This is a genomic window from Acinetobacter sp. LF10, from assembly GCF_048585715.1.
Taxonomy (GTDB): domain Bacteria; phylum Pseudomonadota; class Gammaproteobacteria; order Pseudomonadales; family Moraxellaceae; genus Acinetobacter.
In genome coordinates, this window is the sequence record NZ_CP184160.1 from 920,739 (window position 1) to 1,036,081 (window position 115,343).

A 115,343-nucleotide genomic window follows, 5' to 3' on the forward strand; every position below is an offset into this window, starting at 1 on the left:
GAGTTTCAACTTTGAAAATTTTCAAAGTTGATTTGATTACAGGAAGTTCAGCAATTAGCTTTTGCTTTGGAATCACTTCTTCATCGCGTGTGTATGTATACGCTAAATTCATTAATTTATGCGCGACTTCAGCCCGTTTTACCGCACTTGGTGTTCCAAGTACCACTACAATCAAACGACGCTTATCAACATGTGGATTTAGAGTCGGGCGCTCAGCGGTTAAAGCCAAGTTGTAACCTGCCGCCTTGGTATAACCTGTTTTTAAACCATCTGCTGTTGGATCCATTTTTAATGCAAGATTCGTTGCACGGTGGAAACGTTGGTTATAGCTAAAGCTTGGCATTTTTGAATAATGTAAATATTCAGGTGTCTCTTTTACAATCGCTTTTGCTAATAAACTCAAATCTGCTGAAGTTGAGTAATGATCTGTCATGGTGATACCAGCAGGATTACTGAAATGGGTATCTTTCATCCCTAAGGCTTGGGCTTCTTTGTTCATACGCGCAACGAACTGTGGAACACCACCTGAAATTTTTTCAGCAAGCGTAACAGCAGCATCATTTGCAGACATCACAATTAAGCCTGCCAAAAGCTGATCAACCGAAATTTGTTCACCAGCCTTTAGATACATCTGTGATTCATCCCACATGACGGTGCTCACCACAGGTGTTGCGGTTAATACCTCTTCCTTACGTAATTTACCTGCTTCGATTTCTTTCAAAGCAATATAAGCCACCATCATTTTGGTGAGCGATGCAGGCGAACGTTGAACATGACTATTATGTTCAGCAATGATTTGACCTGATTGAGCATCTACAATCGACCAAGCTTGCGCTTCAACCGTTTCAGGAGCGATATTGAGTAAATTAGCATGTACTAAATTGGCACATAACAGACTAAACAACGTAAACAGCGAGAGGAGAAATTTCACGAGAACACCTAGTGCAGCCGATCCAATGGCATGGAAAGCGAAAAAAGCATGCTATGACTTTTTTGTTGCAGAATCCAGCAACTTTTGCCAACAATTAAGACATCTACGCATGACTTTGTAAAAAAATGCTAAGCTGTGTGAAACCGTTCCTATTTTTATGATCTAAAACTATGTTGCACTATCAAATTGAGTTTGACGATTATCGCCAACATCTTATTCATGTCACACTTCGTTTCCTCGCTAATCCGAACCAAGAACTTTGGTTACCGACATGGATTCCTGGCAGTTATTTGATTCGAGAGTTTTCAAAACATATTGAATCAGTAAAAGCATCTGATGAAGCAGGGCGGTTACTTAGTATTAAGAAAACGGAAAAGAACCGTTGGCGCTTATTCAATACAGATCATGAATTGATTACGGTTGAATATGATGTCTATGCTTATGATTTGTCGGTACGTGGTGCGTATGTCGATCAAACTCGTTTATATGTAAACCCCGCTTGTGTTTGTTTAGGTTTAATTGATCAAGAACAGTCACCATGTGAAGTTGAAATTTTCTTACCACATGAATTAAAACATTTTCAAATTGCAACGGGTTTAACTGCTAAGAGTTTGGTAAAAGGACGCTATACTTTAAAGGCAGATAACTACGATCAGTTGATTGATAGTCCATTTGAGTTGGCAGAGCAAAGCCGTTTTAGCTTTGAAGCGAATGGTATTCCACATGAATTTGTCATCTCAGGTAAACACACAACGAATTTGAAGCGTTTACAAGCTGATATTGCAAAGATTTGTCAGACTGAAATTGACATGTTTGGTTCAGCACCATTCCAAAACTATACCTTTATGACGATGGCAACGGGCAATAGTTATGGTGGGCTAGAGCATTGTAATAGCACTAGTTTGATTACACCACGTGATGATTTGCCGAAAGCAGATGAAGCAGAAGAACCTTCTAAAGATTATCAACGTTTCTTAGGTCTGTGTAGTCATGAATATTTTCATTCATGGTTAGTGAAGTTTATTCGTCCTGAAAATTTTACGAATTATGATCTACACAAAGAAGGCTATACGAGCTTATTATGGATTTTTGAAGGTTTTACCTCTTATTATGATGACTTGATTTTGTTGCGTAGTGGCGTGATTTCTCAAAAATCTTATCTGGATTTGCTTAAAGCACAGATTGAGCGTTATTTGCAAAATCCAGGGCGCTTTATTCAATCCGTTTCAGAATCGAGTTTTGATGCATGGGTTAAATTCTATCGTCAGGATGAAAATTCAAATAATGCGGGAACCAGTTATTACAATAAAGGTAGCTTAGTTGCGCTTTGTTTAGACTTGGGCTTACGTTTACGTGGTTCAAATTTAGATGCCTTGATGCGCCGTTTGTATGAAAATACCCAAAATGGCATTCAGGTCAATGAACGCACGATTTTTGAATTGTGTAATGAATTGACAGGGGATAACTGGATTGAACAAATTAATCATTTGATCAATACCACTGATGAATTGCCATTGGATCAACTATTCCCTGAGTTTGGTTTGAGCTATATCGTTAAAAATGACAAAGCATTACCTTTTGGCTTAAAAGTGCTAGATAAAGCGGAAGGTGTCATCGTGCAAAATGTTCGCCGTGATAGTGCTGCTGCACAAGCTGGTTTGTCTGCTAACGATGTCATTATTGCGATTGATGGTATCAAAGCATCAGAAAAGTTGTTGGCGAAGTATGCAAAACAAAAAGGCACATTTACAGTTTATGCATTCCGTCGTGATGAGCTCCTACAGTTTGAACTGCATGCTGGAGAGAATCCTCTGAATTCGGTTGAGTTAAAAGTTGAGGATCAAACCAAATTAGAGGTATGGTTGAAAGGTTGATGCAATTGATAGCGTTGTACGCACCGTTAGCATAAATCGTTGTGTGAATGAGGGAACAGATTCAGTGTCCCTCATTTGTATATCAAAATTTTAATTAAAATTTTTTGAAAATTATTAGTTACCACGATAAGTTGAGTATCCATAAGGACTAATCAAAAGTGGAATATGATAATGTTCAAGATTGCCATCCACAGAAAAAATGACAGGAACTTCTGGGAAAAATGAGCTTTGTTTATTCTTTTGGAACCATTCACCTGTTTTAAAAGTAACTTTGTAAATACCTTTTTGAAGGGCAGCATCTTCAGGATATAACGCTGTGATCCGACCTTGTTGATTGGTTGTACTTTGGTTAAGCTCTTTCCATTGGTTATTTTCTTGTTTTTCCAAAATAACTTTTACACCCGCTGAAGGAAGTCCATTTTCTAAGTTAAGCACATGCACACTTAAAGGGTTTTGCGCAAAGCTAAAAGATGAAAGAGAAATGGCTACGCAAGGAATCAAAACTTTTAACATCAGACCAATCCTAAAAAATAAAAAATGATTTTAATCATTTGTTCAAAATATAGGTTTAAAAAGTGTAAATGAAACTTGAGTCGAATATTCGTACGGACTTAAACAATTTATTATGATTAAGCATTTTATAAAATATTTGGCAGAAATGAATCAGCAAATAGAATTTTAAAAAATGTAGGGTTTAATCGTACGGAAGTACTCAAGCATTGGTATTTCGTATCGAAATGTCAATATCACGATATATTACATTGACTGAGAAGTAATCAATAATGATACTCTCATGTTTTATTTAAGCTAACCGGTTCCTTGGTCACAAAGCGTAAGCTTTATACCATTATTTCGTAGCGAAATGTCAATATCACAAGATATTGCGTTGACTGAGATACGTTGAGGACTGATACTCTCAGACCTTAATCAAGCAAACCGGTTTTAATGGACTGGGCCAAAAGCTCGTTCATGAAAAACTCAACCAAACACAAGGGGCTATATATGGCTGGTGGAAAGTCAAAAATCATTTATACACTGACTGATGAGGCGCCATTGTTGGCGACCTATTCGCTACTGCCGATCATTGAGACCTTTACTAAGCCAGCTGGCATAGAAATTGTCAAGAGTGACATTTCTGTTGCAGCACGTGTGCTTGCGGAATTTTCGGAATACTTAAGCGATGAGCAGAAGGTAAGCAATAACCTTGCTGAGCTTGGTCGCCTTACTCAAGATCCAGATACAAATATCATTAAACTGCCAAATATCAGTGCTTCAGTTGCTCAGTTAACAGCATGCATCAAAGAATTGCAGTCTAAAGGATATGCAATTCCTGATTATCCAGAAAATCCAACAACGGATGAAGAGAAAGAACTTAAGACGCGTTACGGTAAATGTCTTGGTTCTGCTGTAAACCCTGTATTACGTGAAGGTAACTCAGATCGTCGTGCGCCTGCTGCTGTAAAAAATTATGCGAAAAAGCATCCTCATTCAATGAGTGAGTGGAAACAGTGGTCACAAACGCACGTTTCTCATATGGAAGAAGGTGACTTCTACCATGGCGAGAAATCAATGACACTTGATCGTGCACGTAATGTGAAGATGGAGTTAATCACGAAGGGCGGTGAGACAATCGTTCTCAAGTCTAAAGTTGCGCTTCAAGATGGCGAAGTGATTGACTCGATGTTCATGAGCAAAAAAGCATTGTGTGACTTCTATGAGAAGCAACTCGATGACTGCCGTGAAGCTGGTATTTTATTTTCATTACACGTAAAAGCGACCATGATGAAAGTTTCACACCCGATCGTTTTCGGTCACTGTGTGAAAATTTACTATAAGGATGCTTTTGAAAAACACGGTAAGTTATTTGATCAGTTAGGTATTAATGTCAATAATGGTATGGCAGGTCTTTATGAAAAGATCGCAACTTTACCAACTTCACTTCGTGAAGAAATTATTGAAGATTTACATGCTTGCCAAGAACATCGCCCAGCATTAGCTATGGTTGATTCAGCGAAAGGGATTGATAACTTCCATTCTCCAAACGACGTGATTGTAGATGCATCAATGCCTGCAATGATTCGTGGTGGTGGTAAAATGTGGGGTGCCGATGGTAAACCTTACGATTGTAAAGCAGTCATGCCTGAATCAACTTTCGCACGTATCTACCAAGAAATGATCAATTTCTGTAAGTGGAATGGTAATTTTGACCCACGTACGATGGGTACAGTACCGAACGTTGGTTTGATGGCGCAAAAAGCTGAAGAATACGGTTCACACGACAAAACTTTTGAAATTCCTGAAGCGGGTATTGCGAACATTACCGATTTAGACACTGGTGAAGTGTTGATGTCTCAAAATGTAGAAGAAGGCGATATCTGGCGTATGTGTCAGGTGAAAGATGCACCAATTCGTGACTGGGTAAAACTTGCGGTAAGTCGTGCTCGTAACTCTGGTATGCCTGCGATTTTCTGGCTCGACCCATACCGTCCACACGAAAATGAGTTGATCAAGAAAGTTGAAAAGTATCTAGAAGAACATGATACAGAGGGTCTTGATATCCAAATCATGTCACAAGTACGTGCAATGCGTTATACGCTTGAACGTGTAGCACGTGGTTTAGACACAATCTCTGTAACTGGTAACATCTTACGTGATTATTTAACTGACTTATTCCCGATCATGGAGCTGGGTACTTCAGCGAAAATGTTATCAATCGTTCCGTTAATGGCGGGCGGTGGTATGTATGAAACAGGTGCAGGTGGTTCAGCGCCGAAGCATGTTCAGCAGTTAGTTGAAGAAAACCACTTACGTTGGGATTCGCTTGGTGAGTTTCTTGCGCTTGCAGTTTCTTTAGAAGAACTTGGTCTTAAAGAAGATAATGCGCGTGCGAAGTTACTTGCAGAAACTCTTGATCAAGCAACGGGTAAATTGCTAGATAACGATAAGTCTCCATCACGTCGTACGGGTGAGCTAGATAACCGTGGTAGCCACTTCTACTTAGCAATGTATTGGGCTGAAGCGCTTGCTGCTCAAAACGAAGATGCTGAATTGAAAGCGAAGTTTGCGCCTCTTGCAAAAGCCTTGGTTGAAAATGAACAAAAAATTCTTGCTGAATTAAGTGAAGTACAAGGTAAAGCTGCTGATATCGGTGGTTACTACGCTGTAGATCCAGTGAAAGTAAATGCAGTGATGCGTCCAAGTTCAACGCTTAATGCTACGCTTGAAACTATTTAAGTTTTAATACTTAATGATAATTTATCAGTGATGTAAGAAAGCCGATGTGAAAACATCGGCTTTTTTAAAGTTGATTTATTTGAATTAAGTTTGATCTGAAGTTAGTATTAATTTTTAATATTATTTTCTATAAAAATATGAATGTTTATAAATATAGGTTTGGTTCAAAACGTGATTTAGATTCTTTACAACAGAATTATTTTTATGCCCCTAATTCTTTAGAATTAAATGATCCTTACGAAGGGATATTTATTGATGAGATATTAGATGCAACTGGACTACATCATTTGTTTAAAAATGATTTCTCTCGATTTTATAAAGAAGTTAAAAATTACGGTATTTACTCCTTGAGTAAAACTGAAAAAGATGAGTTGTTATGGGCGTATTACGCTAATGCACATAAAGGTTTTTGTATTGAATATGATCAAGAAATATTATTGAAAATCGAAAGTATTAAATTGAATTGTATTGTGCAATATGATGTAGATATACCAAAATTGAATTTTAGCTCAGTATTTCATCATAATAGTATTTCTAAATTGAACGAGTTAATTCTTGGTACAAAATCAAAGAGGTGGTTGCATGAGGATGAGATAAGAATAATTATCAATCATTTTGGTAAGGTTGAATATGATGCTAGAGCCGTGAAGGCAATTTATTTTGGTTTAAGAATGCCAAAAACAAAGCAAGATCTGCATGATGATAATAAGAAATTATCAGATAGTTCATCTCAGGTGAGTCAAGAACAGGTCATGGAGGTGTTGAAAGGACGGAATATCAAATATTATCAAATGGCATTAAAACCTAACTCTTATGAATTTGAATATAATGAAGTTGTAGACCCTTATGGAGATGCTGAAAAATATAAAAATACTGTTAAATTTATAGATAAATCTTTGATTGATTACAATGGTTATGGTTGGGAAATAGACACAACTTATTTTGATAAGGTTGCTGAGATTATTCGTAGAGATCCTTATTTTTATAAATTGGCTTGTATAGCTATTTCTGTGAATGATCCAAGAAGTAAAATTGAACCGATTATTTATGCTCACTTCTATAAAACGGAAGAAGAGATATCGCCGATAAAGAAAAACTTCACTTTGCAAGAAATTGATAATTTTTATGAGAAATTACATTTAGCGTAAAAAAGCCCACTTCCGTGGGCTTTAAAAAATCAACTTTTAACGACCATTACGGTTGCGACCACGTGGTGCTTTAGTATTTGGACGAGTTGTACCATTGGTCTTGCGACGTGGTTTCTCACTTTCATCCATTTGCCAAATACGTGTTGTACCGCCACCTGCTTTTTTCTTACCTTTAAACGGTTTTTCACCTTTTTCTTCACGCGCTTTATCTTTGGCACGAGAGAAATGCGGTTTATTATTCGTTTTTTTCGCAAAAGAACGTCCTTCATACGGTTTATCCGCAGGAACATCTTTAAAGTCAGGATATAACAAAGGTTCAATTTCAACTTGTTCGCCAGGTTGTAAACCTAAACGAACCAAATCAATGGAACCAATTTTAGTACGAATTAAGCGTAAAGTTGGAAAGCCAACCGCCGCGGTCATACGACGTACTTGGCGATTACGACCTTCACAAATTTGTAGCTCAATCCAACTCGTTGGGATGTTAGCACGGTAACGTACAGGTGGATCTCGATCCCATAACCATTCTGGTGCATCTACTTTCATTGCGTTAGCAGGTAACGTCATGCCATCAGCGAGTTCAACGCCTTTACGCAATTGTTCTAATGCTTCCTCAGTTACATCACCATCAACCTGAGCAAGGTAGGTTTTAAATTTTTTATTTGCAGGATTCGTAATGTATTGATTCAGACCACCATGATCGGTAAGGAACATAAGTCCTTCTGAGTCAAGATCAAGTCTGCCAGCCAGACGTAAATCTGGATCATGAATAAAATGAGAAAGTGTAAGGTGAGCTTCATCCTCACGGAACTGTGACAAAACGTCGAAAGGTTTGTTGAATACAACTATTTTCATATGAGTATACTGCTTTGGCTATGGGCGGCATCATAACAATAAAGGTTTCTATTTAATGGGAAAATGTTGTTATTTCCCGTATAAATCTCAAAAAAACCTGTTTTGAACTAAACTGTTTCATGCAATAAAAACGAAAGTATGCCATAGAAGGCATAGTTATAATCGCTAAATACATGAGGGAGAACCTGCAAAATGGGTTATCAGAAGATCGTGGTTCCTGCTGATGGTGACAAAATCACAGTAAACGCAGACCTGTCACTGAATGTTCCAAATCATCCAATCATCCCTTTTATTGAAGGTGATGGTATTGGTGTGGATATTACACCAGCTATGAAAGCAGTAGTAGATGCTGCGGTGTTAAAAGCTTACGGTGGCAAACGTTCGATCGAATGGATGGAAGTCTATTGCGGTGAAAAAGCAGATAAAATTTATGGCACTTACATGCCTGAAGAAACCTTCGAAGCTCTACGAGAATTTATTGTTTCAATTAAAGGTCCTTTAACCACACCTGTGGGTGGTGGTATTCGTTCACTGAATGTTGCGTTGCGTCAAGAACTTGATTTATATGTTTGTGTGCGGCCAGTCCGTTGGTTTGAGGGTGTTCCTTCACCTGTTCAACATCCTGAACTCACGGATATGGTGATTTTCCGCGAAAACTCAGAAGATATTTATGCAGGGATTGAGTGGAAAGCAGATTCAGAGGAAGCTAAAAAAGTTATTAAATTTCTAAAAGAAGAAATGGGCGTAACAAAAATCCGTTTTGACGAAGGCTGTGGAATTGGGATCAAACCTGTTTCTAAAGAAGGGACACAACGTTTAGTACGTAAAGCCATTCAGTTTGCGATAGATAATGATAAACCTTCTGTGACGTTGGTTCACAAAGGTAATATTATGAAATACACCGAAGGTGCATTCAAAGAGTGGGGCTATGAACTCGCAATAGAACGCTTTGGTGGTGAACTACTTGATGGTGGACCATGGGTTAAAATCAAGAACCCTAAAAATGGTAAAGACATCATTATTAAAGATGTGATTGCCGATGCATTCTTACAGCAAATCTTAATGCGTCCGGCAGATTATTCTGTTATTGCGACACTTAATTTAAATGGTGACTATATTTCTGATGCGCTGGCAGCAGAAGTAGGGGGAATTGGCATTGCACCGGGTGCCAATATTGGTGGTGCGATAGCAGTTTACGAGGCAACTCATGGAACTGCACCAAAGTATGCGGGGCAGGATAAGGTTAATCCTGGTTCAATTATTCTTTCTGCTGAAATGATGTTACGTGATATGGGGTGGGGCGAAGCTGCTGATTTGATTATCAAAGGTGTTTCTGGTGCAATTGAAGCGAAAACAGTAACGTATGACTTTGAACGATTAATGCCAAATGCAACCCTATTGCGCTGTTCGGAATTTGGTCAAGCCATTATTCAACACATGGAAGATTAAACAAAGCTGAGCTAAAGAGAAGGGTGTTTAAGTAACACCCTTTTTTGTCGGCATTTTTTTAGTTCGATTGTATCGTTTGTTAATATCGTTCTTTCATTGTGCATTTCACATGATTTTTAACCATATAAATATGCACTGTATCGTAAATTTAGATAAATCTGTATCTATGTTTCATCGGCTAAAAGTTCAGAATAGTTGAAAAATATTTAGAGTCTCATGTCATGAAGATGTATCAAGTTGATGCTTTTACCCAAGAACTATTTAAAGGTAATCCTGCAGCAGTCATTGTGTTAGATGAGTGGTTAGATGAAAACTTAATGCAAAATATCGCATTGGAAAATAATTTATCTGAAACGGCTTTTGTCAAAAAACAAGATGAAACTAATTATGAAATTCGTTGGTTTTCACCAACAGATGAGGTTGCCTTCTGTGGACATGCGACTTTAGCCAGTGCCTTTGTTTTATTTAAAGATTTCACCACTGTAAAGACGATTCAATTTCATGTGAAAGATTTGGGCATTTTTATCGTTAGCCAAGCAGCAGACGGCAAGATTAAAATGAATTTCCCTATTCGAAAAGCTGAACTTATATCTGAATATCCTCAAGAACTTCGAGATGGTTTAACCAAGCCATTTAAAGCGGTTTATCTGAATGGTCAGGCATATATTGTTGAATATGAAACTGTCGCTGATGTATTAAACGAGCAACCTGACTTTGAAAAATTAAAGCAATTAGGCGCATTACGTACCGCAATTACTGCATCTCAACCTGATGTTGCTATTACAGCGAGAGGCGAAGGTCAGTTTGATTGTGTATCTCGCTATTTCGCCCCTACGATTGGGATTAATGAAGATCCTGTTACGGGTTCGATTCATACTGCAATTGCACCCTTGTGGGCTGAAAAACTTGATCAAACTCAGCTTATCGCATATCAGGCATCAGTTCGAGGTGGGATTTTAGAGTGTGTGATTGAGTCTGAAGATCGTATTGAAATTTCAGGTTATGCAAAACTGTATATGCAGGCTGAACTTGCAATCTAAATTTTAACTCAAACGCTATAAAAACATAGAAAAAAGCTGTTTAAATGCACAGCTTTTTCAAAACATCACTATTAAAAATGCGAATCGTTCTCTACTATATGGTTTATCGTTTTATTTAAATGACTAAAAATACTTGGATAAATTATGTTAATGCGGTTTAAGCAGCTTACACTCTCTCTTTGTTTGATTGGATTGAGTGCGACATCTTGGTCTCAGACAGTACTTGTAAAAAGTGAAAAAAATATCGAAGAATATAAATTAGATAATGGTTTCAGAGTTATTCTTGCACCAAATGATAAAGAAAACAAAGTTTATGTTAATACGGTGTACTTAACAGGTTCACTGAATGATCCTAAAGGGAAAGGTGGTCTTGCTCATTTGCTTGAACATTTGGCATTTAAAGGCACACAAAATGTCAAAGGTGAGGAATTTCAGCGTCGTTTGGATCAATTCACTTTAATGACCAATGCCAGTACCGATTATTACTCAACTAAATATTTAAATATTGTTCGTCCTGAAAAAAATGCACTGAATGAAATTCTATACCTTGAGTCTGAGCGTATGGATAAATTGGTGTTACAAGAAAAATTTGTCCCTTCTGAAATTGAAATTGTAAAACGTGAACGTGAAATTCGTATGGATCAACCGTTTGCAGTATTGATGGATCAGATGTGGAAAGCAGCTTATGGCAATCAATATTTAGGTCGATTGCCGATTGGTGATTTGCCTGAATTAAAATCTATAAAAATGAATGAATTAAATCAGTTTTATAGAACATGGTATGCACCCAATAACGCTGTGATGGTGATTTCGGGTAAATTTGATAAAGTAGAAGTACTGAATAAGATTGATCAATATTTCAGCCCAATTCCAGCACGCACTGTGCCTGCACAAGTTCAAGTGCCTGTTTTGGATTCAAGTAAGATTGAGCAGCGAAAATTCACGGTGCAAAAGGGCAGTGATCTTGCTAAATTCCACATTTATATGAATGGAAAAAATACGCAACTACAGCCAGCATTAGCACTTGCACCAGCACTTTATACCATGCAGCCTAGTGGTACGCTGTATAAGAGCATGGTAGAAACAGGAATGAGTACAGCTGTTCAATCGACGACATGGTTGGACCAAGATTTTAATATGGTCTTTATGGGTGCGGTGTATGCGCCGAATCATGATGCAAAAAAAGTTGATGATGCGTTGGTTGATGGTGTTGAGAATAGCCAAACATTTACCGATGCAGAATTACAACGTATCAAAACTATTACTCAAAATACGGCTGATACGATTGCAAATGATGCTGTTGCTTTGGGTTCTCGCCTTAGTGATTATGCAGTGTCTTCACACGGACAATGGGATCAGTACTTCAAAGATTTACAAGCCATTCAAGATTTAAAATTAAATGATGCCAATCAAACATTAAAACAGTTTTTAGTATCATCGCATCGTATTTCGGGAGATATTCTACCTACGCCTGAAGATCAAAAGAAAGCGATGACACTCAAGGCACAAGATAAACCTAAAACCTTAGATCAAAGTGCCGAAAAGCCTGAACCGTTAAAAGATGTTGCGATTTATCAACAAGAAGTCACTCAGTTTGTTGCACAGTCTGCGCAGCAACTACAGAAAAATGAGCAAAAAATCCAACGTGGTGAGTTAAAGAATGGTATTCGCTATGCTTTATTCCCAACCACAACACGTGATGATAAAACCTATGCCACCATTAGCCTAGATTTTGGTACGGAGAAATCACTGTTTGGCAAAGGGGTGACCTTAGATTTAACCAGTTATTTGATGCTGCGTGGTTCTGAAAAACATACATTACAAGAAATTACAGATAAAGCGATTGCAGCAAGTGGTGGTGCATCTATTACTTCAAATGGTAATGGTTTGACGATTGGGATTCAGGCAAAAAAAGATAAGTTTGAAGATTTCTTAAACTTTATTATTGATGTCATGAAGCAGCCTAAATTTGCACAATCAGAATTTGATTTAGCGAAAAATCAAAGCTTATCTGCATTAGATCGACCGTATACTGAACCTGCAATTGTTGCCTCAATGACCTTGGCTCGATTACTTGAAACCTATCAACCCGGTGATTTGCGTTATCACTTTGAACCAGAGTTTGCGAAGAAGCAGTTAAATGCGGCTACGCAAGCACAGGTTAAGCAATTCTATGATCAATTCTTTGTCACTAATCATGCGCAAATCGCAGTGACAGGTGATTTCGATCCGAAGAAAATGCAAAGCACCCTACAGAAAGCATTTGGACAGTGGAAAACCAAACAGCCATACCAAAAAATTACATCGCCGTATGTTCAATTCAAAGCGGAAAAAGTACATGCTCTATCCGAGCAACGTGAGTTTGGTAGCTATCAAAGTATTCTGACTATTCCTGTAGGTGCTTATCATCAAGATGCTCCTGCCTTGATTCTCCTCAGTCATATTATGGGTAACTCGCAGTTATCTTCTCGTTTGGCTCAGGAATTACGTGAGAAAAATGCGCTTGTTTATGGTTTTGGGAGTGATCTTGATCTAGATTCAGACAACGAAAGTGGGTCGATTAGTATTACAGCGAATTATACAGCGGGTCGTTCTGATCAGGTATCACAATCTGTTCATAAGGTATTGACCGATTTATTGAGTAAAGGGGTAACTGAGCAGGAAGTGGAAGCGGCTAAAGCAGATATTATGAAGAAGCGCGTGACTTCGTTAGAAGATGAACGAAATATTCATAAAATGCTTACAGGACAGTTAGAGCGTAATAAAACCTTGATGGATCGTGCTGAGCGAGATCAAGCGCTTGCAAAACTGACCAAGGCAGATGTAGATGCTGTGATTAAGAAATATATCAAGCTAGATCAGTTTGTTGAGGTGATGGCTGACCAATATGGTAAAGCCCAAGACTTAAAATAGCAGATCAAAAGAAAGCCACTCTTAGGTGGCTTTCTTTTTGAACTTAAATCATTCGTGATCGTGTTTGTGCGTATGAAAATCTTCATTTTTACGGAAGCGTAAGTAATTCTCAAACTGCTCACAATATTCGTCAAAGTTATCTTCTAACATCATTTGAAATTGTTGCAATAAATAAGACATGACTTGCTCTTTGGCATCACGCATTTCATTGCCATCTTTAAAATTATTTGCTGCAACCCACGTATTAAAACGAGCTGTTGCAAATAACATGGCAGCGCTGACTTGTCCGCGTAACTCTTCTGGTTTGGGTTGCTGTCCTTTTTGTGGGCGACAAAACTCATTGGCTTGTTTGATAAATTCATCTGCTCGCTCAAAAAATATCGCATTTAAAGCTTCTTCTTCTGTCACATCAGTGGCATTAATTTTTTGAGACATGATTTTTCCCAACAACAAATAAGACACAATATTATAGACAAAGCCTTGTGGAAACTAAACCTTTGGCTTAATCTAAAATAGCCTAAGTAATTAGAATAATCACTATGCAAGATGCAATCGCGATTCAAAGTCTTAAAACGGATGTTGCCTTACTACGCCAACATATTCATCCACCACAATATTTAGAGCATGTCGAAGGTTTGCCGATTTATTATGGTTTAAAGGACGAGGTTGATGAATACTACCGACAATGGCAACCTTTGATTGAAAGGGCACAGCAACTCTGTCAGCCCTTTATGGAGGATGGTGTGGTGGATGCCATTCATTTACCGAGCCATCTTAATTTGCCGCTGTTTTTCTTTCATGTCGATCGTATTCGAATTAATAAAACACGGGCTAAAGAATCTAAGACTTTTCGTGGTGTAGCGGCTTTGCTCGAAAAATGTGGGCAATTTGAGACAGATCAGATTTTTGCAATGCAGGAATGGTTAGGTAGTGATGATACTGCTGCGTTGGTGGCACATCGTGAGTTTATTGATTTACGGACTTATGTTTTTCAACACGGGCAAACCGAGTATACGCGCACCCGTTTTTATATGAATGGTATGATTTTAAGTGTCGAGCCACATTTTAAATTGGTGGATGCACGGGATAAGCCACGTAAGCAGCGTAATGATAGTTATAGTGATCCGATTGCTGATAATGGGACATGGAAGATTTTTGGGAAATATCGGTAAGATTTGATAATTTCTTATCAAGTCAATCTTTTCATCCCCCTCTTTTTCAAAGAGGGGTTAGGGGTGATTTACACTGATCTGTATTTGGGGGCGATTACTACTTCCAAAAAATATCTTTAACCGATAAATGCTGTAACTTTTTATTAGCTTTCTTTGCGACATGCGGTTGTTGTGCTTTTACCCAACCTAAAGCAAATAAAAATTGTGATTGTTCTAGTGCTTGTTTTTCAAAAATCTGTTCCGCCACAAATAGATCATTATAAAAACCTAAATATTCTTGGATTGGTTCTAGTTTATTCAGAAATTGCTGAACCTCTTTTTCAGGATAAAGCCCTGAAATAAAGTCGATGCAATAACGCAATTGCTTGATACGCTTACGAGTACGATGCTGTTCTTCAATTGCAAGCGTAGAAAACTGAGCTGCGTCCTCTAAAATTTTGTTAAAAAGCTTGCTCAAACTTTTAGCTACTTGTTTAGATAATTTTGATTTCGACTCATCACCACAATATATAAAACTAAATAATGATAAGAATAGCTGTGTTGTTTTAGCTGCACTGAAAAGCTTAGCGATATTGGAATCTATTTCAGCACCAAGAGGAAATTCAAAATCACAGCTTTGTTTTATAAGCGGAATCACAGAACCCTGAATTGCATCGTGATCACGTGATTGCCCCAAAGCCCTAAAAAGTTCTGCTAATTCATTTTCCCAAGTTGGATCAACCTGTGCTGACCAATTTGAAAAATGTTTTAAAGCAGAGCGTAAACGACGCAAACCGACACGCGTTTGATGAATATGATCAGCTTCAGAGACACCATTGGCAATTGCGGCAGCATTCGGCAATATCTGGTTTAAGGTATTTTCGACGATCAATTTAACTGCTTGTTCGGCGCTAATGTCGGATTCTAAGTTTAGCGGTTTGGCTTTGGTCGCAGGAGAAACACGTTTGCCAACTGCCAATAAATTACCGCGTTCTGCTTTGCTACGCACATCAAGCCATAATTGATATTTATCTACCCATGTCTTGGCAAAATGAATTAAGTCTTGTGCTACACCTTGTTTGAGTTCAAATTCGACTTCACAGATTTTGGCTTGATCGGTTGGGGTACGAATTTCACCGTCATCTAAACAAACTTCAATCTGTGAACCTTCAAACTCAAATACATGGAAACTTCGTTGTACATTGGTTTGAAACTGTAATTGTAGCTCAGCAGGCGTATCACCTAAAATTTCATGTAGCACCGTTTGAACGGTTCGGTTGTGCTGATAAAGTGATAAATCGAGTTCAGGTTCTTGTTCACATTTACCCAGATAAATATCTTCTTCAATGCGTTGTAGATGGTTTTTACTGGCGGCTTTAAAGGTTTGTACCCAGTGTTCACCTTCTTGGCGTAAACGGATAGCGACATAGTTTTTGGCAAGTAAGCGGTCAGCGGTATCATAATATTTGGCTTGGAGCTGAATTTTTTGCGCTTTTTGCTTATTCAGTGTTTGTAAAACGGTTTTTTTCTTAGATTCAGGAAGTTGAAATTTAAGCTCTATTTCCATGATGTTATGACTCCTGAGCGCAAAGAATGATAAATATAAAATGAGTATAACGGGTTGATCTCAAGAATGATTGTAAAGTTGTTTTAAGTCTGGATACGATGACACCTAATGACTTTATTTTGTGCAAAAAATGAATTAACGTGTGAACAATCTTGCACGATTAGGATGATCAAGAAATGAATGCACCAGCCAATATAACCAAGCCAGTGGAATTTTCATTACCGATTAAAAATTATAATGAATTCTATTATTTCTACCTGACAGAGCATCGTAGTATCACGAGCCGCCGATTGCATGTCGCAGGCAGTTCTATTGGCTTATATTTCTTTACTAAAGCAATTCGTCAGCGTAAAGCAAAATACTTCGCTTATGGCTTAGTCTCAGGCTATGCCTGCGCTTGGGTGGGGCATTTTTTCTTTGAACACAATAAACCTGCTAGCTTTAAACAGCCATTTTATAGCTTCATTTCTGACTGGAAGATGCTGTCGGACGTTGCACGTGGGCGTTTGAGTTTGGTTGATCGTCAATTGGATAAAATTGATTCTTAAAAATATTTTGCTTTAATACGATAAATGACATTTACTGTCGCAAAGCTGCTTCGGCAGCTTTTTTATTACCAAGTGTTCAAGTAAGATAATAAAAAATAAGAGAAATCATAATAATGGAACAACTTAATCCTTCCGATTTAAAAGCAATTTTACATTCTAAACGTGCAAATCTTTACTACCTTGAACATGCACGTGTCATGCAAAAAGATGGTCGAGTTTTATATCTCACAGAAGCCAAAAATGAAAACCAATATTGGAATATTCCAATCGCCAATACCACGGTCATTTTATTGGGTACAGGCACATCCATTACCCAAGCGGCAATGCGGATGCTCGCCAGTGCAGGAGTATTGGTCGGTTTTACAGGCGGCGGTGGAACGCCTTTATTTATGGGGAGCGAAATTGAATGGATGATGCCACAAAGTGAATATCGCCCTACGGAATATATGCAGGGGTGGATGAGCTTTTGGTTTGATGAGGCAAAACGTTTAGAGGCCGCAAAACAATTTCAGTTCGCTCGTATCGAATTTATCCGTAAAGTTTGGGCTAAAGATCGAGATTTACAAGCAGAAGGATTTTATCTTGATGACCAAGATATCACCCAAGCGTTAACAGGGTTTGAAAAGAAAATTCCACATCAAAGTAAAGTTGGTGATTTATTGCTTGCTGAAGCAAAAATGACCAAGCAACTTTATAAGATTGCGGCAACACGTTGCAAACTTAGTTTTGAGCGCAATCCTGAGCAGGGAGATTTAGCCAATAACTTTTTGAATCATGGTAATTATCTCGCATACGGTTTAAGTGCTACGACCCTTTGGGTGTTAGGCATTTCTCATTCATTTGCAGTGATGCACGGTAAAACGCGCAGTGGTGCTTTGGTGTTTGATGTAGCGGATTTAATTAAAGATGCTGTATTTTTACCTTGGGCATTTATTTGTGCCAAAGAGGGGCTGGCTGAGCAAGAGTTTAGACAGCAGTTACTACAAAAATTTACTGAATATCGCTGTTTGGATTGGATGTTTGATCAGGTGAAAGCACAAGCTTGCAGAAACTTTGATTTAGGGGATCATACGATATGATCGTTACCTTTATCTCTCAATGCGAAAAGAAAGCGATTGCTCGAACTCGCCGTGTACTCGATGCTTTTGCGGATCGAATTGGTGACAATACATGGCAAACAGTCATTACCGAAGATGGTTTGATTGCTGTTAAAAAATTATTGAGAAAGACTGTCACCAAAAGTACGGCAGTCAGTTGCCACTGGATACGTGGTCGTCGTAGAAGTGAGTTGCTGTGGGTCGTTGGAAATCGGAATAAGTTTAATACGCAGGGGATTGTGCCTGTGAATACGACGAAGAAAAAATTAGATCAAAATAAATGGGAAAATGACTGGCATTATTTACCTCTAATTAAAGCGTTGGTTGCAGTGTCCGCGTTACTTCACGATTGGGGCAAAGCAACGCTTTTATTTCAGCAGAAACTCCTCAGTAAAAATAACCAATTCAAAAGCGATCCTTTACGGCATGAATGGATTTCTTGTCTCTTGCTCAATGCATTGGTTCAATCATCGGGCGATATTGAAACTGATGAAGCATGGCTCAATTTATTTATCAGTCAAAGCTGGAATGAAGAAGTACTCAAACAAACGATTGTAAAAAACTCAGATCAATCAAAAGTTTTAGATCAACTTCCACCCTTAGCGCAGTTGGTCGCATGGTTGATCGTGTCACATCATCGTTTACCCAATTTAAAAAGTGAAGAAGAATATAAGAAATATGGCAGTGAAGATGTTTCATATATAAATAACTTATTTGAATTGATCAAAGCAGATTGGGGTTACCAAAATAAATTTGAGGAAAAAGAATATCAACAACGCCTTAAATTGTGTTTTGAGTTTAAACAAGGTTTGTTGACTCAGTCATCTGAATGGAACAAACAAATTAAAAAATGGTCAACACGTTTATTACAGGAGTCTCAAGCATCTCAACAGATATTTGCAGATGGTAGTTGGCGAGTGATTTTACATCATGCCAGATTGTGTCTTATGTTAGGTGATCACTATTATTCATCTTGTGAGGCGGATAAAACGTGGAAAACCAATTTATCACTCGTTGCAAATACTGACCCAAAAACGAAACAAGCCAAACAATTTTTAGATGAACATTTAGTACGGGTCAGTGACAATGCGATGCGAGTCGCTCAGTCTTTAAGTCGCTTAGCCGATGACATGGAACCCGCTTATGATATTCAAAAATTAAAAAAGAAAAGTCCTCAAGGTTTTGAATGGCAAGATCAGGCAGTGAAAGGGATACAGCAATTTATTCAAAAAAATGAAGGGATAGAGAAACAAGGTTGGTTCATTGTCAATATGGCGAGTACGGGTAAGGGTAAAACGATTGCCAATGCTAAAATTATGCAAGCTCTATCCAAGGATGGGCAATCATTACGCTATATCTTAGCTTTAGGACTCAGAACATTAACTTTGCAAACAGGCGATTCATATCGTCATGATATTGGTTTGAGCAATGATGAGCTTGCTGTTTTAATTGGTTCAAAAGCTGTTCAGGAATTACATCATCAAAATATAAAAAATACTCAGCCAGATGAAGTCAGTATTGAGGAAATAGGTTCAGAGTCACTAGAAGAACTATTTCAGAACAATTTGGACTTGTAGTTTTAGATAAATAATAAATGGGGGAAATATGGCAGAAAGTATTTATGCTTTTTTGAATGAGCGAAAAGAACTTTGGTTAAAAGATCGGATAAAAAAGGCGGAAAATGAAACGGTAATAGCTGAATTACGACAACAAGCAAATGATAAATTTAGTTTAAATGAGTGGTTACCTGACGCAGCAAAGCGAGTTACACAGCTTTCTATGGTCAGTCACCCAAGTAAATTCAGTCACCCAAGTGCAAAAACTTCAAGCGTGATTGCTAAAGTAGAACAATCTAATGATGGCTATTTACGAAGTGGGAATGTGGATTATTCATTAGATGTATTTGGCAATGCTGCTGCAATGGATGTATTTAAGTTTTTGTCCTTACCATTAAATGAAAATTTCACGGTATTGGACGGTTTTGAACAGCAAGATCAAGCATTGAAAACTCTAATTACTCATGCAAAATTAAACTTTGATACTTTAAGTACAGAATTTCTAAAAATTAAAGCAACAGATCATTCTGTTAAAACAGATCATTTGGTGAAACAAATTTATTTTCCAGTTCGTGAAGCACAATATCATTTACTTTCTATTTTAACACCATCAGGATTAATCACCCGACTAAAACAATCTATTGATGCGATACGTTTTTCTGAAGATACTAAACAAGCTAAAGAGGCACGTAAGAAAAATGAGCATCATGAAATAGGCTATGCTGATATTTTTGATTTGACTATTACTGGATATGGTGGAACTCAACCACAAAATGTCAGTGTTTTAAATAGTCAAAATGCAGGACGAGCTTATTTATTATCAAGTTGCCCACCTGTATTAGAAAAAAGAGCAACTCGGCTGCCTAAAACAGATTTTTTTCTTCAATGTTTATATAGAAAAAACTATCAAGACAGTTTTATTCAATTGCATAAATTTATGCAGCTTGATTTAAATAATATTGATATTCGAAATGCGATCCGAAATATCATTCAGTTTGTGATAGATCAAATATTGTTACAGGCATTAAGAACTAGAGAATATGCAACCGAAGGTTGGTCAAATCAAGATTATTACGCAAATTTACCTAAAGTACAGCGTATTTGGTTAGATAAAATTCATCAAAAAGAAAGAGAAGCAGATAATGACTGGTGTGATGAGTTAAGTAAAGAAATTGCTCGTTGGATATTACGGAGTTATGAAAAAATAATTAGCGATGCTTATACATTAGGAACAGGTGAGTTGCTTGATGTTAAACAACGTGTAGAAAAATCATTACAACAAGCAAAGGGATTTTTTTAATGCGCCATTTTTTATTGATTCCTCATTTAAAACTTCACAATGCCAATGCAATGAGTAGCCCATATACGATTGGATTTCCTGCAATGACTGCGTGGCTCGGTGCTGTTCATGCCTTACAACGCCAGTTACAGAGCAAAGCTTGTGATGTAATTTTAACGAAAATGGCAATTAGTTGTCATGAATTTAATTTGCAAACTTATAAAGGGCAAGGGGATTTTGTTCATTCCATTATAGGTACTGCAAACCCCTTAGATAAAGATGGTAGTCGTCCTGCTTTTATTGAAGAGGCACGTTGTCATTTAGAAGTTTCACTTTTAATTGAAGTTGAAAATCTAAACATAAAAAAGAGAGAGCGACTTTTAGAACTTATTCCTGATCTCGTGTGCAGTATGAAATTTGCAAGTGGAGATGTTTTAGCAGTGAAAGATTATCAAATCATAGATTTTGATGATGAATATGAAAATCAAGATAAAGAGTTAAGACCTATCTTAAATAAACTCATGCTAGGACACGTAATCATTGAGCGCCGTGATCTTGTTATAGAAAGTATGAATGAGGGTAAAGATGCACTAGATGCGGTTTTAGATTATTTGAAGGTCACCCATAGTTCTACTATAGATGAAAATGACAAAGTGACATGGGTATCAAAGCGTAAAGCTCAAGGTTGGCTTGTGCCTATTGCTGTTGGTTTTCAGGGAATTTCTGAACTTGGACAAGCAAAAAATCAACGTGATGCTAATACTCCACATCGATTTGCAGAAAGTGTTTTAACGTTAGGTGAATTTATGATGCCGTATCGTATAGAACACATTGATCAACTGTTATGGAAATATCATGTTGATTTAGAAAATAATTTATACCTTTGTCAAAACCAAACAACAACTTAATTTTATATTGAAAAAAAGGAAAAACTCATGGCTAAAAATGAAAAAGCAATTGCAAGTGTACTGGCATTTGAAAAGAAACTTGTTCCATCTGATGGTTATTTTTACGGAACAACTTGGATTAATCGTAATGAACAAACAGCATTAAAGCTGATTGAAAAATCGGTACGAGGAACGATTTCAAACCGTTTAAAACCTGCCGTTGCAGGTGACCCAATAAAATTGAATGCCGAGGTTGAAAAAGCCAATTTACAAACTGTAGATGCATGTGCTTTGGGAGAAAATCAGGACACCTTAAAAGTTTCATTTACGTTGAAAGTACTCGGTGGAGTTGAAAATCCATCTGCTTGTAATAACGAAATATTTTTAAATTCTTATCAAGCTGTAGCAAAAAACTACATCGAACAATATGGTTTTACTGAGCTTGCTAAACGCTACGCGCTCAATATCGCGAATGCTCGGTTTTTATGGCGTAACCGTGTTGGTGCTGAAAAAGTAGAAGTTGTTGTTACAATTAATGATCAACCAGCGGTCATTTTTAATGCTTTGCAATATCCATTGCATGACTTTGATCAGATTGATGAGAAAGTACAAAATTTAGCAAACCAAATTGCACATGCTTTAAAAGGTGAAACAGCTTATTTATTAATTAAAATTGAAGCTTATGCTTTAGTTGGTAAAGCGCAAGAAGTCTATCCAAGTGAAGAATTGGTATTGGATAAAGGAAAAGGCAATAAGAGCAAAATTCTTTATCAAGTGAATGATGTTGCTGCAATGCATTCTCAAAAAATCGGTAATGCACTGCGTACGATTGATACTTGGTATCCTGAATTTGATGATAAAAAAACAGCAATTGCGATAGAGCCGTATGGTGCAGTTACAAATCTTGGAAAAGCATATAGAACTCCGAAAGATAAAGTTGATTTTTTTAATTTATTTGATAAGTACGCTTTAGGTGAGTCATTGGCTAATACTGAACAAGAACATTATGTGATGGCAGTTTTAGTTCGTGGTGGAGTATTTGGTCAAAGTGGAAAGGAGTAATCAATGGATTATTACCAAGAAATTACTTTGATTGATCAAGCTGAGATTTCACCTTATTTCCTTTGGTCAAAAATCTATATGCAGTTACATTTTGCTTTAGTGGAAATGAAAGATCAGTACAATCAAGTGCCAATAGGAATTTCTTTTCCTGATTATGTGTATGAAACAAAGGAAAATAAAAGATCTAAAGTTGGTTTAGGTGGGAAACTACGTATTTTTGCTATATCTGAAATAGATTTACAAAAACTAGATATCCGAAAATGGCTAGATCGTTTATTAGATTACACACATATCACGAGTGTACGTCCTGTCCCTGAAAGGAGAATCACAGGCTATGCCATTTATAGGCGTAAACAGGTGAAAACTAATCCACACCGTTTGGCTCGTCACCGTGTGAAGCGTGGTGATATTGGTTTTGATGAAGCATTGGCTCGTTATAGTAATGTTGTAACAACAACGGATTTACCTTATATCCAATTGCAAAGTTTAAGTACTTCTGATGAACAAGATAAGAGATGGTTTAAGTTGTTTATTGAAAAGAAATCTGCTGAAAAATCTGAAACTCAGGTTTTTAGTACTTATGGTTTAAGTTCACAGAGTTCTGTACCCGAATTTTAACCCAATATTTTTATACTCTTTAACAGCTTAATAAAATCAATAAGTTATAAACGTGGGTTAAAACTTGGGTCTTTTATTAGATTTAAAGCTTAACTCACTGTTATAACTTTATTTTTTGTGTTAATTTTACTGTTCACTGCCATGTAGGCAGCTTAGAAAAAAATGACCGTGTAAGAGTAAAGAGCGTCCAAGTTCACTGCCATGTAGGCAGCTTAGAAAAGAGAGTCGGTGTGCTTTTTTATTGTTTACGAGTTCACTGCCATGTAGGCAGCTTAGAAAGTCCTTGACCATCTTTAAATTTGCGCTTGTAAGTTCACTGCCATGTAGGCAGCTTAGAAAAACAAGAATCATTGCAGCAGATAAAAAACCAAGTTCACTGCCATGTAGGCAGCTTAGAAAATACTGGCGCATTCACCCAAACCGTATTGCCAGTTCACTGCCATGTAGGCAGCTTAGAAAATTTAGAATTTTCGCTACTGATGGGTCTGCAAGTTCACTGCCATGTAGGCAGCTTAGAAAAACAAGTTGTGGTTGTTCAGTCACTTGATACTGTTCACTGCCATGTAGGCAGCTTATAAAGTTTAAATTAAATAGATTTTTATTTCCTAGTCATATTTTATTAGTTAAAATAAAAAAATAAAAAGAGTTTATGCTTTATTATTTTATGCGTAATTCAATATTATTTTTGGGGACTTATATTTGTGAAAAAATATCCTATTATTCTAAATATTCTGTTATTTAGTTTCATACAAAGTGTATGGGCGAATATGAGTCCTCAAACTCGAATTATCAATGGTAATACGACTACAGAAGCACAAATCCCGTGGCAAGTTGCAGTTGTACTTAACCCTTTAAAACCTTACCAGTCCTACCATTGCTCAGGAAGTCTAGTTGCAGATCATTGGGTGGTGACAGCAGCACATTGTATTGAACCACTCGAAAAACAAAACAGTGATTATTATATTTTGATTGGTGCACAAAATTTGCAAAGTATTCAAGCAGGACAAATTATTAAAGTTAAAAAGGGGTATATACATGAGAAATATAATAATCGTATTTATGATAACGATATTGCACTATTAGAATTAGAAGGTGATGTGGATTTTATAAAGTGTGGTGTAAATTGCCAAACGATTGACATTATGAATCCCGTCTTAGAACAACAAAATGCATTGATTGTAAATATGGTACAGATTGCAGGGTGGGGCGTATTAGAAGATTGTGACAATACTCAATCTCAGACTTGTAAAGATTATGAAGGAAAAAGCATTAGAAACCCTGCGCTGTATCCAACAACTTTAAGATATACCACGCTAAAATTAGCCAATTGTCTATCTTCATCATCATTATATAGCGCGCAACAAATCACTCAGAATATGCTTTGTGCAGAATCACCGATGCAAGACAGTCTTACAGATGCTTGTTATGGTGATAGCGGTGCAGGTTTAACGATTAATAATTTAGAAAAACCATATTTGCTAGGTGTTGCGAGTTGGGGAATTGGTTGTGCCAAGGTTGGTTATCCTAGTGTGTATACTCGAGTTGCGAACTATTCAGATTGGTTAAATGCTTATCTGCATCCAAATACCGTTCCCGAACAAAAAAGTAGCCAAACAAGCCAATCGGGTGGTGGAAGTGTCAGTGTGTTCATGATTTTATTCTTAGTAATGTTGGCGATTGTACGTTGGCGCTTTATTAAAAGTGCTTAATATTTTTGCTTTATACTGAATACCTGAAATTGATGAGTTTTAACTATGCGCGGCCTTTATCTTATTACCAATGATGATCCTCTCCAATTATTATTAGAAAAATTAGAGGTCGCTTTGGCGACAGGGAATATTGCGATTTTACAGTATCGTCGTAAGAAAGTCGCAAAAGCTGATCAGCCTGATGAAGTTCAACAAATCAAAGCCCTCTGTGAAACATACCAAGTTCCATTTGTGATTAATGATGACTTGGAATTGGCTGAGCAATTTGGTTTAGGTGTACATCTTGGACAGTCTGATGGTGAAGTTACGGATGCCGCTGCACGCTTATCACAAGGTGTCATTATTGGTCGTACCTGTCTTAATTCATTAGAATTGGCTGAGAAAGCAATTGTTGAAGGTGCAACTTATGTGGCTTTTGGTGCAGTTTATGCAACTTCAACTAAACCTGAAGCGGGGAATGTTGGGATCGAAGTGATTCAACAGGCAAAGCAAAAATTTGATGTACCCATTTGTGCAATTGGTGGTCTTACAGTTGAAAATTCTCAGCTTGTGATTGATGCTGGGGCGAGCCTTTGTGCAGTCATTAGTGATATATTAGGACGATCAACAGCCGAAATTCCTGCTCGTGTAAATGCATGGGCAAAGTTATTTGCATAATTTTTTGCATCGTTTCGACATTTTATTCTTCGATTCTAGGTTGAGTCTTTTATGAGTTTATCTCCAAAGCAAGAACAGTTATTTAAACAAGCAAATAAACATATTCCAGGTGGTGTCAATTCACCTGTACGTGCATTTAACGGTGTTGGTGGTACGCCTGTCTTTATCGAAAAGGCAAAAGGTGCGTACTTGTGGGATGTAGATGGCAAACGTTATGTGGACTACGTGGGCTCATGGGGACCGATGATTCTAGGTCATGCACATCCTGATATTATTCAGGCAGTACAAACTGCGGCGGAAGATGGTTTAAGTTTTGGTGCGCCAACCGTACATGAAACCACTTTAGCGGATACGATTTGCGAGATCATGCCTTCAATTGAAATGGTGCGTATGACCAGTTCAGGTACAGAAGCGACCATGACCGCAATTCGTTTGGCACGTGGTTATACAGGGCGCGACAAGATTGTAAAATTTGAAGGGTGTTATCACGGTCATTCAGATTCGTTATTGGTGAAAGCAGGCTCAGGTTTACTCACTTTAGGTGAAGGTGAACCAACCTCAAAAGGCGTACCTGCTGATTTTGCAAAGCATACTTTAACGCTGCCATATAACAATATTGAAGCGCTGAAAGAATGTTTTAGCAAGTTTGGGCATGAGATTGCAGGTGTGATTATTGAGCCAGTTGCAGGCAACATGAACTTGGTTACGCCAATTGATGGTTTCTTGCAAGCGATTCGTGATGTATGTGATGAGTACAAATCAGTATTTATTATTGATGAAGTGATGACGGGTTTCCGTGTTGCTTTAGGCGGCGCACAATCGGTTTATAACGTAAAACCAGATTTAACGACTTTAGGAAAAATTATTGGTGCAGGTTTGCCAGTCGGTGCTTTCGGTGGTAAACGTGAAATTATGGAATGCATCGCACCTTTAGGCGGTGTTTATCAAGCAGGTACTTTGTCAGGGAATCCATTGGCAATGCGTGCAGGGATTGCGATGTTCAAGCATCTCCGTGAACCAGAGTTTTATGACAAGCTTTCGGCACAGTTAGCGAAATTGCTTACAGGATTACAAGCTGCGGCAGATGAAGCGGGTATTCCATTTAAAACGCAACAAGTCGGTGGCATGTTCGGTTTGTATTTCACCGATCAAGAGGACATTACCAGCTTTGATTCGATGTTAGCTTGTGATGTTGAAGCATTTAAGAAGTTCTTCCATGGCATGTTAAAGCGTGGCGTATATCTTGCACCATCTGCATTTGAAGCAGGATTTATTTCATCTATGCATTCAGATCAAGATATTGCAGAGACCATTCAAGCAGCAAAAGAAACTTTTGCAGAGATGAAAAAATAAATCCTAAGACCTAGAAAACTTATGCATTGTATAGTGAGTTTTCTAGGTCTTTTAAATGACACCATTGTTTTAATTCTTCAATTTGATCAGGTTGAATATTTAAATGATATTTAAGCTGATCAAAGAGCTTATCTCGATCTTTAAACTCAAGATAAGGTTGAATAACTAAAAATAATTTTTTCCAAATATCATCGGTTATTTGCCATTGACAGATATGAGATAATTCTAAAAAATCCTCAATAATAGATTCATCCATCCAATAATCTTCACCATCTTGATGTTGTTGTGTCTGCAAATAATTCCATAATAAGGGCTGTGTTTGTGCCGTAAACTGGGTATGGTATTTTAAATAGGGCAATAGTTCTTTAATTAATTCTTGATCATTTTTTTCTATTCCTTTTTTTAATAATTGTATAATTTTGTCTACTGCATATAAACCTTGTTCTTGCCATTGAATTAATAATTCGATACTTGTATTGAGTGGTGTCTCACCATCACAACCATAAGGACCATCTAAAGCATCGAGTAAGTGCTGTTTAAACCAATCATCTTGGATGCCAAGACCATGTAAGGCACGCATTGCAGACATGGGTAAATACCATACTTCATGATTATCGTGTAGTAATGTGGCTAAAGTAGTAATAATATCTTTAGGAATAACTATGTCTTTGCATTTCTTTAGAGCATCAATTGTTGCATAGAAAACATTGCCTTGCTGTGATTGATAAGTATCGAAGCACTGCAAAATAAAATTTTGTAATTCCGTAGGTAATGCTGTTTTCCGCATACTGAGGATAATGAGTAAATCTGCTTGTAGTTTATCATTTTTGGTATGTTTAAACCGTTCGGGAAGAGCAAGGAGTAGTTGTGGGAACTGATCATAATACTGATTAATAAAATCAAAGATGTGTATCCCATCTCTTGCAAAATGTTGGTTTCTTGAACAGAGTGTATACAAGATTTCAATATCTTCTATTTTGAATTCAGCATGAGGTAAATTGATTAAAAATGGAAATATCTCAAAAGGATATTGCTGGAAGGCTCGCCAGATTAAAGGAATATTATGGTCAGCATAAGGTGTAAAAATATTTATCCAATGAGCCAAAACATGATAGCTATAAATTTGTGATTGTGGGGCAGAAGTTGCTTTTAAACGATCATGTTTTTCTAAGTAAAAGTGAATAAAGTCAGTCAAAGCTTGTTTTTATCTGGATATTCAGCAATTAAATTTTTACAAAATACTGCTGTGAACGCACTATCAGATTGTCCATGTAAAACTTCAATTTCATTAATCAATTGTGTATTTAGAAAGTCCTTTTCTTGTAATATTTGAGTGAATAAAAGAATTGCTTGTTGTTTTGCTGAATGTATAGCCATGTTCGTTTTTATTAGGGTAATGATTAATTTTGATTTTATCATAGCGTTTGTTAAAAATTAGCCAATTTTACTGAAAATTTGATTGTAATTTCTCTTCAAGCTTTTTATGATTGCCCGCTTGTTTTCATCCAGTCGTTGGAAGGTACGCTTGAGTAATTTTCTAAGTGAACATTTGATTCATCGTGATGAAGATTTTATGGTCATCCATAAACCTGCTGGGCTTCTGACAGTGCCGGGGAAAACACCTGATTTACAAGACTGTTTGATCAATCGTTTATTAAAATTAGAACCCAAAACTCTACTCATTCATCGTTTAGATCGAGATACCTCAGGCATTTTGGTGTTTGGTTTATCCAAATTTGGACAGAGCAATATTTCACGTCAATTCCAAGACCGTCAAACCTCAAAAATTTATCAAGCTTTGGTTGCTGGTCATTTAGAGGGTCAGGGCACAGTTGATATTCCTGTGATTTATGATCCAAGTCGTCCACCATTACATATCGTTGATGCAACACATCACAAGCCTGCATTAACCGAATGGCAAGCAATTGAACATTTCGAAATTCAAGGACAAGCGGTAACGCGCGTTAAATTGACTCCGATTACAGGCCGTTCACACCAACTTCGTGTACATATGCAATATCTAGGTCATCCAATACTAGGAGATACCTTATATGCAACTTCTGAACAGCAACAGCTTTATGCACGTTTGTGTCTTCATGCAACACAACTTAGCTTCACTCATCCTAAAACAGGCACTCAACTCAGTTTTGACTACCCAGTGCCGTTTTAATCGTATTTTTTTGATCAAACTAGATGTAAAGCGCGCTATTTCAGTCAGCTTTATGTCAAAATATTGAGGTTATTGGGTGATTCATTTTCACCATAATACCAAATTTAAAACTACATAAAGTAGCTTAAACTTTCATCAGTTTAAGGCATACAATATGTGGGCTAACATGAAAAAAGGTGGAATAAATTGCAGCCGTTTGCTATTGGTCAACGTTGGTTATCGGATACAGAAACTGAACTCGGTCTAGGTGTTCTTATTGATGTAGATGAACGTTCTATCAGTATTTTATTCCCGAAAAGTGATGAAACGCGTGTTTATGCACGTAACAACGCGCCTTTGTCTCGTATCATCTTCAATGTCAAAGATGAAGTGCAAGATCAAGAAGGTGTTAAGTGGATTGTTGAATCGGTTGAAGATCGTCATGGCGTGCTGCGTTATGATGTGGTTCGTAGCCTAGAAAATGGCGAACAAGAACGTAAGTCATTGAACGAAACCCGTATCGGTGCACAAATTCAGCTATCAAAACCTTTAGAGCGTTTGTTAGCGAGCCAAATTGATTATAAAGAATGGTATGACCTTCGTATTGAAGCGATGCTATTGCAAGCGCAAATGCATACCAGTCCTTTACGTGGCTTCCTTGGCGCGCGTGTGGGTTTGATTCCACATCAACTGTATATCGCACACGAAGTGGGTAAACGTTTTGCACCACGCGTATTGTTAGCCGATGAAGTCGGTTTGGGTAAAACCATTGAAGCGGGTTTGATTATCCATCAACAACTGAAAACAGGACGTTCAGAGCGTATCCTAATTTTAGTGCCTGATTCATTACAGTATCAGTGGATGATTGAAATGCGCCGCCGTTTCAATTTACAATTTTCTCTATTCGATTTAACGCGTACTGCTTCGATCAAAGAACATGATCCTGATCTTAACCCATTCCTGACTGAGCAATGCATTATTGCCAGTGTCGATTTGATGGTTGACCATGATGATTTGCGTGAGCAAGCGGTTGAGGCAGGTTTTGATTTACTGGTTGTCGATGAAGCACATCATTTGATGTGGAGTGAAGAAGACGGCGGTAATGATCGTTATGATCTTGTCGAAGAGTTGGCTGAACAAACAGCGGGTGTCTTACTTCTCACTGCAACGCCTGAACAATTAGGTGTAGAAAGCCATTTTGCACGTTTACGTTTACTTGATCCGCAACGTTTTAGTAGCTTAGATCGTTTCCTTGACGAAGAAGAACAATATCAGCAAACAGCTAAAGTTGCCGAAGTCTTAATGTCAGATGAAGCACTGACTGAAGAACATCTTGCTGCTTTGGATAGTTTATTGGGTCATCGTATTGATGATCAGCCTGAACAGCGTATGCGTGCGATTCATGAATTATTAGATCGTCATGGTACAGGTCGTATTTTATTCCGTAACACACGTGAAGCGATTCAAGGCTTCCCAGGTCGTGATTGCCAGCCAGCACCTTTGCCAGCACCAGAAGATTGGTCATTTGATGGCAAAATGCGTGAGCAAATGTGGCCAGAAGAAGGTCAACTTGATGGTGCATGGATGGAAAATGATCCGCGTGTGCCATGGTTAATGGAAGTACTACGCAAAGATTTAAAACACAAAAAAGTGTTATTGATCGCACGTAGTGGGCCAGTGGTAGAGGCATTAGAAAATGTATTGCGTTTACATGCAGGTATTCGTACTGCCATGTTCCATGAAGGTATGAGCTTATTAGAGCGTGACCAAGCTGCGGCATACTTTGCAGAAGACAGTTATGGTGCTCAAATCCTCCTCTGTTCTGAGATTGGTTCGGAAGGACGTAACTTCCAGTTTGCCAGCGATCTCATCCTATTTGATTTGCCTGCAAACCCAGATGTACTTGAACAACGTATTGGTCGTTTGGATCGTATTGGTCAAGAAAATCGTATTCAAATTCATGTGCCTTATTTAATTGGTACAGCACAAGAACGTATGTTCCGTTGGTACAACGAAGCACTGAATATTTTCAGTAGTATTTCTCCAACCGCACAAACGCTGCAAGAAAACTTTATTATTGAACTCAAAGATTGTTTATTGGCAGATCAAGGTCAGACGTTTGAGGATTTACTTGAAGAAGTGAATGTACAACGTCAAGCTTTAGAAGCTGAGTTACAAGCTGGTCGTGATCGTTTGCTTGAGTACAACTCTTGCCGTCCAATTGTGGCACAAGGCATTGTGCAAGCACTTGAGGATTATGATGACAACACGACTTTACCAATGTTCGTGAAGCGTTTCATGTCATCAACCAATATTGATTTTGATGAGCAAAGCAACGGTACAGTGATCATCAAACCAACTGATCAAATGCAAGTTCAAGGAATCACCTTGGATGAAGAAGGCATGACAGCAACCTTCTATCGTGATCAGGCACAAATCCGTGAAGATGCACAGTACTTAACTTTGGAACACCCATTTATTGAAAGTGTGATGGAAATGATCCGTACACAATCATTTGGGAGTACTAACGTTGCATTACTCAAATCGAATGCGTTAAAACAAGGTTCAGTTTTATTGGAAGTTTGGTTTAAGGTCGATGTCGTTGCACCAAAAGGGTTGAACTTACCGTCAAGTTTGCCGAAGCAATTGATTCGCGTATTACTGAGTGAAACTGGTCAGGATTTATCTGCCAAGATCGATCCAAGTATTTTGCGCCCATATTTGCATCATCTCGATGGCAATAGCTGCCGTCAAGTTGTGAAAGCACGCCGTGATGTAATTGAACAGCGTTACGCACAAGCTTTAGATATTGCCAAAACCTCTTTGCCAGAGTTGATGCAACAAGCAAAAGAACATTATGGCAGTAAATGGCAATATGAAATTGACCGTTTAACTTATCTTAAGCAATTTAACCCAAGTATTCGTCAAGATGAAATTGAGCGTTTACAAAAGTTCCAGAAAGAGGGGCTAGGCTTATTAGATGGTCTTTCTGTGACCCCAGAAGCGATTCAAGTCTTAGTTGTGGTTAAGCCTTAACTGAAACAGCAATAAAAAAGAGGACAATTCAAGTCCTCTTTTTTATGCCGATTGATTTAGTGATCAATATTGGCTTCTAAGAACCATAAATATTGATCCAGATCTTCGAGTGCTGCATGGATAATATCTTCAGAGATTGGATCTTTAATTTGCTCGATTGTATCTCGAAGATGATTTGCAACGACAGCATAACGATCAGCCAACTCTTTTAAGTGATCTTGCACTGCATGGATTGCAACAGGATAAGGCTTAAGATGTGAGGTCTCTGAAACCGTTTGTGTTGTTCCGAGCGCTGTTCCACCAATCTGTACCGCACGCTCTGCGACATTGTCTAAATGGGTAATAATTGAGGTGCGGAATGTATCTAACATTTCATGCACTGCAATAAAGTTGCTCCCACGCATGTTCCAGTGCGCTTGTTTGGTAAGCAATGATAGATCAATAAGGTTAGCAAGTATTTGATTTAATATTTTAACGGTGGCTTCTTTGATGGCATCATCTAAATTATTACGTGTATATACTTTCAAAGCCGCTGCTGAAGAATTCATAGTTACCTCATTCAATTATAATGTGATGAAACATCGTGAATAAAATGATTCATTTAGTCTTTAGCATATGCTTTGAGTGGGCATCTGAATGTTTTAATTCGCAAGGCTTTTGTAATTTTATTTATCATCATTTTTCTTTTTATTACTTTGCTAAATGAGTTGAAATAATAGATTGATCTATTGAATCTGAATAGCTCAAATATAATTCAGATCAAACCAGCATCTTTGCATTCTAATTTAATGTAAGCGTAAAAAATCGGTGCAACGATTAAGCCACTCAAGCCGAAAATTGATTCAAAAATGAGCATAGCCAAGAGTACTTCCCATGCACTCGCATTAATTTTTGTACCAATGATTTTTGCGTTTACGAAATATTCAAGTTTATGAATAATGACTAAATATGCTAAAGCGATGGCTGCAACAGAGAGTGAAATGGTTAAGCCAGCCATGATAATCAAAGTATTCGAAATCAAGTTACCAATAATAGGTAAAAGACCAAAAATGAAGGTCAGAATAGTCAGTGTTTTAGCAAAAGGTAAATGGATATGGAAGAGAGGCAAAACGATAAAAACAAAAATGATAAATAGTGCTGTATTGATTAAAGAGATTTTTACTTGAGCAAAGACAACATTTTTGAATGAAATCGAAAGCTTCTGAATACGATGTAAAATAGCAGCTTTAAAGACAGGTTGTGGTGCGTGCTGCTTAAAGTTCTGAATTGAAACCAAGATACCTACAATTAAACCGATCAGCATGGTTGCTAAGTTATGCAGAATATCGGTACCTGTATTTTTTACAATTGAAATATTATTCTTGATGAAGGACAAGATCTGATTCTTGATATCTGCAACACTATGAGGAAGATAACCAGGGACATATTGACTCATTTCAGCTTGGAATTTAATGAGGGTTTGATCAATCTTAATGTTAAACGAGTTAAGACCTGTTCCTTTCAAATCATAGATCACAAAGCTAATTAAACTGGTAATAAAAAAGCCAATCAAAAATGTGGTCAAAATTCCAAGAATAATACTGATAAAGATACGCGCACGTTGTCCATCAATATGTTTTTCAACAATTGAGCTTAGACTGTTAATAATTTCGAAAATCAAGAAACCTGCAAAAAAACTAGGCAACAAATGCAGGGGAATGACCATCACTAAAAACAAAAACATCAGTAAAAAACTGGCGATGATGCTTTGACGGTCATTGAGAAGAGTCATGATCTGTATGCCTAGACTTGTTTGTAGTTATGATAAATGAAAAAGATAAAGTATTAATTGCTCTAGTTTATGCTGATGAAATTGCTTAATCAATTTCCATTTTATCAAAATGACGAGCACCTTCTAAAATCATACGAATCATCACCATGGTTTGCTCTGCAACTCCAGTGCGTTGTTCCGAGGGTAAATCAATTACTTTTGCACCCATATTGAAAACCAATTGAGTAATTGCTTTTGCTGCAATATCAGCATGACTAATTTTACGATCATTCATTTGTTCCAAGCGAATCAGGTCTTCTTGTAATTCTTGCTGAAAGAAATTCAGCTGACGATCTACAGCCGATTTATACGAGGTAGAACCTGTATAACCTTCACGAAGTAATAAGCTGAGGTAGCCTTCATCCGCATCTAATTGTTGAATGAAAACTTCAACCGAACTGCGGATAATGCTTTGCTGCATAGAGGCTTGTAAACGCGCTTCGCGAATGATTTTACGTAATACCAAACCTGCACGATCGATGAGAGCGATAGCCAGTTCATCAATATCTTTAAAATGTCGATAAAAACTATTTGGTGCAATGCCTGCTTCACGCGCTACTTCACGTAAGCTCAAAGATGCAATACTTTTCTGTGGACCAATTAAATTCAGTGTCGCCTGAAAAAGTTCTTCTTTGGTAATGGTTGCTTTTCTACCAACCGAGCGTACAGGAGATTTCATAGCAATGACATCTTGTTCATTTAGTGTGTCATGACCGAGCGGTAAAAAAGTAGAAGACTGAACCATTATTTTCAAAATATAAGTAAGCTACTCGGGATTATAGCGATTGTCTGACTACTTGGGAAATGTAAATTCTTATACGAATATATATACAAATATATATACACATGTATAATAATTAAAAAATGATCAGAGTTCCCGCTCATGCAAGCAGTCGAAAAGAGAATTTCTCTATTCAATTCAATAGCCCAAAGCGTAATTACGAACCATGATGCCAATTTTTGGCTACAAAAAATCAATCCACTGTGGTCTTTGAATCAATCACTCGCCAAAGTTGTAAAAAAACAAACGGTAGCTAAGGATACAGTAAGTCTTATTTTGCAATGCAATCGTCATGTACAGCGTGGTGCAGCAGGACAACATCATCCTGTCACTGTTGAAATAGCAGGGCGTCATTACGAACGCACGTATAGTTTGATGCAATTAGATGCAGATCATCTCTGTTTAACCGTCAAAAAAGTTGATCAAGGTTTGGTGAGTTCATGGTTGGTTGAGCAAGCTAAAATAGGGGATATTGTCTATTTAGGGCAACCTTATGGCGATATGCAGCAGCATATTCAAACTCCTAACTTGTTATTACTTGCAGCAGGTAGCGGCATTACCCCGATGCTGAGCCTGATCGAAAGTTTGAGTCAAACCAAGCAGTTTTCGACGACATCTGTCCAGTTGATGTATTGGGTGAAAACTCAGGCCGATGCCGCCTATGCTGAATATTTAAAAGAAACGGCAGAAAATTTCTCTCAATTCAGTTATCAAATTTTTTATACCCAAGAGCAAGATCAACGTTTAAATCAAAATCATGTAGAGCAAATTTCAGCTTTAAATGAAACCACTGTATATGCCTGTGGTCCATCGGGTTTTGTGAGTACAGCAGAAAAATTATTTTCTTGTGCTGCTTTGCTTCAAACCGAAGCTTTTAGTTTAAGCCAATTTGATGTGGATGCTTCGGAAACTGGTTTTATAAATGTGAGATTGACTCAATCCAACAAAACGGTTGCGATACCTAAAGGGCAATCCATTCTTTCTAGTTTGGAACATCAAGGGATTAAACCTAATCATGGTTGTCGTATGGGCATTTGTAATAAATGCGCCTGCACTAAAGCGCAAGGCTCAACGAAGAATTTGTTGAATGGTTCAGCGAATCATGAACCTGCTCAACTATTAAAAATTTGTGTAAATTCCGCTCAGTCTGATCTAGTGATTGATCTATAAATGAGAAATTAATTATGAATATGCCTGTTAAAATTGAATATTTTAAAAATCCTAAAAATCGTGATTTAACTGCTTCAGAATTAGATGCTTTTGCACGAGAATTAGATCAGATCAAGCAAGAAGTATTGGATGACTTAGGCGAAAAAGATGCGAAGTATATTCGTCGTGTTTATTCGTCAATCCGTTATAGCAGCTTACTCGGACGAACTTTGTTGTTTGCAGGATGGTTTCCACCAGCATGGTTATTAGGAACGGGGCTATTGGGTTTTGCCAAAATTATGGAAAACATGGAGTTAGGTCATAATGTGATGCATGGACAATATGACTGGATGAATGATCCAAAATTTAATGGTCAGACTTACGAATGGGATACCGTTGGAACCTCTGATAATTGGCGCCAAACACATAACTACAAACATCATACTTATACCAATGTGAAAGGTATGGATGATGATGTGGGTTATGGTGTATTTCGTTTATTTCCCGAACAACGTTGGACAAAGTTTACTTTAATTCAACCGATTTATATTGTGCCATTCAGCTTATTATTCCAGTGGGGAGTTGCGATTCAAAATCTTGAACTCGGCAAAGTGATTTATAAACGTAAATCAATGACGCAATTTAAACGAGAATGGCAACCAGCACAGAAAAAAATAGCGAAGCAACTTTTTAAAGATTATGTGTTTTTCCCATTGATTGCAGGACCTTCAGCGATCCCAGTTTTTACTGGAAATTTAGTTGCTAATGGGATTCGTAATATTTGGACTTTTAGTATTATTTTTTGTGGTCATTTTACTAAAGATGCTGAGGTCTTCCCAAAAACTGTTTTACAGAATGAAAGTCGCGGTCATTGGTACATGCGTCAAATTCGTGGTTCTTCTAATTTAACAGGTTCAGAAGCATTTCATATTTTGACAGGGCATTTGAGCCATCAAATTGAACATCACTTATACCCAGATATTCCCGCTCGCCGCTATCGTCAAATTGCACCTAAAGTGGAAGCTGTATGTGAGAAATATGGTTTAAATTACAATAATGCTAGCTTTGTAAAACAATTCGGTGAAGTTGTAGGGCGTATTTTTAAATATGCGCTTCCTTTTAAAAAGTAAAAAAATAACTCAAGTAGAACAGCCCCGAATACCGTGTTCGGGGCTTTTTACTTTTATTTTTTCTTTTTTGAAACCCACATGGTAATGGTGGCGTGAAAGACTTTTTCATTCTGTTGATCAATTACATCAACATTCACCAGATATTCTCCAGCTTTATCCCAATCGTAGTGCTGCTCTACTGGGGTAGCGATCGCAATTAAATCAGTTTCCGCTTTCTTTAAATATTCTACGGTCATGCCTTTTGGAATCCAGCGATGTGAAGTTGGAACAGTCACCTCAGTCATCGTGCCGCCTGCAAGTTCGGCCATATTACACATTGCAATCGCATGAACTGTACCAATGTGATTCAGCACTGCGCGTTTTTTCTTAATGGATATTTTACAAGAGTTCGGTTTTAACTCCTCAAATAAAGGAGAAATGCTACTGAAATAAGGTGCTTTTAAACAAAGCATACGTGTGAACGTCCATTTTCCAGCAGGTAAAACTGAAACCTTATTCCATAATTCCAAAGTTGATGCCATTAGATGATTCCCTACAAAACAGAATTAAATTCTTTTGCGGAATATAATTCTGTTTACAAGTTGTGGTCAAGTCATACACAATAGTTCCGATGATTGGTAAATTTAAATAACTTATGCAAACGGCTCAGCAATTATTAGAACGCTTATATCCACAACGTAGATCATTGTTAAAAAGACAAATCTTATTGGACGCATTGGTATATTTTCTTGAATATGGTCTCGATGCGACCAGTATTGAAATGATCCGAGACAAATCTGAAAGTAGTGTCGGGGCAATTTATCACCATTTTAAAAACAAAGAGGGGGTGATTGCTGCACTGGTTTTTGCTGCTTTAGATGATCAAGCAGCATTACGAGATCAATATCTAGAGCGTACACAGTCTTTAAGAGATGTATTGAATGCTTTAATTTATAGTTACGTTGATTGGGTTTCTGATCAACCTCATTTTGCAAAATTTTTAATGCTTGCTCATTTTAATGTGATGCAAAGTGAGTACCGACCATTGTTAAATGAAAAAAATAAACTGAGAAATCAAAAAATCGTGAGCTATATGTCGACATATAGCGATGCTAAGTTATTGAAATCAGTACCGCCTGAATTGATGATCTCATTGGTGATTGGTGCAACTGAAAGTTATTGTCGAGCATGGTTATCTGAAAAAGTGCTTACCAACCCAAATGTTTATCGGGAAAACTTGGCCCAGGCTGCTTGGGATTCATTGCAAAATTTAAGTTATTCAGCATAAAACTGATTAGAAAAACAGATTATTAGGATTATAAATCATGACAGTATTAGAGCAAGAACAACGATTCAATGGCACTTGTCTATGCGGGGAAATAAAATTTCAGTTTCATAGATCTAAAATTAAAACGATCTATCGTTGTTATTGTAGTTTATGTCGTAAGCAGAGTGGGGCAGCTTCGAATACAGCGACATTGATTTCGTCAGAACAATTCGATTGGCAGCAAGGTGAGCAATTTATTCAGACTTATCTCAAAGTAACAGGCTTTACCAGTTCGTTTTGTAGACAATGTGGTTCGCCTGTACCCAATGCGCTTGGCAGTAATGCAAAAATAATGTGGATTCCATTAGGTTTAATTCAACAAGATTTTAAACCAGATGCAGAATTAAATTTTTGCATGAATTCTAAAACCAGTTGGGCTGGCGAGAATGAAGCACATATTTCATTTGACGAATTACCAAATGGTATACAGCTTCAACATTATTTTGAGCTAAATGAATAAAAAAGCAGAAAATTACTTTTCTGCTTTAAAGAAAATGATAATTCTATTTAAATTGGATTGAGCCATTAGCACTGACAGTAATTTTCGATTCACCAGCAGCCATGTCTTGTGCTGGAGCTGCTTCAGCCATCGCAAATTTTGCCATGCCACCACGCATCATTGGTTGAGGAAAATAATTACTTGTATTCAAATTTAAACTGACAAGATTATATTGCGTTTTATTCCAAGCCTGAGTAATCGCTTGTGCGCGTTGCTGAAAGTTTTTAGAAGCTTCAATCATCAGTTCATTTTCAACTTTTTTACGTTGTTCGTCAGATACGCTAAAACTAATCGATTGGGTCTGAAAGCTTTGTTGTAGTTCACTAATCAACTGGCTTGCTGCTTTAAAGTCTTTACTTTCAATTTGGATTTCTGCGCGCGCGCGCCATTCTTTTAACTTATTATTATCATTGTCATAAATAGGGTAAGTACTTTGAGCACCTGTTTCGACTTTTACTTGTGGATATTTACGAGAAATTACTTGCGCTTGATTCATCAACTGATTGATTTGATTCGAAAGCTCTGCGGGTTGCTTATTGCTTCTTTCAATATAAAGCACAGCACGCATTTCGTCATTCGCAACTTGGCGTGCTGCATCTGCTTGGATATTCACAATATTATAATTTAAGCTTTCTGTTTCTTGAGCAAAAAGGGACGGGCTGAGTGCTACGCCGATCATCATAGTCGCAAGTGCTAAAGTACGCATAAAATATTCCTTAAAATTTGGTATTAAACATTTATTTTTACAAGTCTGATATTAGAAACAACTGATGGGGAACTTTTGCATTTTTTGTGGTGTCTTTGTAATATATTAATAGTGTTTTGCAACAGAAAAATTAATTAAAAAATATTTAAAATTAAATAATTAGCTATATATATTTGACCATTTATCTAAAAAAATTAAGGCTGTTAAAAAAAGCTTACTTTCTTTCGCTTGTCACATAGTATGATGATAATTCATCATAGTTATTGGAATGAAGCATTTTTTCAATAATATTAGATGAATGTCAGGCATAAAAAGAGTTTATTTTATTTCAAAATTAGGTATCATCTCGCTCCTAGTTGAAAGATATAAAATTTGTGTCTCACTAGATTCTAAAAAGCACCGAGTCAAACGACCGCAAGTCACCAGACTTATTTCTTTTACCCATATCAGAGATGGTAATTCGATATGAGCGTTACTTCCGTAAATCCTGCCGCTAATGCAACTAACGAATATTATCTGACTCGCCAAAGTCAGATGGAATCGAATGTTCGTAGTTATCCACGTAAATTACCGTTAGCGATAGCAAAAGCACAAGGCTGTTGGGTTACTGATGTTGAAGGTACAGAGTACCTTGATTGTTTAGCTGGGGCAGGGACATTGGCTTTGGGCCATAATCATCCTGCGGTGATTCAAAGTATTCAAGACACATTGGCAAGCGGTTTGCCATTGCATACTTTAGACTTAACGACTCCTTTAAAAGATGCGTTTACTGAAGCGCTTTTGGCTTATTTGCCAGGCGGTCAAGAAGAATATTGCCTACAATTCTGTGGTCCATCTGGTGCAGATGGTACAGAAGCAGCGATTAAATTAGCGAAAACTTATACGGGTCGTAGCACAGTGATTAGTTTCTCTGGTGGCTACCATGGTATGACGCACGGCGCGCTTGCAATGACAGGTAACCTGTCAGCGAAGAATGCGGTGAATGGCTTAATGCCAGGCGTGCAATTTATGCCATACCCACATGAATATCGTTGCCCACTTGGTTTAGGTGGGGAAGCAGGTGTTGACGCTTTAACTTATTTCTTTGAAAACTTCATTGAAGATGTTGAAAGTGGTGTAACCAAGCCTGCAGCTGTGATCCTTGAAGCGATTCAAGGTGAAGGTGGTGTTGTTACTGCACCGGTAAAATGGTTGCAAAAAATCCGTGAAGTGACTGAAAAGCACAACATCGTTTTAATCTTGGACGAAGTTCAAGCTGGTTTTGCACGTTCAGGTAAAATGTTTGCCTTTGAACATGCTGGAATCGAGCCTGATGTTGTGGTGATGTCTAAAGCGGTCGGTGGTAGTTTACCACTTGCAGTATTGGGTATTAAACGTAAGTTTGATGCTTGGCAGCCTGCGGGTCACACGGGTACTTTCCGTGGTAACCAACTTGCGATGGGTACAGGTTTAGCATCACTTCAAGTGATCAAAGAACAAAACCTTGCTCAAAATGCGCAAGAGCGTGGTGATTTCTTACAAGCAGAGTTCAAGAAACTTGCTCAAGAATTCCCATGTATTGGTAACGTACGTGGTCGTGGTTTGATGATCGGTGTTGAGATCGTTGACGAGCGTAAACCTGCGGATCATATGGGTTCATTACCTGCGGATGCTCAATTGGCTGCTGCAATCCAGACAGCATGTTTCAACAATAAATTATTGCTTGAAAAAGGCGGCCGTAACGGTACTGTTATCCGTTTACTTTGCCCGTTGATTATCAATCAAGAAGAGTGCGTAGAGGCGGTTGCTCGCTTCAAGAAAGCTGTTGCTGAAGCATTAAAAGCAGTACGAGGCTAATTCATGGTTGATTTTGCAGAACATCGTAAAGCGTTACTCTGCAATGATGCTCAATCTATTGCTGACTATCAGTCAGCAATGGGCGAGGCGGTAACTGCCGTTTCAGCATGGTTGCAAAATGATAAAATGTACACTGGCGGTAGCATTAAAGATTTGCGCGAAGCAATCTCTTTTGCTCCTTCAAAACAAGGTTTAGGTGTACAGCAATCATTACAACGTATGGTTGAGCTTTTCCTCAACAAAAGCTTAAAAGTACATCACCCGCATTCACTTGCACACTTACACTGCCCAACCATGGTGATGAGCCAGATTGCGGAAGTGTTGATCAATGCAACCAACCAGTCGATGGACTCATGGGATCAAAGCCCAGCGGGTTCTTTGATGGAAGTTCAACTCATTGATTGGCTTCGTCAAAAAGTCGGTTATGGTGCAGGTCAAGCTGGTGTGTTCACCTCTGGTGGTACACAGTCAAACTTGATGGGTGTATTGCTGGCACGTGATTGGTGTATATCGAAAAACTGGAAAGACGAAAATGGTAAGCCATGGTCTGTTCAGCGTGATGGTATCCCAGCAGAAGCAATGAAGAACGTCAAAGTCATCTGTTCTGAAAATGCACATTTCTCTGTGCAAAAGAACATGGCGATGATGGGTATGGGCTTCCAGTCTGTTGTCACTGTTCCTGTGAATGAAAATGCACAGATGGATGTTGATGCACTGGAAAAAACCATGGCGCATCTTCAGTCTGAAGGCAAAATCGTCGCGTGTGTTGTTGCAACAGCGGGTACGACTGATGCTGGAGCAATTGATCCACTCAAGAAAATCCGTGAAATTACCACGAAATATGGTTCATGGATGCATATTGATGCCGCTTGGGGTGGTGCACTGATTCTTTCAAATGACCATCGTGCAATGTTGGATGGTATTGAATTATCAGATTCAATCACGCTAGATTTCCATAAACATTATTTCCAAAGCATTAGCTGTGGCGCTTTCTTATTGAAAGATGAAGCAAACTATCGCTTTATGCATTATGAAGCAGAATATCTTAACTCTGCTTATGATGAAGAACATGGTGTACCTAACCTTGTATCTAAATCATTGCAAACGACTCGTCGTTTTGATGCATTGAAATTGTGGATGACGGTTGAAGCATTAGGCGAAGAGCTTTATGGTTCAATGATTGATCATGGTGTGAAGCTAACACGTGAAGTTGCTGATTATATTAAAGCAACTGCTGGTCTTGAATTGTTGGTTGAACCACAATTCGCTTCAGTCCTGTTCCGTGTAGTACCAGAAGCTTATCCTGCTGAATTTATCGATAGCTTAAACCAAAACGTGGCAGATGAATTGTTTGCTCGTGGTGAAGCGAATATTGGTGTAACCAAAGTGGGTAATGTTCAATCATTGAAGATGACCACTTTAAGCCCAGTTGCAACACTTGAAAACGTTCAGAACTTGCTTGCATTGGTGCTTGCAGAAGCTGATCGTATTAAAGATGCAATTGTTGCAGGAACTTATGTTCCAGCGATTGACTAATCAATTTGCTTTCTAAGAGAAAGGCACATTCATGTGCCTTTTTTATTTTTTTAGTCTTGGAGATTGAGCTTGGGAAGGTTTAGCTCATCTGAGTATAGCTTTAATTTAATCTCAAGTAATTTTCGGAATAGCTTAAGATAGATGTGTAATGGCTATTGGAAACCTAATTTTAGTTAATTTAGAGCCGAATTGAAGGATTAAAACTAATATTACAAAGAACCTGTCATATAGTTTTCATTACTAAGGTCGTCAAATTTGTATTTCTAGTTTGATTTCTTATATGTCTTGTTGTAAGTGAAAAATTATAAATTACAATCATTAAGATAATTTTCTTTCGCTATTTTTATCAAAAAATTCTTTTCTTTATGACTGAAAATTTTCAAATAAAAATGATCATCATAAAAGCGTCATAAATTTGTCACTTAATTGTCATATTATCTGCTCAAAATGCAATTAACTAAAGTACAACACTTAAATTAAAAAGAGTTGTAAATCAAATTGTACAAATGAGAGAAAACAGAATGCGCTTAAACCCACGTCATATTGCACTTGCATTAGCTGTATCTGGAGTAGCCGTAGTAACAACTGCAAATGCAGCTCGTGATACAATTCAAATTGCTGGTTCTTCAACTGTATTGCCTTATGCAAGTATTGTTGCTGAAGAGTTTGGTAATACTTTCCCGCAATTTAAAGCACCGGTTGTTGGTTCAGGTGGTACTTCAGGTGGTTTGAAGCAATTCTGTCAAGGTGTTGGTGATAACACGATCGATATCGCAAATGCTTCACGCAAAATTAAAGATTCAGAGCTTGCTGCATGTAAAAAAGCAGGCGTAAATCAAGTTCAAGAAATCAAAATTGGTTATGACGGTATTGTCTTTGCGTCTAACTCAAGAAAGGGTGCTTATAACTTAGACCCAGTGCATGTATTTACAGCATTGGCTGCACAGCTTCCTTCAGGTGGTAAATTGGTTCCAAACCCATATACACGATGGAACCAAATTGATGATGACTTACCAAATGAACCGATTACTTTAGTTATTCCAGCAACAAACCATGGTACGCGTGAAGTGTTCCAAGAAAAAATGGTTGAAGCGGGTTGTGAATCATTTGCTTATTTCAAAAATTTAGATAAAGAAGAACAGAAAAAAGCATGTGCAAACTTCCGTAAAGACGGTCGTGTAATCGAAATTGCAGGTGACTATACTGAAACTCTTGCTCGTTTAAAAACTTCTCCAAATGCAGTGGGTGTATTTGGTTTAGGTTTCTATGATCAAAACCGTGATAAGTTACGTGTTGCGACTGTAAATGGTGTTTTACCTTCAGAGAAAACAGTTTTAAGCGGTCAATATCCAGTATCTCGCGCACTTTACTTCTATGTAAAGGGTGAGCACTTAAAATCAATTAAAGGTTTACCACAATACGTAGAATACTTCCTGAATAAGAAAGCTTCAGGTAAAGGTTCTAAATTAGAAAAAGCTGGTTTGATCACTATGAGCGATAAAGAACGTGCAAAAGTTTTAGCTGATTTCAAAGCGGGTAAAACAGTTAAGTAATATTGTTAAAAGGGAGGCTGATGAGACTTGGGTTCATCAGCCTTTTTGTCTAACTAAGTTTTTTCAAATGATGAAAATTGAGAAAACAGTGGAGATTACATGAATCTGCTACTTATCGGTGTGTTATTGGCCCTTGTGGCAATTGCATATCAAATCGGGCTGAGTAAAAGCCGTAACCTAGCAGGTAAGGGAAATAACTCAGCAACACTACATTCACGTCCAGGTTATTATGGTGCGTTGGTGGCTTTGTGGTGCGGTATTCCTGCTTTTTTAATTTTGATCATTTGGAATTTGGTCGAACCAAGTATCCTACAACATATTATCTTTAATAATATTCCTGCATCTGTCAGTGCTACTCTGGATGAAGCAGGACGCGATGTTTTAATTGATCGTGTTCAAGCGATTGCTTCTGGTTTTGGGGTTACAGATCAAGCAGCTGCATATGAAGTGGCAGCAGCTCAACAGCTAGCGAAATTTGAAACAATTGGTTCTTTTGCAAAGTTAGCAATCGTAATTAGTGCGGGATTGGGCGGTTTAGTTTGGGCAAAACGTCATGTCAGTCAGCAATTTCGCGCGCGTAACCAAGTTGAGAAAGCCATTAATGTTGGTTTAATTCTGTGTTCTGGTGTTGCCATTCTCACTACCATCGGTATTGTACTTTCAATGCTGACTGAAGCTTTACACTTCTTTAAGTTTGTTAGCCCTGCTGATTTCTTCTTTGGTACAGAGTGGAATCCAGGTTTTAGCACATCAGGAAACGCAGAAGGTAGCTACGGTATCTTGCCATTGATTTGGGGTACTTTAATGGTGAGCGGTATTGCATTATCTGTTGCAGTACCTGTTGGCTTGATGATTGCGATTTATCTTGCTGAATATGCATCACCTAACTTACGTTCGTGGGCAAAGCCAACGATTGAAGTGTTAGCAGGAATTCCAACCATTGTTTATGGTGTATTTGCACTTATGGTGATTGGTCCATTTTTCAAAATGATCGGTGAGACAGTTGGTATTGATATCAATGCAACAAGTGCTCTAACCGCTGGTTTTGTGATGGGGATTATGATCATTCCATTCGTCTCATCATTATCAGACGATATTATTACTCAAGTTCCTCGTGCGCTACGTGATGGTTCTCTGGGCTTAGGTGCAACCAAATCAGAAACGATTCGTCAGGTTGTTTTACCGGCAGCATTACCTGGTATCACTGGTGCATTTTTGCTTGCTGTTTCTCGTGCGGTTGGTGAGACCATGATTGTGGTACTTGCAGCAGGGAATAGCCCATTACTGCATGCGAATCCATTCGAAGCTGTTTCAACCGTCACAGTAACTATTGTTAAGCAATTAACAGGTGATACTGACTTTGCGAGTCCACAAGCATTAGTCGCATTTGCACTTGGTCTAACCTTGTTTGTGATCACTTTGGGTTTAAACATTATTGCACTATATATCGTGCGTAAATATCGTGAGCAATACGAATGAGTTTAAATACATCTCCTCTGGATCAGAATGTATTGGATCCGCAAGTGGCTGCTGAACAGCGTAAAAAAAGAATCCAAAACTCTTTAGCTAAACGCCATCGTAAAGAAAAAGCATTCCGTATCGCTGGTTTCTCAGCTGTCATGATTGGTCTCGCTTTTGTTGCCTTATTGTTTGGCAGCATTTTAGCGAAAGGGTTGCCGTCATTTTGGCAAAGTAGTATGACTGTTCCTGTTTATTTTGACCCTACAATTATTAATGTCGGAGCAAAACCAAAACCAACCGCAGGAGAAACACCTGCTCATTTTGAGGAGCGACTTGTTGCTTGGCAAACTGAGATGGGAATGGTGGATTGGGATGCACTTATTGTTAACGGTATGGTTGCAAAAGATCCCGCTTTAGAATCCCAACGTGATTACTTGAACAGTATATATACGAGTTCTGAAGCCTATCGTTTACGTGATATGGTGCTTGAAAATCCATCATTGATCGGTACTAAGGATGAGATTAAATTCTTAGCTGATGCCAATGTCGATGTATGGTTAGCAGGTAATATTGATCGTTCTTTACCAGATGACCAACAGCAGCTTGATTTGGAAGTTCGCCAACTTGCTGATCAATTAAAAGCAAAAGGGATTATTGAAAATACATTCAATACCAATTTATTTGTGAGCCCAGACTCTCGTAGTTCACCTGCAACAAGTGGTCTAGCTGGTGCATTTATGGGTTCTTTATTCATGATGCTTATTGTGATTATCATCTCGATCCCAATTGGTGTTGCGAGTGCGATTTATCTTGAAGAATTTGCACCAAAAAATATCATGACGGACATTATTGAGGTCAATATCAATAATTTGGCTGCTGTGCCTTCGATTGTATTTGGTTTATTGGGTGCTGCGATTTTCATTGGTTGGATGCATTTACCACTTTCTGCACCGTTAGTGGGTGGTTTGGTTCTAAGCCTGATGACTTTACCAACTGTGATTATTACAACACGTGCATCTTTAAAAGCTGTGCCACCTTCGATTCGCCAAGCAGCTTTAGGCTTAGGTGCATCAAAAGTACAGACGGTGTTCCATCACGTATTACCATTGGCATTACCGGGTATCATGACAGGTTCGATTATTGGTGTAGCACATGCTTTAGGTGAAACAGCGCCATTACTTTTAATTGGTATGAGTGCTTTTGTTGCAAGTGTTCCAGCAACACCGTTAGATCAAGCAACTGCATTACCTGTACAAGTTTATTTATGGCAAGGCAACGAATTACGTAACTTCTTTGAAGGACGTACAGCTGCTGCGATTATTGTGTTACTTGCATTAATGATTGGTTTAAACAGCCTTGCAATTTGGCTTCGTAAGAAATTTGAAGTGCGTTGGTAGTTGAGGAGAGTATAATGAATACGATTGACATTATGAACGCCGTAGAAAAGGATAAGTCAGTGAATCCACAGCAAACAGAATTTACCTCATCTGAAGAGCAAGTTCAGCAATCTAATACTGTGTTTGTCTCTCAGTTTGAAACAGCATCATCGAATAAAAAACCAAAAGTCAGTGATGTGAAAATCAGTACCAAGGATGTCCATGTTTATTATGGTCAAACAGAGGCAATTAAAGGTATTGATATTGATATTTATCAAAATGAAGTGATTGCGTTTATTGGGCCATCTGGTTGTGGTAAGTCGACTTTCTTGCGTACTTTAAACCGTATGAATGACACGATTGATAGCTGTCGCGTGACTGGTAAAGTAACACTTGATAACCAAGATATTTACGATCCAAATCTTGATGTAGTGTTGCTGCGTGCTCAAGTTGGTATGGTATTCCAAAAGCCAAACCCATTTCCAAAATCAATTTTTGATAACGTTGCTTATGGACCTAAACTACATGGTTTGGCACGTGATAAATATGACTTGGAAGAAATTGTTGAAAACAGCTTACGTAAAGCGGGTTTATGGGATGAAGTCAAAGATCGTCTCAGCCAACCAGGTACTGGTTTATCAGGTGGTCAGCAACAACGTTTATGTATTGCACGTACTATTGCTGTTAGTCCAGAAGTGATCTTAATGGATGAGCCTTGTTCAGCGCTTGATCCAATTGCGACCGCAAAAATTGAAGAGTTGATTTCAGAACTTTCTGAACAATATACCATTGCAATCGTAACTCACTCGATGCAACAAGCTGCACGTGTATCTGATCGTACTGCATACTTCCACTTGGGTGATTTGATCGAAGTCAATTCAACTGAAAAAGTATTTACACAACCAGATCATCAATTGACTGAAGCTTATATTACGGGTCGTTTTGGTTGATTCTTGCTGAATAAATTAAAGAGCCTTCGGGCTCTTTTTTTATGAGATAGATGAAAATGAATCTATTTTGCAAAATCACTATTGAATTTTTATTCAACAGACCACATCTTAGTCGAATAAAGCCGAACTTATAGAGCACTTACTTTATGTTATTCCATTTACCTAAATTTCCTGCTGAAATTCGTATTAGTCATTTAAATGCGCGTGTGAATGAACAAAGAAAAAGAATTGCACAAACAACAGCATCTCGTTTGGAATTACTACAACTCGTTCAACAACTTGCTAAAGAAGCAAAAGTTCGTAAAAAGAATGATCAAAAAATTTATGTGCTCGACTTTAAAGGCGATGTACAAGCATCTGCTGTCGATACCATTCGTGAAGAAATTACCCTAATCTTGGCAACTGCAAAAGCAGGGCACGATCGTGTGGTTGTACGCTTAGAAAGTCCAGGTGGCATGGTTCATGGTTATGGTCTAGCTGCTGCCCAATTGGTTCGTTTACGTGATGCCGGTTTTAACGTCACGATTTGTGTAGATAAAGTCGCTGCAAGTGGCGGTTATATGATGGCATGTATTGCCAATGAAATTATTTCTGCTCCTTTTGCTGTTGTAGGTTCAATAGGAGTGGTTGCTCAAGTTCCAAACTTCAATCGTTTATTGAAGCAACACAATGTTGATTTCGAGCTGTATACTGCGGGCGAATACAAGCGTACCGTGACGATGTTTGGTGAGAATACACCAGAAGGTAAGGCTAAGTTTGAAGAAGAGTTACAACAAACCCATGCTTTATTTAAGCACTTTGTTGAGAAATATCGTCCACAATTAGATGTTGCTAAAGTTGCAACGGGTGAACATTGGTATGGTGAAGATGCACGTGAATTGAACTTGGTCGATAAATTACAGACCTCTGATGAATATTTGTTAAGTCTATTACCAAAACATGATGTGTATGTGATTAATACGCGTAAACGTCCAACTTTTGGTGAAAAATTAGGTTTACAAGCTGCGCAAATGGCTGAGAGTTTAATCCCAACAGTAATCGGAAAACTTGCTGATAGTTTAGTGAAGGCAAATAGTTCATTTGTGCAAATGCGTGATCCAAAATTTTAATTAGATTTTATGTTGCGTATTTTGATAAACCAGTCTATTTAGGCTGGTTTATTTTATTTAGAGATTGATCATGAAATTCAATCCTAAGAATATATAAATAATCAGCTATATAAAAACCACAAAAGTTGTTTTAGGGAAGATTGTTGTTATCTCGATCATTTGTTATTTTAACCATTAGGTTAATTCTTTAACTAATTAGTATTCAATAAATACATAAAAAATAATTGATAAGAGAGTATAAAAAAATGACACGAGTTGTTGTCTCATCTAAGAAGAATTTGCATGTTTTACAAGATGCGCAAATGAAAAGTATTATTTTGGATCAGCCCTCAATTATACAAATTGGTGTAAATCAGGCGGATATTAAATCAATTATCAAGCAAGGTAATGATCTGGTTATTACATTAAAAAATGGTGAGAAAATCATTATTAGTGACTTTTACAAGGATACCAATCAGACTGAACATACACTTGCAATTCCAAATGAAGATGGCAGTTATGCAATTGCTCAATTTGATGATTCAGGACGATTTATGCGTTATATGCCTGCAACTCAATTGTCTCAATTTATCGAGAGTGAAATGCCGACTCAAACTATTAAAACAGAGAGCGGGGTAGATGATTTAGGTATTAGTAAGTCACAATTATTGAAAGTCGGTTTAGTTGCTTTAGCAGCAGAAGGCGTGTACTTATGGGCCGTTAAAGATGATGAGGATCAGTCTAATCAGAATCATTCTATTGATATCACTCCGCCAATTGATCCAACCGCAACATTAGCTACTGATACGCAAACTATTACAGGGAAAACGGAAGCAGGTGCAAAAATTGAAATTAAAGATACGACAGGAAAAGTAATAGCAACTTCACACGCCGATCAGCAAGGAAATTATACAATTAAACTTGATCAACCTTTAGTGAATAATAGCAAAGTAATGGTGATTGCAATTGATGCTGCTGGTAATTCATCTAAAGCAATTGCAGTGATGGGTAATAAAGATACGATTGCGCCAGAAGCGCCAAGCGCTCAATTAAATGTAGATGGGACGATTGTGTCAGGTAAGACAGAAGCGAATGCTAAAGTATCTATTTATGATGCAGATGGAAAATTACTAGGCTCTGTTAATGCAAATAGCTCAGGATTGTATTCCATTAAACTTTCATCACCCTTAACAAGTGATAAAGGGGGAACAGTTATTGCTGAAGATGCCACAGGCAATAAGTCTACGCCGTCTAAGGTGATTGCGGGAAAAGATACTTTAGCTCCTGATCAACCATTAGTAGAAGTGAATAAAGAAGGGGCTTCAATTTTAGGTCGAGCTGAAGCAAATACAAAAGTACAAATTAAAGATTCAGATGGAAAAATTATAGGAAGTGGTATTACAGATTCACAAGGTAAATTCAATATTACACTTTCGCCAGCTTTGACAGCAACGCAAAAAGCAACTGTTGTGCTTGAAGATGCGGCAGGAAACCAGTCTAAACCATTAGAAATTAGTGCAGGCAAAGATACCATTGCGCCAGACAAAGCAGTAGCACAATTAAATGCTGCAGGTGACTCACTGACGGGCACAGCTGAAGCAAATGCTAAAATTCAAATTAAAGATTCAAGTGGTAAATTAATTGGAAGTGGAGTTGTTGATGCACAGGGTAAATTTACGATTGCTATTTCACCTGAACTAACCGATCAAAAAACAGCAAAAGTATATGTGATTGACTCGGCTGGTAATTTATCGGATGCAACGGGTATCGTTGGGACAAAGGATATTACTCCTCCCACTAAGCCTATAATTCCAAAATTAACTGATGATGTTGGTGATGTTAAAGGTTCTATTAATGCAGGTGGTACAACGGATGATGCTAGACCAACCTTTTCTAGGGTAGCGAATTCAGCAGAATCTAAGGCTTTGTTAACGATTTATGATAATGGGCAAGCAATAGGAGTCGTGACAGTTGCCAGTAACGGAAGTTGGGTCTTTAATCCAAATCATGATCTAGCATTAGGTCTGCATAAAATTACATTGACTCAGACGGATGCCGCTGGGAATACTAGTGAAATGAGTGATGTATTTAGTTTTACGATCGTTTCTACAACGACGACCTTGGCATTGCTGCAAAGTGAAAATATTGACATTAATTTGAGTCATGCTTCGCTCGTAGATCAGATTGATTTAAGTTCGTTAGAAACGAAACAAATAGCTGTTACGCCATTACCCTCAGTCGAAAAAGTTTCATTAAATGATATATTAGTTTCGTCAAATCAACATGATAACCAACTTGATGAGGTATTAAACCAGTTTGCTTCCACATCATCTACATCTACCAACGATGTCGTGGATAAGAGTTTAATAGGTTCTGATTTTATTCCAATCATTAAACCAGAGATTTTTGATCAATTCGATATATTGCAACACGCGATCATTTAAATTGGAATTTTTAAATAAAACAAACGCTTATTTATCGATAAGCGTTTTATTTTTGTAGAGTTGAATCATCCCCATAAGAATCGCACCAAGCGTAGCAAGAAACATGTCTTTATGTGCATCCCATTGATCGCCTTGTTGTCCATTGTAATTCTCAGCATCTTCTGGAGATAAACCCATCGCAATCCACCATTCAATCAATTCATAAAATAAGCTACTTGCCATGACAAATTGAATCACTAATAAAAATAGAGAGAATGGTTTTACCTTGGGTAACCATACTTGAAAACATCGATAAAAAAATGGGTACAGCAACAAGCCATAAGCAAAATGCACAAATCGATCATACATATTACGTGACCAGCCCATACTTTGATTTAGGTCGAAGTGAAAAAGTGTATTGATCCAATCGTTATAAGGAACATAAGAATATAGGTAATGTGCACCAATAATATGAATGAAAAGGAAGGCGAGATAGAGACAGAAACTATAAAAATTGATGCCAATCTTTTTCAGTGTAACTAACAGGGCAATCAGCATCAGAACAGTACCTGCTTGATGCAATAAATAGGATTCAAACTCTAAAGGTTGAATACTTGCGATTATGACACTCAGTACAATGCTAGCTAAAGCGAGGTAGTGTTTTAAATTCAGTTTTTTTTCTATCATGCCATATCCAAAATGAATTAAGACAAATGAGATTTACCTTACTTGTTTGTATTTAAGTCGGTTGGTTGTTTTTCTGTAGATATACCACCAAGTGCCTGACAAGCTTGTTTATATAATTGATATTTTTGTTGTACAACCTCATCTAGTGGGATGTCAAAAAGGTCTTCTCCATTTTTATATTGTTCAATATAAGTTGAAGCTTTTTCCTTGTTTGCTGCAAGCGTTTGTTGATAAAAATTGGACATTGAAGAGGGGGCAAGCTGATTTGCTTCAATGTTTTTGCATTGGAAAGCTTGTAAGATTTTCTCAGCACGTTTGACTTCACTGGATTTGCCAAAAACACATCCAGTTAAACAGATTGCGAGCACAAACGAGAAAAAAAGCTTCATGATAAATAAGGTAAAATTTGAGTTATTGTATTATTGTATATTAAATTAATTTAATAAATTAATTCTTAATGTCCAACACAAAAAAATTAAGTAATTTTTAATAATTTATTTTTGTTTTAAAAAAATAAATAATCTGAGAATCATGATGTACATAAGAAAAGCAGAGAAAAAAGACGTATATGATTGTGTTCCATTGATCTATAGTGCGGGCGTGCCTCTATTTGATTACATTTATCGGCATGAACAAATTACGGCGGAGCATTTTATTCACAAAGAGTTTTTGTCTGAATATGGGTATACCAGCTATAACTTGCATTGGGTTGTTGAGCACCAGGGGAAAGTGATTGCTGTCGTGGCATGCTATGCAACAAAAGATTTGTCTCGTATGGATAATGGAACCATTAAAAATATTTTAAAGATGTATAAATTTCGGTTTCCTCGTGTGTTTATGCGAGCACTAAATTCTAGTTCAGTGGTAACAAAACCCAGTGAGACGAGCTTACATGTGGCAAATTTTGGTGTGCATCCAAATTATCGTAGTAAAGGAATCGGCACTCAATTATTACAACATCTTAAAATGCATGCCATTGAACAAGGATATTCTGGGTTGTCTTTAGATGTTTCTAAAGCAAATCCAAAAGGGCAAAGCTTATATGAGCGAATCGGTTTTAAGGTTGTAGAAGAAACAGCTTTTAAAGATGAAAACACTCAAAGAATGCCAAATGGTAGACGGATGGAATGGTATTTCTAACACGATCTAGAATATGAATATTTATAAAAACTAAGATTTCACGTTATGCTATGCATGAGCATCATCAATCCAAATTCTTATGCGAGTTTTAAACATTATTTTATATGTCTTGCTAATTTGTTGCTCTTGTTTGGCAAGTGCCAAAGATTATGACTTTTTTGCAGAAGATCATGATAAAACGGAGAGTATGTTTGATGCTGCTTATCCCCAAATTAAAACAGATTATTCAATCTTGCATAATCTTTTTTTCCAAGATGATCGTTGGCGTGTTTATAACTATACCGCTTACCAAACCAATCAATTTAATCAAAAGATGTTAACGGGAGATACAAGCAATCTCTCTTTAGATGATTTTTCGATTTCACTTGGATACGGTATGGTGTATCAATTGAATAAAAATAATCGGATTGGTTATGAATATCTTTCCAGTTTTCCATTTGATCGGGGCCAATTAATTCGATTATTTTGGTTGCGCATTTTTTAAGATTTTTTCTGGTACAAACCCGCTCTGACAATTCCTGCTTTGGTTTCTTTAATTTTTTGCCAACTAGATGGAAGTTTTAATTGAGATAATTCTCGATCTGCTTCTACATAAATAAAGGCATTTTCCGTAATAATTGGATCAGCTAATTCAGCAAGTTCTTCCCATAATGCTAGGTCGTATGGGGGATCTAAAAAAACAACATCAAAATGAGTGTTTAATTTCTTTAATGCTTGTTGTGCAGTGAGTGTCAGGAGCTGACAATTGTCTGCTTTTAGCAACTGAATGTTTTCTTTTAAAAAGCGAGCTTGAATCGGGTTGGGTTCGATCATCACAACTTTTGCAGCGCCGCGTGATAAAGCTTCAAAAGCCAATGCGCCAGAACCACTACATAAATCTAAAACTTGTGAATTTTGTATATCCCACATGAGCCAATTAAATAATGTTTCTCTTACTCGATCTGGTGTCGGACGTAAACCCTCAATGCTAGCGAATGGTAGTGTTCTACGTTTCCAATCACCACCGATGATACGCAATTGATTTTTCATTATTCAGTGACTCCATCATTGGAATGAGAAGCAGCAGTTGTTGTAACGGAACTTGACGCTGCTGGTGTAGATGCAGGTGAATCAGAACTATTTGGTAGTTCACCAGGTTTAATACCAGCAGTCATTAAACCGCCACTCACTTGATGGTTAGCTGGACGAATAGGATTATTTTTACGAGTGACTAGCCAGTAATCAAAGACTGGACGTGCAAGTTGAGCCGCCGATCCGCCATGTTTACCATTTTCCCAAACGACAGCAATTGCGATTTGAGGATTATCCGCTGGTGCAAAGCCAACAAATAAACCGTGGTCCCATTGTCGAGAGGAAAGAGTGGCTTCATTATAACGTTTGCCCTGAGCAATACTTTTGACCTGAGCTGTACCTGTTTTACCCGCAATAGAATATTGTAATCCGCCCTTAATGCCACGCCCTGTTCCAGATTGAATGACATCAATCATGGCTGCATGCATGTTGAGCCAATCTTGCTCTGTACCATTAAATTGAATTTTACCGTCAGGAGCATTGTGCACAGAATATTTTTTTGCGCCCTTATTATCACGTAAAACGTGAGGTGTAACGTGAGAGCCTTTGTTGGCAGTAATTGCTACAGCCATCGCAAGTTGTAACGGGGTAGCAGTAAATGCACCTTGTCCAATACTCACAGAAATAGTTTCGCCTTTTAACCATTTCGATTTACGTGTACGCATTTTCCAGTCTGGACTTGGATATAGACCTGTGCTTTCACTTGGTAAATCTACACCTGTTTTTGCGCCAAAGCCAAATTGCCGCATCCAGTCATTCATTTTTTCGATACCCATACGATAAGATAGGATATAGAAATAGGTATCGCAGGATACAACTTCAGCTTTATGTAAATTTACAGCACCATGACCTGTCTTTTTATGATCACGGAAGCGGTGGCTATCTCCTGGTAAATTAAAATAACCAGGATCAGAAATTGCTGTGCCCCAATCGACAAGTCCGTAATGAATTCCGCCCAGTCCGAACATCGGTTTAATCGTCGAACCCGGTGGATAAACGCCTTGTACGGCACGGTTATAAAGTGGTTGGTCTAAGTTGTCACGTAAACCACTATAATCTTTTGAACTGATGCCTGTAACAAATAAATTTGGATTAAAACTCGGGCTAGATACCAGTGCTAAAATTTCTCCTGTTCGAGGATCCATAGCTACAATTGCACCACGACGATCTGCCAACTGTTGAGCTGCAATGGTTTGAAGGCCATAATCTATCGATAAATAAAGATCATTTCCACGGGTTGGGTTTTGACGACCTAAATGACGTAGTACATTACCATGTGCATCGGCTTCAACTGATTCATAGCCTGGTGTTCCATGTAATAACTCTTCATAGCTTTTTTCTGCACCAATTTTTCCAATCAGGTTTGTGCCTGCATATAAATCTTTATCAATAGATTTTAGTTCTTTGTCGTTAATTCGTCCCACATAACCGATCACATGCGCAAATAATTCACCATGAGGATAGTAACGTGTCATTTGTGTTTCAATTTTTACACCCGGGAAGTCGTATTTAACTTCGCTGAATTTCGCAATATCTGCCTCAGTCAGATTTAACTTGATGGCAATTCTTTCCGTTTTGCGTGCAGTTTTTACGCGACTTTTAAAACGATCGACATCTTCTTGGGTTAAGCTCAGTATTGGAATTAAACGTGCAATGGTTCCATCAATATCTGTGACATCTGTACGACTTAGTGTTGCTGTAAAAACAGGATAATTATCCGCTAAGAGTACGCCATTACGATCATAAATATAGCCACGTGCGGGTGGAAGAGGCTGTAAACGAATTCGGTTTTTATCCGAGGCTGTTGTAAAGTCGTCGTAATGAATAATCTGTAAATATGCATAACGGCAAATTAATAAAAGTAGAAAAGTAGCGACGACAAATATAGCAAAGAAGATTCGACCCTTGTAAATGCGCTTTTCTTGCTGCATGTTTTTTAAAGGAAAGTGCTGTTTCATAGGGTGTCGACTTAAATTACAAGGGAGAAAATATAAAAGGCGCGTTATTTTAACGTAAGTTGCATGATCATACTGTAGTATTTTCAATACATCATCTGAATGATGACGCGACAGTTTTTGACTTTGCAGACATTAAAATTGTAGGGACTTGTATATTAGATGCAAAATAATTCTGTTAAAGTCTCAAACTGTTTGAAATAGGATTGTCCAAGATACATTCTTAGGGAAAATGGAGAAAATAATGAAAAAATCTTACCTTTTACTAGCGGTTTTAGCATTCAACGGCGTTGTCCATGCTGAAGAAAATCCATATATGCCTGAAGCAAAATTAAAAGGGGCAAAAGACGTAGCAACTTGGAATATTGGTGCTGGTTTTACTAAAAAATTACTACATGCGAATCTTGAATGGGTAAACCCATACGGCATTGCTTATGCAAAAGTAGGCGCTTTTTTAAATGATGATAATGAACCTGGTGCGCAAATTGGCTTTCGTTATCCATATTATTTAACAGGTACAGATAAAAATGGTTATTACCTTGGTCTGTATGCTGGTCATTTAGATAGTAAAAACTATGGCGGTAAACAAAAAGGGAATTTAGGTGTTGGTACTGATTTAGCATTTGTTTGGTTGAATAGTGATCGAATCAGTACATTTAGTGTGGGAGCGGGAGTGCGTGACAAGATAGAAGATGGAAATGGGAAGACTGTAAAAAAAGCAGAGCCTGTTTTTCAGATTTCTTACACGTTAAGTTTTGGCTTATAGGGGCGTGACTGATTGTTCATTCTTTTATAAGTCTTAATGTATCAATAATTCTGAGAGTCATGCATGTTTGATTACGTCAATGAATTGTGGCAGATTTTTTTAAATCGACCTGACCATCTGGCGGTCCTAAGTATTATTCCAGTGACAGCCCTAGTAACTTGGGCTCATGTATGGATGGCTTTAAAAATGGTGTTTTACCCAATTAATTTTTGGGGATTCCATTTAGGACCTTTACCTGTAGGTTGGCAGGGGATTGTGCCGCGTAAAGCAGGGCGTATTTCAGGCATCATTACTGATAATACATTATCTAAGTTGGGTTCATTGCGTGAGTTTTTAGAGGCAATGGATCCAGAAGATATGGCAATGATCATTGGTGAACAAGTTGGGTTTGAACTTGAGCACTTGATTGATGAAGTCATGGTTGATCGAAATGCGGTGCTGTGGGAAAACTTACCTTATTCGATTAAGCGTCGTATTTATGCGCAAGCGCATAAACAGCTTCCAAATACTTTAAAGGAACTTGTGACTGAGCTGACCATGAACGTGGAGTCACTTGTTGACATGCGGGAAATGGTGGTGAGCCAAATGGAAAATGATCGCCGTTTGATGGTGCGCATGTTCCAAAAAGTCGGCCAAAAAGAAATTAATTTTATTTGGCATATCAGTGCTTTAATTGGAATGTTCTTTGGTGTTTTCCAAATGATCGTTTGGTTCGTTGTACCGTGGCATTGGACAGTTCCTTTTTGGGCTGCGATCTGGGGCTTTTTGACCAACTGGATCGCAATTTGGATGGTATTTAATCCGATTGAACCGCATTATATTCGTTATCCGCAGATTTTTCGTTTGACCAAAGATCGTAAGTTTCCTTGGATTGTTCCTGTGCTAAAGCTTGGTACATATAACGTTCAAGGTGCATTCATGAAACGCCAAGAGGAAGTTTCGGATGTTTTTGCGAGCGTGGTAACGGAGGATTTGATTACTCTAAAATCCATCATGACTGAAATGATGTATGGCAGAAAAAAAGACAAAACTCGTCGTATTGTCAAGCGCCATATCAATGAAATCATGGAAACCCCATTGGTTAGAACATCATTGCAGCTTTCATTAGGTCCAAGAGAATATGCTAGACTCAAGACCGACTTGATTGATCGCTCAATTGAAATTACTATGGGTCCAGTATGTGATCCAGCTCTGAATGCAAGTCGTGCGCAGAAGATCTTTCAAATGTTTAGAGACCGCATCCGTGAACTGACACCGAAAGAGTTTCAGAATCTATTGCGACCTGCGTTCCAAGAAGATGAGTGGATCCTAATTGTATTGGGTGGTGTGACTGGTTTTTTTGCAGGTTTAATCCACTTATTTGTTGCTTTCTTATAATTAATTTGATGTTGGTTGAGCAATAAATCTGTATCATATTGCTCAATTTAAGATTTATTGTTTTTAAATGAGGATGTTCTTTTATGCGCATTATTTTACTCGGACCACCTGGGGCAGGTAAAGGTACTCAAGCTCAGTTGATCTGTAAGCGCTACAATATCCCACAAATTTCAACCGGTGATATGCTCCGTGCTGCAATTCGTGAAGGAACTGAACTAGGTCTTAAAGCGAAAAGTGTTATGGAGTCTGGTGGTTTAGTATCAGACGAACTCATTATTGGTTTGGTTCAAGAGCGTATCGCTCAACCAGATTGCGTGAACGGTTGTATTTTTGACGGTTTCCCTCGTACGATTCCACAAGCCGAAGCTTTGGAAACGGCGGGTATTTCAATTGATCATGTGATCGAAATTGATGTTCCAGATGAAGAGATTGTTCAACGTCTTTCAGGTCGTCGTCAGCACCCAGCTTCTGGTCGTGTTTATCATCTTGTTTATAATCCACCTAAAGTAGAAGGTAAGGATGATGAAACTGGCGAAGACTTGGTACAACGTCCAGATGATCAAGAAGAAACGATTCGCAAGCGTTTAGGTTCATACCATAGTGAAACTGAACAGCTAGTAGGTTTTTATCAAGGTCGTGCTGCTTCAGGTGAAAATGCACCAACTTATGATAAATTGAATGGCTTACGTGCAATCGAAGAAGTTCAAAAAGAATTATTTGCTATTTTAGATAAATAATTTAGTTTTGATAGAACTGTCTTATGTAGCCATAAGACAGTTTTTTTATACCTATAATTATCTACGACATAAAATGTCGCTATGTCAGATTAAATGATATAAAAACTAAATAAAAAACGTTATATTTTATTCAAGCGTACAATTTAAAAATACTGAAACTTAGAATTATTTTAAAGGGTTAACTATGTTGCTGACGATTCAATCTGATCAAGTCGAGCAAATTATTCCAGATGCAAGTTCGGCAAAATCAGCCAAGAAACTCGCAAAATTCGAAGCATGGAACAATATCTCGGGTTCGACTGATCAATGGATTTGGGGAGAAATTCAGGGCAGTGCGATTTATCAAAGCGCAGTTTTTTTACCTGAACTTAAATGCGAATGTAGTTGTCCAAGTTTTAAACGACCTTGTAAACATGCTTTAGCACTATTGTTTGTCTATACCGAGTATCAAGATAAATTTACTGTGCAATCAGATGAAGAAAGCATACCTGATCGAGTACAAAAATGGCGAGATAAAAAAACCAAAACACTTGAGAAAAAAGAAAACAAGATTGATAAACCGATTGATGAAGAAGCACGTGCGAAACGCCAATTGGCACGTGAGAAAAAAATGGATGCAGGCATTGAGGCATTACAAACATGGTTGAATGATGTTGTCACGATGGGACTTGGGAGATTACGTCAGCAACAACATGAAAAGTTCCGCGATATTCAAAGTCGTTTGGTCGATGCTCAAATTGCAGGCTTAGTCAGCTATTTAGATGAGTTTTCGAGTGCGCTGTATCAAAGCAATTGGCAAATGCAGAGTTCATTTTGGTTAGCTAAATTACAAACAGCCGTTCATTTATGGCAAAACCGTCAGAAACTTCAGCCAGAACTGTATGAAGAAGTTAAACAGCTCTTTGGTGTGAATTTACCAACTGATGCGTGGGATCAAATTGCAGTACAGTCTTTAAATGTGTATGCACTGGGACAAGTCACACAGGAGTTGGTGAATACCCGTGGACGTTATCGTCGTCAATGGCTGTGGGATAGTCAAAATTTACGCGACTATTTGCTATTAGATTTTGAAATTCCACCTTATTCGAACTTTGGTCTAACGTTGCCTTTCCAAAAACAACTGGCTTTAAATGCCAAGCTTTATCCAGTGATAAGTCAACAACGTCTTCGTTTAGAAGACAATTTAATGTCGTTCAATGATTTGAATCTAATGCCGGTTGCGCCAAAAGGCTTTAAAAATTTTGATCAAGCATTTGCTCAATATGCGAATGGCTTAAAACAATATCCTTTGCAGTTAGTACGCTTTTTCTGGCTAGAGCAATTGCGTTTAGTTAAACATGACAAAGTAATTTATTTGGTCGATCAGGATCAAAAAATGTGTGAAATTGAGATTAAACAATTTGTTGAGTTATGGTTTTTAGTGGGGACTGAGCCATTTAGTGCAGGCGTTGAATGGAATGGATTGCAACTTAAACTGGTGAGTATTTGGCAAGGAGGGCACTTTGAATGTCTTTAAGCATATCATACAGTGAGTTTAATCAGCAGTTATTACTCAAACTGACGCTAGGGCAGCAGTTTAAACAGACTGTAAAAGTACCGAGTGAATTGCAAATCTATGTGCCTCAGCAGATTGATTCAGCTCAAGATTTATTAGTCTTGAATCAATATTGGGTGTTGATGCAACAAGCAGGTTATCAAGCGCAAGGTGTACCTGAAACCTTACAAAAGAATATTGCTGAGATTGATCAGATAGAAAATGAAAAGCAATTGGATAATCAACTTGTGCAAATTTTGAAATGGGTTGTTGCACAAGAGTCGCCATTTTTATATCAAGATTGGGTTATTCAAATTTTCAAACTTGCTCAACTACAGCAGCAAGTGATTCCTCGTTATTTGGTGTTAAAAGTTTTACCACTGTGTCGAAACCCAGTGTTATTGGCATCAGTCTTACCTGAATTTGCATTTCAGGGCGATGTGACAACGCGTTTGGATGATGCAAAAAGGGTGTGGAAATATGTGAAACAACAAGACGCAGCACCATTGATCCGTCAATTACAGAAATCAAAAAGTAGCGAATGGTCTTTGTTGATGAGCCAATTATGCGGTCAATTGCCGAACTTTATTCATCAACATATAGCAGAGTTTTGGTCACAATCGATTCAGAGAAATCATTTGCAAAGTCATGCTGAAAGTCTTGTGACATATAATATCCCAGTGACTCAATTTGAAGCTTTATACCAGCATGTAAAAACATTAGAACCACAGAATGCAGCGACAGTAAGTAGTAATGCTGCATTAGCTTTCTATTTATATTATCAAGATAACGCGCTTTATCATGAAGTTATGGCGTTACTGCGTGTATGTTTGAGCTACGATGCTCAAGCTAAAAAAGTTAAATTCAACATTAACTTAGATCAAGATGATGCATTGAATGATTATGGCTTTTTTGATCGAGAAGCTAATTTGGTCGAAAGCCGTAAAAGTTTAAAAACGGCTTACCAAAGTGCTCAAGTTGAGCAAGCTTATCAGGCATTTTGTGCAAGTCCGCAGGGCGTACTTTATCTCAAAAGAATTTTAATTCAATTGCCGCTTGCGTATTGGTTAGAATTATTTGGTACTTGGGATCATTTACTTTCATTGCATTCACAGCAAAAAGATTCGCTTTGGAATGCGTTTATTGTGTGTTGTTATCGAGAGCAACGACATGATTTAGCTCTATGGTTTTACCAACATCAAGTCAAATGGTGTGAAGCTGTAACGGCATCAAGTGGGAACATGTTTGAACGTGAGTTATTCTTTACTTTACTAGACCAAGAACCAGCAATTGGATTGTTGTTAAAGCAACTCGAGTCCCATTACCAAAATCAAGATGTAGAACATTTTTGGTTTGTTTGGCAACGTGCCAAGTCTTTGTATCAATATCATAACATCACAGAAATGGCGGTCGTGTTATTACAACATGCATATGCGAACTTAGATTTGCAGCAGGATCAGAAGAAATTTGCATTATTAAAAGAGCAGGCCCAATGGCTGATTTTGCAAGCTTATCCAATCGACATCAGTAGTTTACAAGCTCTTTTTTCTATTTCTGAATGGAAACAACTCATTCAATTGAATCAGTACAAACAAAAACTTATTGCTTAATGATCAAGAAATCATAAATTAGGATAATCAACATGTCTCAACAAGTTTTACGTGCGCGTGCAGAACAACAATTTTCTCATGAATTAGATGCATTAAAAGCACATGACAGTTTAGTAAAACCTCCACAATGGCAACTTTCGCCTAAAGCAGTCGTAGATTACTTATTGGGTACAACACTGCCAGATGGAACAGAAATTTCACCAAAATATATTGGTAATCGCCGTTTGATGGAAATTGCTGTCGCAACATTGGCGACTGATCGCGCATTATTGTTATTGGGCGTGCCAGGGACAGCAAAATCATGGGTATCTGAACATTTGGCTGCTGCGATTTCAGGTAATAGTGCTTTATTGATTCAAGGTACGGCAGGTACGAGCGAAGATACCTTGCGTTATAGTTGGAATTATGCGCAACTTTTATCCAAAGGCCCAAGCGAAGATGCTTTGGTGAAAAGTCCGATGTTACGTGCGATGCAAGAAGGTAAGATCGCGCGTGTGGAGGAACTGACTCGTATTCCTGCCGATGTCCAAGATACCTTGATTACCTTACTTTCTGAGAAAAATTTGCCGGTTCCTGAGTTGGGAATTGAGTATCAAGCGGTACAAGGTTTTAGTGTGATTGCCACCGCCAATAACCGTGATAAAGGGGTGAATGAACTCTCTTCTGCTCTCAAGCGTCGTTTTAATACGGTGATTTTACCGCCGCCTGCCACCATCGCTGAAGAAGTGGAAATCGTACAAAAACGGGTTCAATCTTTGGGCAAGAGTTTACAATTGCCCGAGATTCAGCCTTTAGATGCTCAAATTCAAAAACTGGTGACGATTTTTAGAGAGTTACGTCATGGGCAAACCTTGGATGGCAAGCAAAAACTCAAAACCACCACAGGAACTTTATCCACGGCTGAAGCCATTTCAGTGATGAGTCATGGTTGGGTGATGGCAGGACATTTTGGTTCGGGCAATGTTACGGATCATGAACTAGCAGCAGGTCTACAAGGTGCAGTATTAAAAGATCCTGTTCAAGATATTGTGCCTTGGAAGGAATATGTGGAAACCGTGATTAAACAACGTGAGGGTTGGCAAGACCTGTATCGTGCTTGTCGTGACTTAGAATAAAACCAAATAATAAATGACCTCATCCCAATCTTCTCCTTGACAAGGAGAAGATGTGATCGAAATAAAGGATAGAAAAATGCTGCATATTCTCGGTATTCGTCATCATGGGCCTGGTTCGGCACGTAGTGTATGTAATGCTTTGGCTTCGATTCAACCTGACTGTATTTTGATTGAAGGGCCACCTGATGCCAATGCAATCATTGCCCAATTGCAACATGCCGATTTTAAGCCGCCTGTGGCGTTGTTGTTGAATACCCCTGTACAAAAAGAAGTGCGATCACAGGCAGTCTTCTATCCTTTTGCTGAATTTTCGCCTGAGTGGCAAGCTTTGCAATATGCGCTGCGTCAGCAAGTTGCAGTAGAGTTTATGGATCTGCCTTTGCAACATCGTTTTGCACTGGAAAAACAATGGGCAGAGCAACGTTTACAGCAAGCTTCAGCCGACGAACAAGCATTAGCAGACGAACAAGAGATTGAGTCTAATCAGCAAGATGATGTTGAGCCAGAACAGAATCTGGAGCAGCATTATCTTTCGATTCGCCGAGATCCAATTCAACTGTTGGCGGAACAGGCAGGCTATCAAGATAGCGAACGTTTTTGGGAGCATTTGGTTGAACAGCAGCCACACGCTGGACAAATGTTTGCCGCAATTACTGATGCGATGGCAGCTTTACGAGATTATTTACTGAGCCAGCATCCTGAAAACTATAGCAGCGAAGATCAATTGCTGGAGCAGTATCGCGAAGCCTATATGCGCAAAGTGATCAAGCAGGCAGAAAAGCAGGGCTACCAAAATATTGTAGTGATTTGTGGTGCATGGCATGCACCTGTGTTGGCAGATTTAAAAGCGCAAAATAAAGTGGATACCGCTTTGCTGAAAGGCTTGCCCAAAGTGAAAGTGGATGCTGCATGGATTGCGTGGACACATGGACGATTGAGCCGAGACAGTGGCTATGGTGCAGGTGTACAAGCGGTGGGATGGTATACCCATCTTTGGAAGCATTATCAACAAGCTTTAGACGAAAATGTTGATGGCGAGAAAATTAGCATTGATTGGTTAAGCAAATTTGCCCAAGCCTTACGCCAAGCAGGTCATGATGCCTCTAGTGCTCAGATTATTGATGCGGTACAACTAATTCAATCTTTATTGCAATTACGTGGACGCCGTATTCCTGATTTGGAAGATTTATTTGAGGTGATTCGCTCGGTCTTGAATCATGGTTTAGATATTCCACAACCGATTTTAGCCAAATTGCTTGAAGACGAGCAATTGGGGCAAGTACCCGATGAATTGATTGAGCTACCCATTCAAAAAGATTTCTTGCAGCAAGTGAAGCATTTCCGTTTAAAGCTCGAAGCACCTCATCGTGACATTAGTCTGGATTTACGTGAAGCCTTCGACTTGGCAAAAAGTCAATTTTTACACTGCGTGAAATTACTCGGTCTTGCTTGGGCAGACTTGGCAGGTACAGGCTCGAAGCAAGGCAATTTTAAAGAAGCATGGCAATTGTCTTGGCAGCCTGAGAGTAGTTTATATCTGAATGAAATGTCGCTGTGGGGCAATAGTATTCAGCTTGCTACACAAAGTTATTTAGAAAATCAGATTCGACAATGTGAAGATGTGGCGCAAATTGCACAACTGATTGAGAGCATTTTATTGTCTGGTCTAGATCAAAGCTTAAATTTGGCTTTGGATAAATTGAATGAACTCACTACCCAGCATCAAGACCCTAGTATTATTTTGGCAACTTTAAAGCCACTGATTACGGCAATTCGTTATGGCAGTGTGCGCCAATTTTCAATGCAACATTTACATCAAGTGGTAGAACATTTAGCGATTCGCTTGATGTTGAGTTTGCCAAGTTATTGTGTACAACTGAATGCCGAAATGGCGCAGCAGTTTGCCCAACAACTACAAAATTTATATGAACTTTTAGAACAATTACAACAAGATGAATTGTTACAGCTTTGGCAAGAGACCTTACATCAGTTATTGCAGTTGGAACAGATGCAAGGTTATTTGCATGGTTGTTGTGTGCGTTTAGCACGAGAACAGCACTTGATTGATGTAGAGCAAACACAGGGGTTTCTGTCTCGAGCTTTATCGCTTGGGCAGACGGCGGATTATAGTGCAGCTTGGTTTGAAGGTTTCTTGACTCATCAAGCTTTGCTATTGATTCATGAGCAAAGTCTTTGGGATACGGTGAGCCAATGGGTCAATCAATTACAAGAGCAGCAATTCATTGAATTGTTACCGATTTTGGCGAGAACAGCTTCAAGTTTTAGCCCTGCTGAAGCGCAGCAATTAATTCAGAAAGTGACGCAAAAATCGACCGCAGTCAAACAAGAGGTCGGTGCTTTAGACATCGCACGTGCTCAAACGGTATTAGATGAAATTTATGCGTATTTACAGCCTGTTGTGGTAGAGGGTTAAGTCATGAATATGAATGAAGAACTGATCACTTTAGAACAACCTGACCTTGCGGAACAAGAACGACGTTGGCGATTAATTTTAGGGCAAGTCCCAAATTCGACCTCGCATTTACCGAATTGGTCGGTGCAAGATACCAAAATGCAAGAATGCTTGAATGAGCTTTATCAGACGCAACAGTCCAATCGCCGTGGTGGTTTAGGGCATTCTAGTCCTCGAGTGGCGCAATGGTTGGGGGATATTCGCCAGTATTTCCCATCTTCTGTGGTAAAAGTTATTCAAAAAGATGCTTTAGAGCGTTTAAATTTACAACAAATGTTGTTAGAGCCTGAATTGTTGGCGAGTGTAGAGGTCGATATTCATTTGGTTTCTACCTTAATTTCACTCAATCATTTGATGCCTGAAAAAACCAAAGAAACTGCGCGCATCGTGGTACGTCAGTTGGTAGAACAGCTTGAAAACCGTTTAAAACAACCATTACAGCAAGCGATTCGAGGCAGTATCAATCGTTCAGCACATACGCGTCGTCCTAAACGCATGCAAGACATTAACTGGAAACGCACCATTCAAGCCAATTTGAAACATTGGCAGGAAGATTTTAAAACCATTATTCCACATGAATTACATGGACATCCACGCCAACAAACGGCTTTAAAAGACATTGTGCTGTGTGTCGATCAAAGTGGTTCGATGGCACCTTCGGTGATTTATTCCAGTGTCTTTGCGGCGGTGATGGCAAGTATTCGTGCAGTCAGTACGCAAATGATTGTATTTGATACTGAGTTAGCCGATTTAACCCCTTTGCTCGAAGACCCTGTGGATGTGTTGTTTGGAACGCAGTTGGGTGGGGGAACCGATATTGCCAAAGCGATTAAATATTGTCGTGGTAAAATTACTCGTCCAGAAGATACCATCTTTATTCTCATCAGTGATTTGTGTGAAGGTGGTGATGCCAAGCAAATGCTCAAGCAAGTCGCTGAAATGCTAGATAGTGGTGTGCAAGTGATTGCATTACTGGCATTGTCTGATGATGGTGCGCCTTGGTACGATACCCAACATGCACAGATCTTTGCGGATATGGGTATCCCAACCTTTGCTTGTACACCTGATCAGTTCCCAGAATTGATGGCAACTGCAATTGAAAAACGAGATATTCATGCATGGTATGCAACCCAACAAAATCTGACATAATAGAATATGAAGATGACGTTTCGCTATGCAAGTCGAAACGTGTGAGCTGATTGAGGATAGGTCGTTGCTGAAAATTATTTTGATTGTGGTGGTAATTTTAAGTTTAGCTTTACTGTTGTTTTTATTGTATCAAAGTCAAAAAATGCTGCGTCATGTGCAGAAACAACAGGCTTTGGAAAATAAGAAAAATGGTCGAGAACGTCAGCTACATCCCAAATTACAGCAGCGTAAAAAACCTCAGGATTAACTGAGGTTTTTTGTTGGAATTGTTTTTACGGCTCCAAATTCAAAACGATCAGGCCAGTTGCAGACATCGGATACGATACATTCAGCACATTTAGGTTTACGTGCTATACAACAATAACGTCCATGCAAGATCAGCCAATGATGAGCATCAATAATAAACTCTTTAGGAATAACCTTAATTAATCGATCTTCGACTTCTAAAACATTTTTACCTACTGCCAAACCAGTACGATTGCCAACACGGAAAATATGGGTATCGACTGCCATAGTGGGATGACCAAAGGCGGTATTGAGCACGACGTTTGCCGTTTTACGCCCTACACCCGGTAAAGCTTCCAGTTCTTTTCGCGTTTCTGGAATTTGTCCTTGATATTGATCAAGTAAAATCTGACAAGTTTTGATCACATTTTCAGCTTTAGAATTATACAGCCCGATGGTTTTGATATATGTTTTTAAACCATCAACACCGAGAGCCAAAATCGCTTGAGCGGTATTGGCAACAGGATAGAGTTTATCAGTCGCTTTGTTGACACTGACATCGGTTGCTTGTGCAGAAAGCAAAACAGCAATCAGTAACTCAAAAGGAGAGCTGTAGTTCAGCTCAGTTTGGGGATGTGGTCTTTGCGTACGTAAACGTTCAAAAAAAGTCTGAATTTGTTTTTTGGTCATATTTTTGACAGGCATTTAGATTCCCTGTAATTCATTTAAACGTTGTTGTAAATCGAGTAATTGTGCCTGTTTTTGCTCATCAGCACGTACGCTTAATTGTTTTTCTAACTTTTTGATTTGCGTTCTAATTTTCGCAAGTTCAATTGTCGTTTTTGCATCTAATACAGGATTTTCTTTCGGTTTATCCATGAGTGTGATCACGGGTACATTGTTAAGTGCTTGAGAAAATTGAGCAAAAAATTCGGTATCAATTTCAGCACGAACAATCGGTCCTTTACGACTCAAACGACGTTTTTCTTCTCGTTGAATATGCGCATAGTAACGATGTCTGAGATCATCTTGTTCAAGATTACGTTGTTGAACTGTAGGTAATGGATTGGTATCTGCGACTAGATCAATACAATCTACAGGACAGGGTGGAATACATAACTCACAACCCGTACATAGATCAGTCAAGATACTATGCATTAATTTTCCGCTACCGATAATGGCATCAACAGGGCAGGCACTAATACATTTAGTACACCCGATACATTCATCTTCACGAATTATCGCTTTCATTTGTTGCGGTCGACCATCTGCTTGAATGTCCCAAACACTCGGTTCCGCAATCATTGTTGGTCTTTTTAATAATGTCGCAAGTGCATCGGCAACAGGTTGTCCACCTGGAACGCATTTGTTTGCATCTTCACCTTCCACGATCGACTTTGCATAAGGTAAACAACCATCACGATGTCCACATAAACCACATTGTGTTTGTGGTAAAAGTTGGTCTACCTGAACGATAAGAGAGAGTTGTTGTGCTGAAACTGACATGAAAGAAGATAGGATAAAAACAGTGTCGCTATTATAGCAAAGAATAGTTTAATCGGCGGCAATCGTTGCTTAAATCTATTTTTATAGATTTTTATTTTTGCAATTGACGCAGTTGAACAATTTATCGTAGCTAAGATTTTGTATGCACCAGGTAAAGCATCAAATGCGGGCGGAGTTGCAACTTCTGGTCTTGAGATGTCTCAAAATGCGTTACGTTTCGGTTGGACATATGGTGAAGTCGATGAACGCCTACATGCGATTATGAAAGATCTTCATGCCAATTGCTTAAAATATGGGAGCAAAGAAGACGGGACTGTCAATTATGTTTATGGTGCGAATATTGCTGGTTTCGTCAAAGTAGCAGATGCCATTCTCGTGCAGGGTATTTATTAAGGGTCTCCTAAACTCCCGCTTTAATAAAGAGAGACTTTTCATAAAAAAATCCGATGTTGAAACATCGGATTTTTTTAACTGACTAAAATTATGGTTTTTTCACGGTTTCTTGTTCAACCATCATATCTAAGACATCAGCTAAGCTTGATTGATCTGCTGCTGGATTTTTAATTTCATAGCGTTTAACACGAACGATCACACGTTGGTTTGGATTATGTTCAAAGCCTTCGATTTGACCGTAGTAAAGTGACCAATTTTTATCAGCATAGGTTTTGATGCCTTTGTCATCATATTTAATCTCACGAACTTGCATACATGTTTGTGGTGCTACACCCGTACATGATTTAGTTTGTGGTGAAATTTCGAGGAAAACGATTTTACCTTCAGACTGGTATTTTGCTTCAGCTGTCATTTTACCAAGGAACGTATATTTTTGACCGTTTGCATCGCTTAAAGTTAAGCTCGGCTGGTCTAAATTTGTTGCATTAATTTCAAATGAAACCTTACGTTTTTGTAAAAGTGTACCTGCAAATTGCTCTTGTTTCATCAGCGCTGGTTCACATGCCATCATTGTTGAAGCGCCATTACCTGTAACAATTGAACCATTTTCAATTTTCCATGAGGTATTTAAGCGGTTACAACCAGTATCTACAGATAAACGATCATTGGCTAAAAAACTTAATACGATTGGTTTTTTTGTATCAGTTGGTTGATATGACCAAGTATAGTTTGTTAACACACTCGTATTCACGATTTTGCTTCCTGTAAATACATGTTTTTGACCTTTACTATCAGTTACTGTCAAGATCGCTTGATCATTTTGGGTACTGAGTGTGAAAGGAACTTTTTTCTCACTAAAAATATCAGCAGATAAGCGTTCTTGTTGCATTAAATCATCCGCACATGCCATCATTGTTGATGCCAGTGGTGAGGTTACAATGGTATTACCTTCAACTTTCCAAGTCCCACCTTGATTATTACAGCCAGTTTGAATAGATAATCGTTGATTATCATCGAAAGATAAAACTAAAGGTTTTGATGCTTTTGAACCTTGATAAGTCCAATTATATTCAGTTAAATTTTTTGCAGCAGTTGTATTCATTTGAGAAATAACATTATCAGTCACATTTTGTACTGTTTGGCACGCCATCAAAGAAAGTGGCAATAAAGCAAGAACTAAATATTTAATTTTCATAGTCAAACAACAGTAAATAAATAACAGTCATTAGCTTAAAGTATTCTTAAAAAAAGAAAATGTAATCCGTTTATGGATTAAGTTCGTTAAATGTATCCAATTGTAAATTTTAAGAAAATTAATTAGGAAAATGACTTACTCAAATATAAGTAAGCCATTTAAAAAACATGATGCTTGGTTTTTAATCAAAACGATAAATATCCATACCTAATGACCCCATTGAAAAACTACTATGCACGATACTAAAACGATGTCCTGTTCCCATTGCAAAGAATAATGGTGCAAAATGTTCAAGGGTAGGATGATTTCGTTGCACGTAGGGTAAAGATGGCCAGTTAAGTACAGCGTCATAATCTTGATGGTTCAGTTTACTGACCACACTATTTCGAAATGTGCTTGCCCATATTGGAACTGCAGCATCTGCATGCCATGAAAGTTCAGAGAGATTATGGGTAATGCTACCAGAGCCAATTAATAAAATTTGTTGTTCACGTAAAGGTGCTAAAACTTGCCCAATTTTGTAAATCTGGTCAGCATTCATTTCAATAGGTAAGGAAATTTCAATCACAGGAATATCGGCTTCTGGATACATATGCAATAAAGGCATCCATACACCGTGATCTCGTGGTCGCGTGCTATTGGCATGTGCAGGAATATCTGCTTCTGCAAATAGAGTCAGTATTTCCTCAGCAAGTTTTGGAGCGCCCGCAGCAGGATAACGGATCTCATAAAGTTCAGGGGGGAAACCACGAAAATCATGCCACGTTTGAGCTCGGGTTGAGGTACTCACTTCTAGCGCTTGACTTTCCCAATGAGCAGACATCACAATAATTGCCTGAGGTTTTGGTAAATTATTGCTTAAACGATGCAATGCGGGACCCACTTGTTCAGGATCAAGTGCAAGCATGGGAGAACCATGAGAAATAAATAACCCGGGTAAAGTCTGGAAATTCATAGATAAGCACCTGATTAGAAATACATCATTATCGTGACAAATTCATGGGAACAATGACAGCCCTTAAATATCAACAGATTGTTCTATAATCAGAACAATTTTAAGCGCGATGATAAGGATGATTATGATTGATACTCATCGCTCTATAAAGTTGCTCAATCAGTAAAATACGAACCATTGGATGTGGCATGGTCAATTTAGAAAGAGACCAATGCCAAGCTGCTGCTTTACGAACTGCGTCTGAATGTCCATCAGGACCACCAATCGCAAGAGCAATATCATTGCCTTCAAGCATCCATTGTTTCATGGTATCTGCCAGTTTTTCTGTACTGAGTTCTCGACCACCTACTTCTAAGGCAATTAAGGTTTCATTGGGTTTAAGTGCATTTAAAATACTATCACCTTCAATTTGACAATATTTTAAAATATCTGCTTCTGAATCATTTTTGCCTCGTTTTGCCATTGGGAGTTCAATGACTTGAGTTTGTACAAAAGGTTGAATGCGTTTGAAATAGTCTTCAAATCCAGTTAACACCCAAGCAGGCATTTTTTGCCCAATAGTCAGAATACGAATTTTCATAGAATAAATAGATCGAGAAATTACGCCTATTATAAACAGTGTTCTTTATGGATAGTGATCAGCATAAAAGGGAATAGTCGCTGAAAGTGTATTTATTGATTATGTTGCATAAAAAACGCAGCTCAAAATTGCGTTTGAGCTGCGATCAAAGTGTCATCAGTCTGGAGTTCGGATGACACTAAAAAATGGGTTCACTGAGTCAAGCTTCATCTTTATTTTTATCGACTCTATTTTATTATGCAATAATTTGGTTGTTTTTCAACCAAATTATGTAACAAAAAAAGAGAGCTGAAGCTCTCTTTAATTTTCATCTACTTACTTGTTTAATGACGCGCAGCCTTTGCTTCTTCTACTGGTTTAACAATAGGTGTTTTAGGTAAAGGCTTCGGCGTATCCGTCAATGCTAAAGGTAAGATCTCATCAATACTTTTTACAGCTTTGATTTCTAAGCCTTCTTTTACATTGTCAGGAATCTCGGCTAAGTCACGAACGTTATCTTGCGGAATAAAAACTAATTTAATTCCACCACGGTGAGCTGCAAGAAGTTTTTCTTTTAGACCACCAATACGCATCGCACGACCACCTAGACTCGTTTCACCTGTCATCGCAATATCTGGACGAATCGCAATCCCTGTAAATGCTGATACAAGTGCAGTTGTGAGTGCTAGACCAGCAGATGGACCATCTTTTGGCGTTGCACCTTCAGGTAAGTGAACATGGACATCAGTTTCATCAAAACGTGATGCTTCAATACCTAATTCATCAGCACGAGTACGTACCACAGTCATTGCTGCGGTAATTGATTCCTTCATTACATCACCGAGCGAACCCGTCGTAATGAATTTACCTTTACCTTTCACGGCTGCAACTTCAATGGTAAGTAATTCACCGCCAACAGACGTCCAAGCTAAACCATTTACACGACCGACTTGTGCTTCATCTTCAGCCATACCAAAGTCAAATTTGTGCGGACCTAGATATTCAGGAAGATTGGCAGAAGTGACATCAACTTGTAAGTTTTTAGACTTCTTGCTTACAGCTTCTTTCACCACTTTACGTGCAATTTTAGACACTTCACGCTCTAGGCTACGGACACCCGCTTCACGTGTATAACGTTGTACGATGTCACGGATTGCTTCTTCGTGAACAGTCAATTCTTTTGCACGTAGACCATTGTTCTTAATCGCTTTTGGAACAAGGTAACGTTCAGCAATATTCACTTTCTCATCTTCGGTATAACCCGGTAGACGAATGACTTCCATACGGTCAAGCAATGCTTCAGGAATATTCATGCTGTTCGCAGTACAGATGAACATGACTTCTGAAAGATCAAGATCGAGATCTAAATAATGATCGTTGAACTTACTGTTTTGTGATGGATCAAGTACTTCCAATAATGCCGATGCAGGATCGCCACGATAGTCTTGTGCCATCTTGTCAATTTCGTCGAGTAAGAACAGTGGGTTCTTCACGCCAACTTTTGTTAAAGACTGTACAATTTTACCCGGCATCGCACCAATATAAGTACGACGGTGACCACGGATTTCAGCCTCATCGCGTACACCACCAAGCGCCATGCGAACAAATTCACGACCTGTTGCTTTAGCAACAGATTCACCAAGTGATGTTTTACCCACACCTGGAGGACCAACTAGACAAAGAATAGGACCACGGAGTTTTTTCACACGAGATTGCACTGCAAGATATTCAACAATACGATCTTTGACGTCATCTAAGCCGTAATGATCTTCATCAAGAATCTCTTGTGCTTTTGCTAAGTTAATGCTGACTTTGCTCGCTTTGTTCCATGGGGTATCCAGAATGACTTCTAAATAGTTACGAACAACGGCAGCTTCGCTTGATGCAGGTTGCATTGCTTTCAGTTTGCGAAACTCAGCTTCAGCTTTTTTGCGTACATGTTCAGGCAAATCTGCTTCAGCAAGACGTTTTTCAATTTCCGCAACGTCATCTTCAGCACCGCCGTTCATATCAGAAAGTTCACGTTGAATAACTTTCATTTTTTCATTTAGAAAGTATTCTCGTTGATTCTTTTCCATTTGACGTTTAACACTGTCATGCAACGTTTGTTCAATTTGCTGTTCAGCAGATTGATTCATCAAGTAGCTCATTAACTCTTTAAAATGCGCTTCAAATTCGTCGTGCTCTAAAAACTTTTGTTTCACTTCGATATTTAAAGGTACACGAGTTGCAACAAAGAACATTAATTGTAATAAGTCTTCGATTTTATTTGCTGCTGCAACAAGCTCACGTGCATTGCGTAATTTCGCTTCAGCATATTGAGCGAATAGGGTACGTAATTCGTTTAAGCGAGTTGCTTGAGCTTCCTCGTCCAATGGTAATGTCATTGGACTGAGACTGTGCTCAGCAGTCAAGTATTCTTCACCATCAATAATCCGCTCTAGTTTAGAACGATGCAGACCTTCAATCAGTACTTTAATGCAGTTTTCATCATTTTCATGATTTACGACTTGTACGATTTTAGCCACAGTTCCGTATTGATAGAGGTTATCGTGATCAATTTCTTCTGTAAGCGAATCTTTTTGCGCAACTACAAATACTAAATTGTCACCGTTACGAGCCACATCCACTGCATTGATCGATTTTTCACGACCCACAAATAGCGCAATTTGCATGTGTGGATAGACCACAACATCACGTAATGCTAATAGTGGTAATACACTTGGAACCTGTGGCTCTAAGCTTGATTCATTATTTAAAATATATTCAGACATGGGCACTCCTAATGAGTGACAACGGTGTTGCCATGTTTTTTATAGTGATGTGCATTTCAAAAATTACAAGGGTTTTTACTTAGAAAATATTAAAAAAAGACTAAATTGGTCGGTTTTTTTCTAAAAAATATTAGAACAATAAGGCTAAGGCTTGAAAATATAGAACTTTTTAGGTGTTAGTAAACCATGCATCGGTTGATCCCATTTTTGTCTAGGTAAGGTTTGATCAATATATTGAAATGTATGGGCGAGACCCAAACGGAAAGGTCGATGCGGCGCACTTGCCAAAGTACGGTCATAAAAACCACCTCCCATGCCGATTCGTGTCCCTAAGTGATCACAGGCAAGTAAAGGTATAATTAAAAGATCCAAAATGGATATATGATGACCGCGACTTGCCATGGGTTCTTTCATCCCGAGAGGATGATGGGAAAAACGTTGATTTGAGTATTGCTTAGAGTTTATTTTTACCCATACAAGTTCTTGATTCATCGTGCAAATCATGGGTAGGTAAACGAGTTTTTTGTGTTTAAAACAAAGCTGAATGAGTTTGTGAGTATGCACTTCGCCAAAAGCATGAAGATATAATCCAACGCTTTTTGCAAACTTGAATTGGGGTATTGATCTGAGGCGATTTACAGCGTCTTGTTCACTTTTTTTATGTTCAAAGCGATTCACTCGTTTTCTTTTTAAACGAATATCTTTTCTCAGTACATGTAAATCACTATTCATCGTATTCAAAATAAAACAAAGCCTCGAGAATCATACTTGATTTAAGTGTGCTTAAGTATCTAAATAAATTGAAGTTCTAATGTTGTTGATCAGTTATGGATTCTGACAACTTAAAGTAATTACAAAGCTGTAACACTCGACCTAATCACTATGTTGTCAAAAATAAGAATAAAATAACAAATTTTAGTTTCATATGACAAAAAATTCACAAATTGCGTAAAAAGTGATCTATAATCTTACCGTGAAAATCGCAAATACTTTGCTATTTCACATGTTTAAACAATTAAAAGGAATATTTTAGCGCTATGAATGAGCGGGGTATTTTATTTCATTCGTTACGATATTCACTGTGTCACTTTATAAAAATATTTAAAAGACCATAGGGTAAGGTTTAGAGGGAAAAAGTATGTTTGATTCAAAAAATGTAATTGTCTTAGATCAAATGCTTATCTTAACTAAAGAAGGTAAAAATGATTTGATTTATCATAATGATACGCTGTTGAAAGTAATGATGATCTCTAATCAGCATCTCATCGTCGCTGATGATTACCAAACCAGTTTCTTATTGAAACAAAAGGATGAAAATGTGATTTGGTCATTTATTTAATGTTATGTACTTTTTTGATGAGTATTGATTCAACTGCTTAGCTTTATTGATGGAACTTATTGTTTGAGTTCCATCAATATTGGGCAACATTCATTTTCTGTCGTTTTACATTCGTCTAACCATGTGGAAAGTCTTTGCTTAAGACTCACAAGCTCCTGAATTCTTTCATCGATCTTGCTTAATCGTTGTTCAATGACATGTCTGACTTGGACACGATCCTCTAAATTCAGTGTGAGCAATTCTTTAATTTCATTCAGTTGTAATCCAGCATCCTTCGCTTTCTGAATAAAGCTCAAGGTCTCTAAGTCCTGCTGATTGTAATATCGGTAACTTTGAGTGCTTTCAGGTATTCGCATTAAGCCGATACGTTGATAATAACGAATGGTTTCGACATTAACGTGACAGGATTTTGCTAATTTTCCGATTGTTAGGTTCATTTTCTCATACCTGTGTTGGGATAGTGAAAAAGCACTTGACTCTGTACCTAGGTACAGACTTTATCCTAGCCCTATCAAGAAAGAAAAGATAGGTGTCGTCATGACTCAACAACCATCTTCATGCTGTTCTAAAAATGAAGTACCGCTTGTGTACGAATATATTGATCCAGTTTGTGGTATGACAGTCGCTGAAAACTCGCAGCACTATTTTGATTATCTAGGTATCCGCTATTTATTCTGTTCGGCAGGTTGCCAACAGAAATTTAGCTCAAAGCCTGAAAATTATTTCAAATCAGATCAAGATCTAAAATTGACATCATCTTGCTGTGCTAAGCAGCCTCAACAAAAAGCAGCTTCATGTTGTGAAAGTGAATCAGAGCAGCTTATTGAATTAGCTCAACCATCTTCTTGTTGTAAACCTAAGCCAACGAAGCAAAAACTAAGTTCATGTTGTGGCCCTAAACCAGAAGTACCATCTATTCAAGATGAAGCTAAAAAATCTTCCTCTTGTTGTGGTGGAAAGCATGATCATTCAAGTGAAAGCAATTTAGTGGATACAGAGATTGATCCTGTTTGTGGTATGTCAGTCAAAACCACGACAGATTTAAAAACAGATTATCAAGGTAAAACCTATTATTTCTGTAATCCATCTTGTTTAGATAAATTTAAAAATGATCCTGAGTTTTATCTAATTCCAGTCGATCAGCGTCCTGTACCTGAGGGGGCAATGGATATGGATTATACCTGTCCAATGGATCCTGAAATTGTACAAAAAGGGCCAGGAACTTGCCCAATTTGTGGGATGGCACTTGAGCCGATGCAACCCACTTTGGATGATGGACCAAATCCTGAGCTAGTAGATTTTAGTCGACGTTTTTGGACTACATTACCTTTGAGTTTGTTGGTGATGATCTTGGCCATGGGTTCACATATTCATGCCTTTATTTCGCCACATGTTCAGCCGTGGATTGAACTTCTTTTAAGTTTGCCTGTGGTGTTATGGGCGGGTTATCCTATTTTACAACGTTGTTGGGTGTCCTATAAAACAGGACATCTGAATATGTGGAGTTTGATTGGTGTTGGGGTAATTGCAGCATTTATTTATAGTGTTGTTGCTACGATTTTTCCATCATTCATCCCTATTGAAGCGAAAACAGGGCATGGTGTTGCTGTCTATTTTGAAGCAGCATGTATGATTGTTTCATTAAGCTTGTTGGGACAAATTTTAGAACTAAAAGCACGTTCACAAACAGCAAATTCATTAAAAGCTTTACTCCGTTTACAACCTGCTAAAGCGAAATTTGTGCAGCATGGTCAAGTTGTTGAAGTGGATATTGCGATGGTCAAACAAGGTGATATTTTGCAAATATCATCGGGTGAACAAATTCCACTTGATGGTGTCGTGATTGATGGAAAGACCTATGTTGATGAATCCATGATGACAGGTGAGCCTGTTGCTGTGAAAAAGCAAAAAGATGATCTAGTCATTGGCGGGACAATTAATCAACAAGGTTCTATTCGAATCCAAACCACTGCAGTCGGGGCGAATACCACATTAGCCAAAATGATTCAGACCGTTGCCGATGCTCAACGTTCGAAAGCACCATTGCAACGAATTGCAGATGTGGTGGCGAAATATTTTGTGATCGCCGTACTCAGTATGAGTGTTTTGACTTTTATTGCATGGATGGTATTTGGGAAAGCACAATTTGATTTAGCCTTAATGTGTGCTGTTGCAGTTTTGATTATTGCTTGTCCATGTGCTTTAGGTTTGGCAACGCCAATGTCCGTGATGGCAACCACAGGTCGAGCCGCTCAAAAAGGCGTGTTATTTAAAGATGCCGAGGCGATTGAAGCTTTAAGTAAGGTCAATACTTTGATTATTGATAAAACAGGAACATTAACTGAAGGTAAACCAAGTTTAAAAGAGATTCAGCTTTTATCTCAAACTTATAAACAAGCACAAATTGAATTATGGATTGCATCGATTGAACAATATTCGACGCATCCAATTGCCCAGACCTTAACTCAATTAGTTGATGCAAATCAATTACTCAATGTTTCTGATTTTGAAGATGTCGCAGGCTTTGGCGTGAAAGGAAGTATTGATCACCAGACCTTGTATATTGGCAGTCAGAAGCTTATTGAGCAGTTAGCTTTAACCTTAGATGCTGATTTAATCCACGAGTTGGATCAAAAACGTGCACAAGGCGATGTGATTAGTTTTCTGATGTCAGAACAAGAGCTAATCGCTTATATCTCAATTCATGATGCAATCAAACAAAATGCTAAAACTGTGATTGAGCAACTGCATGCTGATGGCATTGAAGTGATTATGGCAACGGGTGATCATCAAAAAAATGCAGACATGGTTGCAGGTCTTTTGGGTATTCAAACCGTTTATGGCAATCTTGATCCTCAGCAAAAACTTGAAATTGTGAAACAGGCGCAAGCTCAGGGAAAAATTGTGGCAATGGCTGGGGACGGTATCAATGATGCACCAGCACTGGCACAGGCGAATATTGGTATTGCGATGGGAACAGGAACAGATATTGCCAAGCAAACAGCGCAAGTGACTTTAGTTAAGGGGGACATTCAAGGGGTTGCACAAGCAGTTCATATAGCAAAATTAGGGGTAAAAAATATGAAGCAAAATCTTGCATTCTCTTTTGTTTATAATGGATTAGGTGTTCCTGTTGCAGCAGGTTTATTTTATCCACTCACAGGATTATTGCTCACACCAATGTTTGCTGCAGTGGCAATGTCATTAAGCTCACTCTCTGTTGTGGTGAATGCTTTACGTTTAAATAAATCATAATTCACTTTGTAAGAATAAAGCCCCTATTCTCATAAATTGAGAGTAGGGTCTTTATTTTGACCCAATTGACATCATCAAAATGAATGCAGTCAATTCTATTTCTCTGTTTTATCCTTAACTTGAATCAAAACTATTGGGAAATAGCTAAGGATGGATATAAAGATGCAAAACAATAAATTTAGTCGTGTTGTAAAATCACTTTTTACTTCAAGTATTATCGTATCATCATTATTATTGACGAATGCGACTCATGCAGCACCTGAAGGTAAACTGGATTTAACACTTTCTGCACATTCACAAAATAAGATTAAACAGCTACTTAACGATCCTAAAACGTGGCAACAAATTCCAAATCAAGTCACTTTATGTGTGTTCTCTCCAAATGGGGAGCATAGTGAGGCTTTTGAACAGGCTACAAGTTACATCACTGAAATTCCACGTATGGTACGTGTAGCCAAGCAGTTTGGTGTCAATATGAATGTGACACGACCATCTCATTTACAGTTCAAATTAGATTTTGATTATCCAAAACTTAAAAAATCAGCGTCTACTTTGGTTAATTTAAAAGTTTATACCAATGAAGCGGTATTAACAGAAGATTTCCGTAGTAAACGTTGTGATGGTGCAGGGATTAGTAATCTGCGTGCAAAACAATTTAATAAATTTGTAGGAAGTATTGATGCGATTGGCGCATTACAAACCTATAAGCAATTGAGTTCGGTGATTCAGGTTTTGGCAAATCCAAAATTTGATGAAAAAATGGTAAATAAAGATTATGAAGTCGTTGGTATTGTGCCACTTGGTGCAGCATATATTATGGTAACTGATCGTAATATTAATACTTTAGCCAAAGCAGCAGGTAAAAAAGTTGCGGTTTTCCAATTTGATGAAACTCAAAAGAAATTAGTACAGAGTGTAGGTGCTCAACCTGTTTCAGTGGATTTAGTCACTGTTGGAGGTAAGTTTAATAATAAAGAAGTTGATATTATGGCGGGGCCAGCTATTTTATTTGAACCGCTTGAGCTACAAAAAGGGATGACAGATAAATCGGGCAAAGCTGTTGGAGGAATTATCAAGTTTCCTGTGATTCAAGTGACAGGAACTTTGATTATGCATCGTAATAAATTCCCCGCAGGAATGGGTTCTATTGCGCGTGAAGTTATCTCAAAACAGTTAAATCCTGCATTTGAATTTGTCGATAAGATTGAAGCGAAAGTTCCAGATAAATTTTGGTTGAACTTACATGAAAGTGATAAACCTGGTTATGTCAGATTGATGCGTGAAGCACGTATTCAAATGACCAAAGAAGGTTTTTACGATAAAGATATGATGAAGTTGCTGAAACAGGTTCGTTGTTCACAAGATCCTAGTAATTATGAATGTGCTTTGAAAGATGAGTAATTTTTAAGTCATTTGACATTATAGAAAAAGAGAATCATGGAAATAGCAGGATTAAGTTATAAACTTGGTATTTCCAACTTTGATCAATCAAGTGATAAGTCATATCCAAAGAACTGATCATTTGATTCATAGAAATGATTTATTTTATAGAAATGAAGAGCTATAGGATCAATCATGAATATAATTTTTCAACTCAAAAATAAATTGATCAAACAAGGTATTCAGTTAAATAAACCAGCAACATGGCAACAGATTTTAGCTTTTGAATATAAGCATCAAGTTAAATTATCACCCATTTTAACAGCTTACTTTTTGGAATTTAATGGTATAGCTGACCGCGATATGGATGATAATTATTTTACGTTCGTATCGCTGGACGCATTCCAATCGGTTGAAACTATTTTAAGCTGCTATGATAAAGATAAGCTTTTATATCAGAACTGTTTTGTATTTTCAGATTATTCAATGTGGTGTTGGGGGTATGCCGTGCAACTAGACCAAATGGGAATAGATGGTGTGGTATATCAAGTGGCGGGGTCATCAAAAAGAAAAGTTGCGGATACGTTCACAGCATTTTTGCAGCAATATTTAATTGATAGTGATGAACTATTATAAAAAATATTTAGAAAATTTAATGGGAATTAATTTAAGGGTATAAATTCTATTCAAAATAAATAGTGTATTAAAAATACTTGAGGTGAAATCATTATTTTTATAATTAAAAAAATTGCTCCAGAGATGCCGCTGCATGGTCGTTACCCTGAACCCGATGAGTTCAAGGTGGAGGTGACGCATACTTACTGGGTTTCCTACTCGGGGTAGGCATACACTCAAAATATACAGGACACATCCATAAATTTAAGTATCGGCAGGGGACTAGACGTACTGGCGAACACCCTAGAGACAGTTTTAGTATAACCGATCTTTACGCGATGACAATCGCTACTTGTAAAGATAATTATTAATTGTTGAGGCTTTGTGCAATTTTACTCAACACTTTGTTCTATATCTTCCAAAATCGTTTGGATTAAATGCTCACAATGTGCATATTCCTGTAATGATTTGTTTAAGCTAAACACTTCTTGCGCCATTTGTAGTGCAACCATAATGACTAGTTTATTATGTTCAACACGTGGTGCGTTGCGGCGCATATCATGAAACTTTTGATTTAAAAATTCAGCGGCACGCTCAAGTTCTTCTCGCTTATCTTCAGTCGTGTTAAGACGGAAAGTCTGTTCAATTAAGCGAAGCTCAACAACAATGGGTTCACTCATGATCAGGTTTCCTCTTGGGTTTCAGCATTTGGATGCGCGAGTTGCTGAATTTCTTGTGCATGTTGATCTTGTGCAGTACCTAAAATTGCAAGCCGTTGAATAATCGCTTCAACTTTAGATTTTGCCAACTCATTTTTCTGTAACAAGCGATCACGATCTTGTTGTAAATCTTGAATTTCTTGCTGACTATGACGTTGCTGTGCTTGTAACTTCTCTTTATTTACACGTAAGTCATTACGCTCAGCCAAAATCTCTTGGAAGCGGTTTTTTAAATCAGTGGTGCTTTTCTCTAAACGGCTATAACGTTCCGCTAAAGTTGTTGCATCTTGATTCAGTTGTTTAAATTGATCTTGTAACTGAGACAATTGTTCAGTTAAGTTATCAACTTCTTCCTGCTTTTGCGTGATGATGCTATTTTTCTGCACAACTTGTGCATGGTGGTCAGTTTCAGCTAATTGTTTAGCCTCAGTAAGCGAAGTATTCTCTCGCTCTAAATGATGTAAGCGTGTTTTTAAAACACCAATATGCGCTTGTAGACGCTGTAATTGTTCTAACATAACGAAGGTCGCACAGAGTTGCAATCAAAGGTAATATATACAGCAGTATAGAGATTGGATAAACGAATGCAAGACGATATTTCAGGTTGGACGGAATGGAATGCTCATTTTACTGGGATTGAAGAAATTTCAAGTCCAAGTGAGTTACATGGTTTACTCACAGGTATAGTTTGTGTCACACAAGCACCAACCACCGATGAATGGTCACAAATTTTAAACACCCTCAATGTGCCTTCTTTACAGCCAGAGGCACTGGAAGGTCTAACCGATGAAGCAGAAGATGTTGCTCATGCTTTGTCAGATGATGAATTAGATTATTTACCTATGCTTCCAGATGATAGCCATTTGCTTGTAGATCGTGTGCAGGCGTTGGCAGATTGGTGCGCAGGCGTAGTCCTCGGTTTTGGTTTGGCTTCAGGTCATATTCGTGGTGAAGAACAAGAGCTGATTGAACATTTACAAGATGTTGCAGCAGTTGAGTTTGAAGACTCCGATAATGATGAAGAGGGTGAAGAAAGCTATCAGGAATTGTATGAGTTTGTACGTTTGATTCCTGTGAGTTTATCAATTGGTCGCACCAAGATTCCTGTCGCTGAAAGTTCATTATTGAAAAACTTTCATGCTAAAAGCAGAAATCAAGATACAGCAGTTGATCCACAAACTGTTGTCGAAATGTTTACTCCACATCGTCCGAGTTAAGGCGATTTAAAATCTCCCTAAATCCCTCTTTATAAAAGAGGGACTTTCTAGCTGTAGGATAATATGAAATTAACTCAAGCTGATTTTAAACAACGCCGTGATCTTCTTGCTAATCAAATAGGCAGCAATAGCATTGCAATTATTGCGACTCGAGCAGAAATGTATCGTAATCGTGATGCTGACTATAAATATCGTGCAGACAGTAGTTTTTATTATCTCACTGGATTTGCAGAACCAGAAGCGGTTGCCATCATTGAAACCTTTGAAGAAGGTGAAGAATATAGCTATAGCCTATTCTGCCGTGAACGTAATCGTGAAATGGAAATCTGGAATGGCTATCGTGCTGGAATTGATGGTGCGATTGAAATTTATGATGCCGATGAAGCGTATGCAATTGATTTACTCGATGGCGAAATTATCGACAAGCTATTAAATAAACAACGCCTTTACTATCGTATTGGTCAGAATGCTGAATTTGATGCGCGCGTGAGTCAATGGATTCAAAAGGCAGATGCACAACAGCGTCGTGGCGGTGCTGCGCCTGCTGAGTTGATTCAGCTTGATCGCATTGTTGATGAAATGCGTTTGAAAAAATCAGCACAAGAAATTGAGTTGATGCAGATTGCATCGAATATCAGTGCCGAAGCACATACTCGTGCCATGCAAACCGTTCAACCGAATATGATGGAGTATGCACTTGAAGCAGAACTCAATTATATCTTTGGTAAAAATGGTTGTGTACCATCGTATAACAGTATTGTGGGTGGTGGTGAAAATGCTTGTATTTTGCATTATGTTGAAAATAATAAGCCATTAAAAGATGGTGATTTGGTTTTGATTGATGCAGCGTGTGAATATGAGTTCTATGCATCGGATATCACCCGTACTTTCCCTGTGAATGGGAAATTCAGCCCTGAACAGAAAGCACTTTATAATATTGTTTTAGATGCTCAACTTGCAGCGATTGATGCAACGCGTATTGGCAATCACTATAAATATCCGCATGAAGTCGCTGTGAAGATTTTAACTCAAGGTCTAGTTGATCTTGGTTTATTAAGCGGTAATGTGGGTGAGTTGGTTGAAAGCGAAGCGTTCCGTCAATTCTTTATGCATGGTACAGGGCATTGGCTCGGTATGGATGTACATGATGTCGGTGCGTATAAGATTGGCGAAGATTGGCGTGCTTATGAAGCAGGTATGGTTGTGACGGTTGAACCAGGTTTATATGTTGCGCCTGATGATGAAACGGTTGATGCTAAATGGCGTGGTATCGGGATTCGTATCGAGGACGATATTGTCGTAACTGAAAATGGACCATTGGTTTTGACCAAAAATGTAGTCAAAACTGTTGAAGAAATTGAAAGTTTAATGGTTAAAACAAAAGTATAAAGATATGATATGGGCTGATGGATCTAGCCTAATTTTTTCTATAAAAGAGAATAATATGAATAAATATGCACCGCAATACACCTTTAAAGAAGGAATAAGGTTACGGTTGTTGTATGTATTATATTCAATACCAGTGATTTTATTTTTATGGGGTGTTTGTGGAGAAACCCAAATATCATATTGGTTGAGATGCTCTCCTTATGGGCGGCATGTATTTTTCTATGGCGAATTTGTTGGAATGTATATTTTGTTTGGGTGTATTTCTTTATTTCTTTGGATACGAAATGATTATCCTGTGATTAAATTAAAACAATACCCATTACCTAATAAAAAAGTAATCAGAAAAATGAGGTATCGATATGGTTGGAGAGCTGTGATCCCTGCTCTAATTAAGTTATTAATTTGCCTTTCTTTTTTTATTATTTCTATATGGGGGTATTTTCAGGCAACTATTATCATTAACAATAATATCAATGTAATAGAAAGTGAGAGTGATGTTCCTTTAGTATGTAATTAATCTAACCATCTCTTATATCAGCTTAGATGAGTATGGTGGAAAACACAGACCAAACAAAGTACAAATTCCATTCCTGATTTGAGTTAGAGTAAGATAGTCCCGAAACATCAAGTCATGAAAAACTGATAAGGAATAATATTATGCAGCAACAAGTCATCATTGTCGGTGGAGGTATGGTTGGACTCAGCCTTGCTCTAATGTTGGCAAAATCTAATATCGCAGTAAAGTTATTAGAAGCTGTGAAATATCCAAATTATGATGACGAAAATGTTGCCCCTTATCATTCTAGTTTTGATGCACGTAATACTGCATTGTCACGCCGTAGCGTACAGATTTACCAAAAATTAGGTTTGTGGGATGCTTTACAGCAACATGCCACGCCAATTCTACAAGTACATATCACTGAACAGGGCAGCTTTGGAAAGGCCCGTTTAGTGGCAGAACAAGAAAAAGTCGAAAGCTTTGGGCAAGTGATTGAAAATGCTTGGTTGGGACGTGTCTTGCTGACTCAAGTTCGCCAACAGCCTTTGATTGAATTGATTGATGGTGTACAAGTAACTTCATTGACACAAGATGAAGACCATGTACAAGTCGAAGCCATGCGCAATGGTGAATATATTCATTCGCTAAAATCCAAATTAGTGATTGCGGCTGATGGTCGTGATTCTTTCTGTCGCCAAGCGATTGGTGTGGGTATAGATGAACATGATTATGACCAAGTAGCCATCGTCACTACTGTACAAACCTCGAAACCACATCAACAGGTTGGCTTTGAACGTTTTAGTGCTTTAGGGCCATTGGCACTGTTACCTTTACCGGGTGAATACCGCCGTTCCGTGGTGTGGCCTGTGAAAAAGGGCACTGAGGCAGAATGGTTAGGTGAAGAAAACGATCAGCATTTTTTGGATGCTTTACAGGAAACCTATGGTGATCGTGCAGGTAAGTTTGAAAAAACAGGCAAGCGCTTTAGCTATCCACTGGCACAGGTCTTGGCACATAAGCAAGCCGTTGGGCGTGTGGTGTTGATGGGGAATGCGGCACATACCATCCATCCAGTTGCAGGGCAAGGTTTTAACCTATGTCTACGTGATGCAGATGTGTTGGTTCGTTTCTTGATGGAGCAATTGGCGAAGTCCGATGATATTGGCAGTCCTGATAATTTATTGGCTTATGAGCAAGCACGTTTAACTGATCAGCAACGGGTGATTAAATTCTGTGATTCAGTGGTACGTGGCTTTAGCAATCAAAATCCAATACTCAAATTATTACGCAATACTGGACTGATTGCATTTGATGTGATTCCGGGTGTTAAGCCTTTGGTTGCCAATTATGCAATGGGGCTAAAAGCATGAGTGAGTTATTAGATGTTGTGATTGTTGGCGGTGGTTTAGTCGGTGGATTAACCGCTTTATTGTTGGCTCAAGGTGGCGTACAAGCGACGGTATTGGATGCTGCACCTGTGCTAAATCAAGAAAAAACGTTGGCAGTGATGAACCCACGTGTATTGGCTCTGAGTCAAGCCACCATTCATTTACTTAAAACAGTGGATGTCTGGAATGATTTAGCACGTCAAATGCCTTATTCAGGTATGCAGGTCTGGAATAAAAATGGCTATGGCGAAATTAATTTTGGACATGCTTCAGAACAGCAACCTCAATCAGATCAGGCTTTGGGTTCGATGGTTGAGCCAAGTGTTTTGAATGTTGCGATTCAACAAAAAATGCTACAGCAGCTTAAAGACTATCGTACTCAAGTGAAAGTGATACGTATCGAGCAGATTTCACAAGGCTGGTCGATTCAACTGGCTGATGGGACAACATTAAAAACCAAGTTATTGATCGGCGCAGATGGCGCAAATTCATTTGTACGTGAGCAAGCTTATATTGATTTAGATGTACTGGATTACAAGCAAGCTGCGATCAGCTGTGCGATTAAGACCACTCAGCCAAATCAATATGTCGCTCGACAAATTTTCTTGCCTACAGGGCCATTGGCTTACTTACCAATTGCGAGTCTTGATTCGCAAGAGAATGGCTATTGGCAGTCGATTGTGTGGACTTTACCAGATGACTATGCGGATGAGTATTCAGCGTTAAATGATCAAGACTTTATGCGACTACTCACACAAGAGAGTCTGCATATGTTGGGTGAGGTTGTTGAGGTGCGTTCAAGAGCGCAATTCCCATTGAAAGCTCGTGCAGCGCAGCGTTACGTTAAATCAGGCTTGGCATTAATCGGCGATGCAGCACATGTCATTCATCCTTTGGCTGGACAAGGTGTGAATATTGGTTGCTTAGATGCCGCAGTTCTATGTGATGTATTACTCCATGATTTAAAACGTGGTGTATGGGCAAATGAACAAACCTTATTACGCTATGAACATCAGCGTAAGGGACAAAATGATGCGATGATGCATAGTATGTCAGCGATTGGCTGGTTAGAAAGTGCAGAATTATTTCCCTTTGTTTGGGCACGGAACTTTGGTCTAAAACAAGTTGAACAATTCGATTGGTTTAAAGATCGCTTTATGCGACAAGCCAATGGATTAGATGCCTTAGAACATACAAGCTATGCTTGCTAAAAAAACAGTAGATATTTTTTAAACAATCATTTATAAATCAGAGTGAATTTGGTCATAAAAAGCACAATTTGATGAATATTTTGCTTTGATAAATGAGAAGAGCTTGTTAAATTTCATCAAGTTCTGATGACCAAATAACGATGATGAGAGTTTAGTCATTGTGGGGAGAGTAATATGACGGAAATGAATGATTACGACGAAAACACTGAAGATTCTGCGGTAGACGATGAAGAGGCGAAAGCCGCGGAAACTGGTGCGGATAGCGAAGAGTCAAGTGCCAATGATGCAGATTTGGCTGAAGCAGAAACATTAACAGTTACTGCAAAGTTAAAACAGCGTCAAGCTTTGGAAGATGAAGTGGCTGCGTTTCTAGCACGTGGTGGGCGCATTACTGAAGTTCCGCCAGGCGAAAGCCAAGAATAAGCTTAAATAGATTCAAAAAGCATCACAATCGTGGTGCTTTCTCTGTTGCTCGAAGACTTAGATTAGAGAAGTAACGATGTACCAATACCCCACATGATACAACCAATAATAAAGTCTAATACTTTCCATGCTTTTGGGTTAGTGAATAGCGGTTTTAAGAATTTAGATCCATAACCTAAACTAAAAAAGAACATCCATGAGGCAACAATACTGCCTAAAGCAAAACTCATTTTATCCTCAAACTGTGTAGCTAGTGAGCCAATAAGTACAATGGTATCTAAGTAAACGTGAGGATTTAACCATGTAAATGCAAGCCCAGTTAAAAGTACTTTGGTTAATGTTTGATGGTGATTTTGGTCGAGTTGTATACTATGAGTTGTTTTAAATGCAGCATAGAATGATCTAGCACCATAAACAAACAAGAAAATTGCACCAAAATATTGAGCAAGTGTCATTAAAATTGAAGATGCGGTCATGCTTTCAGCAAAGCCCAATACACCTAATCCGATTAAAATAGAGTCAGAAAGCGCGCAGATAAAACATAGCCAAAATACATATTGCTGTTTGAGCCCTTGTTTTAGGACTAAAGCATTTTGAGCACCAATAGCGACAATCAGACCGCTACCGATTCCAAAACCTTTGAGAAATACACCCAGAGAGATCATAAAAAAAGAAGAGAAAATAAGATGAGAGAATTATCTGATTTTTAAACTTAAAATAAGTAGAATTAAGAATATTTAGGTTTGGCTAAAAATAATTTAGGTTAATATGCTCGATAGTAAGCAATGTGAAGCTTTTCTTGCGGTGGCTGAATTGGGAAGTTTTGATGCTGCTGGTGAATTTTTATTTATTACACCTTCGGCTGTGTCAATACGAGTACAGGCTTTAGAAAAATATCTTGGGCAAGTTCTAATCCTTCGTGGTCGTCCATCTACGCTTACATATGCAGGAGTAACCTTACTCGACCATTTGCGGCATACCCGATTAATGGAGCAAAATTTATTACAAGGTTTAATGGGTAAAACTTCTGATTCTGAATTTTATAAAATTGCCTTGGCCTCAAATGCTGATTCATTGGCAACATGGCTTTTACCTTCAATTCAATCAACACTCATTGAAGAAAAGATCGTACTTGAATTGAAAATTGATGATCAATCGCATACACATTCTTTGTTAGAAACAGGTCAAGTCAATGCGTGTATTTCTGCTGAGGCTCAAGTGATGTCGGGTTGTTTAGCACAACCACTTGGCAAAATGCGTTATAAAATGTTGGCTTCGACGGACTTTGTTAAATATTGGTTTAGACAAGGGATTAATAGGGAAAGTTTGAGATCTGCGCCCGCCGTTATTTTTAATCATAAAGACTTAATGCATTCAGACATATTATTAAAGTATTTTGGATTATCGATGCAAAGTTATCCGTTTCATTTTATTCCAGCAACAGATGCTTTCGTCAAAGCAATCCAATTAGGTTTAGGCTATGGCATGGTGCCTGAGTTGCAGGTTCAACCACTACTCGAAAATGGAACACTTGTTGATATTATGCCTGATGTCCAACTTGATATTCCTTTGTATTGGCATCATTGGAAACGACAGTCTCAACAATTAGAAATATTGACTGAAACAATTATCCAAGCAGCTCAGAAAATATTGAGATAGTTGTGTTTTTTTAATTGTGATGAATGTTGTTTAAAGTTAATTATATGATAGGTTGCAAGTATTCACGTTGTTAATTATTTGCAAGGTAATCTATCCAAAATTAATTACCTTGCATCACGCTTACTATTCGGCTTGGGTTAATTCCAAAGCACGTTGATAAGCAACTTTCTTTTTGATACCTGTCAAATCAGCAGCCAATTGAGATGCGGCCTTGACTGATAAATCTTGTAATAAGCGTTTTAGCAACTCATCCAATTTATCTTGTTCCATGTCTTTTTCAGCAGTGGCACCACCCACCACGACTACAATTTCACCTTTCTCTTGGTTGTGATCATTTTCAATAAATACGACTAACTCTTTTAAAGTCATTTTTTTAATAGTTTCAAAGGTCTTGGTAATTTCACGGGCAAAACCTACAGGACGATCTTCACCAAATACCTCAGCCATATTTTTAATACTGTCTAAAATACGATGTGGTGCTTCATAGAAAATGAGTGTTTGTGTCTCATCTTTTAGTTTTTCGAGTTGGCTAATTCGTTGCGAAGCCTTTGACGGTAAGAAACCTTCAAAACTAAAGCGATCACTTGGTAAACCTACAGCACTCAAAGCTGCAATTGCAGCACAGGCACCTGGTACTGGAATGACGCGGATATTATGTTCTTGTGCTGCGCGTACTAATTTAAATCCAGGGTCACTAATTAATGGTGTTCCCGCATCACTAATCAGAGCAATACTTTCACCATTTAACATTCTTTGTATAAGTTGATCAATTTTGTTACTTTCATTGTGATCATGGCACGCTGTTAACGGTGTTGAGATATTATAGTGTTTAAATAATTGAGCAGATTGACGAGTGTCTTCTGCCGCAACCACCGATACAGACTTTAAAATATCAATCGCACGAAAGGTCATGTCATCTAAGTGCCCAATCGGGGTTGCTACAACAAATAATTGAGCACTCATAAAAGGTAACTCCCTCATGTATTACAAAAAATATTGTTTGCTGCTAGGTTTGGCAGCGCTTGTAAGTCCTGTATATGCGGACATAATCGTGATTCTACCTGAATCGGGTACGATGGCGCGAGCGAGTCAAAGCATCAAACGCGGTTTTCTGAGTGCTTATACAGCATCTGGCAGTAAAGAAAAAATTATTTTTGTAGATTCAACTAAAAATAGCATCGATACGATTTTTAAGAAAAAAATAGATCACAACGTTCATTTGATTGTTGGGCCCTTGCTACGAACTGAAATTGAAGAGGTGATTCAAATGAATCCTCAAATTCCTGTGCTTGCTTTAAATGATGTTAATACTCAAATTGATAAAGTATGGCAATTTAGCTTAGCAAAGCAACAAGATGCGGCAGCATTAAATCATCGTTTTCAAAAAGATCGCATCAAAAAACTTTTTATCGTTCGAGAAACAGGAACTGAGTCAGCAACAGAACTTTTGCTCTCTGCACTAAAGGACCAATTTGCATCAGAAATAGAATTTGTTGATGAAGTACCACAAAAACGATCAAGTAAAGAAGGGGTATTATTGTTAGGGAGTCACCATTGGGTGGAACAATTAGGTACATTACCCGAAAAGAATATTTACGTCACACCGATGAGTATTGAGCAGGGACAATCTATTCCAATCGGTTTAAGTTTTTGTGATACACCCGCGCTATATAATGGACAATGGGCAGATTTAATCGAAGCCTATAAGAAACAACCAGAAACGATGGCATTTCAACGTTTATTAGCTTTTGGAGGAGATGCTTGGACGATAAGTCAACAATTATTAGAAAACCCTGAGCGTAAATTCTCTTTTGAAGGACGTACAGGTAAGATTAGCGTTAAAGATGGAAAAATTGATAGGCAACCCTATTGTTATCAACAACAAAAAAATGAAATTCAAATTTTAAAATAAAAATGGTCGTAGTATGGCAGAAGATATTGTTGAGGATTTGGGGCGTTGGGCAGAACAGAAAGCAAGGGAATTATTGGAATTAGAAAATTACCAATATGTAAATCAAAATTATCATTCTAGATATGGTGAAATTGATCTGATTGTAAGATCAGGTAAAGAGCTTGTTTTTGTTGAAGTAAAGGCTAGATCTTTAGGGAGTTATGCGTCTGCTTGTGAAGTTATTACTCGCGCGCAACAACGTAAAATCATTAAAACAGCACAATTTTTTTTACAAAAACATCCTAATTATGATGATTTTGATTGTCGTTTTGATGTGATTTGTTTTGATTTTCCAAAGAAATTTGCAAAAACAGTACAACCAGATTTTTCCAAATTGCAGTATGATCAGCAATGGATTCAACATGCGTTTACTTTAGATTGAGTAATAATTTATTATTTTTTAAGATAAATGCCAAAGATTTAACAAGTTTGAAGATAGGGAGTCTTGCCAAGTGTTAAAACATTTAACGATTACGTTACTTTGCGCTGCAAGTTTATCAGGATGTGCGAGTTTTATTTCAGGTGGTACAGGAACTTCGCCGATTGGTACTGAAAGTGGTGAACGTAGTTTAGGGCAGGTTTTTATTGATTCCTCAATTAAACGCACTGCAAATATTAATTTGTATAAATTGGATCATCGCTTTAAGCAGTCACGAATCAATATTGAAAGTTTTCATAGTAATGTTTTATTAACAGGGCAAGTTCCTGATCCTTATTTGAAACAATTAGCAGAAGACAATTTAAGAGCGATGAGTGATGTAAAAGCTGTGCATAATTACATTACTGTTGGTGATAAAGTAAATTACAACACGATTATGCAGGACTCTACTGTGACTGCAAATACTCGTGGTTTGCTAATAAGAGCGCCTGTTGTATCTGACAGTAAAGTATTAATTCATACTGAAAATGGCATCCTTTATGTGATGGGCCGTTTAAATACCGCTGAGATAAGAGATTTAGATGATGTCTTACAAAAAGTTGGTAATGTGAGTAAAATCGTGACACTGATTGATAATATTGATCAACCATCTGGAACGGTAGCAAGTGCTACAGCAGCAACACCGATGATTGGTGGTGCTTCAACACAACCTTTAGTTGAAACTCCAGTTGCAATTGATCCCGATCAGACTGAACCAGCGACTATTACTCCGACTAAACCCTAATCTATGAAGCAACTTATTCAACAAGTACAAGAAAATGTCATACGGGCGAAAAACTTTTATCAGGAATTTCGCCTATATGATTTAGCAAGCTATTCGATGAATTATCTGACGCCAAAGGATACTTTTGAAAAAGAAGAACATCTTGCTTATGGATTAAAAGCCAGAAATCGATTGGATCTTTATCGAACAAAAAATCCCAAAAAACAAAGACCATTAATTGTTTTTGTACATGGTGGATCATGGCAACATGGTAATAAGAGAGATTATTTATTCATTGGTGAAACCTTTGCTCGAGAAGGTTTTGATGTTGCTGTGATTAATTATCAACTTGCTCCAGAGAATATCTTTCCAGCATTTGTCGATGATCTAGCGCAAGCGATTCATTATTTGAATCAAAATAAAGCGAAGCTGAATATTTCAACTGATAACATCATTTTGATGGGACATTCTGCGGGTGCTTTTAATGTGATGTCTGTGGTGTATTCTGCTCAGCCTCAGCAATTTAAATATATCGATAATATTAAGGCAATTGTTGGCTTGGCTGGCCCGTATCATTTTGATTATAAAAATGATCCTTTATCTGAACATGCTTTTGATCAAAAAACATCGTATCAACAAGTGATGCCGTATTATTTTATTAATCCGAATAAGATTAAACATTATCTATTGATGGCTGAGAATGATCAGTTGGTTGGTAATCATAATAGTTTCGATCTTGATAAGGCATTGAGAGAAAAGGGTAATCATAGCCATGTGATGATTATTCCTAAGACTGGACACATTACCATTGTGGCGACTTTGGCCAGTTTTGTAAGCCATTACTTCAAAACCAAGCGAACGATTTTACATTTCTTAGATGAAGCTTTAGAAGATTAAATAAAAAAAGCATCTTGATTAAGATGCTTTTTTATTCTCAACGATTTGCATAATCATTGCATGTGCAATACTACCTTTAAATGGAATTTCAGGTAGTTGATCAAACTTAAAGAATTGAGCCTCGCTAATTTCTTCCACTTGTAATTGAATATCACCTGAATCATATTCAGCATGAAAAGCAATCATTAAATTACTTGGAAATGGCCACGGTTGGCTCGACATATAACGAATATTTTTCAGTTTTAAACCGACTTCTTCAAAAGCTTCTCGTTGTACAGCTTCTTCTAATGTTTCACCGACTTCAACAAATCCAGCGATTAGACCGTACATATTACTTTTATTATGCGCCGATTTCGCAAGTAAAATTTCATCATCACCTTTGGTAATGATTGTAATAATACAAGGTTGAACGCGAGGATATTGATGATAGCCACAAGCAGGGCAAACCATTGCATATTCTTTAGCATGAATTTCAGTCATATGACCGCAATGGCTACAGAATTTATGGTTACGTCGCCATTCTAATAGTTGAACTGCTCGACTGGCTTGAAGGAATTCTGTAGTTGACCATGACTGAATCAATTCACGGATTGGAACGAGCTGATAGCCATCGGGAATGGCTTCATTTTCAAGTAGATCCCGCGCGATAACGTGATCATTATGATTCAAGGGTAAATCACTTGCTAACTTTTCAACTTCTGGCAATTGAAGATTTTGGTCGACTAGCAGTTTTTGGTGTTGAAAAATATAAGCAAGTGATAGTTGAGTCATTATGCGGCTATGTTCTGTAATTGCTGACTGCTTGATAATGCCACATCAAACATAGATTGCAATACAGGCTGCTTATTGTTCAGGTTATCAACGAGTAAATCTAAACTAGCAACAACATTTAGAATGCAGTTAATTTGCTCAGCATCAATCGCTTCATTTTGATTCAAACGATGCTGTGCAAAATGTGCTGCACCTAACAGTGCAGTTTGTTGAGCAGAGCTACCTAAGAATAACGCAGCGCCTGATAACTCATTCAGATATACAGGAAGGGCTTCTAATGTATTGGCTGTTGGATCCTGCACATACAAACTTAAGGTTTGAGTCAATGTTTCAATCAAAATCTTAGTTTCAGTCAACAATGCTCGATGAGCTTCATCTAAACGATCTAAAGAAATTTGCATATTATTGACGCGTAATTGTAAACGACTTGAAGTGTAATTACGCTCTAAGATACCGATTGAATTCATTGATGCCAAAATACTATTCATTAACTGTTGAATAGAAGTTGCATCAGTTAATGTATTCGGTTGACTCAATTTTTCAGCTTGCTGAGTTAATTCTTTCGCTGCTTCATTTAAGTTAAGTACCTTAAATACATTAGAAAGTTGAGTTAACTTTTGCTGTAGTTCTTGGGTTTTTTCAGCTGACATATTTTGATGGTTATACTCAATTTCATTACGAATTTGAGCCATTTCATTTGTTATTAATTGACTGATTGTATGTACCGTTTCATAGTCAGGACCGTATAAATGACGACTCAAAACTTGAAGTTGAGTATCACTGAGTAATTCATCACCAATGTTCAATTGTTGACGAATATGTTGTGATAAATCATCTTCTTGACTGATGCAGATCGTCAAAATATCTGCCAAATCAGCAATACTGTTTTGATAAGTTGTTGGTTGAGCCAAGAATTTTGCAATATTCGTTTCGATTTGAATAAGGGTGCGTAAACGTGCTTCTGTAATCAAAAGCTCATCAATATGTCCTAAGCCTACATTGACCAATTGCCAATATTGTTGGCACGGTAGATTGTTGGCTAAACCTGCAAGGTAAACACCAACGAGTTTAATTCCTTGTAAATCGAGAGGAGATTCACTTTGTTTAATCAGCTTGTTTAAGCATAATTTATAAAGTTGGTGGATATACTTTGATTGTTCCAAGCTTGGTGCTTGTGGCAAATTGAAATTCGGTGTCATGAAGTCCAAGAAAGGTTGCAGAGCTTGTCCTTCTTTGGTGATCGGTTTCCCCAGTGCTTTTTCTAAACGATTGAGTGTATCTGTTAAGAACTGAGGCACTCTTACTTCACGTAAACAAATAAACTCAATATAGCGTTTTAACATCGTTGTACCTTCACTGAGAGCAACGACATCGCTAGTTTTAATTTGTTGAGGTTGAGCCATGATTTGGCGCATAAGCTCAGCTGAATATTGAGTGATTTGTGCTACATGAGGTATATCAATTAATGCAAGTACTTGTGTGCATTGTTCGAACTGATTAAGTGCGTCATCAATACCAAAAGGCAATGCTTGTTCTTCGGCAAGCGTATTGACTGCTGTCTCCACCAATTTAATCGAATTATCGATCTCATTTTTTATTATTAATAATGCAGTTGGGTCGAAATGAATCGAGGTTTGGTAAGACATATGACCTACACCTTTCCTAAGTTGTTATATCCATGAACCTCCTAGAATAGGAGGTAAAATCATTAACAGTTAATATAACTTAAGTTTGAAAACTTGAAATACAAAAAATTACACTCAACAGCAAATTTATTTTGCAAAAAGGCAAGCGTTTCCATGTTTTTGCTCAAATTGTTTGACCCAAGTCTCATGTTCATTTAGTTCATGTTCTGATGGATAGATAATTGGTAAATCTACTTCGATACGAGAACGAGTGGTTTTATTTTGGTTTTGTTCATTTTGTGAAAGGGCATCCATATCAAAAGAAACTTGTCCACCCGTCATTGCGAGATAAACATCAGCCAAAATTTCAGCATCGAGTAACGCACCATGGAAGGTACGATCACGTGCAGGAATTTCATAACGGCGAACTAAAGCGTCTAAAGAGTTCTTTTGCCCAGGATGTTTATTTTTAGCTAAAGCCAGTGTATCTGTAACTTCGCAAACATCTGATAATAATGGCAGCCCAGCACGTTTGAACTCCATATTTAGGAAGTTCATATCGAATGTCGCGTTATGCGCAATAATTTCAGCGCCTTGTAAAAAATTAAACAGTGTGTCAGCAATTTCTGCGTATTTAGGTTTATCCTGCAAAAACTCGTCGCTGATACCGTGAATATCCTCAGAGTCACCTACAGGTTTTTCTGGATTGATATAAATATGAATTGAGCTTCCCGTAAGTTTACGATTGATCATTTCAATCGCACCAACCTCAATAATACGGTCACCATCTTGGAAATAGAAACCTGTAGTTTCGGTATCCAGAATAAGTTGGCGAGGGCCTTGCAACTGAACTTTTGCCTCAGTAATAACAATCTGAGGGTGAGCTGTCGTTGTTGATGTATTTGGGCTTGCTGAGTGACTTAGTACAGCTACATCAGGATTACTTTCTTCGATACTGAACTCTTCGACTTCTTCAACCAAGTTATCGATATCTTCATCAAGGTCGAGACCAAATGGATCATCTAATAACCAGTCGGATTCAGGCTTTTTTGTATCAGCGTTAGCCTGCACGAGAGATTTCATTTGTTTGGCCGTTTGTTCGGCACCGAGATTGGCCAATTGATCAGCCATTTCATTACCAGCATGTCCCGCATGCCCTTTGATCCAATTCCATTCAATTTTTCGGTTAGCGCAGACAGCATCTAACTTTTTCCATAAATCAGGATTTTTAACATCTTTCCAATTTTTCTTTTTCCAACCATGAATCCATTCAGTAATACCTTGTTTAACGTAATTGGAATCAGTCCAAATAATCAGATGTGCGTCTGTAGGGCAAAAACTTACACCTTCAATCGCAGCTTGCAGTTCCATTCTGTTATTGGTTGTTTCAGGTTCTCCGCCACAAAGTTTATGTTCACCTTGTTCGGTAATGATATATGCACCCCAACCACCTAAACCTGGATTGCCTTTACATGCGCCATCAACATAAAGTGTGATTGTTTGAGACATAGTTAAACCTAAAGTTAAAAGTTTGTGTTGTATTACGAGATTACATTCATAAAAAATGATGTTTTATTTGAATGTATATGGCTAGAGTTTAGCACTCTAGCTAGATAAGTTATATTTTAAAGCTTAATTCTGGTGTTGAGCGGTTACAAAACTCATATTTTTTAATTTCTTGTAACATTTGCATGCAAATCACGTTAAATTATTGCCTTGTCTAAGTGACATGCTTTACTACAATGGCAAATCAAAGAAATAAACTAGCGTGAGTTGACTGGAAGTTTTTATGTATAAATCGAACACATTGGTGCTGCAAACATCTGCAACATCATTATTCAAAATCACTGTACTCACTTCTGCTCTAACTGCGTTGGGAATCACGACAGGTTGTTCCTCAACACCACAATCAAACAAAGTATCATCATCTAAGCAAGTTGGTTCAGGTTATTTAGATGCAAGTAGTTTAGATTCTTTAGAAGATTTATTATCAGCTACCGATATGCGCGCTGTTGAAGGTGACCGTTTATTGGTACTGAAACACGGTGATGTGTGGAAGCGAATGACGGTTGGATTCAAAATGGATTTAAACCATTGGGATTCTCGTATTGAAGCACAACGTAGTTGGTTTATTTCTCGTCAACCATATTTAGATCGCTTAAGCGCGCGTGCCAGTCGTTATTTGTATCATACGGTTAAAGAAGCTGAACGCCGTGGTATGCCAACCGAATTGGCTTTACTTCCTGTTATTGAAAGTTCTTACGATCCAGCTGCAACCAGTAGTGCAGCAGCAGCGGGTTTATGGCAATTTATCCCAAGCACGGGGCGTATTTATGGTTTGCAGCAAACCAGTCTATATGATGGTCGCCGTGATGTGGTTGAGTCGACACGCGCTGCTTATGAGTTTTTAGGTAGTTTATATAATCAATTTGGTTCATGGGAATTGGCTTTAGCCGCTTATAACGCAGGACCGGGTCGTATTCAACAGGCGATTAACCGTAACCGTGCAGCAGGATTACCAACAGATTACTGGTCATTAAAACTTCCGCAGGAAACCATGAACTATGTTCCACGCTTCTTGGCGGTTGCTCAAATTATTAAAAATCCAAGTGCCTATGGTGTAAGTTTGCCGCCTATCGCAAACCGTCCACACTTCCGTGAAGTTGGTTTAGCTGCACCTTTGGATATGAATCAAATTGCTTCAATTACAGGCTTAAGCCGTGCGGAATTGTATGCTTTGAACCCTGCTCATCGCGGTGAAACCGTTGATCCAATGAGCCCAATGCGTATTTTAATTCCTGCAGATTTAAGTCCGTCAGTCGATGCGAAATTACGTTCTGGAAAAGTAAGTTCAGGTGGTTTCTGGGCAAGCAATAGCCAACCACCTGCAATGAATAACAATACATCTAATGTCGCTACTACCACAGTTCGAACCAATATCAACTCAGGTCAGACGATTACACCGTCAACTAAGACACCACCGCCTTTAACGGCAAGTCATACAGTAGTAATGCGCCCAACAACATCAACGCTGACTAAAACCAATACACCACGAGGTTCTGATGCATTAGCTTCATTTGCTGCTGCTGCCGATGTGCCTAGTGCCCCGCGTATTCCTGTTGCGATTACACCAGCGGAAAATGTAAAGCCAGTTAAGATTGAGCCACCGATTTCGGTTAAAGAGCGTGAACAAATTATTGCCGCTGTAAAAGAAACCGGCGAGAAGAAAACAGTTACTCAAGTATTAGAACCACAAGCGACACAAGCAGAAAAAGACCAAGTTGTTGCTGAAATTAAAGCAATTGCACCTCAAGGTACAGAAATTGTCGATCCATTTGATGGCAAGATTAAATTAACAGCAATTCAAACCAGCCAATCTGTTGCTGATCAGAAAGGTGTTGAAGTCAGCAAGGGCTTTGCTTATCCAAAAAACTTAGTTGAAGATGCAGCGACAGCAAATAGTGAAGATGCCAAACGCAATCAAGGAAAGCCGTATATTAAAACGGATACTGATGTTGTTGTGGTTGCACCGAAAGGAAAACGTAGCACTTATGTCGTGTTACCAGGCGATACCTTGGCTTTGATTGCACAAAAAAATGGTGTCAATTGGCGTGATATCGCAACGTGGAACCAGATTGATCCGACTGGAACTTTATTTGTAGGTGCAAGCCTGTATTTATATGATGCAAAACCACAGGATGTTGAGGCTGCAAAAGTCGTTGAACGTAAACCTGAGAGTTATGTCGTACAATCAGGGGATAATCTTACCAATTTAGCAACCCGTTTTGATTTAACTTTAAAACAGTTAGCAGACTATAATAATTTATCAGTGACAGATAATTTATTTGTTGGTCAAAAACTAACGCTCAAAGAACCAAAAAACAATCCACGGAACACTCAATTAAACGCGCCACAACAATCAACTCGCGCTGTCGAAAATAAAGCAACTACGATGCAAAAGGTTGCCACGAAATCTTATACAGTGAAACGTGGCGAGTATTTAAAGTTGATTGCTGATCGTTATGCTTTATCTAATCAAGAGCTGGCTGATTTAACCTCAGGTTTGACTGCGAATAGCAATTTGTCTGTGGGGCAAAAAATTAATGTACCACAGCATGAGGTCTCAAAAACTGAAGAAGTGGCTGAGCCTAAAAGTACGGTTAAATATGAAAATGTAACAGCTTCAAGTAATTATAAGACAGAATCTTATATCGTACAGCGTGGTGATACTTTATCGAGCATTGCAACGAAATCTAAAATCACACTGAATGAATTGGCTGAATTGAATAATTTTAAAACCAATAAAGCTGTGCGTTCAGGTCAGGTTTTAAAGATTCCAGCAGGTTCAACGATTCCTGAGCAGTATGTGGTGCAGTCTGGTGATAGCTTAAATGCAATTGCCAGTAAATATGAGCTTACTGTGAATTATATTGCTGATCTAAATGGTTTGGAACGCACAGCAGGCGTTCGCGTTGGACAAAAGCTAAAACTCACAGGTGATGCACCAAGCAAAAATAATGTGAGCAGTAATAGCAAGTCAAAAGACAAGGATAAGCAAGAAACTGCGCCAGATATTTATACAGTTAAATCTGGAGACACTTTAGGCAATATTGCGAGTCGCTATTATTTACAACTGGATTATGTGACCGCTTTAAATGGCTTATCTCGTGGTAGTAGCGTTCGTGTGGGTCAAAAACTGAAACTCACAGGTGATGTACCAAAAGCAGAAACAGCAAAAGCGGAAAATAGTAAGAATAGTTCAAAGTCAGTGCCAAGCAAGAATACTGAAAAATATACGGTGAAGGCAGGTGAGTCTTTGAATAGTATTGCAAGCCGCTTTGGTTTGTCAGGTCGTGAATTAGCAGAGTTAAATGATCTGAAAGCCAATGCAAGTTTACAACGTGGTCAAAGTATTTCTGTCCCTAAAACAGTGACTGAATATAAAGTAAAACGTGGTGATACTTGGATTGGTTTAGCAAGTAAATATGGGATGGACACTAGTGCACTTGCTGAAATGAATGATCTCACTCCAAGTACTCAATTGCGGATTGGCGATGTCATTAAAGTACCAAATCTGTAATTGTTAATGAATTCATTGGTTTTATTTAAAAGGCTTAGTCTATTTTATGGATTAAGCCTTTTTGCTCAGCTTTCATTTGCGACGATGCAGACCACACCTTATTTAGCCATGCATGTTCAACCCAAATATGCAAAGTTGAGTTCGATGCCTTATGCCAATCCGAATGCGCCAAAAGGTGGAATCCTTAGCCAATCTAGCTTGGGGACATTCGATAATTTAAATAGCATGAATGGCAAAGGGAGTTCTACTGAAGGGGTGAATTATCTTTTTGATAGTTTAATGGATCGTGCTTTAGATGAGCCACGCGTCATGTACCCGTTACTCGCAGAGAAGGTGAGTTATGATCCTGATCATCTTAAAGATGTGACCTTTCATTTAAATCCTCAAGCCCGTTTTAACAATGGTCAGCCTTTGACCGCAGAAGATGTTAAATTCACCTTTGATACCTACCAAACGAAAGCCAATTTAGGTTTTCAAATGTATTTGTCTGATTTAGCAAAAACAGAAGTGATTTCTAAGTATCAGGTCAAATTTATTTTTAAGTCCAAGAACAATGTGGAAATGCCACTGATTCTGGCGAGTCTACCGATCTATTCAAAATTGGATTGGAAAAATAAAGATTTTACGCGTGTGACACTACAACCGATTGTCGGTTCAGGGCCCTATATTGTTGATCGAATTGATGCAGGGCGGAGTATCACCTATAAACGCAGTCCGAACTATTGGGCAAAAGATTTGCCTGTCAATAAAGGGCGTTATAATTTTGATCGACTCAAATATGTGTATTATCGGAATTTAGACGTCAGTTTTGAGGGCTTTAAATCTCGACAATTCAATTTATATGAAGAAAAAAATATCCGAAATTGGGTTACAGCTTATCATTTTCCCGCCGTGCAAGCAGGTCAGATCAAAAAATACAAAGCACGTTTGGGGACACCGCTCGATATTCAAAGCTTGGTATTTAATATTCGTCGTTCACCACTGAATGATATTCATCTTCGTAAAGCACTTACGTATGCTTATGATTTTGAATGGCAAAATAAGGCTTTATTCTTTAATCAAAATCGGCGTTTGCAAAGCTATTTTGATAATACAGATTTGGCTGCAACAGGTCGACCCAGTGCTAAAGAGTTAAAAGTACTGAAACCTTTCCTCGCTCAACTGAATCCAGTCATGCGACAGGGGCTTTTAGCCGATTGGCATTATCCTGTTTCTGATGGCAGTGGTTTCAATCGGCAGAATTTATTGGTTGCACAACAGATTTTAAAAGATGCAGGTTATGTAATTCGTCGTAATCAGTTATATGATCGACAGGGTAAAGCGGTTCGTATTGAATTATTAATGCAGCAAGAAAATCCACAACGTGAGTTGATGCCTTTTGTGCGTAATTTGAATCGTTTAGGAATCCAAGTCAATCTTAGACAGGTGGATGTTCCACAATATATGGAGCGAATCCGCCACCAAGATTTTGATATGATGATGTTGAAATTGCCACAAACTTTGACACCTGGTAAGGAGCAAGCCCAGTTTTGGGGGAGTGCTGCTGCGGATGAAGCAGGAAATTATAACTATTCAGGGATAAAGAACCCAGCAATTGATCAGATGATCGAGAAAATTGTAGCGGCAAAAACAAGAGAAGAAGTAGTCTTGTACACCCATGTACTCGATCGTTTATTACGTGCAGGTTATTATCAAATTCTGACCTATGGTAAACCTGAGCGATGGTTTGCTTATTGGGATATCTATCAGCAACCTCAAATTAAACCGAAGCTTTCTGTAGGATGGGAATATTGGTGGGTGGATGGAACGAAAGCGAAGAAACTCGACCAACCTATACGAAAATCTGACTTAAAATAATTAAGGATCTTATTAGATGGTTCACTATATTCTGAAAAGAATGTTATTGATGATCCCAACTTTATTTTTCATTTTATTGATTAATTTTACGATTGTGCAAATTGCACCAGGTGGCCCTGTCGAACAAGCCATTCAGCAAATTCAGAATGCGCAAGGTTTAGGTGTTGGGAATAATGCCCAATCCAGTTTGAGTACCTTGGCTCAATATCAAGGGGCACGTGGGTTAAGTCCAGAGATGATTGAAAAGATCAAAGCACAGTATGGTTTTGATCGCCCTGCATATGAACGTTTTTGGTTAATGCTCAAAGGTTATTTGACCTTGGATTTTGGCACCAGTTTTTTCAAAGACAAACCTGTAACGCAACTGCTCTATGAAAAGTTGCCTGTCACGCTGTCTTTGGGAATATGGAGTACTTTTCTCATTTATTTGATTGCGATCCCACTGGGAATTAAAAAAGCCAAAAACAATGGTTTACTGTTTGATCAATCGACTTCGTTATTACTTGCGGTGAGTTATGCCATTCCATCATTTGTCTTTGCCATTCTGCTCATCGTTTTTTTTGCTGGGGGCAGTTATCTACAATGGTTTCCATTACAAGGGTTGGTCTCTGAAAACTTTACTCAACTCAGCCTATTGGCAAAAATAAAAGACTATCTATGGCACATGAGTTTACCCATTTTAAGTATGGTATTGGGTAGTTTTGCTGCACGAACCTATCTGACCAAATATTCCTTTGTAGAAGAATTAAAGAAACCGTATGTTCTGACGGCACGATCAAAAGGTTTAAATGACAATCAGGTACTTTATGGGCATGTTTTTCGTAATGCGATTTTGGTGGTGGTTGCAGCTTTACCCGAAGCATTGGTCGGTATTTTCTTTGTCGGCAATTTATTTATCGAAATTATTTTTAATCTCGATGGGATTGGTTTATTGGGTTTTGAGGCGATCACCCAACGTGATTATCCTGTGATTTTTGGAACCTTATTTTTATTTACCTTATTTGGAATGATCTTACGTTTAATTGGCGATTTGTTCTATCAAATGATTGATCCTCGGATTGATTTTGAAGCGAGAGGTGGAACATGATGTCACCGCTGATGCGCGCACGATTTCACCGTTTTAGACAAAATAAATTGGGTGTCCGTTGTCTCATTCTATTTTTAATGATTTTTATTTTGTCATTATTTGCTGAGTTGATTGCCAACGATAAACCTTTGTTGGTTCGTTATCAGCATTCTTTGTATTTTCCTATTTTTAAAGATTATCCAGAAACCACGTTTGGTGGTGTTTTTGAAACGGTGACAGATTATCAAGACCCTGCGGTAAAACAGCTGATTCAGAATCAAGGATGGATGATTTCTCCCCCCGTTACATTTTCTTATCAGTCACCAAATCTTTCGCTTACTGTACCAGTTCCCTCCAAACCGAGTTCACAGAACTGGCTTGGAACAGATGATCAGGGACGAGATGTATTCGCTCGTATTCTCTACGGATTGCGTGTTTCTCTCCTATTTGGATTTGCCTTGACGCTTGGTTCTGCTGTGATCGGTGTTATTGTCGGTGCAATACAAGGCTATTATGGGGGATGGATTGACTTGATTGGGCAGAGGATTCTGGAAGTGTGGGGTGGTTTACCTATGCTTTTTATCGTCATGATTTTGGTCAGTATGTTTAGCCCTAGTGTGTATTGGTTGTTTTTGATCATGTTGTTGTTTGGTTGGACAGAGTTAGTGGGATTAGTCAGAGCAGAGTTTTTACGTGCCCGAAATTTTGACTATGTTCGTGCGGCTCAAGCATTAGGTGTTCGTGATCATCAAATTATCTTTAAGCATATTTTACCCAATGCCATGAGTTCTAGCTTGTCGCAAATACCTTTTATGTTGACCGCCAATATTATCGCTTTAACTGCATTGGATTTTCTGGGTTATGGTTTACCTGCTGATGCCGCTTCACTTGGGGAGTTGTTATTGCAAGGCAAAAATAATCTCGATGCACCTTGGCTGGTGCTTTCAGGATTCTTTACTTTGGCGATTGTATTGTCTTTATTGATTTATATTGGGGAGGCGGCACGTGATGCATTTGACCCAAGACGATAATACTGTTTCAAATCCAGCTTTATTAAGAGTTAAGCGACTCAGTATTCAAAATGAAACAGGACATCGTCTTGTGGAAGATTTGAGTTTTGATGTTTATCCTGCACAGACTGTGGCGATTGTGGGAGAAAGTGGGTCTGGTAAATCAATCAGTGCGTTAGCTTTATTGGGATTATTACCTAATAATCTAACAGTACAAGGACAAGTTGAGTTTGCAGGTCAAGCGCTGTTGTCTTTAAGTCCAATTCAGTTACAGCAGATTCGAGGCAAGCGGATTGCCATTATTTTCCAAGAACCAATGACTGCGTTGAATCCTTTGCATCGTGTAGAAAAAATGATGGCTGAAAGCCTGATCTTGCAAGGTGTTTCTAAAGCGGATATTCGACAACAGACACTTTCTTTATTGCAGGATGTTGGGATTGCTGAAGCAGCGCAAATTCTTAAATGCTATCCACATGAGTTGTCGGGTGGGCAACGACAGCGTGTGATGTTGGCGATGGCTCTAGCTTTAGAGCCAGAGATTTTGATTGCGGACGAACCAACAACGGCTTTGGATGTCGTGTTGCAAGCACAGATTCTCACGTTGTTAAAAAAACTCCAAGAGCAACGAAACATGGCGATGATTTTGATTAGCCATGATCTAAATCTTGTTAAGCAATATACAGATCATGTCGTTGTTCTGAATCAAGGTCACGTAGAAGAGCAGGGCAATACCATTGATATCTTTACACATCCTCAAACGGCATACACACGAAATTTACTTAATCATGATTTTGGACAAGCTCTATTAATAGCACCAAGTGAAAAATTACTTGAACTAAAAAATGTCACGGTCAAGTATCCTATCAAACGTGGTTTATTGAACCAAATTAAAACGTATAAAGTCGCAGCGGACTCAATAAATTTCAATTTGTCCAAAGGCGAGGCTTTGGGTATTGTTGGTGAGAGTGGTTCGGGAAAATCATCATTGGCTTTGGCGATTGCACGTTTAATTTCAAGTGAAGGAGAAATTTGCTTTCATTCCAATAACTTAAATCAACTCAATCAAAAACAACTTCGCCCCCTACGCCGTGATTTTCAAATTGTATTCCAAGATCCTTTGAGTAGTTTGAATCCTCGCATGTCTGTTGAGCAAATTATTGCGGAAGGGCTTCACCTTCAAAATATTTCCAAACAGCAATCTAATCTGCAAATTGAAGCTGTTTTAGCAAAAGTCGAACTCTCTTTGGAGGATAAAAACAAATATCCGCATCAACTTTCAGGTGGTCAACGACAAAGGGTCGCACTGGCACGCGCTTTGGTTTTAAAGCCTAAATTGATGATTTTGGATGAGCCGACTTCTGCATTAGATCGCAGCACTCAAATGGCGATGATTCAACTGTTACGCCGTTTGCAGCAACAAGAGCAGATCAGTTATGTGTTTATCAGTCATGACTTACAAGTCATTAAAGCACTATGTCAGAACGTCATGGTCATGCATCAAGCTGAAGTATTGGAATATCAAGCAACAGAACTTTTATTTAATCAACCTCAAACTGAATATACACGTCAGCTTATTTCTGCAAGCGAATATTAGCATTGTAATTAAATTGACATATGTTATTGTCAATTTATCGGAAGAACCCTTGACAGTCACAATAATCAGATTAAATTGGAGTAAATACTCTAATTGTAGCAGAGGATGACCATGAGTCAGATTGCAGACAGTATCCAAATTCGTAATACCACATTTAAAAACCGCATTATTAAAGGGGCGATGAGTGAGGCGCTTGCCAATCACGAAGGGCAGCCGAATGAGTTACACATTGGCTTATATGAGGCTTGGGCAAAAGGTGGTTTAGGTTGTGCGATTACAGGCAATGTGATGGTCAATATTGCTGCCAAAAATGAGCCTGGTGTGGTTGCGATTGAAACTGAACGTGACTTAGCAAAATTAAAGCAATGGGCTGATGTTGGTAAAAAATATGGCATGGTGCAATTGATTCAATTGTCTCACCCTGGTCGTCAATGTCCTAAAGGTTTGAATAAAGAAACTGTTGCACCATCAGCAGTTCCTTTTAGCCCAATGCTAGCAGCGATGTTTGGGACTCCGCGTGAACTTCAACATGAAGAAATCCTCGATATTATTCAGCGTTTTGCAACAGCCGCAGCAGTGTGTGAAAAAGCAGGATTTGAAGGTGTGCAGCTTCATGGTGCGCATGGTTATCTGATTAGTCAATTTCTATCTCCATTAACCAATAAACGTACCGATCAATGGGGTGGTTCGATTGAGAACCGTATGCGTTTCTTGGTGGAAATTTATAAGGCTGTACGTGCAGCAACATCAGAAAACTTTATCATTTCTGTGAAGCTCAATTCAGCAGATTTCCAACGCGGTGGAATCACAGAAGAAGATGTCATTACTGTATTCAAAACCATTGACGAAGCTGGTATTGATATTATTGAAATCTCAGGTGGTACCTATGAAGCGCCAGCAATGGCGGGTGCCAAAGCTGAGTCTCGTAAAGCCAGTACCATTGCACGAGAAGCTTATTTCTTAGAATTTGCTGAAAAGATTCGTCAGCATGTGACTTGTAAATTGATGGTTACAGGCGGTTTTCGTACAGTAGCAGGAATGAATGCAGCACTTCAAAGTGGTGCATGTGATTTTATTGGTATTGCACGTCCATTGGCAGTTGAAACTGATTTAACAGATCGTTTAATTGCAGGCAATGATGTACGTTATGCCGTGAATCAAATTAAAACAGGGATTCCTTTTGTCGATAAAATGGCAATCATGGAAATCATTTGGTATGCAGCACAATTCAAGGCGATTGGACAAGGTAAAAAACCAAATCCAAAATTATCGCCTTTGATTGTGTTTTTAAATTATGCAAAAGGCAATATTAAGGCTGTAGTTAAAGGTCGAGTCAATTCGCGTAAATCGGCATAACTGAATTACCACGCAATTGTCCAATAGGACCGAAATGTAGAAGCAGACCATTGCCCTTTAATTAAAGATTTTTTAAAGGCGGGTCTGTTTTCTATTTGGGCTAAATAACGCTGTATATGTTTAAATTGATGGTCATTTTGCGAGCAAGCCAGTAATGGAAACCACATCAAAATATCTGCAATCGTAAATTGATCTCCAGCAAACCATGAGTGATCTTTTAAATGCTTATCAATCATGGTCATTTGTTGCTGTAACGATGGATTTAAATAGCCTTGATCAAATCCATATTTTAAAAACTTTGAAACGAAGCGAACAGGAAATGGCGTACGTTGTACAATTTGGTGAAAAATTTGTTTGAGTAATAGGTCTGGAATAAATGTGGCTTCACAATAATTTTTCCAATAATAAAAACTTTGAAGTTGTGGTCCTAATAATTTACTTTGCTTTAACTTAGGATATAGATAAGACAAGTAATCAATAATCGCTGAAGTTTCGGCTAAGATAAAAATTTGCTCTTGATTTATTATTTCAAGGGTAGGAAATTTCGATAATTGATGCGGTGAATTTTTCTTTTCATCTACGTTTGAATGGTGGTTGATGACTAACTCGTAAGGAAGTCCTAATTCTTCTAAAAACCAAACGATGCGTTGAGAACGTGAATTTTGTAAGTGGAATAAACGGATTTGCATATTAGGTTTAAAATTATGGTTTTGATCTGTTTTCAGTATAGGGTAGAAAATATACTAAGGATAATAAAATAGATTTTTCAAAATAATTATTTTGTAGCAGCTCTATTTATAAAGAACCAATAAAAAAGCCACTGTCTTAAAGATGCAGTGGCTTTTTAAAATTTGGCGTCCCTACGGGGATTCGAACCCCGGTTACCGCCGTGAAAGGGCGATGTCCTAGGCCTCTAGACGATAGGGACTTCTTGAGGTGGGTGTATATTAGGGCTCTGTCACCAAAGTGTCAAGAAGATGAGGAGACAGTTTGTTCAAAATATAGCAAAACAGTTCAGCAGTTTTTTGCGTATCGTATAAAGCAGAGTGTGCTTCTTTACCATCAAACTCGATGCCAGCTTGAATACATGCACGTGCTAACACAGTTTGACCAAACATCACTGCGCTCAAAGTCACAGTATCAAATACCGAAAAGCTATGAAAGGGATTCTGATTTTTTGTACCAGATCGAGCAATTGCAGCTTGTAAAAAACCTAAGTCAAAGTGAGCATTATGTCCTACCAATACTGCATGAGTACAATGCTGTGCTTTTCGGACTTCCGTGAGTGATTTGAAAATACGACGTAAAGCTGTTCGCTCATCTTCGGCCATCGCTACACGCATCGGATTAAAAGGATCAATTCCAATGAAGTCTAATGAGCGACGATCTAAGTTTGCACCTTCAAAAGGATTGATGTGTGCATGGAATGATGGACCAGGTATGAACTGACCTTGCTCATCATAGATAATAGGGATACAAGCAATTTCAAGTAATGCATCAGTTTGAGAATTAAAACCTGCTGTTTCAACATCAACAACAACAGGTAAGAATCCACGAAAACGCTGACCAATCACAGGAGCTTTGTTTTCTTCTTGTGTCACACTTTTCTCCATTGCAGTGTTTTACCTGCATGAAGTGGAATGATTTTTTGATCTTCTAGATAATCAAAAGATTCAGCAACTGTATTTTCTTCTTTTACCAAAGTGATTGTTGAAGTATTTCGCGGTAAGCCATAGAAGTCAGCACCGAACATACTTGCGAAACCTTCTAAGCGTTCTAACTTACCCACTTGATCAAAGGCTTGTGCATACAATTCGATTGCATTTGGCGCACTGTAGCAACCCGCACAACCACATGCATTCTCTTTGGCATTCTGGGCATGTGGTGCACTGTCAGTACCTAAGAAGAATTTTGGATTACCACTAGTTGCAACTTCTAATAATGTGGTTTGATGTGTTTGACGCTTTAAAATTGGCAAACAATAGAAGTGAGGTTTCACACCACCGACCAACATGTCATTACGATTGAAGAGCAAATGTTGCGGTGTAATCGTTGCGGCAACATTACGATCTTGTTCAAGTACAAAATTTGCAGCGTCACTTGTCGTAATATGTTCTAACACAACTTTTAATTTTGGGAACTGTTTTAATAACGGAGACAAAATTTCATCTAAGAATCTTTTTTCACGATCAAAAATATCGACATGATTGTGAGTAACCTCACCATGTAACAATAACGGGACTTGGTGTTCTTCAAGTTGTTCAATCACGGCATAAACTTTACGAATATCGCTCACACCATTATCTGAATTTGTCGTTGCGCCAGCGGGGTAGAGTTTGATCGCATTTACATATTCAGATTCTTTAATTTTAAGAACTTCTTGAGGGGAAGTGAAATCTGTAAAATAAAGCACCATACGTGGGTCAAAGTGAAGTCCTTCGGGAACATGAGCGAGAATACGATCTCGATATGCCAAAGCTTCTTCTACAGTTTTGACTGGTGGAACCAAGTTCGGCATACAGATCGCACGTGCAAATTGTTTCGCAAGATCTGGAACAGTACGTTTTAAAGCTAATCCATCACGCAAGTGGGCGTGCCAATCATCTGGCTGTAAAAGTGTAATCGTATTCAAGGCGTACTTCAGGCTTAAAAATAATATAAATAATAATGCATATAGTGCGAAAATGGTAACTACAATTATGGATAAGTGGTTACGTAAAGCACATGAAAATATAAGAAATTGTGTTATTTTTATGTTGGACAAGAATACAGCATTATAAGAAGAGTGAAAGGGATGGAAAATCAATATGATATTAAGCAGTTATGTAAAGAAAAAGAAGATCTAGAACAGTTAGTCATTACACAGTCTAGAACCAAGAAAACACAGAAAAATTTGCCGACCCAACTCGAAAATGAGTTTTGGCAATTTAATATTGATCGAACTAGAATTAATGCGATTCAGTTCTTTGGTCAAGGGGTGATTACGTATACGATTTTTGTACTTTTGATTTTACCATCAAACTTATTGGTTATTCGAACAAGTACTCACTTTCTATTAGATCTTATATATAGCATTCTTAGTTTGGTTGTGGTGGGTGTTGCATTATTTTCATTTTGGGCATTTTCCCGTTTTAGACGGCTTAACCCATTATTTTATCCTGCAACCTGTGTGATTGTGTTTTGCACAATTCTTTTTCCATCTTTATTGATGATGAGTATTTCTAATGCAGTGTTGCAAAGCCAGTCGATGGTGTTGATTGCATTCTTATATATGCTAGGTTTTATTTTGAGTGGGATTAAACCCAAACATATGTTATGGATTGGTTCTTCAGCAGCAATTGTGATCTTATTGTCGTTATACTTTCTCAAAGTATCCTGTGATTTTTTAATGTTAGGGCGTACGTTTATAGGAAGCCTATTGTTGGGTTTTTCGATTAGTGTAATGCTCAGCTCTAAGGAAAGAAAATTATTTCTAAAAACTAAAATAGCTGAAATTGATGAAAAAATTTTGCGGTTCCAAGCATCTGAGCTTCTACATTTAAGCCAACATGATGAGTTAACCAAGGTCTCAAATAGACGCACTTTTGAAGAAATGTTTAGTTATTACTATGAACTCGCATGTAAAGAAAGTAAGGCAATGTCAGTATTATTTATAGATATTGATTATTTTAAAAACTATAACGATTTTTATGGTCATCAGATGGGAGATCAAGTTATTTCCGCGATTGCGAAAACGATTAAAAGCTCAATTCGGCACATGGATTTCATTGCACGTTATGGGGGCGAGGAATTTGTTGTGCTTTTACCAGAAACATCTGCTCAAGGTGCATATGCTGTAGCAACCAATATCTATCGAGCGATTGATCGGCAGATGATTCCGCATGAAAAATCATTAGTTTCTAATCATGTGACCATTAGTTTGGGTATTACGGTGTTTAATGGCAATCCTAAAACTAGTCAAGATTCGGTGATTCATACTGCGGATAAAGCGCTATATAGAGCGAAACAACTTGGACGTAACCAAATCTATTATCAACCCTTGCCCAGTGTCGAATAAAAGAAAGCGTGATAAAAAAACCGAATACTGATGGTATTCGGTTTTTTATTGAATAATCTAAATTATTCTAAGAACTTTACAGTAACGCCAGAACGTACTTTTCCACCTAAATCATTTGCATCCCAGTTGGTTAAACGGATACAACCATGTGATGCTGTCTTCGAAATCAAAGAAGGATTCGGTGTCCCATGAATACCAAAAGATCGCTTGCTTAAACCGATCCAAATATTACCAACTGGTGCGTTTGGACCAGGTGGTAACATGAGCGGTTTAAGGTTATTACCTTGAACGAAATTTGAAGGTGAATAACTGTAGTATGGATTTTTAGTCACTCCTACAACCTTATACGTACCCGTTGGAGATGGTGTATCAGAACTACCAATTGTCGCAGGAAATGACGCGATCATTTGATTACGACTATTGAATAAATAAAGTTGACGAGCACCTTTATGTGCCACAATTAAATGAATATCTTCTGGCAAATCATTGCGCACATTGGCAACAATAATTTTTTCGCCTGCTTTTTTGAACGTTGCAGTTGGATTTAGTTTTTTGAGGAAACCTTCATCCATATGAAACTTTTCGCCCAACATCTCTGTTACACGCGTGTAGTACAAACCTTTCATTTTTGCTTGTAGTGCATAGTCAGCAGGAATTGAATCCGCATATGGACCTTTTAAGTCCGCATCCGTGATCGTGTATTCAATATATGTTGGTTTGTTTTGTTGAGCGACTAAAGCATCCCAAGTTTCTTTAGTCAATTGACCTGTTGGTGTAAGGCCATTCATTTGTTGAAATGAAGCAATTGCTTTTAGTGTATTTTTACCATTTGAGCCATCAATTGCACCAGGTGAAGCATGAGCATTGTTGAGCATCACATGTGCACGTGCATATACAGGAAATTGACCTTTACCAATATTTTCATACCAGTCAGCTGTATTCAAACTGTCTAAAGTCCATGAAACTTTGACAGCTGGTGCTGTTGTAGTCGTGGTATCGGGTGCATTTTCTAGTTTTTGAGATATTGCCGAAGCAGCTCCTGTATTGACTTGTGGCTCAGAAGCAGCTTGAACAGCAACACTTGATGCGGATTGAGCCATTACACTCGATGCAGCAGAACGCTCGATAGATAATGGGTCAATAGGATCTTGAACTGGAGCTGAGATTTTTTTTGGATTTAATGGTTGCTCAGTTGTTGGGGCAGCAAAAGCAACATTAGCAAGAATACAACTTAAACTCATAGCGAGTAATGAGCGAACAAACATGTAATTCAACCTTAAGAATTATTCATATTGAGATATAAGATATTGCAAGTATTACAGAAAATAGAACAGCTTGCAGTAGCAGTTTTGTGTCCAAGTAAAAAAAATAGTTGAAGTCTGATTTGTTGTATGGGTTTTCAATTATAAATTCGAGGTTAACTTTGCTATGATGCACTCAACATGAAAAAATTTAGAGATTGGTAATGACAACGTTGAAAAATGATCGTTTTTTACGAGCTTTATTACGTGAACCTGTAGACACCACACCCGTTTGGATGATGCGTCAAGCAGGGCGTTATTTACCAGAATATCGTGAAACTCGTGCTCAGGCAGGCGATTTCTTATCTCTATGTAAAAATACTGAATTTGCCTGCGAAGTAACATTACAACCGTTACGCCGCTATGAGCTTGATGCTGCGATTTTATTTTCTGATATTTTGACTATACCTGATGCTTTAGGTCTGGGTTTGTATTTTGAAACAGGTGAAGGACCAAAGTTTCATAAAACAGTGCGCACTGAACAAGATGTGGCGAATTTACCTAAACTAAATTCTAAATCAGATCTAGCTTATGTCATGAATGCAGTTTCAACGATTCGATCTGCTTTAAATGGACAAGTGCCGCTGATTGGTTTTTCGGGCAGCCCTTGGACCTTAGCAACCTATATGGTTGAAGGTGGTTCAAGTAAAGAATTCCGCTTCATTAAGAATATGATGTATGCGCAACCTGAAGTGTTACATGCCTTACTTGATCATCTTACTGATTCAGTGATTGATTATCTGAATGCACAAATTGATGCAGGCGCTCAAGCAATTCAAATTTTTGATAGTTGGGGCGGTGCGCTAGCGCATAGAGAATATGTTGAATTCTCATTGAATTATATGACCAAGATTATTGCAGGATTACAACGTGAAAAAGATGGTCGACGTATTCCCATTATTGTGTTCACGAAAGGTGGCGGTCAGTGGTTGGAGACGATGCTGACCACAGGTGCTGATGCGTTTGGTCTAGATTGGACTACACCGCTTTATACTGCACGTGATGTGGTTGCAGGGCGTGCTGCTTTACAAGGGAATTTAGATCCTGCTGTGCTTTATGGTTCAGCTGCTTCAATTGAAAAATCTGTGAAAGCGATGCTAGATGATGCGTATGCGAATGGTGAAAAAACAGGGTATATCGCAAACTTAGGTCATGGCATTACCCAGTGGGTTGATCCAGCACAACCTAAGATTTTTGTCGATACTGTACATGAATACAGCGCAAAATATTTAGGTTGATATTGAGCATATTTCAAGACTAAACACGCTAGGATTCATTTTGTGCAGTTGATCGTATTATCCCTAAATTTCATGACTAAGGCAGCTTCGGCTGCCTTATTTGGGTTGTTGCTTTTGATTGCATTTGCAGTCACCGCACCGATGGGAAGTCATGAATATTGGGGCTTTTTTCGTTACGATTATTTGTTATTTTATGCGCTGATTATTCAAACCTGTCTAATTTATTTAAAGCTTGAATCATGGGCTGAAGCGAAAGTGATAGCCTTGTTTCATATCATGGCAATGGGGATGGAAATTTTCCTCACGCATCCAGCGATTGCCTCATGGCAATATCCCCAACCAGCCATATTTAAATTACTGACTGTG

The 115,343-nt window shown here is 38.1% G+C and carries 100 protein-coding genes, 1 tRNA gene, 1 other RNA gene, 2 pseudogenes and 1 CRISPR repeat array (2 of these 105 cut by a window edge); of the genes and pseudogenes, 67 read left to right on the forward strand and 37 right to left on the reverse strand.

Features of this window, described 5'->3' with window-relative positions; all coding sequences use genetic code 11:
* Window positions 1-931: the 5' portion of a D-alanyl-D-alanine carboxypeptidase PBP6B gene (locus tag ACN19N_RS04445; RefSeq protein ID WP_420002042.1), read on the reverse strand. The gene continues 389 nt to the left of window position 1, outside the view; 931 of the gene's 1,320 nt are visible here — the first part of the coding sequence; its start codon is at window positions 929-931; the stop codon falls past the left edge of the window.
* Window positions 932-1,101: 170 nt separating this feature from the next.
* Between ACN19N_RS04445 and ACN19N_RS04450 the strand changes: the two genes are divergently transcribed.
* Window positions 1,102-2,805 carry a M61 family metallopeptidase gene (locus ACN19N_RS04450; protein WP_420002043.1) on the forward strand — a complete coding sequence of 568 codons (1,704 nt, stop codon included), beginning with the start codon at window positions 1,102-1,104 and terminating at the stop codon, window positions 2,803-2,805.
* A gap of 114 nt (window positions 2,806-2,919) precedes the next feature.
* On the opposite strand, the gene uraH is transcribed toward ACN19N_RS04450, so the two are convergent.
* Complete coding sequence (uraH, locus tag ACN19N_RS04455) at window positions 2,920-3,318, reverse strand: hydroxyisourate hydrolase (protein WP_241306155.1); 399 nt, start codon at window positions 3,316-3,318, stop codon at window positions 2,920-2,922.
* Between the two features lie 489 nt (window positions 3,319-3,807).
* Here uraH and ACN19N_RS04460 point away from each other — a divergent pair, with 489 nt between their 5' ends.
* The gene (locus ACN19N_RS04460; RefSeq protein WP_293745464.1) at window positions 3,808-6,039 is read left to right on the forward strand and encodes an NADP-dependent isocitrate dehydrogenase; all 2,232 of its coding nucleotides are present in this window, start codon (window positions 3,808-3,810) and stop codon (window positions 6,037-6,039) included.
* A gap of 137 nt (window positions 6,040-6,176) precedes the next feature.
* Window positions 6,177-7,187 (forward strand): DUF2971 domain-containing protein, encoded by a 1,011-nt coding sequence (locus tag ACN19N_RS04465; RefSeq protein ID WP_420002044.1) that lies wholly within the window; start codon window positions 6,177-6,179, stop codon window positions 7,185-7,187.
* Window positions 7,188-7,223: 36 nt separating this feature from the next.
* On the opposite strand, the gene ACN19N_RS04470 is transcribed toward ACN19N_RS04465, so the two are convergent.
* A complete protein-coding gene (locus tag ACN19N_RS04470) occupies window positions 7,224-8,042 on the reverse strand; it encodes an rRNA large subunit pseudouridine synthase E (protein WP_420002045.1) in 819 nt (272 codons plus the stop codon).
* Between the two features lie 192 nt (window positions 8,043-8,234).
* Between ACN19N_RS04470 and icd the strand changes: the two genes are divergently transcribed.
* From icd to ACN19N_RS04485, 3 genes are all read left to right on the forward strand, one after another.
* The gene (gene icd / locus ACN19N_RS04475; protein ID WP_005157986.1) at window positions 8,235-9,491 is read left to right on the forward strand and encodes an NADP-dependent isocitrate dehydrogenase; all 1,257 of its coding nucleotides are present in this window, start codon (window positions 8,235-8,237) and stop codon (window positions 9,489-9,491) included.
* Between the two features lie 221 nt (window positions 9,492-9,712).
* Complete coding sequence (locus tag ACN19N_RS04480; protein ID WP_269239250.1) at window positions 9,713-10,531, forward strand: PhzF family phenazine biosynthesis protein; 819 nt, start codon at window positions 9,713-9,715, stop codon at window positions 10,529-10,531.
* Between the two features lie 144 nt (window positions 10,532-10,675).
* The gene (locus ACN19N_RS04485) at window positions 10,676-13,444 is read left to right on the forward strand and encodes a M16 family metallopeptidase (RefSeq protein WP_420002046.1); all 2,769 of its coding nucleotides are present in this window, start codon (window positions 10,676-10,678) and stop codon (window positions 13,442-13,444) included.
* Between the two features lie 48 nt (window positions 13,445-13,492).
* Here ACN19N_RS04485 and ACN19N_RS04490 read toward each other — a convergent pair whose 3' ends face one another.
* On the reverse strand, window positions 13,493-13,879 hold the full coding sequence (locus ACN19N_RS04490; RefSeq protein ID WP_005217661.1) for a DUF3144 domain-containing protein: 387 nt from the start codon (window positions 13,877-13,879) through the stop codon (window positions 13,493-13,495).
* 104 nt (window positions 13,880-13,983) lie between these two features.
* Here ACN19N_RS04490 and ACN19N_RS04495 point away from each other — a divergent pair, with 104 nt between their 5' ends.
* The gene (locus ACN19N_RS04495; RefSeq protein ID WP_269239252.1) at window positions 13,984-14,616 is read left to right on the forward strand and encodes a hypothetical protein; all 633 of its coding nucleotides are present in this window, start codon (window positions 13,984-13,986) and stop codon (window positions 14,614-14,616) included.
* A 97-nt stretch (window positions 14,617-14,713) separates the two neighbouring features.
* Here the strand turns inward: ACN19N_RS04495 and ACN19N_RS04500 are convergent, their stop codons facing one another.
* Complete coding sequence (locus tag ACN19N_RS04500; RefSeq protein ID WP_420002047.1) at window positions 14,714-16,162, reverse strand: CHAD domain-containing protein; 1,449 nt, start codon at window positions 16,160-16,162, stop codon at window positions 14,714-14,716.
* Window positions 16,163-16,338: 176 nt separating this feature from the next.
* Here ACN19N_RS04500 and ACN19N_RS04505 point away from each other — a divergent pair, with 176 nt between their 5' ends.
* From ACN19N_RS04505 to hemL, 10 genes and pseudogenes are all read left to right on the forward strand, one after another.
* A complete protein-coding gene (locus tag ACN19N_RS04505; RefSeq protein ID WP_420002048.1) occupies window positions 16,339-16,710 on the forward strand; it encodes an Mpo1-like protein in 372 nt (123 codons plus the stop codon).
* Window positions 16,711-16,823: 113 nt separating this feature from the next.
* Window positions 16,824-17,789 carry a type I-F CRISPR-associated endonuclease Cas1f gene (gene cas1f, locus ACN19N_RS04510; RefSeq protein ID WP_420002049.1) on the forward strand — a complete coding sequence of 322 codons (966 nt, stop codon included), beginning with the start codon at window positions 16,824-16,826 and terminating at the stop codon, window positions 17,787-17,789.
* Window positions 17,786-19,378, forward strand: a pseudogene (locus ACN19N_RS04515) (HD domain-containing protein); the annotation flags it as partial. The gene cas1f and the pseudogene ACN19N_RS04515, both read left to right, overlap by 4 nt.
* A 34-nt stretch (window positions 19,379-19,412) precedes the next feature.
* Window positions 19,413-20,663, forward strand: coding sequence for a type I-F CRISPR-associated protein Csy1 (gene csy1 / locus ACN19N_RS04520; RefSeq protein WP_420002050.1), 1,251 nt, complete (start codon window positions 19,413-19,415; stop codon window positions 20,661-20,663).
* A complete protein-coding gene (gene csy2 / locus ACN19N_RS04525; RefSeq protein ID WP_420002051.1) occupies window positions 20,663-21,550 on the forward strand; it encodes a type I-F CRISPR-associated protein Csy2 in 888 nt (295 codons plus the stop codon). Before csy1 ends, csy2 begins: the two co-directional genes overlap by 1 nt.
* Before the next feature lie 27 nt (window positions 21,551-21,577).
* Entirely contained in the window at window positions 21,578-22,591 is a 1,014-nt protein-coding gene (gene csy3, locus ACN19N_RS04530) for a type I-F CRISPR-associated protein Csy3 (protein WP_420002052.1), read from the forward strand.
* Window positions 22,592-22,594: 3 nt separating this feature from the next.
* Entirely contained in the window at window positions 22,595-23,209 is a 615-nt protein-coding gene (gene cas6f / locus ACN19N_RS04535) for a type I-F CRISPR-associated endoribonuclease Cas6/Csy4 (protein ID WP_269239261.1), read from the forward strand.
* Window positions 23,210-23,339: 130 nt separating this feature from the next.
* Window positions 23,340-23,788: a CRISPR direct-repeat array (repeat unit 29 nt; unit sequence AGTTCACTGCCATGTAGGCAGCTTAGAAA).
* Window positions 23,789-23,976: 188 nt separating this feature from the next.
* A complete protein-coding gene (locus ACN19N_RS04540; protein WP_420002053.1) occupies window positions 23,977-24,918 on the forward strand; it encodes a S1 family serine peptidase in 942 nt (313 codons plus the stop codon).
* 45 nt (window positions 24,919-24,963) lie between these two features.
* A complete protein-coding gene (gene thiE / locus ACN19N_RS04545; RefSeq protein WP_420002054.1) occupies window positions 24,964-25,575 on the forward strand; it encodes a thiamine phosphate synthase in 612 nt (203 codons plus the stop codon).
* A 51-nt stretch (window positions 25,576-25,626) separates the two neighbouring features.
* Window positions 25,627-26,928: a glutamate-1-semialdehyde 2,1-aminomutase gene (hemL, locus tag ACN19N_RS04550; RefSeq protein ID WP_420002055.1), complete on the forward strand. Its 1,302-nt coding sequence runs from the start codon at window positions 25,627-25,629 to the stop codon at window positions 26,926-26,928.
* A gap of 19 nt (window positions 26,929-26,947) precedes the next feature.
* Here the strand turns inward: hemL and ACN19N_RS04555 are convergent, their stop codons facing one another.
* Together ACN19N_RS04555 and ACN19N_RS04560 are read right to left on the reverse strand one after the other, a co-directional pair.
* On the reverse strand, window positions 26,948-28,123 hold the full coding sequence (locus ACN19N_RS04555; RefSeq protein ID WP_420002056.1) for a hypothetical protein: 1,176 nt from the start codon (window positions 28,121-28,123) through the stop codon (window positions 26,948-26,950).
* Entirely contained in the window at window positions 28,120-28,305 is a 186-nt protein-coding gene (locus ACN19N_RS04560) for a hypothetical protein (RefSeq protein ID WP_420002057.1), read from the reverse strand. Before ACN19N_RS04560 ends, ACN19N_RS04555 begins: the two co-directional genes overlap by 4 nt.
* A 148-nt stretch (window positions 28,306-28,453) precedes the next feature.
* On the opposite strand from ACN19N_RS04560, the gene ACN19N_RS04565 reads away from it, so the two are divergent.
* Entirely contained in the window at window positions 28,454-29,098 is a 645-nt protein-coding gene (locus tag ACN19N_RS04565; protein WP_420002058.1) for an RluA family pseudouridine synthase, read from the forward strand.
* A 186-nt stretch (window positions 29,099-29,284) separates the two neighbouring features.
* Entirely contained in the window at window positions 29,285-32,113 is a 2,829-nt protein-coding gene (gene rapA / locus ACN19N_RS04570) for an RNA polymerase-associated protein RapA (protein WP_269239267.1), read from the forward strand.
* A gap of 56 nt (window positions 32,114-32,169) precedes the next feature.
* Here the strand turns inward: rapA and dps are convergent, their stop codons facing one another.
* From dps to fabR, 3 genes are all read right to left on the reverse strand, one after another.
* Window positions 32,170-32,661: a DNA starvation/stationary phase protection protein Dps gene (gene dps / locus ACN19N_RS04575; protein ID WP_269239268.1), complete on the reverse strand. Its 492-nt coding sequence runs from the start codon at window positions 32,659-32,661 to the stop codon at window positions 32,170-32,172.
* A gap of 206 nt (window positions 32,662-32,867) precedes the next feature.
* The gene (locus ACN19N_RS04580) at window positions 32,868-33,884 is read right to left on the reverse strand and encodes an AI-2E family transporter (RefSeq protein WP_420002059.1); all 1,017 of its coding nucleotides are present in this window, start codon (window positions 33,882-33,884) and stop codon (window positions 32,868-32,870) included.
* Between the two features lie 85 nt (window positions 33,885-33,969).
* A complete protein-coding gene (gene fabR / locus ACN19N_RS04585; protein WP_293735050.1) occupies window positions 33,970-34,668 on the reverse strand; it encodes an HTH-type transcriptional repressor FabR in 699 nt (232 codons plus the stop codon).
* Between the two features lie 138 nt (window positions 34,669-34,806).
* Here fabR and ACN19N_RS04590 point away from each other — a divergent pair, with 138 nt between their 5' ends.
* On the forward strand, window positions 34,807-35,874 hold the full coding sequence (locus ACN19N_RS04590) for a ferredoxin reductase (RefSeq protein ID WP_420002060.1): 1,068 nt from the start codon (window positions 34,807-34,809) through the stop codon (window positions 35,872-35,874).
* 14 nt (window positions 35,875-35,888) lie between these two features.
* Window positions 35,889-36,983: a fatty acid desaturase family protein gene (locus tag ACN19N_RS04595; protein ID WP_269239270.1), complete on the forward strand. Its 1,095-nt coding sequence runs from the start codon at window positions 35,889-35,891 to the stop codon at window positions 36,981-36,983.
* Window positions 36,984-37,036: 53 nt separating this feature from the next.
* Here ACN19N_RS04595 and ACN19N_RS04600 read toward each other — a convergent pair whose 3' ends face one another.
* Window positions 37,037-37,504, reverse strand: a complete 468-nt coding sequence (locus tag ACN19N_RS04600; RefSeq protein ID WP_420002061.1) for a hotdog fold domain-containing protein — start codon at window positions 37,502-37,504, stop codon at window positions 37,037-37,039.
* 113 nt (window positions 37,505-37,617) lie between these two features.
* Between ACN19N_RS04600 and ACN19N_RS04605 the strand changes: the two genes are divergently transcribed.
* Window positions 37,618-38,250, forward strand: a complete 633-nt coding sequence (locus tag ACN19N_RS04605) for a TetR/AcrR family transcriptional regulator (RefSeq protein ID WP_420002062.1) — start codon at window positions 37,618-37,620, stop codon at window positions 38,248-38,250.
* A gap of 37 nt (window positions 38,251-38,287) precedes the next feature.
* Window positions 38,288-38,749, forward strand: a complete 462-nt coding sequence (locus ACN19N_RS04610) for a GFA family protein (RefSeq protein ID WP_420002063.1) — start codon at window positions 38,288-38,290, stop codon at window positions 38,747-38,749.
* Between the two features lie 43 nt (window positions 38,750-38,792).
* Here ACN19N_RS04610 and ACN19N_RS04615 read toward each other — a convergent pair whose 3' ends face one another.
* Window positions 38,793-39,494: an SIMPL domain-containing protein gene (locus ACN19N_RS04615; RefSeq protein WP_293746385.1), complete on the reverse strand. Its 702-nt coding sequence runs from the start codon at window positions 39,492-39,494 to the stop codon at window positions 38,793-38,795.
* 465 nt (window positions 39,495-39,959) lie between these two features.
* Here ACN19N_RS04615 and ACN19N_RS04620 point away from each other — a divergent pair, with 465 nt between their 5' ends.
* The 8 genes from ACN19N_RS04620 to blp2 all read left to right on the forward strand — a co-directional run bounded on the left by ACN19N_RS04620 (window position 39,960) and on the right by blp2 (window position 51,738).
* The gene (locus ACN19N_RS04620) at window positions 39,960-41,330 is read left to right on the forward strand and encodes a diaminobutyrate--2-oxoglutarate transaminase (RefSeq protein WP_004652118.1); all 1,371 of its coding nucleotides are present in this window, start codon (window positions 39,960-39,962) and stop codon (window positions 41,328-41,330) included.
* A 3-nt stretch (window positions 41,331-41,333) separates the two neighbouring features.
* Entirely contained in the window at window positions 41,334-42,866 is a 1,533-nt protein-coding gene (locus ACN19N_RS04625; RefSeq protein WP_241306140.1) for a pyridoxal phosphate-dependent decarboxylase family protein, read from the forward strand.
* Between the two features lie 521 nt (window positions 42,867-43,387).
* Window positions 43,388-44,419: a substrate-binding domain-containing protein gene (locus tag ACN19N_RS04630; protein ID WP_269239275.1), complete on the forward strand. Its 1,032-nt coding sequence runs from the start codon at window positions 43,388-43,390 to the stop codon at window positions 44,417-44,419.
* A 99-nt stretch (window positions 44,420-44,518) separates the two neighbouring features.
* Window positions 44,519-45,898, forward strand: coding sequence for a phosphate ABC transporter permease subunit PstC (pstC, locus tag ACN19N_RS04635; protein WP_269228425.1), 1,380 nt, complete (start codon window positions 44,519-44,521; stop codon window positions 45,896-45,898).
* Window positions 45,895-47,277 carry a phosphate ABC transporter permease PstA gene (gene pstA, locus ACN19N_RS04640; protein ID WP_420002064.1) on the forward strand — a complete coding sequence of 461 codons (1,383 nt, stop codon included), beginning with the start codon at window positions 45,895-45,897 and terminating at the stop codon, window positions 47,275-47,277. Before pstC ends, pstA begins: the two co-directional genes overlap by 4 nt.
* 14 nt (window positions 47,278-47,291) lie before the next feature.
* Window positions 47,292-48,206, forward strand: coding sequence for a phosphate ABC transporter ATP-binding protein PstB (gene pstB, locus ACN19N_RS04645; RefSeq protein ID WP_269228423.1), 915 nt, complete (start codon window positions 47,292-47,294; stop codon window positions 48,204-48,206).
* Window positions 48,207-48,352: 146 nt separating this feature from the next.
* Window positions 48,353-49,315 carry a protease SohB gene (gene sohB / locus ACN19N_RS04650; RefSeq protein ID WP_420002065.1) on the forward strand — a complete coding sequence of 321 codons (963 nt, stop codon included), beginning with the start codon at window positions 48,353-48,355 and terminating at the stop codon, window positions 49,313-49,315.
* A 245-nt stretch (window positions 49,316-49,560) separates the two neighbouring features.
* A complete protein-coding gene (gene blp2 / locus ACN19N_RS04655) occupies window positions 49,561-51,738 on the forward strand; it encodes an Ig-like repeat protein Blp2 (RefSeq protein WP_420002066.1) in 2,178 nt (725 codons plus the stop codon).
* A 27-nt stretch (window positions 51,739-51,765) separates the two neighbouring features.
* Here the strand turns inward: blp2 and ACN19N_RS04660 are convergent, their stop codons facing one another.
* Window positions 51,766-52,404 carry a DUF2238 domain-containing protein gene (locus ACN19N_RS04660; protein ID WP_420002067.1) on the reverse strand — a complete coding sequence of 213 codons (639 nt, stop codon included), beginning with the start codon at window positions 52,402-52,404 and terminating at the stop codon, window positions 51,766-51,768.
* 38 nt (window positions 52,405-52,442) lie between these two features.
* On the reverse strand, window positions 52,443-52,793 hold the full coding sequence (locus ACN19N_RS04665) for a hypothetical protein (RefSeq protein WP_420002068.1): 351 nt from the start codon (window positions 52,791-52,793) through the stop codon (window positions 52,443-52,445).
* 145 nt (window positions 52,794-52,938) lie between these two features.
* Here ACN19N_RS04665 and ACN19N_RS04670 point away from each other — a divergent pair, with 145 nt between their 5' ends.
* Both ACN19N_RS04670 and ACN19N_RS04675 read left to right on the forward strand, forming a co-directional pair.
* Window positions 52,939-53,544: a GNAT family N-acetyltransferase gene (locus tag ACN19N_RS04670; RefSeq protein ID WP_331276185.1), complete on the forward strand. Its 606-nt coding sequence runs from the start codon at window positions 52,939-52,941 to the stop codon at window positions 53,542-53,544.
* A gap of 79 nt (window positions 53,545-53,623) precedes the next feature.
* A complete protein-coding gene (locus ACN19N_RS04675) occupies window positions 53,624-54,028 on the forward strand; it encodes a hypothetical protein (RefSeq protein ID WP_004663209.1) in 405 nt (134 codons plus the stop codon).
* Here ACN19N_RS04675 and rsmD read toward each other — a convergent pair.
* Window positions 54,025-54,573, reverse strand: a complete 549-nt coding sequence (rsmD, locus tag ACN19N_RS04680; RefSeq protein WP_269239280.1) for a 16S rRNA (guanine(966)-N(2))-methyltransferase RsmD — start codon at window positions 54,571-54,573, stop codon at window positions 54,025-54,027. The genes ACN19N_RS04675 and rsmD overlap by 4 nt on opposite strands.
* A complete protein-coding gene (gene mrdA / locus ACN19N_RS04685) occupies window positions 54,573-56,573 on the reverse strand; it encodes a penicillin-binding protein 2 (protein WP_420002069.1) in 2,001 nt (666 codons plus the stop codon). The genes rsmD and mrdA overlap by 1 nt, the downstream gene beginning before the upstream one ends.
* A 241-nt stretch (window positions 56,574-56,814) precedes the next feature.
* Between mrdA and ACN19N_RS04690 the strand changes: the two genes are divergently transcribed.
* The 9 genes from ACN19N_RS04690 (at window position 56,815) to ACN19N_RS04730 (ending at window position 67,578) form a co-directional block, all read left to right on the forward strand.
* On the forward strand, window positions 56,815-57,336 hold the full coding sequence (locus ACN19N_RS04690) for a hypothetical protein (RefSeq protein WP_269228415.1): 522 nt from the start codon (window positions 56,815-56,817) through the stop codon (window positions 57,334-57,336).
* 63 nt (window positions 57,337-57,399) lie between these two features.
* The gene (locus ACN19N_RS04695) at window positions 57,400-58,713 is read left to right on the forward strand and encodes a hypothetical protein (protein ID WP_420002070.1); all 1,314 of its coding nucleotides are present in this window, start codon (window positions 57,400-57,402) and stop codon (window positions 58,711-58,713) included.
* Window positions 58,714-58,796: 83 nt separating this feature from the next.
* Window positions 58,797-59,450 (forward strand): adenylate kinase, encoded by a 654-nt coding sequence (gene adk, locus ACN19N_RS04700; RefSeq protein WP_004663203.1) that lies wholly within the window; start codon window positions 58,797-58,799, stop codon window positions 59,448-59,450.
* A 184-nt stretch (window positions 59,451-59,634) separates the two neighbouring features.
* Window positions 59,635-60,966: an SWIM zinc finger family protein gene (locus tag ACN19N_RS04705; protein ID WP_420002071.1), complete on the forward strand. Its 1,332-nt coding sequence runs from the start codon at window positions 59,635-59,637 to the stop codon at window positions 60,964-60,966.
* Complete coding sequence (locus tag ACN19N_RS04710) at window positions 60,957-62,594, forward strand: hypothetical protein (protein WP_269228411.1); 1,638 nt, start codon at window positions 60,957-60,959, stop codon at window positions 62,592-62,594. Before ACN19N_RS04705 ends, ACN19N_RS04710 begins: the two co-directional genes overlap by 10 nt.
* 32 nt (window positions 62,595-62,626) lie before the next feature.
* A complete protein-coding gene (locus ACN19N_RS04715; protein ID WP_087546649.1) occupies window positions 62,627-63,709 on the forward strand; it encodes an ATP-binding protein in 1,083 nt (360 codons plus the stop codon).
* Between the two features lie 76 nt (window positions 63,710-63,785).
* Window positions 63,786-66,143, forward strand: a complete 2,358-nt coding sequence (locus ACN19N_RS04720) for a DUF5682 family protein (protein WP_420002072.1) — start codon at window positions 63,786-63,788, stop codon at window positions 66,141-66,143.
* 3 nt (window positions 66,144-66,146) lie between these two features.
* Window positions 66,147-67,331, forward strand: a complete 1,185-nt coding sequence (locus tag ACN19N_RS04725) for a VWA domain-containing protein (RefSeq protein ID WP_269228408.1) — start codon at window positions 66,147-66,149, stop codon at window positions 67,329-67,331.
* A 64-nt stretch (window positions 67,332-67,395) separates the two neighbouring features.
* Window positions 67,396-67,578: a hypothetical protein gene (locus tag ACN19N_RS04730; RefSeq protein WP_034602651.1), complete on the forward strand. Its 183-nt coding sequence runs from the start codon at window positions 67,396-67,398 to the stop codon at window positions 67,576-67,578.
* Here ACN19N_RS04730 and nth read toward each other — a convergent pair.
* Window positions 67,575-68,261 carry an endonuclease III gene (nth, locus tag ACN19N_RS04735; protein ID WP_420002073.1) on the reverse strand — a complete coding sequence of 229 codons (687 nt, stop codon included), beginning with the start codon at window positions 68,259-68,261 and terminating at the stop codon, window positions 67,575-67,577. The genes ACN19N_RS04730 and nth overlap by 4 nt on opposite strands.
* Window positions 68,262-69,062, reverse strand: a complete 801-nt coding sequence (locus tag ACN19N_RS04740) for an RnfABCDGE type electron transport complex subunit B (protein WP_269228406.1) — start codon at window positions 69,060-69,062, stop codon at window positions 68,262-68,264.
* 102 nt (window positions 69,063-69,164) lie between these two features.
* On the opposite strand from ACN19N_RS04740, the pseudogene ACN19N_RS04745 reads away from it, so the two are divergent.
* Window positions 69,165-69,455, forward strand: a pseudogene (locus tag ACN19N_RS04745) (glutamate dehydrogenase); the annotation flags it as partial.
* 88 nt (window positions 69,456-69,543) lie between these two features.
* Here ACN19N_RS04745 and ACN19N_RS04750 read toward each other — a convergent pair.
* From ACN19N_RS04750 to ACN19N_RS04770, 5 genes are all read right to left on the reverse strand, one after another.
* The gene (locus tag ACN19N_RS04750) at window positions 69,544-70,650 is read right to left on the reverse strand and encodes an META and DUF4377 domain-containing protein (protein WP_269228405.1); all 1,107 of its coding nucleotides are present in this window, start codon (window positions 70,648-70,650) and stop codon (window positions 69,544-69,546) included.
* A 181-nt stretch (window positions 70,651-70,831) separates the two neighbouring features.
* Complete coding sequence (locus ACN19N_RS04755; protein ID WP_269239290.1) at window positions 70,832-71,605, reverse strand: DODA-type extradiol aromatic ring-opening family dioxygenase; 774 nt, start codon at window positions 71,603-71,605, stop codon at window positions 70,832-70,834.
* A 100-nt stretch (window positions 71,606-71,705) separates the two neighbouring features.
* On the reverse strand, window positions 71,706-72,185 hold the full coding sequence (gene rlmH / locus ACN19N_RS04760; RefSeq protein ID WP_004663191.1) for a 23S rRNA (pseudouridine(1915)-N(3))-methyltransferase RlmH: 480 nt from the start codon (window positions 72,183-72,185) through the stop codon (window positions 71,706-71,708).
* Between the two features lie 323 nt (window positions 72,186-72,508).
* The gene (lon, locus tag ACN19N_RS04765) at window positions 72,509-74,938 is read right to left on the reverse strand and encodes an endopeptidase La (RefSeq protein WP_420002074.1); all 2,430 of its coding nucleotides are present in this window, start codon (window positions 74,936-74,938) and stop codon (window positions 72,509-72,511) included.
* Between the two features lie 144 nt (window positions 74,939-75,082).
* Window positions 75,083-75,670: a 5-formyltetrahydrofolate cyclo-ligase gene (locus ACN19N_RS04770; protein WP_420002075.1), complete on the reverse strand. Its 588-nt coding sequence runs from the start codon at window positions 75,668-75,670 to the stop codon at window positions 75,083-75,085.
* A gap of 406 nt (window positions 75,671-76,076) precedes the next feature.
* On the opposite strand from ACN19N_RS04770, the gene ACN19N_RS04775 reads away from it, so the two are divergent.
* Window positions 76,077-76,277 carry a hypothetical protein gene (locus tag ACN19N_RS04775; protein ID WP_005217587.1) on the forward strand — a complete coding sequence of 67 codons (201 nt, stop codon included), beginning with the start codon at window positions 76,077-76,079 and terminating at the stop codon, window positions 76,275-76,277.
* Between the two features lie 56 nt (window positions 76,278-76,333).
* Here the strand turns inward: ACN19N_RS04775 and ACN19N_RS04780 are convergent, their stop codons facing one another.
* Entirely contained in the window at window positions 76,334-76,714 is a 381-nt protein-coding gene (locus tag ACN19N_RS04780) for a MerR family transcriptional regulator (protein WP_420002076.1), read from the reverse strand.
* Between the two features lie 100 nt (window positions 76,715-76,814).
* Between ACN19N_RS04780 and ACN19N_RS04785 the strand changes: the two genes are divergently transcribed.
* The 3 genes from ACN19N_RS04785 (at window position 76,815) to ACN19N_RS04795 (ending at window position 81,548) form a co-directional block, all read left to right on the forward strand.
* A complete protein-coding gene (locus ACN19N_RS04785; RefSeq protein ID WP_420002077.1) occupies window positions 76,815-79,532 on the forward strand; it encodes a heavy metal translocating P-type ATPase in 2,718 nt (905 codons plus the stop codon).
* A gap of 162 nt (window positions 79,533-79,694) precedes the next feature.
* The gene (locus tag ACN19N_RS04790; protein ID WP_269228399.1) at window positions 79,695-80,933 is read left to right on the forward strand and encodes a putative solute-binding protein; all 1,239 of its coding nucleotides are present in this window, start codon (window positions 79,695-79,697) and stop codon (window positions 80,931-80,933) included.
* 174 nt (window positions 80,934-81,107) lie between these two features.
* Window positions 81,108-81,548 carry an SMI1/KNR4 family protein gene (locus ACN19N_RS04795; protein WP_420002078.1) on the forward strand — a complete coding sequence of 147 codons (441 nt, stop codon included), beginning with the start codon at window positions 81,108-81,110 and terminating at the stop codon, window positions 81,546-81,548.
* Between the two features lie 110 nt (window positions 81,549-81,658).
* Here the strand turns inward: ACN19N_RS04795 and ssrS are convergent.
* The 3 genes from ssrS to ACN19N_RS04810 all read right to left on the reverse strand — a co-directional run bounded on the left by ssrS (window position 81,659) and on the right by ACN19N_RS04810 (window position 82,764).
* A non-coding RNA gene (ssrS, locus tag ACN19N_RS04800) (6S RNA) lies at window positions 81,659-81,840 on the reverse strand.
* Window positions 81,841-81,919: 79 nt separating this feature from the next.
* Window positions 81,920-82,207, reverse strand: a complete 288-nt coding sequence (locus tag ACN19N_RS04805) for a cell division protein ZapA (RefSeq protein ID WP_269228398.1) — start codon at window positions 82,205-82,207, stop codon at window positions 81,920-81,922.
* Between the two features lie 2 nt (window positions 82,208-82,209).
* A complete protein-coding gene (locus tag ACN19N_RS04810) occupies window positions 82,210-82,764 on the reverse strand; it encodes a hypothetical protein (RefSeq protein WP_269228397.1) in 555 nt (184 codons plus the stop codon).
* A gap of 66 nt (window positions 82,765-82,830) precedes the next feature.
* Between ACN19N_RS04810 and ACN19N_RS04815 the strand changes: the two genes are divergently transcribed.
* The 6 genes from ACN19N_RS04815 to ACN19N_RS04840 all read left to right on the forward strand — a co-directional run bounded on the left by ACN19N_RS04815 (window position 82,831) and on the right by ACN19N_RS04840 (window position 88,373).
* The gene (locus tag ACN19N_RS04815; protein WP_269228396.1) at window positions 82,831-83,463 is read left to right on the forward strand and encodes a UPF0149 family protein; all 633 of its coding nucleotides are present in this window, start codon (window positions 82,831-82,833) and stop codon (window positions 83,461-83,463) included.
* Between the two features lie 63 nt (window positions 83,464-83,526).
* A complete protein-coding gene (gene pepP / locus ACN19N_RS04820; protein ID WP_420002079.1) occupies window positions 83,527-84,852 on the forward strand; it encodes a Xaa-Pro aminopeptidase in 1,326 nt (441 codons plus the stop codon).
* 55 nt (window positions 84,853-84,907) lie between these two features.
* Entirely contained in the window at window positions 84,908-85,369 is a 462-nt protein-coding gene (locus ACN19N_RS04825; RefSeq protein ID WP_293744199.1) for a hypothetical protein, read from the forward strand.
* A 140-nt stretch (window positions 85,370-85,509) separates the two neighbouring features.
* A complete protein-coding gene (gene ubiH / locus ACN19N_RS04830) occupies window positions 85,510-86,721 on the forward strand; it encodes a 2-octaprenyl-6-methoxyphenyl hydroxylase (RefSeq protein WP_420002080.1) in 1,212 nt (403 codons plus the stop codon).
* Window positions 86,718-87,950 (forward strand): FAD-dependent monooxygenase, encoded by a 1,233-nt coding sequence (locus tag ACN19N_RS04835; protein WP_420002081.1) that lies wholly within the window; start codon window positions 86,718-86,720, stop codon window positions 87,948-87,950. The genes ubiH and ACN19N_RS04835 overlap by 4 nt, the downstream gene beginning before the upstream one ends.
* Window positions 87,951-88,124: 174 nt before the next feature.
* Entirely contained in the window at window positions 88,125-88,373 is a 249-nt protein-coding gene (locus tag ACN19N_RS04840; protein WP_269228391.1) for a hypothetical protein, read from the forward strand.
* A 62-nt stretch (window positions 88,374-88,435) separates the two neighbouring features.
* On the opposite strand, the gene ACN19N_RS04845 is transcribed toward ACN19N_RS04840, so the two are convergent.
* Complete coding sequence (locus ACN19N_RS04845; protein WP_269228390.1) at window positions 88,436-89,038, reverse strand: LysE/ArgO family amino acid transporter; 603 nt, start codon at window positions 89,036-89,038, stop codon at window positions 88,436-88,438.
* Between the two features lie 103 nt (window positions 89,039-89,141).
* Between ACN19N_RS04845 and ACN19N_RS04850 the strand changes: the two genes are divergently transcribed.
* Window positions 89,142-90,032, forward strand: coding sequence for a LysR family transcriptional regulator ArgP (locus ACN19N_RS04850; protein ID WP_420002082.1), 891 nt, complete (start codon window positions 89,142-89,144; stop codon window positions 90,030-90,032).
* A gap of 123 nt (window positions 90,033-90,155) precedes the next feature.
* Here ACN19N_RS04850 and rsmI read toward each other — a convergent pair whose 3' ends face one another.
* Window positions 90,156-90,995, reverse strand: coding sequence for a 16S rRNA (cytidine(1402)-2'-O)-methyltransferase (rsmI, locus tag ACN19N_RS04855; RefSeq protein ID WP_420002083.1), 840 nt, complete (start codon window positions 90,993-90,995; stop codon window positions 90,156-90,158).
* Between the two features lie 16 nt (window positions 90,996-91,011).
* On the opposite strand from rsmI, the gene ACN19N_RS04860 reads away from it, so the two are divergent.
* From ACN19N_RS04860 to ACN19N_RS04875, 4 genes are all read left to right on the forward strand, one after another.
* Window positions 91,012-91,944, forward strand: a complete 933-nt coding sequence (locus ACN19N_RS04860) for a penicillin-binding protein activator (RefSeq protein WP_420002084.1) — start codon at window positions 91,012-91,014, stop codon at window positions 91,942-91,944.
* A 13-nt stretch (window positions 91,945-91,957) separates the two neighbouring features.
* Window positions 91,958-92,365 (forward strand): YraN family protein, encoded by a 408-nt coding sequence (locus ACN19N_RS04865; RefSeq protein WP_250747681.1) that lies wholly within the window; start codon window positions 91,958-91,960, stop codon window positions 92,363-92,365.
* 70 nt (window positions 92,366-92,435) lie between these two features.
* A complete protein-coding gene (locus ACN19N_RS04870; protein ID WP_420002085.1) occupies window positions 92,436-93,146 on the forward strand; it encodes a BON domain-containing protein in 711 nt (236 codons plus the stop codon).
* A gap of 3 nt (window positions 93,147-93,149) precedes the next feature.
* Complete coding sequence (locus ACN19N_RS04875; protein ID WP_420002086.1) at window positions 93,150-94,022, forward strand: alpha/beta hydrolase; 873 nt, start codon at window positions 93,150-93,152, stop codon at window positions 94,020-94,022.
* Window positions 94,023-94,040: 18 nt separating this feature from the next.
* On the opposite strand, the gene nudC is transcribed toward ACN19N_RS04875, so the two are convergent.
* From nudC to dnaQ, 3 genes are all read right to left on the reverse strand, one after another.
* The gene (gene nudC, locus ACN19N_RS04880; RefSeq protein ID WP_005157794.1) at window positions 94,041-94,793 is read right to left on the reverse strand and encodes an NAD(+) diphosphatase; all 753 of its coding nucleotides are present in this window, start codon (window positions 94,791-94,793) and stop codon (window positions 94,041-94,043) included.
* On the reverse strand, window positions 94,793-96,439 hold the full coding sequence (locus ACN19N_RS04885) for a chemotaxis protein (RefSeq protein WP_420002087.1): 1,647 nt from the start codon (window positions 96,437-96,439) through the stop codon (window positions 94,793-94,795). The genes nudC and ACN19N_RS04885 overlap by 1 nt, the downstream gene beginning before the upstream one ends.
* 126 nt (window positions 96,440-96,565) lie before the next feature.
* Complete coding sequence (gene dnaQ, locus ACN19N_RS04890) at window positions 96,566-97,927, reverse strand: DNA polymerase III subunit epsilon (RefSeq protein ID WP_420002088.1); 1,362 nt, start codon at window positions 97,925-97,927, stop codon at window positions 96,566-96,568.
* Between the two features lie 280 nt (window positions 97,928-98,207).
* Here dnaQ and ACN19N_RS04895 point away from each other — a divergent pair, with 280 nt between their 5' ends.
* The 6 genes from ACN19N_RS04895 (at window position 98,208) to ACN19N_RS04920 (ending at window position 108,381) form a co-directional block, all read left to right on the forward strand.
* Window positions 98,208-101,498, forward strand: a complete 3,291-nt coding sequence (locus ACN19N_RS04895; RefSeq protein WP_420002089.1) for a LysM peptidoglycan-binding domain-containing protein — start codon at window positions 98,208-98,210, stop codon at window positions 101,496-101,498.
* Window positions 101,499-101,504: 6 nt separating this feature from the next.
* Entirely contained in the window at window positions 101,505-103,355 is a 1,851-nt protein-coding gene (locus ACN19N_RS04900) for an extracellular solute-binding protein (RefSeq protein WP_420002090.1), read from the forward strand.
* 16 nt (window positions 103,356-103,371) lie between these two features.
* Window positions 103,372-104,442 (forward strand): microcin C ABC transporter permease YejB, encoded by a 1,071-nt coding sequence (gene yejB / locus ACN19N_RS04905; RefSeq protein ID WP_420002091.1) that lies wholly within the window; start codon window positions 103,372-103,374, stop codon window positions 104,440-104,442.
* Window positions 104,442-105,452 carry an ABC transporter permease gene (locus ACN19N_RS04910; RefSeq protein ID WP_420002092.1) on the forward strand — a complete coding sequence of 337 codons (1,011 nt, stop codon included), beginning with the start codon at window positions 104,442-104,444 and terminating at the stop codon, window positions 105,450-105,452. The genes yejB and ACN19N_RS04910 overlap by 1 nt, the downstream gene beginning before the upstream one ends.
* Window positions 105,430-107,025 carry an ABC transporter ATP-binding protein gene (locus ACN19N_RS04915; RefSeq protein ID WP_420002355.1) on the forward strand — a complete coding sequence of 532 codons (1,596 nt, stop codon included), beginning with the start codon at window positions 105,430-105,432 and terminating at the stop codon, window positions 107,023-107,025. Before ACN19N_RS04910 ends, ACN19N_RS04915 begins: the two co-directional genes overlap by 23 nt.
* 111 nt (window positions 107,026-107,136) lie before the next feature.
* Window positions 107,137-108,381, forward strand: a complete 1,245-nt coding sequence (locus tag ACN19N_RS04920; RefSeq protein WP_420002093.1) for an NADH:flavin oxidoreductase/NADH oxidase family protein — start codon at window positions 107,137-107,139, stop codon at window positions 108,379-108,381.
* A 5-nt stretch (window positions 108,382-108,386) separates the two neighbouring features.
* Here ACN19N_RS04920 and ACN19N_RS04925 read toward each other — a convergent pair whose 3' ends face one another.
* From ACN19N_RS04925 to pyrC, 4 genes are all read right to left on the reverse strand, one after another.
* Window positions 108,387-109,070, reverse strand: a complete 684-nt coding sequence (locus ACN19N_RS04925; RefSeq protein WP_420002094.1) for a glutathione S-transferase — start codon at window positions 109,068-109,070, stop codon at window positions 108,387-108,389.
* Window positions 109,071-109,233: 163 nt separating this feature from the next.
* A tRNA-Glu gene (locus ACN19N_RS04930) sits at window positions 109,234-109,309 on the reverse strand.
* 19 nt (window positions 109,310-109,328) lie between these two features.
* Window positions 109,329-109,994 (reverse strand): ribonuclease T, encoded by a 666-nt coding sequence (rnt, locus tag ACN19N_RS04935; RefSeq protein ID WP_420002095.1) that lies wholly within the window; start codon window positions 109,992-109,994, stop codon window positions 109,329-109,331.
* Window positions 109,979-111,013, reverse strand: a complete 1,035-nt coding sequence (pyrC, locus tag ACN19N_RS04940) for a dihydroorotase (protein ID WP_034602647.1) — start codon at window positions 111,011-111,013, stop codon at window positions 109,979-109,981. Before pyrC ends, rnt begins: the two co-directional genes overlap by 16 nt.
* 162 nt (window positions 111,014-111,175) lie before the next feature.
* Here pyrC and ACN19N_RS04945 point away from each other — a divergent pair, with 162 nt between their 5' ends.
* Window positions 111,176-112,438: a GGDEF domain-containing protein gene (locus ACN19N_RS04945; protein ID WP_420002096.1), complete on the forward strand. Its 1,263-nt coding sequence runs from the start codon at window positions 111,176-111,178 to the stop codon at window positions 112,436-112,438.
* Window positions 112,439-112,500: 62 nt separating this feature from the next.
* On the opposite strand, the gene ACN19N_RS04950 is transcribed toward ACN19N_RS04945, so the two are convergent.
* A complete protein-coding gene (locus ACN19N_RS04950) occupies window positions 112,501-113,703 on the reverse strand; it encodes a L,D-transpeptidase family protein (protein ID WP_269228372.1) in 1,203 nt (400 codons plus the stop codon).
* Between the two features lie 200 nt (window positions 113,704-113,903).
* Here ACN19N_RS04950 and hemE point away from each other — a divergent pair, with 200 nt between their 5' ends.
* The gene (hemE, locus tag ACN19N_RS04955; protein ID WP_420002097.1) at window positions 113,904-114,977 is read left to right on the forward strand and encodes a uroporphyrinogen decarboxylase; all 1,074 of its coding nucleotides are present in this window, start codon (window positions 113,904-113,906) and stop codon (window positions 114,975-114,977) included.
* Between the two features lie 72 nt (window positions 114,978-115,049).
* Window positions 115,050-115,343: the 5' end (the start) of a DUF817 family protein gene (locus ACN19N_RS04960; RefSeq protein WP_420002356.1), read on the forward strand. 471 nt of this gene lie beyond the right edge of the window; only the first 294 of its 765 coding nucleotides appear in the window; its start codon is at window positions 115,050-115,052; its stop codon lies off the right edge, out of view.

Excerpts from the sequence above, each read along its gene's own strand:
- thiE (WP_420002054.1), top strand. The coding sequence starts at position 24,964 with ATGCGCGGCCTTTATCTTATTACCAATGATGATCCTCTCCAATTATTA.
- ACN19N_RS04805 (WP_269228398.1), bottom strand. The coding sequence starts at position 82,207 with ATGAGTGAACCCATTGTTGTTGAGCTTCGCTTAATTGAACAGACTTTC.
- rnt (WP_420002095.1), bottom strand. The coding sequence starts at position 109,994 with ATGGAGAAAAGTGTGACACAAGAAGAAAACAAAGCTCCTGTGATTGGT.
- ACN19N_RS04660 (WP_420002067.1), bottom strand. The coding sequence starts at position 52,404 with ATGATAGAAAAAAAACTGAATTTAAAACACTACCTCGCTTTAGCTAGC.
- ACN19N_RS04850 (WP_420002082.1), top strand. The coding sequence starts at position 89,142 with ATGCTCGATAGTAAGCAATGTGAAGCTTTTCTTGCGGTGGCTGAATTG.
- ACN19N_RS04950 (WP_269228372.1), bottom strand. The coding sequence starts at position 113,703 with ATGTTTGTTCGCTCATTACTCGCTATGAGTTTAAGTTGTATTCTTGCT.
- ACN19N_RS04480 (WP_269239250.1), top strand. The coding sequence starts at position 9,713 with ATGAAGATGTATCAAGTTGATGCTTTTACCCAAGAACTATTTAAAGGT.
- ACN19N_RS04695 (WP_420002070.1), top strand. The coding sequence starts at position 57,400 with ATGTTTGATTACGTCAATGAATTGTGGCAGATTTTTTTAAATCGACCT.
- ACN19N_RS04810 (WP_269228397.1), bottom strand. The coding sequence starts at position 82,764 with ATGTTAGAACAATTACAGCGTCTACAAGCGCATATTGGTGTTTTAAAA.
- ACN19N_RS04740 (WP_269228406.1), bottom strand. The coding sequence starts at position 69,062 with ATGTCAGTTTCAGCACAACAACTCTCTCTTATCGTTCAGGTAGACCAA.
- ACN19N_RS04755 (WP_269239290.1), bottom strand. The coding sequence starts at position 71,605 with ATGAATTTCCAGACTTTACCCGGGTTATTTATTTCTCATGGTTCTCCC.
- ACN19N_RS04920 (WP_420002093.1), top strand. The coding sequence starts at position 107,137 with ATGAGTCAGATTGCAGACAGTATCCAAATTCGTAATACCACATTTAAA.
- sohB (WP_420002065.1), top strand. The coding sequence starts at position 48,353 with ATGTTATTCCATTTACCTAAATTTCCTGCTGAAATTCGTATTAGTCAT.
- pepP (WP_420002079.1), top strand. The coding sequence starts at position 83,527 with ATGAAATTAACTCAAGCTGATTTTAAACAACGCCGTGATCTTCTTGCT.
- ACN19N_RS04690 (WP_269228415.1), top strand. The coding sequence starts at position 56,815 with ATGAAAAAATCTTACCTTTTACTAGCGGTTTTAGCATTCAACGGCGTT.
- ACN19N_RS04600 (WP_420002061.1), bottom strand. The coding sequence starts at position 37,504 with ATGGCATCAACTTTGGAATTATGGAATAAGGTTTCAGTTTTACCTGCT.
- ACN19N_RS04845 (WP_269228390.1), bottom strand. The coding sequence starts at position 89,038 with ATGATCTCTCTGGGTGTATTTCTCAAAGGTTTTGGAATCGGTAGCGGT.
- yejB (WP_420002091.1), top strand. The coding sequence starts at position 103,372 with ATGGTTCACTATATTCTGAAAAGAATGTTATTGATGATCCCAACTTTA.
- mrdA (WP_420002069.1), bottom strand. The coding sequence starts at position 56,573 with ATGAAACAGCACTTTCCTTTAAAAAACATGCAGCAAGAAAAGCGCATT.
- ACN19N_RS04750 (WP_269228405.1), bottom strand. The coding sequence starts at position 70,650 with ATGAAAATTAAATATTTAGTTCTTGCTTTATTGCCACTTTCTTTGATG.
- rsmI (WP_420002083.1), bottom strand. The coding sequence starts at position 90,995 with ATGAGTGCTCAATTATTTGTTGTAGCAACCCCGATTGGGCACTTAGAT.
- ACN19N_RS04505 (WP_420002048.1), top strand. The coding sequence starts at position 16,339 with ATGAATGCACCAGCCAATATAACCAAGCCAGTGGAATTTTCATTACCG.
- csy2 (WP_420002051.1), top strand. The coding sequence starts at position 20,663 with ATGCGCCATTTTTTATTGATTCCTCATTTAAAACTTCACAATGCCAAT.
- ACN19N_RS04815 (WP_269228396.1), top strand. The coding sequence starts at position 82,831 with ATGCAAGACGATATTTCAGGTTGGACGGAATGGAATGCTCATTTTACT.
- icd (WP_005157986.1), top strand. The coding sequence starts at position 8,235 with ATGGGTTATCAGAAGATCGTGGTTCCTGCTGATGGTGACAAAATCACA.
- ACN19N_RS04915 (WP_420002355.1), top strand. The coding sequence starts at position 105,430 with ATGCATTTGACCCAAGACGATAATACTGTTTCAAATCCAGCTTTATTA.
- ACN19N_RS04500 (WP_420002047.1), bottom strand. The coding sequence starts at position 16,162 with ATGGAAATAGAGCTTAAATTTCAACTTCCTGAATCTAAGAAAAAAACC.
- pstA (WP_420002064.1), top strand. The coding sequence starts at position 45,895 with ATGAGTTTAAATACATCTCCTCTGGATCAGAATGTATTGGATCCGCAA.
- ACN19N_RS04590 (WP_420002060.1), top strand. The coding sequence starts at position 34,807 with ATGCAAGCAGTCGAAAAGAGAATTTCTCTATTCAATTCAATAGCCCAA.
- adk (WP_004663203.1), top strand. The coding sequence starts at position 58,797 with ATGCGCATTATTTTACTCGGACCACCTGGGGCAGGTAAAGGTACTCAA.
- blp2 (WP_420002066.1), top strand. The coding sequence starts at position 49,561 with ATGACACGAGTTGTTGTCTCATCTAAGAAGAATTTGCATGTTTTACAA.
- ACN19N_RS04465 (WP_420002044.1), top strand. The coding sequence starts at position 6,177 with ATGAATGTTTATAAATATAGGTTTGGTTCAAAACGTGATTTAGATTCT.
- cas1f (WP_420002049.1), top strand. The coding sequence starts at position 16,824 with ATGGAACAACTTAATCCTTCCGATTTAAAAGCAATTTTACATTCTAAA.
- ubiH (WP_420002080.1), top strand. The coding sequence starts at position 85,510 with ATGCAGCAACAAGTCATCATTGTCGGTGGAGGTATGGTTGGACTCAGC.
- ACN19N_RS04790 (WP_269228399.1), top strand. The coding sequence starts at position 79,695 with ATGCAAAACAATAAATTTAGTCGTGTTGTAAAATCACTTTTTACTTCA.
- rsmD (WP_269239280.1), bottom strand. The coding sequence starts at position 54,573 with ATGAAAAATCAATTGCGTATCATCGGTGGTGATTGGAAACGTAGAACA.
- ACN19N_RS04885 (WP_420002087.1), bottom strand. The coding sequence starts at position 96,439 with ATGTCTTACCAAACCTCGATTCATTTCGACCCAACTGCATTATTAATA.
- uraH (WP_241306155.1), bottom strand. The coding sequence starts at position 3,318 with ATGTTAAAAGTTTTGATTCCTTGCGTAGCCATTTCTCTTTCATCTTTT.
- ACN19N_RS04495 (WP_269239252.1), top strand. The coding sequence starts at position 13,984 with ATGCAAGATGCAATCGCGATTCAAAGTCTTAAAACGGATGTTGCCTTA.
- cas6f (WP_269239261.1), top strand. The coding sequence starts at position 22,595 with ATGGATTATTACCAAGAAATTACTTTGATTGATCAAGCTGAGATTTCA.
- ACN19N_RS04775 (WP_005217587.1), top strand. The coding sequence starts at position 76,077 with ATGTTTGATTCAAAAAATGTAATTGTCTTAGATCAAATGCTTATCTTA.
- hemE (WP_420002097.1), top strand. The coding sequence starts at position 113,904 with ATGACAACGTTGAAAAATGATCGTTTTTTACGAGCTTTATTACGTGAA.
- ACN19N_RS04910 (WP_420002092.1), top strand. The coding sequence starts at position 104,442 with ATGTCACCGCTGATGCGCGCACGATTTCACCGTTTTAGACAAAATAAA.
- csy1 (WP_420002050.1), top strand. The coding sequence starts at position 19,413 with ATGGCAGAAAGTATTTATGCTTTTTTGAATGAGCGAAAAGAACTTTGG.
- ACN19N_RS04450 (WP_420002043.1), top strand. The coding sequence starts at position 1,102 with ATGTTGCACTATCAAATTGAGTTTGACGATTATCGCCAACATCTTATT.
- ACN19N_RS04665 (WP_420002068.1), bottom strand. The coding sequence starts at position 52,793 with ATGAAGCTTTTTTTCTCGTTTGTGCTCGCAATCTGTTTAACTGGATGT.
- ACN19N_RS04770 (WP_420002075.1), bottom strand. The coding sequence starts at position 75,670 with ATGAATAGTGATTTACATGTACTGAGAAAAGATATTCGTTTAAAAAGA.
- ACN19N_RS04625 (WP_241306140.1), top strand. The coding sequence starts at position 41,334 with ATGGTTGATTTTGCAGAACATCGTAAAGCGTTACTCTGCAATGATGCT.
- nth (WP_420002073.1), bottom strand. The coding sequence starts at position 68,261 with ATGCCTGTCAAAAATATGACCAAAAAACAAATTCAGACTTTTTTTGAA.
- ACN19N_RS04925 (WP_420002094.1), bottom strand. The coding sequence starts at position 109,070 with ATGCAAATCCGTTTATTCCACTTACAAAATTCACGTTCTCAACGCATC.
- ACN19N_RS04470 (WP_420002045.1), bottom strand. The coding sequence starts at position 8,042 with ATGAAAATAGTTGTATTCAACAAACCTTTCGACGTTTTGTCACAGTTC.
- pstC (WP_269228425.1), top strand. The coding sequence starts at position 44,519 with ATGAATCTGCTACTTATCGGTGTGTTATTGGCCCTTGTGGCAATTGCA.
- ACN19N_RS04610 (WP_420002063.1), top strand. The coding sequence starts at position 38,288 with ATGACAGTATTAGAGCAAGAACAACGATTCAATGGCACTTGTCTATGC.
- ACN19N_RS04560 (WP_420002057.1), bottom strand. The coding sequence starts at position 28,305 with ATGGCTATACATTCAGCAAAACAACAAGCAATTCTTTTATTCACTCAA.
- ACN19N_RS04615 (WP_293746385.1), bottom strand. The coding sequence starts at position 39,494 with ATGCGTACTTTAGCACTTGCGACTATGATGATCGGCGTAGCACTCAGC.
- hemL (WP_420002055.1), top strand. The coding sequence starts at position 25,627 with ATGAGTTTATCTCCAAAGCAAGAACAGTTATTTAAACAAGCAAATAAA.
- fabR (WP_293735050.1), bottom strand. The coding sequence starts at position 34,668 with ATGGTTCAGTCTTCTACTTTTTTACCGCTCGGTCATGACACACTAAAT.
- ACN19N_RS04840 (WP_269228391.1), top strand. The coding sequence starts at position 88,125 with ATGACGGAAATGAATGATTACGACGAAAACACTGAAGATTCTGCGGTA.
- ACN19N_RS04945 (WP_420002096.1), top strand. The coding sequence starts at position 111,176 with ATGGAAAATCAATATGATATTAAGCAGTTATGTAAAGAAAAAGAAGAT.
- pstB (WP_269228423.1), top strand. The coding sequence starts at position 47,292 with ATGAATACGATTGACATTATGAACGCCGTAGAAAAGGATAAGTCAGTG.
- ACN19N_RS04540 (WP_420002053.1), top strand. The coding sequence starts at position 23,977 with ATGAGTCCTCAAACTCGAATTATCAATGGTAATACGACTACAGAAGCA.
- ACN19N_RS04795 (WP_420002078.1), top strand. The coding sequence starts at position 81,108 with ATGAATATAATTTTTCAACTCAAAAATAAATTGATCAAACAAGGTATT.
- ACN19N_RS04620 (WP_004652118.1), top strand. The coding sequence starts at position 39,960 with ATGAGCGTTACTTCCGTAAATCCTGCCGCTAATGCAACTAACGAATAT.
- ACN19N_RS04720 (WP_420002072.1), top strand. The coding sequence starts at position 63,786 with ATGCTGCATATTCTCGGTATTCGTCATCATGGGCCTGGTTCGGCACGT.
- ACN19N_RS04715 (WP_087546649.1), top strand. The coding sequence starts at position 62,627 with ATGTCTCAACAAGTTTTACGTGCGCGTGCAGAACAACAATTTTCTCAT.
- ACN19N_RS04460 (WP_293745464.1), top strand. The coding sequence starts at position 3,808 with ATGGCTGGTGGAAAGTCAAAAATCATTTATACACTGACTGATGAGGCG.
- ACN19N_RS04490 (WP_005217661.1), bottom strand. The coding sequence starts at position 13,879 with ATGTCTCAAAAAATTAATGCCACTGATGTGACAGAAGAAGAAGCTTTA.
- lon (WP_420002074.1), bottom strand. The coding sequence starts at position 74,938 with ATGTCTGAATATATTTTAAATAATGAATCAAGCTTAGAGCCACAGGTT.
- dnaQ (WP_420002088.1), bottom strand. The coding sequence starts at position 97,927 with ATGTCTCAAACAATCACACTTTATGTTGATGGCGCATGTAAAGGCAAT.
- ACN19N_RS04485 (WP_420002046.1), top strand. The coding sequence starts at position 10,676 with ATGTTAATGCGGTTTAAGCAGCTTACACTCTCTCTTTGTTTGATTGGA.
- ACN19N_RS04605 (WP_420002062.1), top strand. The coding sequence starts at position 37,618 with ATGCAAACGGCTCAGCAATTATTAGAACGCTTATATCCACAACGTAGA.
- ACN19N_RS04725 (WP_269228408.1), top strand. The coding sequence starts at position 66,147 with ATGAATATGAATGAAGAACTGATCACTTTAGAACAACCTGACCTTGCG.
- ACN19N_RS04835 (WP_420002081.1), top strand. The coding sequence starts at position 86,718 with ATGAGTGAGTTATTAGATGTTGTGATTGTTGGCGGTGGTTTAGTCGGT.
- ACN19N_RS04860 (WP_420002084.1), top strand. The coding sequence starts at position 91,012 with ATGTATTACAAAAAATATTGTTTGCTGCTAGGTTTGGCAGCGCTTGTA.
- csy3 (WP_420002052.1), top strand. The coding sequence starts at position 21,578 with ATGGCTAAAAATGAAAAAGCAATTGCAAGTGTACTGGCATTTGAAAAG.
- ACN19N_RS04670 (WP_331276185.1), top strand. The coding sequence starts at position 52,939 with ATGTACATAAGAAAAGCAGAGAAAAAAGACGTATATGATTGTGTTCCA.
- ACN19N_RS04580 (WP_420002059.1), bottom strand. The coding sequence starts at position 33,884 with ATGACTCTTCTCAATGACCGTCAAAGCATCATCGCCAGTTTTTTACTG.
- ACN19N_RS04630 (WP_269239275.1), top strand. The coding sequence starts at position 43,388 with ATGCGCTTAAACCCACGTCATATTGCACTTGCATTAGCTGTATCTGGA.
- ACN19N_RS04780 (WP_420002076.1), bottom strand. The coding sequence starts at position 76,714 with ATGAACCTAACAATCGGAAAATTAGCAAAATCCTGTCACGTTAATGTC.
- ACN19N_RS04900 (WP_420002090.1), top strand. The coding sequence starts at position 101,505 with ATGAATTCATTGGTTTTATTTAAAAGGCTTAGTCTATTTTATGGATTA.
- ACN19N_RS04865 (WP_250747681.1), top strand. The coding sequence starts at position 91,958 with ATGGCAGAAGATATTGTTGAGGATTTGGGGCGTTGGGCAGAACAGAAA.
- dps (WP_269239268.1), bottom strand. The coding sequence starts at position 32,661 with ATGAATTCTTCAGCAGCGGCTTTGAAAGTATATACACGTAATAATTTA.
- ACN19N_RS04825 (WP_293744199.1), top strand. The coding sequence starts at position 84,908 with ATGAATAAATATGCACCGCAATACACCTTTAAAGAAGGAATAAGGTTA.
- ACN19N_RS04895 (WP_420002089.1), top strand. The coding sequence starts at position 98,208 with ATGTATAAATCGAACACATTGGTGCTGCAAACATCTGCAACATCATTA.
- ACN19N_RS04875 (WP_420002086.1), top strand. The coding sequence starts at position 93,150 with ATGAAGCAACTTATTCAACAAGTACAAGAAAATGTCATACGGGCGAAA.
- ACN19N_RS04675 (WP_004663209.1), top strand. The coding sequence starts at position 53,624 with ATGCGAGTTTTAAACATTATTTTATATGTCTTGCTAATTTGTTGCTCT.
- ACN19N_RS04710 (WP_269228411.1), top strand. The coding sequence starts at position 60,957 with ATGTCTTTAAGCATATCATACAGTGAGTTTAATCAGCAGTTATTACTC.
- ACN19N_RS04785 (WP_420002077.1), top strand. The coding sequence starts at position 76,815 with ATGACTCAACAACCATCTTCATGCTGTTCTAAAAATGAAGTACCGCTT.
- ACN19N_RS04705 (WP_420002071.1), top strand. The coding sequence starts at position 59,635 with ATGTTGCTGACGATTCAATCTGATCAAGTCGAGCAAATTATTCCAGAT.
- ACN19N_RS04595 (WP_269239270.1), top strand. The coding sequence starts at position 35,889 with ATGAATATGCCTGTTAAAATTGAATATTTTAAAAATCCTAAAAATCGT.
- rlmH (WP_004663191.1), bottom strand. The coding sequence starts at position 72,185 with ATGAAAATTCGTATTCTGACTATTGGGCAAAAAATGCCTGCTTGGGTG.
- nudC (WP_005157794.1), bottom strand. The coding sequence starts at position 94,793 with ATGACTCAACTATCACTTGCTTATATTTTTCAACACCAAAAACTGCTA.